This window comes from Candidatus Villigracilis affinis (assembly GCF_016705895.1).
Lineage (GTDB): Bacteria > Chloroflexota > Anaerolineae > Anaerolineales > Villigracilaceae > Villigracilis > Villigracilis affinis.
This window is the reverse complement of record NZ_JADJKT010000039.1, coordinates 1-111,076: the sequence shown is the minus strand read 5'-3', so window position 1 is coordinate 111,076 and position 111,076 is coordinate 1. Positions and strand designations below refer to the sequence as shown.

At 50.9% G+C, this 111,076-nt stretch carries 123 protein-coding genes (1 of these 123 cut by a window edge); 48 read left to right on the top strand and 75 right to left on the bottom strand.

What is annotated here, in order from left to right:
* From thrC to IPI86_RS21830, 5 genes are all read left to right on the top strand, one after another.
* Positions 1-737 carry the 3' portion of a threonine synthase gene (gene thrC / locus IPI86_RS21850; protein ID WP_345300148.1) on the top strand. The gene continues 532 nt to the left of window position 1, outside the view, so only the last 737 of its 1,269 coding nucleotides appear in the window; its start codon lies off the left edge, out of view; the stop codon is at positions 735-737.
* Entirely contained in the window at positions 734-1,867 is a 1,134-nt protein-coding gene (locus IPI86_RS21845; protein WP_345300147.1) for an AI-2E family transporter, read from the top strand. The genes thrC and IPI86_RS21845 overlap by 4 nt, the downstream gene beginning before the upstream one ends.
* Positions 1,868-1,900: 33 nt before the next feature.
* Positions 1,901-2,833 (top strand): glycosyltransferase family 2 protein, encoded by a 933-nt coding sequence (locus IPI86_RS21840; RefSeq protein ID WP_345300146.1) that lies wholly within the window; start codon positions 1,901-1,903, stop codon positions 2,831-2,833.
* A 126-nt stretch (positions 2,834-2,959) separates the two neighbouring features.
* Positions 2,960-3,544, top strand: coding sequence for an MATE family efflux transporter (locus IPI86_RS21835; protein ID WP_345300145.1), 585 nt, complete (start codon positions 2,960-2,962; stop codon positions 3,542-3,544).
* A complete protein-coding gene (locus IPI86_RS21830) occupies positions 3,456-4,325 on the top strand; it encodes an MATE family efflux transporter (RefSeq protein WP_345300144.1) in 870 nt (289 codons plus the stop codon). The genes IPI86_RS21835 and IPI86_RS21830 overlap by 89 nt, the downstream gene beginning before the upstream one ends.
* Here the strand turns inward: IPI86_RS21830 and IPI86_RS21825 are convergent.
* The 5 genes from IPI86_RS21825 to upp all read right to left on the bottom strand — a co-directional run bounded on the left by IPI86_RS21825 (position 4,254) and on the right by upp (position 6,998).
* A complete protein-coding gene (locus IPI86_RS21825; RefSeq protein ID WP_345300143.1) occupies positions 4,254-4,673 on the bottom strand; it encodes a hypothetical protein in 420 nt (139 codons plus the stop codon). The two genes, IPI86_RS21830 and IPI86_RS21825, sit on opposite strands and share 72 nt — an antisense overlap.
* A gap of 18 nt (positions 4,674-4,691) precedes the next feature.
* A complete protein-coding gene (locus IPI86_RS21820) occupies positions 4,692-4,988 on the bottom strand; it encodes a class I SAM-dependent methyltransferase (protein WP_345300142.1) in 297 nt (98 codons plus the stop codon).
* Complete coding sequence (locus tag IPI86_RS21815; protein ID WP_345300141.1) at positions 4,985-5,392, bottom strand: DUF1801 domain-containing protein; 408 nt, start codon at positions 5,390-5,392, stop codon at positions 4,985-4,987. Before IPI86_RS21815 ends, IPI86_RS21820 begins: the two co-directional genes overlap by 4 nt.
* A gap of 115 nt (positions 5,393-5,507) precedes the next feature.
* A complete protein-coding gene (locus IPI86_RS21810) occupies positions 5,508-6,347 on the bottom strand; it encodes an alpha/beta hydrolase (RefSeq protein WP_345300140.1) in 840 nt (279 codons plus the stop codon).
* A gap of 24 nt (positions 6,348-6,371) precedes the next feature.
* Positions 6,372-6,998 (bottom strand): uracil phosphoribosyltransferase, encoded by a 627-nt coding sequence (upp, locus tag IPI86_RS21805; RefSeq protein ID WP_345300139.1) that lies wholly within the window; start codon positions 6,996-6,998, stop codon positions 6,372-6,374.
* A gap of 121 nt (positions 6,999-7,119) precedes the next feature.
* Between upp and IPI86_RS21800 the strand changes: the two genes are divergently transcribed.
* The gene (locus IPI86_RS21800; RefSeq protein WP_345300138.1) at positions 7,120-7,542 is read left to right on the top strand and encodes a nitroreductase/quinone reductase family protein; all 423 of its coding nucleotides are present in this window, start codon (positions 7,120-7,122) and stop codon (positions 7,540-7,542) included.
* On the opposite strand, the gene IPI86_RS21795 is transcribed toward IPI86_RS21800, so the two are convergent.
* Positions 7,531-7,890, bottom strand: coding sequence for a hypothetical protein (locus IPI86_RS21795; RefSeq protein ID WP_345300137.1), 360 nt, complete (start codon positions 7,888-7,890; stop codon positions 7,531-7,533). The genes IPI86_RS21800 and IPI86_RS21795 overlap by 12 nt on opposite strands.
* 83 nt (positions 7,891-7,973) lie before the next feature.
* Between IPI86_RS21795 and IPI86_RS21790 the strand changes: the two genes are divergently transcribed.
* The 15 genes from IPI86_RS21790 (at position 7,974) to IPI86_RS21720 (ending at position 20,551) form a co-directional block, all read left to right on the top strand.
* Positions 7,974-9,086, top strand: a complete 1,113-nt coding sequence (locus tag IPI86_RS21790; protein ID WP_345300136.1) for an AMP-binding protein — start codon at positions 7,974-7,976, stop codon at positions 9,084-9,086.
* Complete coding sequence (locus IPI86_RS21785; protein ID WP_345300135.1) at positions 9,065-9,418, top strand: AMP-binding protein; 354 nt, start codon at positions 9,065-9,067, stop codon at positions 9,416-9,418. The genes IPI86_RS21790 and IPI86_RS21785 overlap by 22 nt, the downstream gene beginning before the upstream one ends.
* The gene (locus IPI86_RS21780; protein ID WP_345300134.1) at positions 9,415-9,930 is read left to right on the top strand and encodes a hypothetical protein; all 516 of its coding nucleotides are present in this window, start codon (positions 9,415-9,417) and stop codon (positions 9,928-9,930) included. The genes IPI86_RS21785 and IPI86_RS21780 overlap by 4 nt, the downstream gene beginning before the upstream one ends.
* Positions 9,931-9,992: 62 nt before the next feature.
* Positions 9,993-10,523: an SUMF1/EgtB/PvdO family nonheme iron enzyme gene (locus IPI86_RS21775; protein ID WP_345300133.1), complete on the top strand. Its 531-nt coding sequence runs from the start codon at positions 9,993-9,995 to the stop codon at positions 10,521-10,523.
* Positions 10,417-11,742: a formylglycine-generating enzyme family protein gene (locus IPI86_RS21770; protein WP_345300293.1), complete on the top strand. Its 1,326-nt coding sequence runs from the start codon at positions 10,417-10,419 to the stop codon at positions 11,740-11,742. Before IPI86_RS21775 ends, IPI86_RS21770 begins: the two co-directional genes overlap by 107 nt.
* A 363-nt stretch (positions 11,743-12,105) precedes the next feature.
* Positions 12,106-12,609, top strand: a complete 504-nt coding sequence (locus tag IPI86_RS21765; RefSeq protein ID WP_345300132.1) for a hydrogenase subunit MbhD domain-containing protein — start codon at positions 12,106-12,108, stop codon at positions 12,607-12,609.
* Complete coding sequence (locus IPI86_RS21760; protein ID WP_345300131.1) at positions 12,596-12,907, top strand: NADH-quinone oxidoreductase subunit K; 312 nt, start codon at positions 12,596-12,598, stop codon at positions 12,905-12,907. The genes IPI86_RS21765 and IPI86_RS21760 overlap by 14 nt, the downstream gene beginning before the upstream one ends.
* Before the next feature lies 1 nt (position 12,908).
* The gene (locus IPI86_RS21755) at positions 12,909-14,663 is read left to right on the top strand and encodes an NADH-quinone oxidoreductase subunit L (RefSeq protein ID WP_345300130.1); all 1,755 of its coding nucleotides are present in this window, start codon (positions 12,909-12,911) and stop codon (positions 14,661-14,663) included.
* Complete coding sequence (locus IPI86_RS21750; RefSeq protein WP_345300129.1) at positions 14,660-16,180, top strand: proton-conducting transporter membrane subunit; 1,521 nt, start codon at positions 14,660-14,662, stop codon at positions 16,178-16,180. Before IPI86_RS21755 ends, IPI86_RS21750 begins: the two co-directional genes overlap by 4 nt.
* 3 nt (positions 16,181-16,183) lie before the next feature.
* Positions 16,184-16,498, top strand: a complete 315-nt coding sequence (locus tag IPI86_RS21745) for a hypothetical protein (RefSeq protein ID WP_345300128.1) — start codon at positions 16,184-16,186, stop codon at positions 16,496-16,498.
* Positions 16,499-16,554: 56 nt separating this feature from the next.
* Complete coding sequence (locus IPI86_RS21740; protein ID WP_345300127.1) at positions 16,555-17,064, top strand: NADH-quinone oxidoreductase subunit B family protein; 510 nt, start codon at positions 16,555-16,557, stop codon at positions 17,062-17,064.
* Entirely contained in the window at positions 17,061-18,734 is a 1,674-nt protein-coding gene (locus IPI86_RS21735; RefSeq protein WP_345300126.1) for an NADH-quinone oxidoreductase subunit C, read from the top strand. The genes IPI86_RS21740 and IPI86_RS21735 overlap by 4 nt, the downstream gene beginning before the upstream one ends.
* Positions 18,731-19,654, top strand: a complete 924-nt coding sequence (locus tag IPI86_RS21730; protein WP_345300125.1) for a complex I subunit 1 family protein — start codon at positions 18,731-18,733, stop codon at positions 19,652-19,654. The genes IPI86_RS21735 and IPI86_RS21730 overlap by 4 nt, the downstream gene beginning before the upstream one ends.
* Complete coding sequence (locus IPI86_RS21725; protein ID WP_345300124.1) at positions 19,651-20,082, top strand: 4Fe-4S binding protein; 432 nt, start codon at positions 19,651-19,653, stop codon at positions 20,080-20,082. The genes IPI86_RS21730 and IPI86_RS21725 overlap by 4 nt, the downstream gene beginning before the upstream one ends.
* A complete protein-coding gene (locus IPI86_RS21720) occupies positions 20,063-20,551 on the top strand; it encodes a hydrogenase 3 maturation endopeptidase HyCI (RefSeq protein WP_345300123.1) in 489 nt (162 codons plus the stop codon). The genes IPI86_RS21725 and IPI86_RS21720 overlap by 20 nt, the downstream gene beginning before the upstream one ends.
* 140 nt (positions 20,552-20,691) lie before the next feature.
* Here the strand turns inward: IPI86_RS21720 and IPI86_RS21715 are convergent, their stop codons facing one another.
* A complete protein-coding gene (locus IPI86_RS21715) occupies positions 20,692-21,027 on the bottom strand; it encodes an FKBP-type peptidyl-prolyl cis-trans isomerase (protein ID WP_345300122.1) in 336 nt (111 codons plus the stop codon).
* Between the two features lie 99 nt (positions 21,028-21,126).
* Between IPI86_RS21715 and IPI86_RS21710 the strand changes: the two genes are divergently transcribed.
* The 3 genes from IPI86_RS21710 (at position 21,127) to IPI86_RS21700 (ending at position 25,123) form a co-directional block, all read left to right on the top strand.
* The gene (locus tag IPI86_RS21710; RefSeq protein WP_345300121.1) at positions 21,127-21,564 is read left to right on the top strand and encodes a CBS domain-containing protein; all 438 of its coding nucleotides are present in this window, start codon (positions 21,127-21,129) and stop codon (positions 21,562-21,564) included.
* The gene (locus tag IPI86_RS21705) at positions 21,506-23,062 is read left to right on the top strand and encodes an amidase (protein ID WP_345300120.1); all 1,557 of its coding nucleotides are present in this window, start codon (positions 21,506-21,508) and stop codon (positions 23,060-23,062) included. Before IPI86_RS21710 ends, IPI86_RS21705 begins: the two co-directional genes overlap by 59 nt.
* A gap of 87 nt (positions 23,063-23,149) precedes the next feature.
* Positions 23,150-25,123 (top strand): cation:proton antiporter, encoded by a 1,974-nt coding sequence (locus tag IPI86_RS21700; RefSeq protein ID WP_345300119.1) that lies wholly within the window; start codon positions 23,150-23,152, stop codon positions 25,121-25,123.
* Positions 25,124-25,172: 49 nt separating this feature from the next.
* Here the strand turns inward: IPI86_RS21700 and IPI86_RS21695 are convergent, their stop codons facing one another.
* The 12 genes from IPI86_RS21695 to IPI86_RS21640 all read right to left on the bottom strand — a co-directional run bounded on the left by IPI86_RS21695 (position 25,173) and on the right by IPI86_RS21640 (position 35,414).
* The gene (locus IPI86_RS21695) at positions 25,173-26,099 is read right to left on the bottom strand and encodes an ornithine cyclodeaminase family protein (RefSeq protein WP_345300118.1); all 927 of its coding nucleotides are present in this window, start codon (positions 26,097-26,099) and stop codon (positions 25,173-25,175) included.
* A 9-nt stretch (positions 26,100-26,108) separates the two neighbouring features.
* Complete coding sequence (locus tag IPI86_RS21690) at positions 26,109-26,612, bottom strand: hypothetical protein (protein WP_345300117.1); 504 nt, start codon at positions 26,610-26,612, stop codon at positions 26,109-26,111.
* A 38-nt stretch (positions 26,613-26,650) separates the two neighbouring features.
* Complete coding sequence (locus IPI86_RS21685; RefSeq protein ID WP_345300116.1) at positions 26,651-27,703, bottom strand: proline racemase family protein; 1,053 nt, start codon at positions 27,701-27,703, stop codon at positions 26,651-26,653.
* Positions 27,704-27,756: 53 nt separating this feature from the next.
* Positions 27,757-28,140 carry a hypothetical protein gene (locus tag IPI86_RS21680; RefSeq protein WP_345300115.1) on the bottom strand — a complete coding sequence of 128 codons (384 nt, stop codon included), beginning with the start codon at positions 28,138-28,140 and terminating at the stop codon, positions 27,757-27,759.
* Positions 28,141-28,153: 13 nt separating this feature from the next.
* Entirely contained in the window at positions 28,154-29,089 is a 936-nt protein-coding gene (gene mmuM, locus IPI86_RS21675; protein WP_345300114.1) for a homocysteine S-methyltransferase, read from the bottom strand.
* A gap of 37 nt (positions 29,090-29,126) precedes the next feature.
* Positions 29,127-30,071 (bottom strand): pyridoxal-phosphate dependent enzyme, encoded by a 945-nt coding sequence (locus tag IPI86_RS21670; RefSeq protein WP_345300113.1) that lies wholly within the window; start codon positions 30,069-30,071, stop codon positions 29,127-29,129.
* Between the two features lie 109 nt (positions 30,072-30,180).
* Positions 30,181-30,666: an MFS transporter gene (locus IPI86_RS21665; protein WP_345300292.1), complete on the bottom strand. Its 486-nt coding sequence runs from the start codon at positions 30,664-30,666 to the stop codon at positions 30,181-30,183.
* The gene (locus tag IPI86_RS21660; protein ID WP_345300112.1) at positions 30,551-31,390 is read right to left on the bottom strand and encodes an MFS transporter; all 840 of its coding nucleotides are present in this window, start codon (positions 31,388-31,390) and stop codon (positions 30,551-30,553) included. Before IPI86_RS21660 ends, IPI86_RS21665 begins: the two co-directional genes overlap by 116 nt.
* A gap of 77 nt (positions 31,391-31,467) precedes the next feature.
* Entirely contained in the window at positions 31,468-32,382 is a 915-nt protein-coding gene (locus IPI86_RS21655) for a D-2-hydroxyacid dehydrogenase (protein ID WP_345300111.1), read from the bottom strand.
* A 3-nt stretch (positions 32,383-32,385) separates the two neighbouring features.
* On the bottom strand, positions 32,386-33,186 hold the full coding sequence (locus IPI86_RS21650) for a GNAT family N-acetyltransferase (RefSeq protein WP_345300110.1): 801 nt from the start codon (positions 33,184-33,186) through the stop codon (positions 32,386-32,388).
* Positions 33,183-34,619 carry an aminotransferase class III-fold pyridoxal phosphate-dependent enzyme gene (locus IPI86_RS21645; RefSeq protein WP_345300109.1) on the bottom strand — a complete coding sequence of 479 codons (1,437 nt, stop codon included), beginning with the start codon at positions 34,617-34,619 and terminating at the stop codon, positions 33,183-33,185. Before IPI86_RS21645 ends, IPI86_RS21650 begins: the two co-directional genes overlap by 4 nt.
* Before the next feature lie 129 nt (positions 34,620-34,748).
* Positions 34,749-35,414: a class II aldolase/adducin family protein gene (locus tag IPI86_RS21640; protein ID WP_345300108.1), complete on the bottom strand. Its 666-nt coding sequence runs from the start codon at positions 35,412-35,414 to the stop codon at positions 34,749-34,751.
* Positions 35,415-35,617: 203 nt separating this feature from the next.
* On the opposite strand from IPI86_RS21640, the gene IPI86_RS21635 reads away from it, so the two are divergent.
* A complete protein-coding gene (locus IPI86_RS21635) occupies positions 35,618-36,220 on the top strand; it encodes a TetR/AcrR family transcriptional regulator (protein WP_345300107.1) in 603 nt (200 codons plus the stop codon).
* A gap of 42 nt (positions 36,221-36,262) precedes the next feature.
* Here the strand turns inward: IPI86_RS21635 and IPI86_RS21630 are convergent, their stop codons facing one another.
* From IPI86_RS21630 to IPI86_RS21605, 6 genes are all read right to left on the bottom strand, one after another.
* Positions 36,263-36,520, bottom strand: a complete 258-nt coding sequence (locus IPI86_RS21630) for a GlsB/YeaQ/YmgE family stress response membrane protein (RefSeq protein WP_345300106.1) — start codon at positions 36,518-36,520, stop codon at positions 36,263-36,265.
* Positions 36,521-36,602: 82 nt separating this feature from the next.
* A complete protein-coding gene (locus IPI86_RS21625) occupies positions 36,603-37,847 on the bottom strand; it encodes a cytochrome c peroxidase (RefSeq protein ID WP_345300105.1) in 1,245 nt (414 codons plus the stop codon).
* A gap of 4 nt (positions 37,848-37,851) precedes the next feature.
* Positions 37,852-38,358 (bottom strand): FixH family protein, encoded by a 507-nt coding sequence (locus IPI86_RS21620; RefSeq protein ID WP_345300104.1) that lies wholly within the window; start codon positions 38,356-38,358, stop codon positions 37,852-37,854.
* 125 nt (positions 38,359-38,483) lie between these two features.
* Entirely contained in the window at positions 38,484-39,227 is a 744-nt protein-coding gene (locus tag IPI86_RS21615; protein WP_345300103.1) for a histidine phosphatase family protein, read from the bottom strand.
* 106 nt (positions 39,228-39,333) lie between these two features.
* On the bottom strand, positions 39,334-39,657 hold the full coding sequence (locus tag IPI86_RS21610; protein WP_345300102.1) for a BrnT family toxin: 324 nt from the start codon (positions 39,655-39,657) through the stop codon (positions 39,334-39,336).
* A 69-nt stretch (positions 39,658-39,726) separates the two neighbouring features.
* Positions 39,727-40,992: an adenylosuccinate synthase gene (locus IPI86_RS21605; protein WP_345300101.1), complete on the bottom strand. Its 1,266-nt coding sequence runs from the start codon at positions 40,990-40,992 to the stop codon at positions 39,727-39,729.
* Between the two features lie 254 nt (positions 40,993-41,246).
* Here IPI86_RS21605 and guaB point away from each other — a divergent pair, with 254 nt between their 5' ends.
* The 4 genes from guaB to IPI86_RS21585 all read left to right on the top strand — a co-directional run bounded on the left by guaB (position 41,247) and on the right by IPI86_RS21585 (position 46,516).
* A complete protein-coding gene (guaB, locus tag IPI86_RS21600; protein ID WP_345300100.1) occupies positions 41,247-42,686 on the top strand; it encodes an IMP dehydrogenase in 1,440 nt (479 codons plus the stop codon).
* 68 nt (positions 42,687-42,754) lie between these two features.
* Positions 42,755-44,092, top strand: a complete 1,338-nt coding sequence (locus tag IPI86_RS21595; protein WP_345300099.1) for an aspartate aminotransferase family protein — start codon at positions 42,755-42,757, stop codon at positions 44,090-44,092.
* A gap of 71 nt (positions 44,093-44,163) precedes the next feature.
* Entirely contained in the window at positions 44,164-46,146 is a 1,983-nt protein-coding gene (locus IPI86_RS21590) for a molybdopterin biosynthesis protein (protein WP_345300098.1), read from the top strand.
* Positions 46,147-46,150: 4 nt separating this feature from the next.
* Positions 46,151-46,516, top strand: coding sequence for a response regulator (locus IPI86_RS21585; RefSeq protein ID WP_345300097.1), 366 nt, complete (start codon positions 46,151-46,153; stop codon positions 46,514-46,516).
* Between the two features lie 118 nt (positions 46,517-46,634).
* Here IPI86_RS21585 and IPI86_RS21580 read toward each other — a convergent pair whose 3' ends face one another.
* Both IPI86_RS21580 and IPI86_RS21575 read right to left on the bottom strand, forming a co-directional pair.
* On the bottom strand, positions 46,635-47,408 hold the full coding sequence (locus IPI86_RS21580) for a hypothetical protein (RefSeq protein WP_345300096.1): 774 nt from the start codon (positions 47,406-47,408) through the stop codon (positions 46,635-46,637).
* Positions 47,405-48,442 (bottom strand): histone deacetylase family protein, encoded by a 1,038-nt coding sequence (locus IPI86_RS21575; RefSeq protein ID WP_345300095.1) that lies wholly within the window; start codon positions 48,440-48,442, stop codon positions 47,405-47,407. The genes IPI86_RS21580 and IPI86_RS21575 overlap by 4 nt, the downstream gene beginning before the upstream one ends.
* Before the next feature lie 45 nt (positions 48,443-48,487).
* On the opposite strand from IPI86_RS21575, the gene IPI86_RS21570 reads away from it, so the two are divergent.
* A complete protein-coding gene (locus tag IPI86_RS21570) occupies positions 48,488-49,045 on the top strand; it encodes a nitroreductase (protein WP_345300094.1) in 558 nt (185 codons plus the stop codon).
* Positions 49,046-49,105: 60 nt separating this feature from the next.
* On the opposite strand, the gene IPI86_RS21565 is transcribed toward IPI86_RS21570, so the two are convergent.
* Both IPI86_RS21565 and IPI86_RS21560 read right to left on the bottom strand, forming a co-directional pair.
* Entirely contained in the window at positions 49,106-49,921 is an 816-nt protein-coding gene (locus IPI86_RS21565) for a DUF1684 domain-containing protein (RefSeq protein ID WP_345300093.1), read from the bottom strand.
* A gap of 7 nt (positions 49,922-49,928) precedes the next feature.
* Positions 49,929-50,807, bottom strand: coding sequence for a glycerophosphodiester phosphodiesterase (locus IPI86_RS21560; RefSeq protein ID WP_345300092.1), 879 nt, complete (start codon positions 50,805-50,807; stop codon positions 49,929-49,931).
* A 104-nt stretch (positions 50,808-50,911) separates the two neighbouring features.
* On the opposite strand from IPI86_RS21560, the gene IPI86_RS21555 reads away from it, so the two are divergent.
* Positions 50,912-51,370, top strand: a complete 459-nt coding sequence (locus IPI86_RS21555) for a DUF4332 domain-containing protein (RefSeq protein WP_345300091.1) — start codon at positions 50,912-50,914, stop codon at positions 51,368-51,370.
* Between the two features lie 50 nt (positions 51,371-51,420).
* Here the strand turns inward: IPI86_RS21555 and IPI86_RS21550 are convergent, their stop codons facing one another.
* Positions 51,421-51,918 (bottom strand): hypothetical protein, encoded by a 498-nt coding sequence (locus IPI86_RS21550; RefSeq protein WP_345300090.1) that lies wholly within the window; start codon positions 51,916-51,918, stop codon positions 51,421-51,423.
* 174 nt (positions 51,919-52,092) lie between these two features.
* Between IPI86_RS21550 and IPI86_RS21545 the strand changes: the two genes are divergently transcribed.
* From IPI86_RS21545 to IPI86_RS21525, 5 genes are all read left to right on the top strand, one after another.
* Complete coding sequence (locus IPI86_RS21545; protein ID WP_345300089.1) at positions 52,093-52,491, top strand: cytochrome c; 399 nt, start codon at positions 52,093-52,095, stop codon at positions 52,489-52,491.
* Positions 52,492-52,583: 92 nt separating this feature from the next.
* A complete protein-coding gene (gene bcp / locus IPI86_RS21540; RefSeq protein WP_345300088.1) occupies positions 52,584-53,045 on the top strand; it encodes a thioredoxin-dependent thiol peroxidase in 462 nt (153 codons plus the stop codon).
* Positions 53,046-53,227: 182 nt separating this feature from the next.
* Complete coding sequence (gene coxB, locus IPI86_RS21535) at positions 53,228-54,244, top strand: cytochrome c oxidase subunit II (protein ID WP_345300087.1); 1,017 nt, start codon at positions 53,228-53,230, stop codon at positions 54,242-54,244.
* Positions 54,245-54,264: 20 nt separating this feature from the next.
* On the top strand, positions 54,265-56,160 hold the full coding sequence (locus tag IPI86_RS21530) for a cbb3-type cytochrome c oxidase subunit I (RefSeq protein WP_345300086.1): 1,896 nt from the start codon (positions 54,265-54,267) through the stop codon (positions 56,158-56,160).
* Between the two features lie 14 nt (positions 56,161-56,174).
* Positions 56,175-56,960, top strand: a complete 786-nt coding sequence (locus IPI86_RS21525) for a cytochrome c oxidase subunit 3 (RefSeq protein ID WP_345300085.1) — start codon at positions 56,175-56,177, stop codon at positions 56,958-56,960.
* Positions 56,961-56,995: 35 nt separating this feature from the next.
* Here the strand turns inward: IPI86_RS21525 and IPI86_RS21520 are convergent, their stop codons facing one another.
* Positions 56,996-57,256 (bottom strand): hypothetical protein, encoded by a 261-nt coding sequence (locus IPI86_RS21520; protein WP_345300084.1) that lies wholly within the window; start codon positions 57,254-57,256, stop codon positions 56,996-56,998.
* Between IPI86_RS21520 and IPI86_RS21515 the strand changes: the two genes are divergently transcribed.
* The 4 genes from IPI86_RS21515 to IPI86_RS21500 are packed head-to-tail and all read left to right on the top strand — an operon-like array spanning position 57,255 to position 60,217.
* Positions 57,255-57,674, top strand: a complete 420-nt coding sequence (locus IPI86_RS21515; protein WP_345300083.1) for an SCO family protein — start codon at positions 57,255-57,257, stop codon at positions 57,672-57,674. The two genes, IPI86_RS21520 and IPI86_RS21515, sit on opposite strands and share 2 nt — an antisense overlap.
* A gap of 2 nt (positions 57,675-57,676) precedes the next feature.
* On the top strand, positions 57,677-58,192 hold the full coding sequence (locus tag IPI86_RS21510) for a hypothetical protein (protein ID WP_345300082.1): 516 nt from the start codon (positions 57,677-57,679) through the stop codon (positions 58,190-58,192).
* Entirely contained in the window at positions 58,164-58,898 is a 735-nt protein-coding gene (locus IPI86_RS21505) for an SURF1 family protein (RefSeq protein ID WP_345300081.1), read from the top strand. The genes IPI86_RS21510 and IPI86_RS21505 overlap by 29 nt, the downstream gene beginning before the upstream one ends.
* A gap of 2 nt (positions 58,899-58,900) precedes the next feature.
* On the top strand, positions 58,901-60,217 hold the full coding sequence (locus IPI86_RS21500) for a heme o synthase (protein ID WP_345300080.1): 1,317 nt from the start codon (positions 58,901-58,903) through the stop codon (positions 60,215-60,217).
* 134 nt (positions 60,218-60,351) lie between these two features.
* On the opposite strand, the gene IPI86_RS21495 is transcribed toward IPI86_RS21500, so the two are convergent.
* From IPI86_RS21495 to IPI86_RS21460, 8 genes are all read right to left on the bottom strand, one after another.
* The gene (locus IPI86_RS21495; protein ID WP_345300079.1) at positions 60,352-61,893 is read right to left on the bottom strand and encodes a hypothetical protein; all 1,542 of its coding nucleotides are present in this window, start codon (positions 61,891-61,893) and stop codon (positions 60,352-60,354) included.
* Positions 61,890-63,344 (bottom strand): hypothetical protein, encoded by a 1,455-nt coding sequence (locus tag IPI86_RS21490; RefSeq protein WP_345300078.1) that lies wholly within the window; start codon positions 63,342-63,344, stop codon positions 61,890-61,892. Before IPI86_RS21490 ends, IPI86_RS21495 begins: the two co-directional genes overlap by 4 nt.
* Entirely contained in the window at positions 63,341-64,540 is a 1,200-nt protein-coding gene (locus IPI86_RS21485; RefSeq protein WP_345300077.1) for a glycosyltransferase family 87 protein, read from the bottom strand. Before IPI86_RS21485 ends, IPI86_RS21490 begins: the two co-directional genes overlap by 4 nt.
* A 73-nt stretch (positions 64,541-64,613) precedes the next feature.
* Positions 64,614-65,828: a sigma-70 family RNA polymerase sigma factor gene (locus IPI86_RS21480; protein WP_345300076.1), complete on the bottom strand. Its 1,215-nt coding sequence runs from the start codon at positions 65,826-65,828 to the stop codon at positions 64,614-64,616.
* A gap of 176 nt (positions 65,829-66,004) precedes the next feature.
* Positions 66,005-66,742 (bottom strand): DUF4340 domain-containing protein, encoded by a 738-nt coding sequence (locus IPI86_RS21475; protein WP_345300075.1) that lies wholly within the window; start codon positions 66,740-66,742, stop codon positions 66,005-66,007.
* A 3-nt stretch (positions 66,743-66,745) separates the two neighbouring features.
* On the bottom strand, positions 66,746-68,365 hold the full coding sequence (locus IPI86_RS21470) for a GldG family protein (protein ID WP_345300074.1): 1,620 nt from the start codon (positions 68,363-68,365) through the stop codon (positions 66,746-66,748).
* Positions 68,365-69,105: an ABC transporter permease gene (locus IPI86_RS21465; protein WP_345300073.1), complete on the bottom strand. Its 741-nt coding sequence runs from the start codon at positions 69,103-69,105 to the stop codon at positions 68,365-68,367. The genes IPI86_RS21470 and IPI86_RS21465 overlap by 1 nt, the downstream gene beginning before the upstream one ends.
* Positions 69,106-69,116: 11 nt before the next feature.
* Positions 69,117-70,046 (bottom strand): ATP-binding cassette domain-containing protein, encoded by a 930-nt coding sequence (locus tag IPI86_RS21460; RefSeq protein ID WP_345300072.1) that lies wholly within the window; start codon positions 70,044-70,046, stop codon positions 69,117-69,119.
* A 188-nt stretch (positions 70,047-70,234) separates the two neighbouring features.
* Between IPI86_RS21460 and IPI86_RS21455 the strand changes: the two genes are divergently transcribed.
* The 3 genes from IPI86_RS21455 (at position 70,235) to IPI86_RS21445 (ending at position 72,505) form a co-directional block, all read left to right on the top strand.
* Positions 70,235-70,960 (top strand): alanyl-tRNA editing protein, encoded by a 726-nt coding sequence (locus IPI86_RS21455; protein WP_345300071.1) that lies wholly within the window; start codon positions 70,235-70,237, stop codon positions 70,958-70,960.
* A gap of 72 nt (positions 70,961-71,032) precedes the next feature.
* A complete protein-coding gene (locus IPI86_RS21450; RefSeq protein WP_345300070.1) occupies positions 71,033-71,440 on the top strand; it encodes a hypothetical protein in 408 nt (135 codons plus the stop codon).
* Positions 71,441-71,530: 90 nt separating this feature from the next.
* Entirely contained in the window at positions 71,531-72,505 is a 975-nt protein-coding gene (locus IPI86_RS21445; protein ID WP_345300069.1) for an aldo/keto reductase, read from the top strand.
* 73 nt (positions 72,506-72,578) lie between these two features.
* Here the strand turns inward: IPI86_RS21445 and IPI86_RS21440 are convergent, their stop codons facing one another.
* Positions 72,579-74,138: a PQQ-binding-like beta-propeller repeat protein gene (locus IPI86_RS21440; RefSeq protein ID WP_345300068.1), complete on the bottom strand. Its 1,560-nt coding sequence runs from the start codon at positions 74,136-74,138 to the stop codon at positions 72,579-72,581.
* Entirely contained in the window at positions 74,138-75,082 is a 945-nt protein-coding gene (locus tag IPI86_RS21435; protein ID WP_345300067.1) for a hypothetical protein, read from the bottom strand. Before IPI86_RS21435 ends, IPI86_RS21440 begins: the two co-directional genes overlap by 1 nt.
* Before the next feature lie 38 nt (positions 75,083-75,120).
* Between IPI86_RS21435 and IPI86_RS21430 the strand changes: the two genes are divergently transcribed.
* A complete protein-coding gene (locus tag IPI86_RS21430) occupies positions 75,121-76,299 on the top strand; it encodes a glycosyltransferase family 4 protein (protein ID WP_345300066.1) in 1,179 nt (392 codons plus the stop codon).
* Here the strand turns inward: IPI86_RS21430 and IPI86_RS21425 are convergent.
* The 12 genes from IPI86_RS21425 to IPI86_RS21370 all read right to left on the bottom strand — a co-directional run bounded on the left by IPI86_RS21425 (position 76,281) and on the right by IPI86_RS21370 (position 85,907).
* Positions 76,281-77,534 (bottom strand): MFS transporter, encoded by a 1,254-nt coding sequence (locus IPI86_RS21425; protein WP_345300065.1) that lies wholly within the window; start codon positions 77,532-77,534, stop codon positions 76,281-76,283. The genes IPI86_RS21430 and IPI86_RS21425 overlap by 19 nt on opposite strands.
* 13 nt (positions 77,535-77,547) lie before the next feature.
* The gene (locus IPI86_RS21420) at positions 77,548-78,801 is read right to left on the bottom strand and encodes an MFS transporter (RefSeq protein WP_345300064.1); all 1,254 of its coding nucleotides are present in this window, start codon (positions 78,799-78,801) and stop codon (positions 77,548-77,550) included.
* A 34-nt stretch (positions 78,802-78,835) separates the two neighbouring features.
* Entirely contained in the window at positions 78,836-79,243 is a 408-nt protein-coding gene (locus tag IPI86_RS21415; protein ID WP_345300063.1) for an acyl-CoA thioesterase, read from the bottom strand.
* A gap of 21 nt (positions 79,244-79,264) precedes the next feature.
* Positions 79,265-79,567, bottom strand: coding sequence for an antibiotic biosynthesis monooxygenase (locus IPI86_RS21410; protein WP_345300062.1), 303 nt, complete (start codon positions 79,565-79,567; stop codon positions 79,265-79,267).
* A gap of 4 nt (positions 79,568-79,571) precedes the next feature.
* Positions 79,572-80,360 carry an ABC transporter permease gene (locus IPI86_RS21405; protein WP_345300061.1) on the bottom strand — a complete coding sequence of 263 codons (789 nt, stop codon included), beginning with the start codon at positions 80,358-80,360 and terminating at the stop codon, positions 79,572-79,574.
* Positions 80,357-81,265, bottom strand: a complete 909-nt coding sequence (locus IPI86_RS21400) for an ABC transporter ATP-binding protein (protein ID WP_345300060.1) — start codon at positions 81,263-81,265, stop codon at positions 80,357-80,359. Before IPI86_RS21400 ends, IPI86_RS21405 begins: the two co-directional genes overlap by 4 nt.
* A 1-nt stretch (position 81,266) precedes the next feature.
* A complete protein-coding gene (locus IPI86_RS21395; protein ID WP_345300059.1) occupies positions 81,267-81,866 on the bottom strand; it encodes a TetR/AcrR family transcriptional regulator in 600 nt (199 codons plus the stop codon).
* Positions 81,867-82,410: 544 nt separating this feature from the next.
* Positions 82,411-82,782 (bottom strand): response regulator transcription factor, encoded by a 372-nt coding sequence (locus IPI86_RS21390; protein WP_345300058.1) that lies wholly within the window; start codon positions 82,780-82,782, stop codon positions 82,411-82,413.
* A gap of 167 nt (positions 82,783-82,949) precedes the next feature.
* Positions 82,950-83,309 carry a response regulator transcription factor gene (locus IPI86_RS21385; protein WP_345300057.1) on the bottom strand — a complete coding sequence of 120 codons (360 nt, stop codon included), beginning with the start codon at positions 83,307-83,309 and terminating at the stop codon, positions 82,950-82,952.
* Positions 83,310-83,450: 141 nt separating this feature from the next.
* Positions 83,451-83,810, bottom strand: a complete 360-nt coding sequence (locus tag IPI86_RS21380) for a response regulator transcription factor (protein WP_345300056.1) — start codon at positions 83,808-83,810, stop codon at positions 83,451-83,453.
* 67 nt (positions 83,811-83,877) lie between these two features.
* Positions 83,878-84,747: a metallophosphoesterase family protein gene (locus tag IPI86_RS21375; RefSeq protein ID WP_345300055.1), complete on the bottom strand. Its 870-nt coding sequence runs from the start codon at positions 84,745-84,747 to the stop codon at positions 83,878-83,880.
* A 26-nt stretch (positions 84,748-84,773) separates the two neighbouring features.
* Complete coding sequence (locus IPI86_RS21370; protein WP_345300054.1) at positions 84,774-85,907, bottom strand: NAD(P)/FAD-dependent oxidoreductase; 1,134 nt, start codon at positions 85,905-85,907, stop codon at positions 84,774-84,776.
* 218 nt (positions 85,908-86,125) lie between these two features.
* Between IPI86_RS21370 and IPI86_RS21365 the strand changes: the two genes are divergently transcribed.
* On the top strand, positions 86,126-86,827 hold the full coding sequence (locus IPI86_RS21365; RefSeq protein ID WP_345300053.1) for a VIT family protein: 702 nt from the start codon (positions 86,126-86,128) through the stop codon (positions 86,825-86,827).
* A gap of 216 nt (positions 86,828-87,043) precedes the next feature.
* Here the strand turns inward: IPI86_RS21365 and IPI86_RS21360 are convergent, their stop codons facing one another.
* From IPI86_RS21360 to aspA, 9 genes are all read right to left on the bottom strand, one after another.
* Entirely contained in the window at positions 87,044-87,859 is an 816-nt protein-coding gene (locus IPI86_RS21360; RefSeq protein WP_345300052.1) for a methyltransferase domain-containing protein, read from the bottom strand.
* A 30-nt stretch (positions 87,860-87,889) separates the two neighbouring features.
* On the bottom strand, positions 87,890-89,269 hold the full coding sequence (locus IPI86_RS21355) for a VWA domain-containing protein (RefSeq protein ID WP_345300051.1): 1,380 nt from the start codon (positions 89,267-89,269) through the stop codon (positions 87,890-87,892).
* Positions 89,270-89,313: 44 nt separating this feature from the next.
* Positions 89,314-90,207: a sulfotransferase domain-containing protein gene (locus tag IPI86_RS21350; protein ID WP_345300050.1), complete on the bottom strand. Its 894-nt coding sequence runs from the start codon at positions 90,205-90,207 to the stop codon at positions 89,314-89,316.
* Between the two features lie 67 nt (positions 90,208-90,274).
* A complete protein-coding gene (locus IPI86_RS21345) occupies positions 90,275-91,471 on the bottom strand; it encodes a hypothetical protein (RefSeq protein ID WP_345300049.1) in 1,197 nt (398 codons plus the stop codon).
* A 240-nt stretch (positions 91,472-91,711) separates the two neighbouring features.
* Positions 91,712-92,674, bottom strand: coding sequence for a MoxR family ATPase (locus IPI86_RS21340; protein ID WP_345300048.1), 963 nt, complete (start codon positions 92,672-92,674; stop codon positions 91,712-91,714).
* Positions 92,658-92,981, bottom strand: a complete 324-nt coding sequence (locus tag IPI86_RS21335) for a hypothetical protein (RefSeq protein WP_345300047.1) — start codon at positions 92,979-92,981, stop codon at positions 92,658-92,660. Before IPI86_RS21335 ends, IPI86_RS21340 begins: the two co-directional genes overlap by 17 nt.
* Before the next feature lie 104 nt (positions 92,982-93,085).
* Positions 93,086-93,850, bottom strand: a complete 765-nt coding sequence (locus IPI86_RS21330) for an arylamine N-acetyltransferase (RefSeq protein ID WP_345300046.1) — start codon at positions 93,848-93,850, stop codon at positions 93,086-93,088.
* The gene (locus IPI86_RS21325) at positions 93,847-94,359 is read right to left on the bottom strand and encodes an N-acetyltransferase (protein ID WP_345300045.1); all 513 of its coding nucleotides are present in this window, start codon (positions 94,357-94,359) and stop codon (positions 93,847-93,849) included. Before IPI86_RS21325 ends, IPI86_RS21330 begins: the two co-directional genes overlap by 4 nt.
* A 2-nt stretch (positions 94,360-94,361) precedes the next feature.
* Positions 94,362-95,765, bottom strand: coding sequence for an aspartate ammonia-lyase (gene aspA / locus IPI86_RS21320; protein ID WP_345300044.1), 1,404 nt, complete (start codon positions 95,763-95,765; stop codon positions 94,362-94,364).
* 242 nt (positions 95,766-96,007) lie between these two features.
* Here aspA and IPI86_RS21315 point away from each other — a divergent pair, with 242 nt between their 5' ends.
* A complete protein-coding gene (locus IPI86_RS21315) occupies positions 96,008-100,321 on the top strand; it encodes a response regulator (protein ID WP_345300043.1) in 4,314 nt (1,437 codons plus the stop codon).
* A gap of 25 nt (positions 100,322-100,346) precedes the next feature.
* Here IPI86_RS21315 and IPI86_RS21310 read toward each other — a convergent pair whose 3' ends face one another.
* Entirely contained in the window at positions 100,347-101,504 is a 1,158-nt protein-coding gene (locus IPI86_RS21310; RefSeq protein ID WP_345300042.1) for a glycosyltransferase family 4 protein, read from the bottom strand.
* A gap of 11 nt (positions 101,505-101,515) precedes the next feature.
* Here IPI86_RS21310 and IPI86_RS21305 point away from each other — a divergent pair, with 11 nt between their 5' ends.
* Positions 101,516-101,803, top strand: a complete 288-nt coding sequence (locus IPI86_RS21305; protein WP_345300041.1) for a hypothetical protein — start codon at positions 101,516-101,518, stop codon at positions 101,801-101,803.
* 64 nt (positions 101,804-101,867) lie between these two features.
* Here the strand turns inward: IPI86_RS21305 and IPI86_RS21300 are convergent, their stop codons facing one another.
* From IPI86_RS21300 to IPI86_RS21260, 9 genes are all read right to left on the bottom strand, one after another.
* Positions 101,868-102,932 (bottom strand): radical SAM protein, encoded by a 1,065-nt coding sequence (locus IPI86_RS21300; RefSeq protein WP_345300040.1) that lies wholly within the window; start codon positions 102,930-102,932, stop codon positions 101,868-101,870.
* Between the two features lie 70 nt (positions 102,933-103,002).
* Positions 103,003-103,386: a nuclear transport factor 2 family protein gene (locus tag IPI86_RS21295; protein WP_345300039.1), complete on the bottom strand. Its 384-nt coding sequence runs from the start codon at positions 103,384-103,386 to the stop codon at positions 103,003-103,005.
* A gap of 28 nt (positions 103,387-103,414) precedes the next feature.
* Complete coding sequence (locus IPI86_RS21290; RefSeq protein WP_345300038.1) at positions 103,415-104,587, bottom strand: YgeY family selenium metabolism-linked hydrolase; 1,173 nt, start codon at positions 104,585-104,587, stop codon at positions 103,415-103,417.
* An 18-nt stretch (positions 104,588-104,605) separates the two neighbouring features.
* Positions 104,606-104,965 (bottom strand): hypothetical protein, encoded by a 360-nt coding sequence (locus tag IPI86_RS21285; RefSeq protein WP_345300037.1) that lies wholly within the window; start codon positions 104,963-104,965, stop codon positions 104,606-104,608.
* Between the two features lie 39 nt (positions 104,966-105,004).
* Positions 105,005-105,385, bottom strand: coding sequence for a hypothetical protein (locus IPI86_RS21280; protein WP_345300036.1), 381 nt, complete (start codon positions 105,383-105,385; stop codon positions 105,005-105,007).
* Positions 105,386-105,486: 101 nt separating this feature from the next.
* Positions 105,487-105,948 (bottom strand): hypothetical protein, encoded by a 462-nt coding sequence (locus tag IPI86_RS21275; protein WP_345300035.1) that lies wholly within the window; start codon positions 105,946-105,948, stop codon positions 105,487-105,489.
* Positions 105,949-106,087: 139 nt separating this feature from the next.
* A complete protein-coding gene (locus tag IPI86_RS21270) occupies positions 106,088-107,041 on the bottom strand; it encodes an alpha/beta hydrolase (protein WP_345300034.1) in 954 nt (317 codons plus the stop codon).
* Positions 107,042-107,225: 184 nt separating this feature from the next.
* Positions 107,226-107,594 (bottom strand): hypothetical protein, encoded by a 369-nt coding sequence (locus IPI86_RS21265; protein ID WP_345300033.1) that lies wholly within the window; start codon positions 107,592-107,594, stop codon positions 107,226-107,228.
* Between the two features lie 108 nt (positions 107,595-107,702).
* Positions 107,703-108,320, bottom strand: coding sequence for an HD domain-containing protein (locus tag IPI86_RS21260; RefSeq protein ID WP_345300032.1), 618 nt, complete (start codon positions 108,318-108,320; stop codon positions 107,703-107,705).
* 49 nt (positions 108,321-108,369) lie between these two features.
* On the opposite strand from IPI86_RS21260, the gene IPI86_RS21255 reads away from it, so the two are divergent.
* Positions 108,370-108,567 (top strand): hypothetical protein, encoded by a 198-nt coding sequence (locus IPI86_RS21255; protein WP_345300031.1) that lies wholly within the window; start codon positions 108,370-108,372, stop codon positions 108,565-108,567.
* Positions 108,568-108,974: 407 nt separating this feature from the next.
* On the opposite strand, the gene IPI86_RS21250 is transcribed toward IPI86_RS21255, so the two are convergent.
* From IPI86_RS21250 to IPI86_RS21240, 3 genes are all read right to left on the bottom strand, one after another.
* Complete coding sequence (locus tag IPI86_RS21250) at positions 108,975-109,226, bottom strand: hypothetical protein (protein ID WP_345300030.1); 252 nt, start codon at positions 109,224-109,226, stop codon at positions 108,975-108,977.
* A 46-nt stretch (positions 109,227-109,272) separates the two neighbouring features.
* A complete protein-coding gene (locus IPI86_RS21245) occupies positions 109,273-110,493 on the bottom strand; it encodes an ATP-grasp domain-containing protein (RefSeq protein ID WP_345300029.1) in 1,221 nt (406 codons plus the stop codon).
* A gap of 149 nt (positions 110,494-110,642) precedes the next feature.
* Positions 110,643-110,954, bottom strand: a complete 312-nt coding sequence (locus IPI86_RS21240; protein WP_345300291.1) for a DUF3224 domain-containing protein — start codon at positions 110,952-110,954, stop codon at positions 110,643-110,645.
* Positions 110,955-111,076 lie beyond the last annotated feature (122 nt).

Here is a 111,076-nt window from a genome sequence, read left to right as displayed (position 1 = left end):
AAGTCATTTTGGTGGATGGAACCTACGACGACGCCTTTGATCTCACGGTCAAGGCGGCGGATGAGTTTGGCTGGTATTGCCGCAATACGGGCTATAACCCGTTTACGATCGAAGGCAAGAAAACCGCCGCTTTTGAAATTTGGGAGTGGTGGTTACAGGCGCATCGCGACTGGCATAAGAAGGATAGTCCGCTGGATAATCATCCGCCGTTGACTATTTTTGTTTCGGTGGGTGATGGCAACATCATCTCTGGCATTCATAAGGGATTCAAGGATCTGCTCGCCCTCGGCTGGATTCCCAACATGCCGCGCATTATCGGCGTGCAGGCGGAGGGTTCTGCGGCGATTGCCAATGCGTTCAACGCGAATACCGAAACCATTACTCCCGTCTCTGCTACGACGCTGGCAGACAGCATCTCTGTGGATTTGCCGCGTGACGGCGTGCGTGCAGTGCGTGCAGCCAAAGAGACGGGCGGCACGTATATCACAGTGACAGATGACGAGATCATCAAGTCCATTGCGGAACTCGGCAAAATGGGAGTCTTCCCCGAACCTGCCGGGGCCACGGCTTATGCTGGTTTGGTCAAAGCAACCAGCCTCGGGGTCGTTGGAAGCGATGATCCCATTTTAGTGATGAATACCGGCAGCGGTCTGAAGGATGTCAAAGCTGCAATGCAGGCGGTCAATCCTGCGCCGATTATTGAACCTACCCTCGAAGCGGTGAAAAAATTATTATGAAAAAGAAAATCAGCCAGTGGAATCTTCCCTTCCGTTATGCGATGGGCTTTGTCGTTCTGATTGTCATTGTTGCCCTATTGATCTATGCGCGCGAAGCGGTGAAGATGCTGGTGATCGCCGGGTTTGTTTCGTACCTGATCAGCCCTGCCGTGATATTGTTGAACCAAAACACAAAACTTTCGCGGACTGCGGCGGTGAATATCGTCTATTTCTCTGCGTTGATCTTTTTGGTGGGGGTGCCCGCCACGCTGACGCCGATCTTTTTCGACGAGATCAAGATCGTTGCCCAGGATTTGCTCGACCTTTCAGCGGAATTCAGCGCGATGCTTTCCCGTCCGATCCAGTTTGGTGGAATGTCTTTTCATTTCGAGCAGCTGGGTGAAAGCCTCGCGCATTTGCAGGATACGGTTTTGACTCCGCTGCCCGAAGAGGCACTGGCTTTGCTTGAGACCACATCCGTAAATGTGCTGTGGTTTTTAGTGATCATTGTCAGTGTGCACCTTTTCATGAGTCAGTGGCCGAGTATTCGCGATTGGATGGTCGATCTTGCGCCTGAGGAATATCATTCTGACATGCGCGAGTTGTACAAGCGCCTTCGCAATGTGTGGATGGCGTACCTGCGTGGACAGATCGTGCTGATGGTGGTGGTGGGAATCGTTTTCACAATCGCATGGGTGATCCTGGGCATTCCTGGGGCACTGGTGTTGGGTGTGCTGGCTGGGTTGTTTACCCTCGTGCCTGATGTCGGTCCTTTTCTTGCGGCGGCTTTTGCAGTTGGCGTGGCTCTGCTGGAAGGGTCAAGTTGGATACCCTATTCGAACGTGATCGTAGCGTTTATCGTTTTCCTCACTTACCTGGTGTTAATTAATTTGAAAAACTTTTTTGTGCGTCCGCTCATCATGGGGCGCAGTTTGCATATGAATGAAGGATTGATCTTTATTGCCATTATGATAGCGACAATCCTTGAGGGAATCATGGGCGCTTTGCTGGTCGTGCCTGTGCTGGCTTCGGTGGTTGTAATCATGGAATATGTGCGGCGGCGTGTGTTGGGGTTGCCGCCTTTTGAAGATGACGGTGAAAAACGCTTTGTGGCTCCGCCAGAAAAGATAAAAAGTGCGGCGGCCGCTTAAATTATCCACGAAGGAAAGTCAGAAAGAAGATTCATGAAAATCACTTATTCGATCATTGCTCCCATCTATAACGAAATCGACAATCTTCCCGAACTCTATCGCCGTGTGAAAGAGGTCATGGATTCTTCTGGCGAGCCCTGGGAACTCATCCTTGTGGATGACGGTTCCACCGACGGCTCTACCGATGGCATTCGTGCTTTGGCTGAAAAAGACAAAACTGTGCGCCCCGTCATCTTTGCGCGCAATTTCGGTCATCAGGTGGCCATCACCGCAGGCTGGGATTATGCCCGCGGTGACGCGGTCGTCATCATTGATGCCGACTTGCAGGATCCGCCCGAAGTGATCCTCAAACTCGCGAAGAAGTGGAAGGAAGGCTACGAAGTGGTGTATGCCGTGCGCGGCGAGCGCGAAGGCGAGACCTGGTTCAAGAAATTCACCGCCGCCATGTTCTACCGTATCATTTACAGTATCACCGATGTGAAGATTCCCGTGGATACAGGCGATTTCCGCCTGATGGATCGCAAGGTGGTGAATGTACTCAAGCAGATGAAGGAACGTCACCGTTTTCCACGCGGCATGTCGGCGTGGGTGGGTTTTAAGCAGATCGGCGTCACCTACAAGCGCGCAGCTCGCGTTGCAGGCGTGACAAAATATCCCTTCAAGAAGATGCTGCGCCTTGCATTGAACGCCATCACGGGCTTTTCTTATTTTCCCTTGCAAGTGGCGACGTATTTTGGGTTCATCTCGGCGGGTATGTCGATCCTCGCCATTCCTGTTGTGGCGATCCTGCGCCTTGCGGGTTCGCATTTCTTTGAAGGCCAGACCACTACCTTGGTCTCCGTGCTTTTTCTCGGTGGTGTGCAATTGATCTCGCTGGGTATCCTCGGTGAATACATTGGCCGCCTATACGATGAAGCCAAAGGCAGGCCGTTGTATATTGTCCGTGATGCGCCTGAAGACCAGTGAACAGTGAGCAATTACCAGTAATCAGTCGTTGAACGCTTAACGCCAAACGTTCAACGACTTTTTCATCTTTTCGATAAACTCACGCAAGCCTTCATAATTCATCCTTTATCTTTTATCCTTTCCACTATGTCCCTCTCCTTCCTCCGTGACCGCTCTTTTCTGCGCGAAATGCTCACCATCGCGATTCCTATTTCTTTTCAACAACTCATCAATGCTTCGCTCAACATGATCGATGTGCTCATGGTGGGGCAGCTTGGCGAAACCTCCATTGCAGCATTGGGATTATCAAATCAAGTCTTTTTCGTTTTTATCCTTTTGCTTTTCGGCCTTACCAGCGGCATGTCGATCTTCACTGCGCAATTTTGGGGGAAACAGGAAGTCGGTCCCATCCGCAAAGTATTGGGTATGAGCATACTCGTATCTACGTTGATTGCGCTTCTCTTTTCCCTTGCGGCCACGCTCATGCCGCAAACCGTTCTCGGCTTTTACACGAACGACGCCGAGGTGATCGCGATCGGCACACGCTATTTGCGCATCGTCGGGTTTTCATACATCCCTGTTGCGCTTGCCACCTCCTACATTGCCACTCTGCGCAGCATTCAGTTTGTCAAGATCACGGTCATTGCCACAACGACTGATTCTGCTTCTTGTCTTTATCTACACCCAAAAGACTCCCCTTGCCGCCAACCCGTTGACATTTTTCTCCTTTGACATGCCTTTCTTTACGCGTGTTCTTAAGACAACGCTGCCCGCACTTGCCAATGAAATGTTCTGGTCGTTGGGAATCACCACCTACAATGCCATCTACGCCCACATTGGCACGGATGCGATTGCCGCGATCAATGTCAACGCGACCATTGAAGAATTGGGGTTTGTCGTTTTCATGGGCCTGGGGAATGCATGTGCGGTGATGGTCGGCAATCGCATCGGCGCAGGCAAAAAGGATGAAGCCTATGAAACCGTTCGGCGCATTATCATTCTTGGGGTCTCTGCCGCATGGGTGGTGGGGATTGTCGTTGTCTTAATGCGCGATGTTGTCACAAATTTATACGACCTTTCCCCGAGCGGCGTACACAACGTGCGCATGTTGATGCTGATGATGGCTTGCACCTTGTGGATCCGCATGTTTAACTTCTCGACATTTATCGGCGCCCTGCGCGCAGGCGGTGATACCCGTTTTGCTCTCATCATGGAAATCTGTTCCATCTGGTTGATTGGCGTGCCCGTGGCATATGTTAGCGCGTTTGTGCTGCATTTCCCCGTGTATTACGTGTATCTCATGGTGGCGTTGGAGGAACTTGCCAAAGCCTTTGTCAGCGCCTGGCGCTTCAGGTCACGAAAGTGGATTCACGACCTGGTAAATGTCCCAGGCGAAGAAGCGGTGGCTGGTCTAGTATATCGGGCACCTAGAGCCGCAAGATTATTTTTTTCTCCATCTTGTAATCAGCATCTTCACGCGGACTCTCACCTGTGCATCCGCATCTGCTATTGACCAGAGCGATTGCGCGGTGTGGTAGACCCCATCTTCCATTTTTTCGAAGTCCTCCCATTCCTCGTCCATGAACTCTTTCATTTCAGAAGGAGTGTCCCAATAATAGAAAAAGGAAAATTCCTCTTCGTGTTCCCGTGCGAACCAGCCGCGTGATTCCACTTCACGCATGGCGCGAAATGCGGCTTCATCATCGGCTCTGCCGATGGGCATGTCTGTCAGCTGGCCTGCGGTTTGAACTTCCTGCTGTGAAGCGACCTCAACCGCCCAGTGGTCTTCCACTGGCCGCAGGTCGATCAGGATTCCATCTGATTTGAGCGTTCTTCGAATTTCATCCAGAGCATGGACCATGCTCTCGTGTTCCATTCATCAGAGTGACCAGGCGAGTACGGCGATATCGAATGTCTCTTTTGAGAAGGGGAGGTGTCTGGCGGTTGCGCGGGTGAAGCGGACTTTTTCGCGCAAGTCATAGGGAGAATCTGCGCGGGCGATGCGCAATGCATTTTGGTCAGGGTCCATTCCAACGGTCAGGGTGGATGCGGCGGCATATTTCCAGGTCAGTCTGCCTTCGCCGCATCCGATCTCCAAAACGCGCGCGTTCGCAAAATCCACAAATTTGTGGAGGGTCTTTTTCTCGAATCCTTCGGGATCTTTGAGTGGCTTCATGATTTCGTTTCTTTTACCGAGCGTTGGATGAGTTCTTTCAATACCTTTGCATTTACATCCTTCAGCGATTTTACATACAAACAGCCTTTGCCTGTTGTATGCTTGCCCAGTTTTTTAAGAAGCTCTGCATATGATTCCAAGCTTCCTGGAATGTACAGGGTCAGGTTTTGTTTGCGCGGCGAGAAACCGATGACCATCCAGTCCAGTTCGCGGCCGCTGGCGTATTTGAGGTGCTGTGTGCCGAACCCTACGATGCTTGAGCCCCACATCTTTGGGTCTGCTTTTGTGGCCTGCTTCATAAGTTTGACGATTTCGAGGCAGTCTTTTTTTGTTGCTTCGTCTTTGACGCCGTTCAGAAAATCGTCCACGCTTGCTTCGGTCTTTTTTGTTTTTAGCTCAGCCATGATGGTCTCCTTTTTGAGTTGTGATGCCTGTGGCCGGTGTGAGGATATATCGACAGTTTGAAGGCGTTGTTGAAATGCCGAATCATGCGCGTTCGGATGCACTGAATGTGTTTTTTTATTGTTTCAAGAATTTTTCAAGCGGCATGATGTATTTGTCGAATTCCTCATACATCGGAAAATGTCCGCAGTTTTCGATCAAGATGAGTTGCGCTACGGACATTTGTTTTTTGAAAACATGCGCCTGTGCAACAGGCACGGTGCCATCCTGCTCTCCAAAAATGACCAGTGTTGGCGCGGTGATATTTTTGATCGAAGCAGTGAGGTCGGTGGCGTTGAGCGAATCCCATGCTTTGGGTGTAGAGTGGGCGATTTCTATGTTGAAGGCCATTTTTCGGTCGAGTTCCCAAAGATCGTAGGGCAGCTTGCGAATATTAAAAAACCAGGGACTGAAAACGAACCATGCATACGTCTTTGATGTTTTTGTAATTGCCAGCGAAGTGCTGTAAAGCGCTGGGACGTGGTGTGCTGTGTCAACCGTTTTGCGTGTGAAGTTCTGCACCCAGCTCGAAAGCTCGCCTGTGACTACGCCATCCACGCTGACCAGTTTGTTCACCCGTTCTGGAGCGAGGTTGGATGCAAGGTAAGTGGCGATCTGCCCGCCCATGGAATGGCCGATGACAATGAAATTGTCAAAGCCAAAATGATCGGCAACTTTTAGCGCGCGCTCGGCCTGTTTGGCAATGCTGTAATCTCCGTCCTGGGGTTTGTCGCTGTTGCCAAAACCCAGATGGTCAATGGCGATGCAATGAAAATCCTGTTGGAGCGTTTCGATCGTGCGAGTCCACACGCCGCGATGAGACATGATCCCGTGCAGAAACAACACAGGCGGATTCGTCGGAGAACCCGCCTGTGTGTAGGCAATGTTTTGATGATCGATCTGCAGATAGTCTGTCATTTTTGAGGGTGTGCGAAACTTTACCTATCCCGTTCCAAACTGGCGGTCACCTGCATCTCCAAGACCAGGCACGATGTAGGCACGTTCGTTGAGGTGATCGTCAATTGCGGCGATGAAAATGTCGATATCGGGATGCGCCTCCTGCATGGCTTTGATTCCCTCGGGTGCGGCGATCAAGCCGACGAATTTGATCTTGGTCACGCCCCAACGTTTGAGAATATCGGCTGTAGCCGTGGCTGATCCGCCCGTTGCCAGCATTGGGTCGAGGATGAGGCAGACCGAAACACGCGGGTCCACGGGGAGTTTGTTGTAATACTCAACAGGCTGCAGGGTATGTTCGTCACGATACAGGCCGATGTGCCAGACCTCAGCACTCGGCATGAGTTCCCAAATCCCTTCCACCATGCCAAGCCCCGCGCGCAGAATGGGGATAAGGCCGATCTTTTCCTGCAATTGACGGGCGGTCATTGTTTCGAGCGGGGTCTCGATTTCGATTGGCACTGTGGCAAGGTCGGCAGTGGCTTCATATGCAAGAAGTCCCGCGATCTCTCTGACGAGTTCGCGGAACTTCTTGGGTTCAGTTTTCTTATCTCTCAAACGCGATAGTTTGTGGGCGATGAGGGGATGATGAGATGCGTATACATTCGACATGGGGCTTCTCCTGAAGTGGGTTACTTAATTATAGCCTTGAAGATGATATTTGGCCCGTGACTTTGAATGTTGGTTTTGATACACTGACCTTGCGTGTATAAAGCATGGCAAAGGAGAATTTATGAACGGAAATGATTTTATGGCGTGGGTCTTGCGTTCACCGTTTCATGGCATGTTAAGTAATGGCATGATGCTTATTACCATCACGGGGCGTAAAACTGGGAAGACGTATACAACCCCTGTTGGCTATTATGTCGAAAATGATTATCTATGGGTCATCACCAGCCGCGAGCGGACCTGGTGGAAGAACCTGCAGGGCGGCGCACAAGTGGGCATGCTGCTGAAGCGCAAGCCTGTTCAAGGCACAGCTGATGTTGAGCTGGATGAAAAATCCGTAGAGGCGCGAATGTACGAATATCTGCGCCACGTTCCGCAGGCGGCCAGGCCAATGGGTGTCCGTGTCGAAAATGAAAAGCCGAACGCTGAAGATATCGCCCGTACGGCAAAAGATAGATTGTTCGTGAAGATCAAACTAGCGGAATAAATTAAAAACGAAAGGCAATGCGCCCAGCGCCATGCAAATGAAAAAGCCGACAACGAAAATGGTGAGGCAGGTGGGAAGAACCCAACGGATCCACGTCCAGTAGGCGTACATATTCCAGGCTTTGATGGCGAGGGGCTGGGCTTTGCGAAGAAGTTCGGGCGCTTCTTTTTCCAAACTGACAACTGGTTTTGCCTTCGGTTGAATTTTTTCCACCCTGGGTATGGCCCTCGTCCGCAGTTCTTCGGGGATGGTGAGTGTGATTCCGCAATAGGCACAGGCCATGCTGATTTGACCCGCTTCGGGTTTATTGGGCGCGCCGCAGCCAGTACAGTGAAAGGTTTGAGTCATTGTTTTGAGTTCTCCAAGTCGGGCAATTATAAAAGCAAGTTGCGATAGAATCGGACCAACCCAATTCAGAGGAGAACTTCCCCATGACCGAACAATTTACATTCGGCGGTGAGATCATTTGGCGCCCCACGTCTGACCATATTGAGCAGGCTAACCTGACGGCGTTCATGCGCCTGCACGGCATCCGCGATTTTGATGAACTCATGCAAAAGTCCACGAGTGATGTGGCGTGGTTCACAGATGCGGTATTGAAATTCCTCGACATTCAATTTTACGAACCCTATTCCAAAGTAGTCGACCTTTCAGAAGGAATTCAATTCCCGAAATGGTGCGTGGATGGGCGGATGAATATCGTCCATAATTGTGTGGATAAATACCAGCTATCAGCAGCCAGTGGACACACGAAGCGAGCAGTGGTGTTTGAAGGGGAAGAGGGAATTACAAAGACTTTTACTTATGAAATGCTTTATAAAGAAGTGAATAAAACTGCAAATGCCTTGCACTCACTGGGGTTGGGCAAGGGAGATGCGATCGGCATTTTCATGCCGATGACTCCCGAGATCGTGATCGCATTGCTTGCCATCGCAAAGATCGGCGGAATCATTTTGCCGTTGTTCTCGGGTTACGGCGCAGGAGCGATTGTTTCAAGGCTGGCGGATGCAAATGCGAAGGCACTCTTCGCGGCGGATGGCGCCTATCGACGCGGCAAGGCCGTCGAGATGAAATCCATTGCGGATGAGGCAGCGGAGCAGGTTGGTTCGTTGCGGCATATGATCGTTTTAAAGCGGACTGGGCAGGCGATAAAGATGAAAGAGGAAAGAGATCATTGGTGGCATGAGTTGGTTGATCAACAATCAGAGTGCGAAGCTGAAAAGACCAGTGCCGAAGACCCGTTGATGATTATCTATACTTCAGGCACGACCGGCAAGCCGAAAGGCGCAGTTCACACCCATTGTGGATTCCCTGTCAAAGCCGCGCAGGATATGGCGTTTGGGACGGATGTGCATGCAGGGGATGTGATTTACTGGATGACCGACATGGGTTGGATGATGGGGCCGTGGCAGGTGTTTGGAAGTCTGCTGTTGTGGGCGACAATGTTTCTTTATGACGGCGCACCTGATTTCCTGCGCCAGACCGTTTGTGGGAATTGGTCGAGAAACATGGGATCAATCAAATGGGGGTCTCACCGACTTTGATCCGCTCGTTGATCCCGCAGGGAGATGAGCATTTCAAGAAGCATGACCTTTCCTCGCTCAAGTGCTTTGCATCGACAGGCGAGCCGTGGAACCCCGACCCGTGGATGTGGTTATTCGAGAAGGTCGGGGAAGGGAAACGCCCGATCATTAATTACTCAGGCGGTACCGAAATTTCAGGTGGAATCGTGATGGGAAATCCGCTCATGCCGTTGAAGCCGTGCGCATTTTCTGCGGCCTGCCCCGGCATGGATGCGGATGTCGTGGATGAAAACGGAAATCTATTCGTAATGCGGTGGGCGAATTGGTCATCAAAGCGCCATGGATCGGTATGACGCGTGGTTTCTGGAATGACAGGCAGCGCTATCTTGATACCTATTGGTCGCGCTGGGAAAATGTGTGGGTCCACGGCGATTTCGCTGCGATTGACAGCGACGGGCTTTGGTATATCCTCGGGCGTTCGGACGATACGATCAAGATTGCGGGGAAGCGGCTTGGGCCTGCCGAGGTGGAGTCGATTCTCGTGAGGCACGATTCTGTGGTGGAGGCGGCGGCAATCGGGGTGCCGCACGATGTCAAGGGGAGTGAATTGATCCTTTTCGCAGTGACCAGGCCCGGGGTAGAACGAAGCGATGCTCTTCGTCAAGAACTGCATGAGATGGTTGTGGCAGAAATGGGCAAGCCGCTGGCGCCGAAGGCCATCCTGTTTGTCTCTGATCTGCCCAAAACACGCAATGCCAAGGTGATGCGGCGGTTGATTCGCTCGGCGTATCTGGGGCTGGAGTTGGGCGACACATCGTCTCTGGTGAATCCGCAGGCGGTGGAGGAGATTCGGCGCGCAAAATGAAATTTTGACCCTGCATTATAATAACGGGCGTCTCGCATGCCCTGCGGGAAAAGGGAGATTTAATGAAAAAAGCTCGTTACGTGTTTTGGGTGTATGGCCTGATACTTACAATAATTCTGTCGGCCTGTGGCTCGCCGACGCCTGTGGTGGTCGTGGTGACTGCCACGTCACTGCCTCCGACCGAGGGAGTGATCGAGCCGACCGCAACTTTAGTGCCTGTGAATCTCTCCGGCCCGCAAAGCGGTGACAAGGTGAGATGGATCGATGGAAGTAATTTGATCTATATTCCGCCTGGTGAATTCGTGATGGGGAACGGCGGTTTCGATGCGCCCGTGCGCAATGTGACATTAGACGGTTTTTGGATCTACCAAACCAAGGTGACCAACCGTATGTTCACACAGTGTGTGGCGGTTGGTTCCTGCACCGCTCCCACCGAGGAATTGGGTGGACCTGGTGTTCAGCAATCCCGAATATGCCAATCATCCCGTGGTGGGTGTAACTTGGGATCAAGCTCAAGCCTACTGCGGCTGGGCCAATGGACAATTGCCGACAGAAGCGCAATGGGAAAAAGCGGCTCGCGGCCTTTCTGGTAATTTATATCCGTGGGGTAACGACGAGCCCGCCTGCGACTTTTTGAATTTTGGTTATTGTCTTGGCCGCACCACCGAAGTGGATGCTTTTGCCGAGAGCGGAAGCCCGTTTGGCTTGTATGACATGGCGGGCAATCTCTTTGAATGGGTAAATGATTGGTATGCCGAAGCCTACTACAACGAAGCGCCAGCCGCGAACCCAACTGGACCTGATAGTGGTCAATATCGGGTAATTCGTGGAAGTTCGTTCGAGACCGACCCTGAGCTGATCGAATCTGCGATTCGGCATTTCGGCGCTCAGGGATATCACACCCGCGATATTGGCTTCCGATGCACGGTTCCGCAGCCGCAGTTGTTTGCTCCGTATTGCCAGCTTTCAGCTTATATTCCTTCGGGCGTGATCGTTTCGAATGGATGTGAATTGCCTGAGGCAGAAGTGGCGGGTCAATACTGCGCGGTGGGGCGGAGCTTTGCTACTGTCAGCCTCTCCCCAGGAGCAATTTATCAAACTGGCGAAAACTTGAAATGTGAAGAAGCGGTTGTGGATGGCCAGCGCGTACTCACTTGTGTTGGGCCATTCGCACAGGAAGCCACGAACGAGATCACAGTTTGTAATCCAACCTGCAGCAATTCCCCGGATATCACGGGTGCTTCACCGACCTGTGACCCCGGGTACACACTAGACCCTGTCACCAATTCCTGTAATTATGCGCCGGTGCCTAATGAATTAAGCGTAGCGGGATGTCCCGCTGGTTATAATTTGGTGGACCGAGGCGGACAGCAAACCTGCGTGGTCTCAACGAATGCCAATGGAGAATGTCCGAACGGTTTGTATTATGACGATCTTGCTGGGATGTGCGTCCCACCGAATGGATTGGCCGAAGCGCCGATCGGCATCAACAACGCTCCGCTGGCGGCTCAAACCTATTCGGGCTGTGCGGCTGGATTTACCTACAGTGACACATTCCAATGCTGCCAGGCCGTAACCGGTGGTACCTACCCTGGTTGCTCCCCAGGGTCCACGTTCAATCGGGACCTCGGAGCCTGCTCGCCAGGCGAGATCAGACTCGCCGGCCCGGGCTGTGTCACGCTCGATGTGACCACACTCAAATGCAGCCAGCCCGTGGACGTGTGTTCCCGTATCAAATCTGAGACCACTTGTATTCGTAATTCCTATGCCTGTAAATGGGATGACGAGATCAATGTTTGTATGTTGAGATAAAGGTCAAAAGATAAAGAGTACGAACAATGCCCCGTGGATCATTTCAGGGCGGATTGTTTTACAAACAAGTGCTGAAAACGGAAGATCAGGTCATTTCTTTTTCCGAAACCAACCAATTGTGATCGTTTCTTGATGTTTTATTTCTTCGTAAGGATATCTAGAAAAGAATAACAATCTTTGCCAGATATATAAGGATATATTTTTGAAATCCAAGCATGATAAAAGGTATGACAGGGGAGTGACTAAAGATACTGATGCCTTTCTTTATTTGTGGTATATTTCACAATTGAGAATGGTATTTTTGCACCGTGGAGGCAAAGGCAAAAACGCTTTGTTCAACAAGTTTCGGAGGCCGTAATAAAAATGGAAAGAGTTGAGTACATACTGCTTCTAGCGGGGGCTATTTTTTGCGCTTATCGCGCCATCGTATCAAAACGTATTCTTTCGTCAACGATATATCTGGCATGTATCAGCGCGCTGATCTCGGTTGTGTTATTCATGTTGGGCGCAACCCAGGTGGCAGTGATGGAGCTCTCCGTGGGGGCGGGGCTCGTCACCGTGTTGTTGGTCTATGCGTTGAGTGTGGTGGGTGAGGACGCGCTTGATCCAAGTTCGGTCATCTCGAAGCCGCTCGCGATTGCGGTGGTCGCTGCGGTGACCTTGTTGCTGGGCTGGATGATCTATCCTGCTACCCAATTTGAAAACCTGATGGGCTCGGTTGACCTTGCCAGTGTACTCTGGCAGCAACGGGTGCTCGACGTATGGATTCAAATCGTTCTGATCTTCTCCGGCGTGATGGGTGTTCTCGGATTGCTTTCTGAGAGAACCCCGGCAAAGCTGAAGGAGGGCATTCATGAAACTGACTGAAATTAATATCATCCTGATTGGCATTGTCAGCCTGCTCGGCGTTGGTTTTTATGGCCTCTTGATCACGCGCAATCTCATCAAGGTGGTGATGGTTCTGCAAATACTGGTCAAGGCCGTAGTGCTGGCTTTTGTCTTCTCGGGGAAGGTAAGCGGCAACCTCGGGCTGGGACAATCCATCGCTGCGACGGTCATTGTGGCAGATACGATCGTGGCGGTCGTTGGGCTGGCCCTGGCGGTTCAAGTCCGCCGCCGTTTCGGCACACTTGATGCGCCTGAGATCTCCACGTTGAGAGGTTGATATGGCGAATATATTCATCCTTCTCATCATTGGGTTCCCGTGGCTTGGTGCACTCATCGTTTGGCTGATTGGCGACGCACGTCCAAAGATTCAGCACACATTTGCAGTAGCCTTCAGCCTGCTTTCAGGCATTTCCTCCTTGATCCTTTTGGCATTTATCAATTCACAGCCAGCCATTGACCTTTCACTTGGAACTTCATTCGGCAGCCTTACCTTCACCCCTGATGGACTCGCCGTTTCGCTGACAGTCATCGCCACCGTCGTTGGTTCACTGGCCGTTTTGTTTTCGGTGGATTACATGCGCGGCGAAGCACAGCTCGGCCGTTACTACTTTATGGTGTTGTTCTTCATCGGCGCAATGGCGGGTTTGGTGTTGAGCGGAAATTTGCTCTTCACCTTCTTCTTCTGGGAGATCACCGCGCTATGTTCGTACGGATTGATCTCTTTCTACAACGACGACCCAAAAGCTGTGGCGGGCGGTATCAAGGCCTTGATCATTACACAAGTGGGCGGTGTAGGATTGCTGGCAGGCGCTTTGATCTCCTACGCCAACCTTGGCAGTTTTCAAATTTCAGAACTGCTTGGGAGGGCAGACACAATCCCAACTGCCGCACTCTCGTTCATCGCTTTTAGTTTTTTGATTGCGGCTGCTGCCAAGTCGGCGCAATTCCCATTTCACACATGGCTGCCCGATGCAATGGAAGCACCGACTCCGATTAGCGCATTGATCCATGCTGCCACGATGGTGAACGCGGGCATTTATTTGCTGGCGCGTTTTTATCCCGCTTTTGAATCCGTCCCTGGTTGGAAAACAGCCGTTATTCTTGTGGGTGTAACTTCTGCATTGATCACTGCCTTCATGGCGCTGACTGCCACCGATCTCAAACGCGCGTTGGCTTATTCCACGGTCAGCCAGCTTGGGTACATGGTTTATGCCATCGGCGCAGGCGGCGTGCTGGCGAGTCAGTTTCATTTATTCAGCCATGCGGTTTTCAAAGCCTTGCTCTTCCTCACCGCAGGCTCGGTCATTCACGCTGTGGGCACACGCGACATGCGCCGCATGGGCGGCCTCGGCGCAAAGATGCCTTTCGCGCGCAATGTCTTTATCATTGGCGCATTGGCATTGGCGGGCATTCCCATCTTCAACGGGTTTTGGAGCAAGGAACTCATTCTCGAAGTCGGCCTCGAACATTCCCCGATGTGGGCATACGCCCTCATGCTTCTCGGCGCAGGACTCACCGCCTTTTACACTTTCCGCATGACTTGGATGGTCTTCTTCGGCACACCGCGCGAAGCACTGCACATTCATCCCATTGGCATCGCCATGAAAATCTCATTGGCCGTGTTATCCATCGGCACATTCACCACTTGGCTCCTCTTTGGTGGATTGAATGGAATATTATCTGCGTCCCTGCCTTTTCATGAAATCGAAGCAGAATCCACCCTGGAGATGATCAAAGCGATCAGCTTCGCACCCGCAACCTGGTTCGCTCTTCTGGTAGTGACTCTCGGCCTGGGCCTCTTCTTCGCCTTCGGACGGAAGTTTGCACTCTCGGAAAGCCCCGCCTGGTTGAGTACACTGACCGAATCTTCCTTCGGATTTGAACCTGTCAATCGTTTTGTCGTCAGCCTTGTTTCGAACAGCGCTGAGAAATTACGCGCCACACAAACAGGCCAGTTGAATTGGAATATCCTCGCCATTGTTGGCGCGCTGCTGGTCGTACTTGCGGCTTTGGTATGGGGGGGAGCATTATGAACCTTTTGAATTTCATCTGGATGATTACGATCCCGCTGATTGCCTCCCCCGTGGTGTATTTGTCCGGGCGGCTGGGGACACATGAAGTTGTTCTTCAGCGTCGTTCCTATCTCGTGCGTGGACTAGCCCTGCTGGCGATTTTGCTTGCATGGGTTCCCTTTGTCTTTTCCGTTCGAACCTTTCTTACAGGCGGCCTGCTCGAATTCAACATTGAATCCATCTGGCTGCGCGTGGATGGGATCAGTCTGCTTGTAGCGGCGATGGTGCTCGTGCTTGGGACGATGGTGATCCTGTTCTCAGGCCCGTACATGGCTGGTGAAGTGGGCGAGGAAAAATACTATGCCATGCTCCTGGCGATGATCGGATTGATGATCGGCCTCGCCTGTGCAGACGACCTGTTTAATCTTTGGGTGTGGTTCGAAGGCATGGCAGTTTCATCATATTTGCTGGTGGCTTTTTATCGTGAACAACCTGCCTCCCTCGAAGCGGGGATGAAATATCTCGTGCAAAGTGCGGTGGGTTCGGTGCTCGTACTGTTGGGTGTGGCTCTGGTTTTAGCCAATGCCGGGACGTTGGATATGTCCGGGATTCACGAAGCAATCAGTAGGTCTGAAGTGAACCGCTGGGCGTTGCTTGGTGCGGGCGCTTTGTTCGTCATCGGCTTCGGGGTGAAAGTGGCAATCGTTCCGCTGCACACCTGGCTGCCCGACGCACATTCGCAGGCGCCGAGCGGAATCAGCGCGATGCTTTCGGGGGTGGTCATCGAAGCTGGGTTAATCGCAATGCTGCGCGCGCTTTCAGTGTTGCCAGGGTTTTCGATCTCATGGGGCATCCTGTTCATGTCGTTTGGTGCATTGAATATTCTGTATGGTAATTTGCTGGCGTTGCGACAGACGATGGTGAAACGCCTGCTTGCGTATTCGAGTCTGAGTCACATCGGTTACATTTTGCTGGGGTTGGGTGTGGCGTTTTATTCCGGTGCCGAGCTTGGAGCGCAGGGTGCATTCTTTCATCTGTTCACGCACATGCTGATGAAGGGTCTGGCGTTTCTGGCAGTTGGCGCGTTGATCTATGGCATGTTCCTGCAGAACGACTCGCACGCCTCCCTGAAAGTGACCGACCTTGCTGGTGCCGCGCAGAAATATCCGCTGGTTGCATTGGCGTTCAGCATTGCAGTGCTGGCACTGGGTGGCCTGCCGCCATTGGCTGGCTTCATGTCGAAATGGCAGATTTTTGTAGCAGGGTTTCAAGTTCAGAATAATTGGGTCACTGCGCTGATGATCTTTATGGCGCTCAATAGTGTGCTTTCACTGGCCTATTACGCGCCGCTGGTCAATTTGATGTATCGTAAATCACCCTCCGAGCAGGTGCTGGCGGGCAAGCCTTTGCCGATGGCAATTACCCTGCCATTGTTGCTCATGATGCTTGCGGTCATTGTTTTGGGCTTTGTGCCTCAGCTGATGAATTGGGTCACCGCTCCTGCGGCGCAAACTTTCATCGCAATGTTTGGAAGATAAGCCATGAATAATTTTATTCTTACTCCCGTATTTGCCTTTCTGATCTATTTTCTGGTTGTTTCCGCAGCTTCAGGGCTGGGGCGATTGTTTTCAGCAAGAGGCCGCAAATCCCAGTTCAAATCGGAGCCCTACGCAAGCGGAGAGGATTATGACCCCGTACCCGCCGCGCCGGGCTATCGTCAATTCTTTGTGATCGCGTTGTTCTTTGCGGTCTTGCATTTGGGAATCATCATGATCGGCAGCAGTGACCTTTCTTCTGTCACAGGTATTTATTTGCTGGGGCTGATCCTTGCCCTGGTCGCTTTAATCCTTGGATGAAAGTTTGAGACCCTAAAGGTTTTTAAAACCTTTAGGGTCTGGATAAAGGTAAAACCATGAATAAAAACAATGAGCAATTCTGGAAACAGATCATCAAAAAAGTCCGCACTTGGGCGCGGCTGAATTCCATTTGGGCTGTGCATTTCAATAGCGGATCGTGCAACGGCTGTGACATCGAGATCCTCGCCACACTGACCCCGCGTTACGATGTGGAACGTTTCGGCATTAAGCTGGAGGGCAGTCCCCGGCATGCGGATGTGTTGATCGTGACTGGACCAGTTACACGTCAGGCAAGGGAGCGTTTGATCCGCACCTATGAGCAGATGCCCGAGCCGAAGTTCGTCATCTCGGTGGGGTCTTGCAGCATCTCGGGCGGCGTCTTCGAAGGTTGTTACAACGTTGGCGGTTCGGTGGATGAGGTCATCCCAGTGGATGTTTATATCCCGGGTTGTCCGCCGCGCCCTGAGGCGATCATTGATGGCATTGTTCAATTGCTTGCCAGCCTAAAGGGCGACGAGCCGCGCAAAATGGCAAGGCCGGTCAATGTAGAGGAGATCCCCGCATGAACATCGAACAAACTTTAAAGGATGCCGAGCAGTTTCTTGCTCCATGGTGCAAGGAGACATTTCACCCGGAGGTGAACCGTTTGGATGTGGCGATTCAAGTGGATGACCTGCGCGCCGCAGTCGGTGCCTTGCTGGCCGCCCGCTGGGGTTATTTATCTGCGGTCACCGGAACAGACCTCGGAATTGAAGTCGGTCAATTGGAGGCGCTCTATCATTTTTGCAACGGCCCTGCGATTACCTCATTACGAATCCATTTACCTCGTGAATCCGATGCCTGCCTGCCAAGCATCGCGGATATCATCCCATCTGCATCGTTCTTTGAACGCGAGTTGCAGGAAATGTTGGGCTTTGCTTTTAGCGGATCAAAAGTGAGTGAGCGCCTTTTTCTACCAGATGACTGGCCCGAAAAGGTGTACCCGCTTCGAGCGGATTTTTCAATCGAGCAAGCCGCGCCGGTAGCGGGTCGCCGCGCCGACGAATTGCCTGAGCAGGGAGTGGTCGGCGGAAACACATTCGTAATCCCCATTGGCCCGCAGCATCCTGCACTCAAGGAGCCTGGCCACTTTGAATTTACGGTGGACGGAGAAATTGTCACCGCAGCCAAAATGCGGCTCGGATATGCACACCGCGGAATCGAAAAAGCCGCCGAAAGCCGCAACTGGATCCAGAACCTGTATCTCTTCGAAAGGATCTGCGGAATCTGTTCGCACACACACGCAATGGCTTACAGCCTCGGTGTTGAAAAACTGGCGCAGGTGGAAGCTCCGCCGCGTGCGCAGGCGATCCGTGAATTGATCGCGGGATTGGAACGTGTTCACAGTCATTTATTGTGGCTCGGTGTGGCCGCACACGAAGCGGGCTTTGATACCTTGTTCATGTACTCGTGGCGTGACCGCGAAACTGTGATGAATCTACTTGAGCAGATCACTGGCAACCGTGTCAATTATTCTGCGAATGTATTAGGCGGCGTGAAATGTGACATTGGTGCCGAACAAGCCAAAGCCGTCAAAGAAGGACTTACCTATCTCGAAACACGCATTCGCCATTATCTTGAAGTAGTGACGACAGATGCGATGTTCCTGAATCGTACCCGCGGCATCGGCACCATCTCTCGGGATGAAGCGGAAAAATTCGGTCTGCTTGGCCCAACTGCGCGCGCTTCCGGGCTGTCGCGCGATGTGCGCCTCGAAGCGCCTTACGGTGCGTATCATCATTTCCCTGTCAGCCTCGTGATGGAAACCAATGGCGATTTGGAAGCCCGCTGTGTCGTTCGTTTGAAGGAATTGCTGGTTTCATGTTTCACCATGCGCACGATCGTCGATAACCTGCCTGAAGGTCCGCTGACAACCCGTATGCCGCGCAAGATTCCCGCCGGGGAAACCGTTTCCCGCATCGAAGCGCCGCGCGGAGAATTGTTCTATTACATTAAGAGCAAGGGTGGGGAAAACCCCGCGCGAGTTCACATCCGCACACCCAGCCTATGTAACTGGGTCTCTGTGCTCGAAAAAGCGGTGGGGCATCAACTGGCCGATGTGCCCATGTTGATCGCTGGCATGGACCCGTGTTTTTCATGCAATGACCGCGTTGTCACCGTCAATCGTCCCAGCACCAATGAGACCTGGTCCTGGAAACAATTACGCGAGTATGGAATCGAATTTTACAAACGATGAACACACTTACCCCTCTCATTACTCTCCTGATCTTTCCCGCCGGGTTAACGTTGATTTTGGTTGGCATGTTTTACGAATGGGTTGACCGCAAGCTGGTGGCTCGTTTTCAAAACCGCATCGGTCCGCGCTGGTTTCAGCCCTTTGCAGATGCGGTCAAGTTGTTTGCGAAGGAACAGATCACGCCCGCCATTGTGAATCCGTACCTGTTTTTTGGATTGCCCGTCGCCGCGCTTGCGGGTGCGTTGACATCCGCCTTGTACGTGCCATTAATGGGATTAACACCCGCTTCCAACTTCCCCGGTGATTTGATCGTGACCATTTACCTGCTCAGCCTGCCGACCATGTGTGTGGGCCTGGCTGGCTGGAACAACAGCGGCCGCTTTTCACTGATCGGTGCCACGCGCACCCTGACGCAGTTGTTTGCCTATGAAGCGCCTTTTTTGTTGGCGCTGTTGGGTCCAGCGCTGGTGGCTGGCAGCTGGCAGATCAACACCATCAATCGATTTACCCAAGATCATTGGCTTATCCTCACCCAGCCTGTTGGGTTTATCGTGGCGTTGATCGGTTTGATGGGCAAGCTCGAACTGCCTCCATTTGATGCTCCCGAAGCAGAAACCGAGATCGTCGCTGGCGCGCTCACCGAATACAGCGGACGCGGCCTTGCCATGTTCAAGATCGGCAAATCAGTGGAATTGATCGTTGGGTTGTGTCTTGTAGCTTCGTTCTATCTGGGCGGGTTGAATGGTGTTCCGTCGTTCCTGTTCAAAACGCTGATTCTGCTCCTGGGCATGACCATGCTTCAGTCATTGTTGACCCGTCTGCGCATCGACCAGACCGTCGGGCTTTGGTGGCGCTTTGGTGCTATATTGGTATTGGCGCAGCTTCTTGTCATCATTTTAGTGAAAGGATTCCTGCCATGAAGATCGGAACCATGCTCAAGGATATCGTCGCGTCGTTTTTCAAAAAGACAAGTACGCAGCTGTATCCGTTCGAAAAGACCCGCGCGCCTGAGCGATATCGCGGCAACTTGTTCTACGACCCATCTGCCTGTACGGGCTGCTGCCTGTGCGTAAAGGATTGTCCATCCAAAGCGATTGAACTGGTCACGCTTGACCGCGCCGCCAAAAGATTTGTTCTGAAATATCATATGGACCAGTGTATTTACTGTGGCCAATGTGCTGTGAATTGCAAATTCAAATGTATGGGTATGACCAGCCAGGATTGGGAACACGCAGCTCTCAATAAAAAGGAATTTACGGTGTACTATGGAAAAGATGAAGATATCAAACAACTCTTGGAAAACGTCTCTAAACCAGCTGCTGAACCAGTTGACAAACCGATTGGGTGATCTGCCGCGCGTGGCAGTGGTGGGGATCGGGAATCCGCTCCGCAATGACGATGGCGCGGGCATTCTCGTTGCGCGCGAATTGACTCGCCGTGAGCATGTGGCTGGGATGAATCATGTCCTCGTGATTCAGGCAGGCCATGCCCCCGAAAATGTGACGGGTGAACTGCGTGAATTCGCCCCCAATCTGGTTTTGTTGGTGGATGCCGCCGAAATGCGGGATGTCCCTGGCGCGATCTGTTGGGTGCCGATACAAGCCATCGAAGGCATGAGTGCCTCCACGCATAGTCTGCCGCTTTCCATGCTGGCCCGCTACCTGACTTTGGAACTTCATTGTGATGTAGCCTTGATCGGTATTCAGCCGAAATCGAACGACGTCGGTGAGATCGTAAGCGCGGAAGTTCAAGCCGCCGTGAATGAGATCGTCAACGAAATGTGCGATGCCTGTCTTGTAAAAAAGCCAGCCTATTAATCGTAGGTCAAGCTTTAAGCTTGACGAAAACAGACGGGCATATAAGCCCGCCCTACGAGAGCAGCCGACGCAAATTAATTTGCGTCGGCTGCTCTCGTTCAACCCTTTCGCGAAAATTCGCGTAATTCGCGGCGAATTATTTACTGCACCGAAACCAATTCCACATCGAAAACCAGTGTGGCATTGGGAGGAATGACCCCGCCTGCGCCTCTTTCACCGTAGGCCAGATCCGGTGGAATGATCAACTGTGCCTTGCCGCCGACCTTCATCAGTGCGATACCCTCGTCCCAGCCTTTGATGACGTTGCCGCGTCCAAGCGGAAATGTGATCGGCTCCCCGCGCGGGATGGAACTGTCGAACACTTTGCCGTCTTGAAATTTACCCGTGTAATGCACGCTGACGGATTTTCCTGCCACCGCCTGTGCGCCTGTGCCTGCCTCGATCTCAATATATTCCAATCCACTTTGTGTTTTCATGTTTCTCCTGAAGAATGAAATTTTTGGCAATTGTACCCGTTCTTGTCAGGTTGCGGATTTCAGCCTATACTTTGAAAAATTTCAGCCGAGGAGATGTCTATGTCCACAGTGCGCGATATGATCCGTAAGAAGGGGAGCGAAGTTTTCTCCATCCTCCCTGATGCAACCGTGTACGCTGCGCTTGTAATGATGGCAAAACATAACACGGGTGCCTTGATGGTATTAAGCGGGAAAAAAGTGGAGGGAATCCTTTCCGAACGTGACTGCGTGCGAAGGCTGGAGCTGGAAGGCAAGACCGCCAAAGAAACAAGGGTCCGCGACATCATGACCTCAAAAGTGGTTTACGTGGAGGCGGGTCAGCCCCTTGAAGAATGCATGGCGTTGATGATCGACAAGAACATTCGCCACCTGCCTGTATTTGACGGCACGGATCTGCTCGGCCTCATCTCCGTCCGCGATGTGCTGAAGGAAGTGGTGGATGTGCAGCAATTCCTTATCTCCCAACTTGAACATTACATCACCGGTGGTGGGCGCTGATATGCAGGAACAGACCATTTCAGAACTGCAAAAGAAAATGACCTCAGGTGAGTTGACTTCACGTCAACTCACCGAATTGTTTTTGGAGCGGATCGATTCCGTCGACCGCCGCGGACCGAAATTGAATTCCGTCATCGAAACGAATCCAGACGCCTTGTCCATCGCTTCCACACTTGACGAGGAGCGGCGTGCTGGCAAAGTGCGGAGTCAGCTCCACGGCATTCCCATCCTAATCAAAGACAATATCGACACCCGTGACCGAATGCAAACCACTGCAGGTTCGCTTGCGTTGGAAGGTCACATCGCCCCGCGTGACGCCTTCATCGTCAAACAGCTTCGCAAGGCAGGCGCGATCATTCTCGGCAAAACCAATTTGAGCGAGTGGGCCAATTTCCGCGGCAGACGTTCCATCAGTGGATGGTCGTCACGCGGTGGATTGACGCACAATCCCTATGCGTTGGATCGCTCTGCCTGCGGGTCATCTTCTGGTTCGGGCGCGGCAACGGCGGCGAATCTTTGTGCGGCGGCGGTCGGCACTGAAACCGATGGCTCGGTCATCTGCCCCGCGCAGACGAATGGTATCGTGGGCATCAAACCCACGCTGGGCCTGCTTAGCCGCAGCGGAATCATTCCCATCGCGCACAGTCAGGACACGGCTGGTCCAATGGCAAGGACTGTCGCAGATGCGGCGATTCTCCTCGGGGCCATGACAGGCACGGATGAGAAAGACCCGTCCACTAAGCGTGGATCAAAGCACATCGTGAAGGATTATTCCAAATTCCTCGATCCAAATGGATTGAAAGGCGCGCGCATCGGCGTGGCACGCAACATGTGTGGAACCGATGCCCGTATCATCAAAATTTTTGAAGCCAGTATTGAAGCGATGAAACAGCAGGGCGCGGTCATCGTTGACCCTGCGAATGTGCTGAACTTCAACAAATTCGGCGCCACTGAAGTGGACGTGCTGCACTACGAATTCAAAGCAGATTTGAACAAGTATCTCGCTGGCTCGAATTCGAAATTGAAGACGATGGCCGAGATTATCAAGTTCAACGAAGAAAACAAAACGCGTGTGCTGCAATACTTTGGGCAGGAGCACATGCTTGCGGCGCAGGAAAAGGGCAGTTTGCGTGACAAAAAATATCGCGAAGCGCTTGCTAAAAATCTTTTACTCACCCGCAAAAACGGAATCGATGCCGCGCTGAAAAAATATAAACTTGATGCGATCATCGTCCCATCAGGCGGCCCCGCGTGGATGATTGACCTTGCCAACGGCGACTCGACCAACTGGGATATGGAAAGCACATCGCCCGCGGCCGTTGCGGGATATCCGCATATCACTGTGCCTGCGGGCTATATCTTCGGTTTGCCTGTGGGTATTTCGTTTTTCTCAACCGCCTGGCAGGAACCCACCCTCATCAAACTGGCCTACGCCTTCGAGCAAGCCACCAAAGTACGCAAACCTCCACAGTTTTTGGCAACTGCATTTGGCGATTAGCGATCGGTGATTTGCTGCGAAACGATCCACTTTCCACTCTCACTTTCTATTCTTTCTTCTTTCATCCTCCAAAAGGTCTCTTCCCCCATGCTTCTTGAACTCTTCGAAAAACCCGTCGGCTTCTTCCTCATCATCATGGCAATCATTTTGATCACGCCGCTGCTATCAGAAAAACTGAAACTGCCTGGCATCATCGGAATCATCATTGGCGGCATGCTTATTGGCCCACATGGGTTTGGCTTATTGGAAGATAACGACCGCATCCAATTTCTTTCCACCATCGGCCTTGTGTATCTCATGTTCAGCGCAGGCCTCGAGGTGGATATTAACCAATTCATGAAGGTTCGCACGCGAGCCCTCATTTTTGGCATCATCACATTTATATTCCCACAGCTTATGGGCATGGGGCTTGGCTACATTCTTGGCATCGATTGGCTCGGCATGATTCTGCTGGGTTCCGCGTTTGCATCGCACACGCTGATCGCCTTTCCCATCCTCACCAAACTTGGTGTGGCGCGCAACGAAGCGGTGGCTGTCACCACAGGCGCAACCGTCCTCACCGACATCGGCGCGTTCATCGTCCTTGCGGTGGTGCTGGGTGCAAAATCTGGCGGCGGCATTACGTTTGGGTATTTTGCCCAGTTGCTTGTTTTGCTTACCATTTTCACAGCCGCGATCATTTTTGGTCTGCCGCGCCTCGGCAAATTCATTTTCCAAAAGCTGACAGGCCGCGCCGTTGAATTTCAATTCGTCATCGTCGCGTTATTCGTCGCCGCATTCACCGCCGAACTCATCGGCGTGCATGAAGTGGTCGGCGCATTTCTCGCGGGATTGGCGATCAACTCCATGCTGCCGCGTCACAGCCCTGTTGCGGGGCATGTGCTTTTCATCGGCGAATCGTTTTTCATTCCCATCTTTTTACTTTACAGCGGTCTCATCACCGACCCGTTGACCTTCCTCAAAAGCCCGCAGACCATCATCGTCGCCATCGGCGTCACCATCGTCGCGTACGTCTCCAAACTCATCGCCGCGTGGATCACAGCCAGAATCTACAAATACACCAAATCCGAATTCTGGACCGTCTACGGCCTTTCGCACGCACAGGCCGCAGTCACCATCCCGACTCTCGTCATCGGTTTGGAAACTGGACTTTTTGACACCACCCTGTTCAACGCAGCCATCTTGATGATTCTCCTCACCTCGATCACTTCGCCTTTAATCGTCCAGCGCTTCGCCCCTGACCTGCAAACTGTGTCGACAGACGATGAGCAGGTGCCTCTTTTTGGCAGAATCCTCGTCCCCGTTGTGGATGTGAAGCAGGCTGAAGGATTGGTCTCGCTTGCCAGTCTGCTGGCGCGTACTTCCAAGGGAAAGGTTTTTGCTGTGAGCGTGTCCAACGACAAAGGACTGAACGGCGGCGCAACCAGTTTCGGCCTCCACAAAGAAATGCTCGGACGTGTCACTGATGCCTTGAACGATCCCGAAACCGAGATCGAACTCATTCCGCGCATGGCCTCGACGCATGCGCAGGGAATTTTGCACACCTCGCATGAAGAAAATGCCTCGCTCATCGTCATGGGCTGGCGCGGCAGGCGCACCCTGCGTGAGAACGTGCTCGGCTCTGTGTTGGATGAAGTCATTTGGGGTTCAGATACGCCTGTTATGGTTGGAAAGCTGCCCCTGCCATTGAACAGCATGACGCGGGTTATTTTTGTGGTGCCTGCAACCTCCGTTCCGCCAATCGCTTTGCGCCGCATGTTGGAAGCCACGATTGTTTTTGCCAAATCGTTGAACGTCCCCCTGCTCATCCGCGCGGATTCAAGTTACATGCAAAACCTCGAAGCCTTGCTGGTGATTGCGCGGGAGGATCACCCCGTTACACTCGAGGTTCTCATGGATCAACTCAAACCTGAAAAGCTGGTGCATGAAGCGGTCAGTGATTTCATTATTCTGCCAGGTTTCGGTTCACGCAAGCGCGTGGCCGATACGCTGGGCAATATCCCCGAACAGATGGCCAAATCCTTTGACGGAAATCTGGTGATTTTGCATTTTGATAAATAGACTGTGAACCATGGACGGTGGACTACCGTCCATGGTTCACAGTCCACCGTCATAACTCAAATGTCGTTCCGATTCCCTGTGCAATCGCTTTTTGATAAACCAAATTCGCGGTGACCAGATCTTCCATTGCATGACCCATGGATTTATAAATGGTCGTTTCGTTTTCGTCTCTGCGGCCAGGTTTTTGACCGAGCAGATATTCTCCCATTTCTGTGCCGAACTCTGGATTCAGTCCCTGCAATTCGGCGCTGCCGACGGGAGGCGCTTGAAATGCGACTTTTGATTCCACGAAGATGTGACTGGTTTCCACGAGGTCACGCGGCAATTCTCCGCCAGGCGGGCGGTAGCCGACGGATGAGACGTGTGTGCCTTTCTTGAGCCATTCAGCTTTGATGACGGGTTCCAGCGACGATGTACACAGACACACAATGTCCGCGTTGGAAACTGCTTCTCGGACGGAATCAACTGCGAGGGCGTTGGAAGCGCGGGCGGCCAATGCCCGGGCTTTGGAAATGTCTTTCGAAGCGATCCAAACTTTTTCGATGCCGCTCAAAGTTCCGATCATTTGTAAATGTGCATCGCCTAAAACACCCGCGCCGACGATGGCGATGGACTTGCTGCCTTTACGCGCGAGGTGTTTGATGGAAAGGATCGCGCCCGCAGCGGTGCGCATGGCGGTGATGTATTCGCCATCCATGAAGGCGATGGGCGTGCCTGTGTTTGAATCAAAAAGAGTGATGGTGGCTTGATGTGCGGGGATGTTTTCGTGAAAGATGGTGACTAGCTTGACCGACATCAGTTTGTTTGGCATGTAAGCGGGCATGCCCACGAGCAGGCCTTTCGGTGCAATGGCCTGGTTGCGCGGCGGCACGTTGAGTTGACCTGCACTCAAAGTTTTGAAGCCCTCTTCCAACGCGGCAAGGAGTTCGCTGGGGTCAAGCAGGTTTTCGATTTCTTTGTGGGTGAGGAGCAGCATGAGAGATTTTTACTTCTCCCAGTTTTTGTATGCAATGAAGGCAGGCTTGGACTGAATTTTTTTATCACGTTCTATTACCCGCTCTGCCAGCCATTGAAACCATTCAAAAGCAGATTCACGGCCCCAAGACGCGCGAACCTCTGAAATATAGGCCTCCAATTTTCCCCATGAAAGCATAATCGGGCCGCTATATGCATCTTCTAACATCGTAATGTCGATTTCGCGGCGATATACGAGGATGCCCAGCCGCTCCCATGTTCCCAACAGCATATAGAAACAAACATGTTGTTCCTGGGGGAGGCTGTCGATTTCTTCTTTGGATGGGTTGTGATCAAGGTCTAAAATATACAATAAACCTTTAACGAACTCACTGGTCTGAAAGGAATTTAACATGAGAATGGCGGCTTCACGCTTGCGCATTTTTTGAAAGTTTCGCAGATTAAGAATACCAAATACAATGCCAAGAATAATGGCAAGGTTTGAGATAACCTGAAAAATAAAACTAAGTTCCATATGACACCTCTTGACCAATAAAATATTTGGTTGTGTTGTTACCAGATATCCCCAACCTTGAATCCGTTTGGAAATGGATCGCTGGGATCAACGACAAATTGATTAATGGCAGTGATCCACGCCGTGCCGCCGATGGTGGGGACAACGGCTTTGTATGGCCCGACCTGTGTTTCTTCGATGAGGCGGCCTGTGAATAATGTGCCAAGAATTCCTTCATGATAAAAATCCTGGTTCAGACCAAGTTGACCTTTTGCGTGCAGCACTGCCATCTTTGCGCATGTGCCTGTTCCGCATGGTGAACGGTCAATCACGCCCGTCCATGTGGAGGGATTATTCCAATCGAGTTTGCCTGTTGCCACGGTAACTGCGTTTTTGCGATGCGCCTTCGGGTTCGTGGGCGGCGCGGAAAGTTGTGAAATGGTGGGGCCAATAATTTCGGGATTTTCAGGATGCACCACAGGATATTGTTCCACGGTTGCGGCTTTGACCATTTCACTGATGCGCGTGATATCTTTTCCTTCATCGGGTGTGATCTGCAATCCGAATTGCGCCGCATCTGCAATGACGTAGAACATCCCGCCCCACGCCACATCCACTTTGACCGTGCCCAATTGCGGAACTTCCACATTTATATCGAGATGCACAGCAAAGGCGGGGACGTTTTTGAACGTGACCTTTGTGACCTTGCCGTCTTTGCATTCCGCACGGATGCCGACCAACCCTGCGGGCGCTTCCAATATGAACTCGGTGACTGGTTCGGTCATCTTGAGCATTCCCGTCTCTAAGAGAGTCGTTGCCACACAGATGGTGTTTGTCCCAGACATGGGCGGATATTCGGTCTGCTCCATGATGATGAAGCCTGCATCCGCTTGTGGATGCGTTGGCGGCAAAATGATATTGGCGCACAAGGCGGGGTATCCGCGCGGCTCGCGCAGCATTCGCAAACGAATATCATCGAGATTGTTTTCGAAGTATTTCATCTTCTCGAACATGGTTTTGCCGGGTACATCCAAAACTCCGCCAGTGATAACGCGGCCAGGTTCGCCGCAGGCGTGTAGGTCAACAGCGGTAATCATGTTGGTGAGGTGCATGGGAGACTCCGTCGGGTTGGCGGTTAATTAGAACGAAAGTTGAAAAGTGGAGGCTAATTGGCGGTGAATCCGAAATCGTCGTCATTGAAATCTTCTTCATCGAATTCGTCATCCACCCATGAATTCTCGTCCATCCAATCAATGACTGTGCCGCCGCTTTCGGGGTAAAAAGGGCTGACGAGATAATTCATGCCATGTTCCCACGTGACGCGAAACTCCCGCACTTCGAAGGTTTTATCGGCATGCAGGTCGTAGATGACATCGGTCAATTTTGGGAGGGGCGAGAATGGATACAACTGTTCAAGGACGATTTCCTTGTCTTCTTCAGGGATGATGAATTCCTCCACGCTCGTTCCATCGGGGAAGTACATCGGACGCGTTGGATAGGGAAGTTTTTCTTCGATGGGGTCTTCATCGCTGAAAAATTCATTATTCATCGGATGTTCCTCATCAGGCATTCGTCAGGTTTTTCACTTCGCGGATATGGTCGGGTGTCGTGCGACAGCATCCGCCGATGAGACTTGCTCCATTTTCAAACCAAGTCTTTGATTGATGTCCAAACGCGTCGCAGGAGGTTTCTCCGTGCCAGGTGTTGGTGACGGGGTCGTACACTTCGCCTGAGTTGGGATAGACGATGACTGGCTTGTCGCTGTTCTTTTTGATCTCACGAATGAGCGAGGGAATATACAGCGGGGAAGTGCAATTGATTCCGATTGCAGCAACTTGCTCGAATTGATTCAAATAAGCGGCGCAGTCTGCGATTTTTTCTCCGTTGCAGATGTGCTCGTCATCTTTGGCGCTGAAGGTGAACCATGCGCTTGCGTTCGGGAATTCACCCAGTAATTTGACCAATGCCTGGGCTTCGATCAAGCATGGGATGGTCTCGCAGGCTAAAAGGTCCGCGCCAGAGGCGATGAGGGCCTCCACGCGCGGGCGGTGAAAGTTGATCAATTCCTGTTCGGTCAATTTGTAATCGCCGCGATATTCCGATCCGTCGGCAAGAAACGCGCCATAGGGACCGACCGAACCAGCCACGAGCGGACGAGTTCTATTCACGCGATTGGCTTCGTTCGACCAGAACTCATCGCGCGCGCTTTGCGCGATCTGCACGGACTTTTTCATCAGGTCGAGCGCTTGCTCGCGGTTGAGTCCGCGCTTGGCAAAACCTTCGACCGTTGCCTGATAACTGGCAGTGATGGCAATATCTGCGCCAGCGTTGAAATAATCGAGATGCACCTGACGGATGAGTTCGGGTTGTTCCATCAACACCTTGGCTGACCAGAGCGCATCGTTCAAGTCACAGCCGCGGCGTTCAAGTTCGGTGGCGAGAGCGCCATCCACGATGGCAAGGGAATTGTTTTGGAGGAGGGGGGTAAGTGGGTTCATGGGAAAGGATGAAGGATGAAATATGAAGGATGAAAAATTACTGCCACGGCAGTTTATTGAGATCGACATTGCCGCCGCTGATGATGACACCAACTTTGAGCCCGCTGAGATCAATTTTCTTTTCCCAGAGTACGCCGATGGCAACCGCAGACGAAGGCTCGATGATGATCTTTGCGCGCTCCCAAATGAATTTCATCGAAGCGATGATCCCCGCTTCGCTCACCGTCACAATTTGCTCAACATTTTTTTGAATGATCGGAAAGGTCAGATCACCCAATGAAGTGAGCAGGCCATCCGCGATCGTTTTTGGATTTTCAGAGGGAATGATCTTGCCCGCCTGCATCGAACGGAACGCATCATCCGCCATTTCGGGTTCGCCCGCAATAATACGAATTCCTTTTTTGATTCCCACCGCCGCGATGGACGTGCCACTTAACAATCCGCCGCCACCGACGGGGACAATGATTACATCCAAATCGGGGATGTCTTCGAGCAGTTCCATCGCCGCCGTGCCTTGGCCCGCGATAACTTTCTCGTTGTTGTATGGATGGACAACGGTCGCACCTGTCTTTTGTCTGATCCCCTCCATTGTGCTTTCTCTTGCCGCGAGAGTTGGTTCGCAAAACGTGATCTGACCGCCGTAGCCTGCAACAGCTTCTTTCTTTACCGAAGGCGCATTGCTTGGCATGACGATGTATGCGGGAATTCCGCGCATCTTTGCTGCGAGAGCCAATGCCGCGGCATGGTTGCCCGACGAATGGGTAACAACTCCGCGCATGGCTTCTTCATCTGAAAGCGAAAAAACCGCATTGCATGCGCCGCGGAATTTGAATGCGCCCACTTTTTGCAGGTTCTCACATTTGAGAAAGACCTGCGCGCCAACTTTTTGATTCAGGCTTTCGTTGGTCAATACAGGTGTGCGATGAGCGTAGGGCTTGATCCGTTCTGCGGCTTGATGGATTTCAGTGAGGGTGGGGGGCATATTACTCCATTAAGTGGATGCGTCGCACCATGTGGGTGGAAGTTTTCCATTAATCAAGATAATCTGCTCGCAAGGAGGATTCTGATTAAGCGTGGTGCGTCGCACTTTCCTAGGATTTTAATTCCTGCGGGTCTTTCATCTGCGAAACAAAGAATCCGCTTACCAATAGTAACCCGATTGCGAGTAAAAGTGCAGGGGTGAAGGAACCATCCGCGCTTTTCATAGCTTCCATGATGTAGACGAAGACCACGGCTCCCTGCCCAAAGAGTTGGATCAATCCATTCGAAGTGCCTTCGGGGGTGGGGTGGGTTACCTCGGCGGCGTACTGCATGGCAATAGGCATCGCGCTAGTGAGGAAGAATCCCAAAAAGAAGGCAGAGACAAATAAAAGCATGGACGATGCCGCGTAGGTCAGACCCACCAACCCTGGGATTGCGCCGAAGAAAGCGATGTAAAGATAAAGCTGACGTTTGTGCTGTCTATCCGATAAAGCAGGCATGACTACCGCACCGATCACGCCGCCGACGATCATCAACGCACCAAGTGTACCCGCGTCTGTGGGCGTGAACCCGCGCGGACGGATGATGTTCTCGATCCATGTCGTAATGCCATTGAAGATGCCCAGTCCAATAAAAGAGACCAGCAAGGGTGAACCAGAATGGCTTGACTGTGAACGAGTGTTTGAGACCGTCCAGCATCAAAGCACGGACTTCCTGTCCGGGCGGGCAGGGTGGGGTGGGCGGAGTCTCACGGGCGAAGATGAGGAACAAAACGGCGGAGAATGCGGCGACACTTCCGTAAATTAATTGAATAGCAGGAATGGACATGCTTTCGAGCAGAATCGGAGTCAGCACCATGCCGAGGGCCGTGCCGATGAGGTTACCCAATGTTACGATGCCGACAGCAGTGGCGCGTTCTTCGATGGCAAACCAATTGGCAGGGACTTTTGTCCATGCATTGAGCAGAAAAGGCTGGGCGGCGGCGAGACCGAAAGTGCTCCACAGGGCAAGGGTGTAATTCTCCCCAGCGAGTCCGCGCAGGATGCCGAAGACCCCCATCAGCACCGCGCCGATGCTGACCGCGATGCGGAATCCGTACGTATCAATGACCCACGAAACGGGAATGGACAACGGAATAAAAGCGATCATGAACGACATGGCGAAAAAACCGACTTGCAGGTCGGTCACGCCATAGAATTGTGCGGCAGGGCCTGTGATGGGCGCATACGCGATCCACAGGGTTTGGATGGTGAGGTTGATGAACATAAAAGTTGCCAACACCACCCAGCGGTACGGATAAAGTTTGTATTGTGAGGTCATGAATGCTCCTTGTTGGGAATCGGAATTTCGGAATAGGGAGTGTGTGGTTTCCGAGGCCCAATTCCTGAGTTCCGTTCTTAATACCCTTTTTCAAAATCCACTTGATATTTCAGCGGCTTGCCTGCAATAAGCAATTTGTAATTCTCGATAAATATCTTTGCGATATCTTCTGGCAGACTTGGGGCGGCGGTGTGGAAGGTCATGTGCAGGTTGGGTGCTGACCAAAACGGATGATCCTGCGGAAGCGGTTCTTTTTCGTAGACGTCTAAAACTGCTCCAGCGATTCTGTTACTAATCAGCGCTTCGAGCAGGGCAGATTCGTCTACAGCGGGGCCGCGGCCGACGTTGATGACGAGAGCATGAGCTGGTAGAGCGTTGAGCAAATCTGCGTTGATGATCTTGCGGGTGTCTTTGGTGTTGGGGAGGATGTTGACGAGATAGTCCACACCTTTTGCAAATTCGAGCAGATTGTTGCCATGAAAATATTCATCCACGTCGGTGCTATTTTCACTTGACCAGGTGTAACCACGGACAGTCATGCCGAAGAATTTTGCTGTGCGTGCCACGTCCGCGCCGATGGAGCCGATGCCGAGAATGCCGATGGTCTTGCCGCGTAGTGTGCCTGTGTCGGTATCGTCCCAGCGTTTATTCTTTTGGTCTTCGAGACGTTTTAGGATCTTGCGTTCGTGGAGGAGCAGATAGCCGATGACATATTCAGACATCAGCTTGCCGAAGACGCCGCGTGCATTGGTGAGGATGTAATTGTGGCGCGAAGCGGGATCCAGCAAAGGCTCGACTCCAGCCCAAATGGACTGTGCCCAGCTCAAGGCGGGGAGAGAGTCGAGCGCGGCTTTGATGCGGCTGGGTTCGCCGAGGACGATGTCCACATCATCGGCGGGAGCAAATGCCCAAGTCAGATCAGGCAGGTTTTCCGCTTCGATGATTCGGCGGTAGGATTCGGATTCATTGCAGAGGATGAGAAGTTTGGGCATATTTTATTTGAAGATGGCGACCATGGCTTGTTCTTGCTGTACGAGAGAGAAGCCTGCTTTGCGGGCAGTGGCAACGGATGCTTCGTTACGTTCCCAACACTTCCAGCCAATGTGATGATAGCCGCGCTGTTCTGCTTCTATGAGAAACGTTTTGGTGAGGATGGTTGCAATTCCTTTGCGTTGATGAGGTTCGAGCGTGGCGATGCCGATCTCACAGCGGTCGCCTGTGTTGTATTCTGAAAGACACCAGCCAGCGATCTGATTTTCGTATACGGGGCATAACCCAAACCCATTTTCAAAAAAATCTTCAAGTGAAGTGCGCTCGGAATGGATTTCTTCCTTCAAGGCTTCAAGGCCGCCGATGTCGCTTGCCAGAAATTCGGGTGTGACATGGTGCAAGGAAAACCCGTCGGGTAGGGTTGGCATGTCCTGCGGGTGTGGCGTGGTCTTGAAATATGAACGCGTACCCAGAAAGATTTCATATTTTTGGAAGATCTCTTTCAGGGTGGGTATCCATGTTTCGGATGTGAATGTTGCCAGAAAGGCCCTTTCTTTGCGGGGAGAAAAAGTTGTTTCTGCAAAATACTGAAGCAGATCGGTATTGAATCTGCCTTGATTTGGGTCGCCTCCAAAGACAATACGATTTTTGTACGCGATCATCCCAGCTTTTGGCTGGGTTGCGTCATCTATGAATAACTGCGCTTCAAGATTGTTTTCAAATAATGCATAAATGAGCGCGTGATGTTCGAGTGAGGAAAATAACGCGCGTGCTTCGTGTGCAACTGACGGGGCAATATGGATCATCTGCATTCCTTTAGTACAACTTCAAAACGGGCGAGCGCATCATCGATCACTTCATCGGTATCTGCCATCGAAGTATACATGCGGGAGCCAGCCAGCGTGATGATTCCATTTGCCATGTAGGCTGCGCCCATTTCTTCCATCATGTGTTTGCGCGGTTTGAGTTCTTTTAGCAGCCGCAACGGATGTTTGAAATCGAGCAGCATGGTGCCTGCGGTTTCGAGGTGGACAATGGAACCCTGATTGTACGCGACGAACGGCAATTCATATTTTTCAATGATGGCTTGCAGACCCTGGGTAAGCCTGTCGCCTGCCTTGCCTGCAATTGCCGCCGCATTCGTCTTTTCCATTTCGATCATTGCATAATAACCCGCGACACATGAGATTGGGTTCGCAGAAAGCGTGCCGCCCACGTAAGCGCGTTCGCCGACCCCGCCGATGCCTGCCGCAAAGCTCATAATGACCTCGCGCCGTCCGCCAACTCCGCCTGCCATCGGATATCCGCCTGTGATGCACTTGCCAAACACGGTGAGGTCAGGCTTCACGTTGAAATATCCCTGCGCGCCGCCGAGTCCCAGACGAAACCCCGTGACCACTTCATCGAAAATAAGCAGCGTGCCGAATTCATCACACAGTTCGCGGACTTTTTGATTGAATTCCTTGGGAACGGGACGCGTACCGCTTTCGGGTCCAACAGGTTCGACGATGACCGCGGCGGTGCCGCCCCGAAACCTGTTCAGCCATAACTGACGCTTCAACGCCCCGAGAGCATTCGGATAGAACTCGCGGGTCTTGGCATTTGCCCCGCGCGGAATCCCTTTCGCTTCGAGCCGTCCCGTGCCTGGGATGTGCAGCCCGTAGACCATTTGGTCGCTCCAGCCGTGATATGCGCCGCCGACCTTGATGACATATTTTTTCTTCGTGAACGTCCGCGCTGCGCGGATCGCCGCCATCACGCCTTCTGTCCCTGAACCCAGCATGCGGAACATTTCAATGGACGGCATGTGCTCTTGGATCTTTTGTGCAAGTTTTAGTTCATATTCATGGAACAAGCCAGTGACAGGCCCGCAGGATTGCAGCATTTCCATCACTTTTTCTCGCACGGGCGCGTAATTGCTGCCGAGGATGGTGGGTCCGCCTGCCTGAAGGAAGTCAATGTATTTGTTTCCGTCTGCATCCCAGAGATAGGCTCCATCCGCTTTTTCGATGGCGATGGGGAAGGGATAGTTGAAGGCAAGGTTGTGCTGTACGCCGCCAGGGATGATCTTCTTGGCTTCGTCGGTCAATTCCTTTGAGCGTTTGCATTGATTATCAAAATAGGCGAGGTATTCCTTCATCTTCTCGCGATTGACAGGGCGGATCGGCTGGCTGATGAGGGTTTCCAGTTTGGCGTAGACTTCGTTTACGTTGGGGTATTGGGAGATGGCGTATTCCATAAAACTTCCTTGGTGATTGCTGGTGGTCGAGTAGACGGCGATGCTTTCGCCAGGTTGGGAGATTTGAGGATTTTGATTTGAATATTGGTCTCATCGGGTTCTTTGTGCCCTTTGTGACCAAAGTTTTATTTATATTTCTGCAAACTTCTTTTCATCCGCTCGTAATTTGGCAAATGCGATCTCGCGGATGGGGAGGGGAATTTTCGAGATTTTCTTTTCGGTGACGATCGCGAGCAGATAGGTCAGCGCGCATTTTTCGAGGAGCGCCATATTGTGGATGGCTTGCTCCATGGTGCCGCCGAAGACGAGCACACCATGGTTTTGCAGGATGTAGGCGTTGGCGTTCGTCTTCACTTTGGCTTTGACCGCGTTCTTGAGAAAGCCCGTTCCTGATGGGGCGTAGGAGATAATGTCCACGCTGCGACCCAAATGGCGGACTTGTTCATCGAATAGGGCGGGGATGGGCATGTTGATCAGCGCGAGTGTGCTGGCGTAGGGCTGATGCGTGTGGATAATGCAATGCACGTCCGCGCGGTTTTGATAGACTGCTCCATGCATTCCGCTTTCGATGGACGGCTTCATTGTCCCTTCGAGCTGTTTGGTCTCGAAATCGAGGATGCAGATATCGTCCGCTTGCATTTTGGCGTAGTCGTAGCTGGATGGGGTGATGGCGAAGGCGTTTTGTCCTTTGACTCGCGCGGAGATGTTTCCTTCGGTGGCTTTGAGGTATCCGCGCTCGAGGAGGGTGTGGCAGGTATCCACGACTTCTTGTTTGTAGGTTTGATAGTTGGACATGAGGAAATCCTTTTTTGGAACCGCGACACTTGCGACTGCGCGCAGTGCAGGTGAGCACGCAAAGAGCGCAAAGATTCTTTTTGTTTTTCTTCGCGAATTTGGCGGTCTTTGCGGTTAATTTCTTGACAGTAAATAAATTATCCTCTACAATCTTTACAGTGTCAAGATTATTCCTTGTCCCTCTAGTGAGAATGGGAAGGTTTATGCCAAAGAAAAAAACATATCATCACGGTGACTTGAAGAATGCGCTCATCAAGGCGGGGGTGGAGATTCTTGCGAAAGATGGCGTAAGCGGACTATCCCTGCGGAAGGTGGCGATGAAGGCGGGGGTCAGTCATGCCGCGCCGTATGCACATTTTGCAGACAAACAGGCATTGATCGCGGCGATTTCCACGGAAGGGTTTCGCCAATTGTATGAACGGGTGAGCGGGGTAGCGGAGGAGTATCAAAACCAGCCTGAAAAGCAATTGGTGGAGGCGGCTTGGGCGTATGTCCAGTTTGCGATGGATGACCCTGACCGATTCAAGGTCATGTTTTCGGGGGTGTTGGAGAAGGAAAAGGAATATCCTGATTTCGTGACGGAGTCGCAGAGAAATTTTCAGCTGGTGAAAATGATCGTCGAGGCGAATCAGGCGTCGGGGCGGCTGCGAAGCGGTGATTCAGCGTTGGTGGCTCTTTCGGCGTGGGGAATCATCCACGGGTTTATCCTGCTGCTGTTAGAGGGGCAAATATCGCATGCGGTGTTGGAGAAGATGAGTTTGCGCGAGTTGGTTGAGTTTCAATTGGAACAAATTCAAGTGAAATAAAAAAAGCCGCGCAATTGAATGCGCGGCTTTTTTGTAAGATGATTATCTGCGACGGCCAAAGAAAAGTCCCAGCACCCACAGCAAGACCACTGCTCCCAGAATTGCCACAAGCAAACTGGTGAAGTTGAAGCCCGCTTCGACTTCCACTCCGAAGAATTCCATGATGTAGCCGCCGATGAAAGCGCCGACAATACCGACCACGATATTGGCGATGGCGCCCATTTTCTTGTTCTTCTGCATGATGATGCTGGCGATCCAGCCAGCCAGCGCGCCGAAGATGATCCAAATGAGAATGTCCATATCTGCCTCCAATAAAATTAGATTTTTGAATGGACTAATTATAACGCCACTGGCTTTTCAGATTAAAGGGTGAATGAAAAAACTATCGGATCGTTGAAAGTGTTTTTAGAAATGCGATGACCTGATCTAACTGCGTTTTACTCAGGTGCAGCATTTCCAACTCGCTGTGACCTAGCGGCGCAGCGGGCGCTTCGTTGTAATGGTTGAGCACGCCCTCCAATGTGGTGAACTGGCCTGCATGCATGTAGGGTGCGCGAAGTGCCACATCGCGCAATGAAGGCGGCTTGTATGCACGCATCAATGCTTCACCTTCTGCGAGAATGAAACGCAATTCGTCACAGTCTTTGGGGGCGGCGTCGCTATAAGCGCTCAGGCAGTTGAATTCATCTGCGAGAACTTGCTGTGCACCAAGTGCGCGGCCAGTATCTTCGGGCAGGTTTTCAATGGCGGGCACGCCTGTGTTGTGAAAATCATTGTCTGTAAACAATGCGCCGTTATGGCAGCGTGTGCAATTCGCGTCGCCGATGAATAATTTCAAACCCGCAATTTCATCCTGGTTCAAAATGGATTCGGCGGCCTGAGAATCATTTTTCAAAACCGCTTCCACATACTGGTCGAATCGCGATTCGCCTGGTATGAGCGTGCGCTCGTATGCCGCGATCGCCTTGCCTATGTTGACGTACACCTGAGTCACCGCCTCGCGGTCTTCGGTTGTCATTGCTTCCCAGTTTGTAGCTGCGTCCGTTCCATTTGTTAAACCTGCGGGAACTGGCCCTGCAGATTCTGGGAAACGGCTGGTGTCTGAAAAATCTGGCAGCTCGCCAAAAATGGATTCGTATTCGTCCTTGTAGTAGGCCTGGATCAATTTCACATATTGGGTGCGTGTGCCACCATGCTCAACAGGGTTTTCGAGCGGCCCCAGCGCCTGTGCCCACTGACTATCTTTGCGACCATCCCAAAACAACCACGGGCTGTAGGCTGTCCCTGCGATCGGCATGGCGCGGCGTGTGGTTGTCCCCACGCCTTGCGCGCGGGGCAGGCCGTCTTGAAAATTTTTCTCAGGGTCATGGCAGGTGGCGCAGGCAACTTTTCCGTTGCTGCTGAAACGCGTATCGAAAAATAATTTTTCGCCCAGCGCCGCCGCCTTTGCATCATCACCAAAGCGATTGGATGGATCAGATGGCAGTGACGGAAGATTCCCGATCCAAAGCGTTTGCAGGATTTGAACTTCCGCATCTGACCACGCTGTGGTCTGGCTGCCACACCCAAACAGGATCAGCGCTGTGAGTGTGAGCAAAACCGCCGTATGAATGAAACGCTTCTGCACTCGTTTACCCGCCCAGCACCAAATTAAACGTGACGTTATCCGTTGTTCCATCAGCGGAGATGTTGAACTTCACTTCCCACCAACCGCCCATTTGAAACTTCAAACCTTCAACGAGATAATCGCCATTGCCCAGATCCTGTGTTACTTGCGGTGCAGTGGGCAGGCCGTGACCGTGCTCGGGCATCCCGCCATCAACAAGGATGGTTGCACCTTCCACTGGCTGACCGTCAGCGGTTTCGACATGGATTGTCCACGAATGGATTGGGCCGATGACAATGGGATCGAGCTCGCTTTTGAATGAGACTTTGAACGCGCCGTTCTCGGTCAATTTTTCGGTGCTGGTGTCCAGATCACTGGCGTTGACCTGACTGGAATTCCCATGCATGCGTTCAGACATCAGCGGATGCATAAACCGTGGTCCGAACACGGGCATCAGAAAATAAAAGGCGGCGAGTAAAACGATCACCGTGATGACCACGGTAACGACGATGGTTTTGCTTTGAGATTTCATTGAAAATCCCTTTCTTGAGTTCGATTTCAATCAATTGACAGCACGCATATTAATCGGTGGAGTTCGGGGCGTCAATTCGGTTTCTGGTTTCTTTACAATACCTTTATATAAGAACGATCCGCCATCTACGCTGTGATCAAGTGTGCGGGCAAGTGTTCGGTGCGGTTGAGATAGTTGATTACGATCTCGCCTTTGTGAAAGTCGAAGCGGCTGATCGAGCAGTTGTTGAGAATAAACCAGGATTTCATGTCATGGGCGCCCTGCCGCCAGGGGAGTTTCAGCATGGCCGAAAGCAAACGGACGAAAAACCCGCCGTGGCTGACGAAGGCGATGCGTTCCTCAGGTTGGCCGTCCTTGTCGCCGTGGCGGGCAAGCAACTCGGCGAGGACTTTGTCGGCGCGGGGCTGACGTTCTTCTTCTGATTCGAAGGGACGATTCCACCAGCCCGATTCGTCATAGCCATCGGGGAGTTTCAGTTCGGGATGGTTCTGCTCAAAATAGGAGCGCGGCTTGCCCGATAGGCCTTGAAAGCGTTCGTCCTTTTCGCGAGCGTAGATTCCGCCTTCTTCGTGGATATCCACCCAGGCTGTTAATGGGATACCCAATGCGCGGGCTGTAGGCACGGCTGTATTGGCGGCGCGTTCCATCAGGCTGGTGTAGATGTGAGTGAACCCAAAGCCGAATTGATTTTGATTGTTCCATGAGCTTGTGTCAGTAATGGGGTGTCTTTCTTTTAAATAAGCTGCAAGAACCTGCGCCTGTTCAAGCCCGATCTCAGTGAGATAGGGGTCGGGGTTTTCCACGTAATCGGGATTATTCCAGTTTACGTTGTTGATGGATTGTCCGTGACGGATGAAATAGAGTTGCATGGCTTTTTCCTTGTGCAAAAAATTGCCACCTCGCAAAGCGGGCGGTTACGTTTTTAATTTTCTCATTGATGCATGAAAATCCCCGTCATATGGCGGGGACTGAATTTTACTGTATTTGATATTCGATTTCCGAGTTGTCGTCGTAATCGTGCCGCTCTCTGTGTGTGGAGATGCGGGCGGTGATGATGCGGATGCCGCCCTCGGTCCTTTCGAACACGCAAGTCAACAGCCTTTCGCGGGGCATCGACCTGCCAATGACATACTCGCGCTTTTCCTTTTGCGAGTGTTCGAGGTCGTCGAAATACATCGCGACGGGGTCTTTGAAGATGGTGACAGCCTCATCGAAACTGACCCCATATTTGGATTCGTTCTTTTCTGCTCTTTCAGGATCCCAACTGAATTTGATTGGTTTTGGTTTGTGTTTTGCCATGCGGGCGAGTATAGCATACGCGCTTATAAAAAATGACAGCCACCTCGTGGGTGACTGTCATTTGATTTTCTATCTTCGTATCGTTGCATCCCTTTCAGGTCCCACCCCGATCCACTTCACTGGGACTCCCGAAGCCTCTTCAATCATCTTCACATAATTTTGCGCATTCACTGGCAAAGCCTCAAACGATCTCGCCTTGCTGATATCTTCCTTCCAGCCTGCAACGGTTTGATAAATCTTTTCCACTTTATCCAGCCCATAGGCATCCACATCCGCATAGCGGACATCGACTCCATTCATCTTGTAGCCGACACAGACTTGTAAATTTTCCAATCCGCTGAGCGTGTCTAATTTGGTCAGGCAGAGTTCGGTCACGCCGCTGAGTTGGGCGGCGGTTTTCACAATTTCCAGATCAAGCCAGCCCACGCGGCGGATTCGCCCTGTGGTTGCGGCGACTTCGCCGAATTGTTCGTACTCTGCGCTTTTGGTATCGAGAATTTCGGTTGGCAATGGTCCCGCGCCGACTCGTGTGGTGTAGGCTTTCGTCACGCCGACCACATTCGTAATATAGCGCGGCGGAATTCCCAGCCCAGCCGAAGCCGCCGATGGAATCGTTGTCGAAGCGGTCACGAACGGATAGGTTCCCCAATCAGTATCTAAAAACGTGCCCATCGCTTGTTCGAGCAGAAAATGTTTGTTCGCCTTCAAACCGTCCTGCACCAGTGAAAACAATTCCTTGATGTAGGGTTTTAGTTTCAAATAATATCCGCGATATTCATCGCGCACGCTTTCGTAGTTCAAGACTTCGCCGCCCAATGCGACGATGATCTTATTTTTCAATTCCAATTGCACTTTCAAGCGGTTCTCAAACACATCGCTTGTAAAATCCGTCCAGCGGATTCCGTTGTAGCTGACCTTGTCTGCGAACACCGGGCCGATGCCTCGGCGGGTTGTGCCTGTTGCGCCTGCGCCTTTTGCTTCTTCGTACAGGCCATCCAAAATTTTGTGATACGGCATGATCAAATGCGAACGCGGCGAGATCCAAAAACGACCGTCCACGCCTACGCCAGCTTTGTTGAGCATTTCAATTTCTTCGATCAACACTGCAGGGTCGATCACCACACCGCCGCCGATCAAACCGACCGTATTTTTTGCAAAAATTCCTGAAGGCACCAAATGAATCTTGAACGTCCCAAACTCATTGATGACCGTATGTCCCGCATTATTCCCGCCGTTGAACCGTGCCACATAATCCACCTGCTCTGCAAGATAATCCACCACCTTGCCCTTGCCTTCGTCACCCCACTGCGACCCGATCACTGCTGTTACTGTCATGTTATCTCCTTGTTTGAATTCCAACGCTTGAGCATTTTTCACACTGAAATAGCGCTTCGCACTTAATCTGTATCTTGATTCTGTTTCGAGTGCATTTTTTTCGGCTGGGAAGATGTCGCTACTGTCAAAACGCTGACTCAGCTTGTTTTGAAATGACCAGCCCTCGGTTAAGGGCGAGGCGGGTTTACATCCAATAGAATCATCTTGAAGCATTATAATTCGGGCGGTTTGATTTTGGAGCAGAGGAGCCAATTATGAAGATTTTGCAGGATACTGCCTTGACCTATGATGACGTTTTACTTGTGCCGCAATACTCCGCCGTGGATTCGCGCCGCAAGCTTTCCACGCTAACGAAGTTGACGAAGGAAATCACGCTGCAAATCCCCATTGTTTCCGCAAATATGGACGTGGTGACGGAAAGCGAAATGGCGATTGCGATGGCGCGTGAAGGCGGCATTGGCATCATCCACCGTTTTCTTTCGATCGATGAGCAGGCGCGGCAGATTCAGCGTGTGAAGAAAGCCGAATCGTTTATTGTGGATAACCCGATCTCGATGACCGTAGCCCACACTGTTGGCGACATCAAAAAGCTTGTGGATGAAACTGGCGCGGGCGGCATTTTGATTCTGGACACGGATGAAAGACTCGTTGGCATTGTCACCACGCGTGACCTGCTGTTCGAAAACGACGACAAAAAATCCGTCACCGAATTGATGCAGAAAAAGGTGATCACGGCCGCCCCCGACATTACGCTGAAGGATGCCGAGAAGTTACTGCATGAACACCGCATCGAAAAACTTCCGCTTGTCAACACAGATGGACGTGTGGCTGGCCTCGTTACGTTGAAAGATATTATGAAGATCACGCAATATCCGAAAGCCACAAAAGATTCACGCGGACGATTGATCGTCGGCGCGGCGGTGGGCGTGCGTGACAAGGAAATGCGCCGCGTAGAAGCCGCCTTGCAGGCAGGTGCAGATTGCATCGTGGTGGATATTGCCCACGGTGATTCGCATCTTGAAATTGATATGATCCAGAATATCCGCAAGCATTTTCCGAAGATTCAGATCATCGGCGGAAATGTGGCAACGAGTGATGGCACGAAACGATTGATTGACGCAGGTGTGGATGCAGTGAAAGTTGGTGTTGGCCCTGGCTCGATTTGTGTCACACGCATCGTGGCTGGGTCGGGGGTTCCGCAGCTCACTGCTGTGATCGAGTGTGCCGAAGCCGCGCGTGATGCAGGCATTCCAATTATTGCAGATGGCGGTATCCGTCAGCCTGGTGATGTGGCGAAAGCCATTGCTGCAGGCGCGCAGACTGTAATGATCGGCTCAATGCTCGCAGGCACAGACGAAAGCCCAGGCATGATCATGACCCGCCGTGGTCATCGTTACAAGGCTTCCCGCGGTATGGCCTCGCGCGAGGCAAACATTGACCGCAACCGCAAGGAAGGTAACGACCTCACTCAAGAGGAGATCGAAGAATATGTGGCCGAAGGTGTGGAAGCCGCCGTTCCGTATCGTGGCAAGGCAAGGGAAGTGCTCACCCAATTGGTTGGTGGTTTACAATCAGGCATGAGCTACAGTGGTGCGCACAATTTTGAAGAATTTCAGAAGAAGGCAATTTTCGTGCGGATGACCGGAGCGGGACTCAAGGAATCTGGTCCGCATGATGTGGAAGTATTGGGTTAGATAGTTGGCAGGTTTGAACGTTTCAACCTGAAGACCTTCCAACCTTTCAACTAAATTTGGAGGCAAATATGACAAACCAGGAAACACAGAATTGGATCGAGAAAGACAAAAAGCAGTTGCATCCAACCTATCATCCCAAATCACATGCCAATCCGCTTGTGATCGAGCGTGGGGATGGGGTGTGGTTGTATACCACTGATGGGCAAAAAGTCCTCGATGGCATGGCGGGGCTGTGGAATGTCAACGCGGGGTACGGGCGGGAGGAATTGGCGAAAGCCGCCTACGACCAGATGAAGGTGATGTCATTCACCTCCAATTTCTCTGGCATGACCAACCTGCCTTCCATTACGTTGGCTGATAAACTCGCTGGTTTTGCCTATGAAGGCTTGAATACAACGCTTTTCACTTCGGGTGGGTCGGAAGCAAATGATTCCGCATTCAAGACCGCGCGCTATTATTGGAAGCGAAAAGGCAAGCCAGGTAAATACAAGGTGATTGCCCGCAAGGGTTCGTATCACGGCATTACGCTTGCCGCCACATTTGCAACAGGCCTCGAAAAATATCACACCATGTTCGGCCCTGCAATGGAGGGATTTGTCCATATCCCGGCGCCGAATCCGTATCGGTACGAGGGGCAGTTGAAGGCAGGTGAGACCGTTGGTCAGGCTGCGGCGCGTGAATTGGAAGAAGCCATCCTGCGCGAAGGTGCGGATACTGTATCGGCGTTCATCGCTGAACCTGTGATGGGCGTAGGCGGTGTGATCGTCCCTCCCGCTGACTATTTCCCGCTCATTCGCCAGATTTGCGATAAATACGAAGTTCTGTTCATTGCCGACGAAGTCATCACTGGCTTTGGCCGCACGGGGGAATGGTTCGCGCTCAAGCATTGGAATGTCAAACCTGATATTCTTTCCTTTGCCAAAGCCGTCACCAGCGGATATGCTCAATTGGGCGGCATCCAGATTTCGGATGAGATCCGCGAGACGATGGAATCGGCAGCGGATACCGAAGCTTACATGCATGGCTATACCTACTCGGGTCATGCCATGGCATGTGCTGTTGGTTTGAAGAACATCGAGATCATGGAACGCGAAGATTTCCCGAAGCGTGCCCGTGAATTGGGTAAACGCCTGCTCGATGGTTTGCAGACCATGAAGGAATTTTCCTTCGTGGGAGATGTTCGCGGAATTGGACTGGTCTGCGGCGTGGAAATCGTTTCAGACAAAGACGCCCGAACTCCCGACCCCGTCCGCACGATGCAGATATTCAAAGCCGCACAGGAGCGCGGGCTTCGCACCCGTCCGCTTGGAAATACGCTGGCGTTCTCACCTCCGCTTTCGATCAATGAAGACGAAGTGGATGAGATCATCAAACGCCTCGGCGCTGCAATGGATGCGACTGCGTAAAAGGTTACAAGTTACAGGTTGAAGATTTTTCTTTCAACTTGTAACCTTCAACCTTAAACTTTCGATTTGCCATGTCTGTCTACCTTCACGATATTCCCCTTTCCCAGGCTCGGGCGCGATTAAGAGAAGCGTTGCAAGATGCGAATCTCTGGCGTGTGCTCGGCGTTGAATCGATTCCGCTCGATGAAAACGCGCTGGGGCGGGTCACTGCTGAACCGATCTGGGCTGAGATTTCTTCGCCGCATTATCACGCCTCCGCGATGGATGGCTTTGCCCTCCGCGCGATCTCGACTCATGGCGCGATGCCTTCTGTGCCTGTCACGTTGTACATCGGCCCCGAGGCGCAATACGTGGATACGGGCGATCCGCTTCCTGAATGGGCGAACGCAGTCATCCCGATCGAGAATGTTGAATCACTCGACGAGAACGACCAGGTCACCAAAGAGATTCGCAAACCGAGAACTATTCGCATTCGCGCTGCTGTTGCACCGTGGAGTCATGTGCGCCCATTGGGGGAGGATATCGTTGCGACCCAGCTTGTTTTACCCGCTGGACATTCGCTTCGACCTGCAGATTTAGGTGCGATCGCCGCATCTGGACATCAAACGATTCGCGTCGCGCTTAAGCCGAAAGTTGCCATTTTGCCAACAGGCACTGAACTCGTCCCGATCGGATCCAAACTAAAATCGGGAGATATCCTCGAATACAACTCCCTTGTGCTTGCGGCGCAGATCAAACAAATGGGCGGCGAACCAACCCGTTACCCGATCACGAAAGATGACTTTGATCTTATTTGTGAACGCGTGTCCGAAGCCGCGCAAACTCATGACCTTGTATTGCTCAATGCAGGTTCCTCCGCAGGTGCGGAAGATTTCTCGTCAAAGGTTGTTGAAAAACTCGGCACGCTTTTGGTGCATGGTGTTGCGGTGAGACCGGGGCACCCTGTAATTCTTGGAACGATTGATAAGAAATTAGGGATTAGGGATGAGAATGCAGATAAACGAATCCCTATCATTGGCGTTCCTGGTTATCCCGTCTCTGCCGCTCTCACAGTGGATATCTTTGTCGAGGCGTTGATCGCCAAATGGTTGGGCCGTCCTCCGCTTGAATTGCCGACCGAGATGGCGACCCTCACGCGCAAACTTGTCTCCCCGGCGGGTGATGATGATTATGTCCGCGTGGCGGTGGGGAAGGTGGGCGATAAACTTCTCGCCGCGCCTCTGTCGCGTGGAGCGGGAGTCATCACGTCCCTTGTGCAGGCGGATGGATTGGCTTTGATCCCCAGCGGCGTGCAGGGCATGGAGGCGGGAGAGGCTGTCAAAGTGCATTTGTATCGCAGCAGAGCGCAGATCGAAAAGACGATCTTCTGCATCGGCTCGCATGATATGACATTGGATTTGCTCGCGCAATTCCTAGCTGAGCATGATCGCAGATTGGCTTCGGCGAATGTTGGCTCGCAGGGCGGGTTGGTTGCATTGCGACGTGGCGAAGCCCACATGGCTGGCTCGCATTTACTCGACCCAAATGACGGCTCATACAACATTTCCTATATCCGCCAGTATATGCCGAATATCCCAGTGAAAGTAGTTGCCCTGGTGGGGCGCGACCAGGGGTTGATCGTTAAGCAGGGAAACCCAAAGGGAGTCAAAAGCCTGGAGGATCTGAGCAGGCGTGAGGTCCAGTTTGTGAACCGACAGCGCGGAGCAGGTACGCGCGTCCTGTTGGATTATCATCTAAACTTAAAGGGGATGTCCGCCGAATCCATCTCTGGTTATACTCAGGAAGAATACACCCATCTTGGAGTTGCGGCTGCGGTTGCATCGGGCCGCGCTGATTGCGGACTTGGCATCGCCGCCGCTGCCCAGGCTTTGGATCTGGATTTTGTGCCGCTGTTTCAGGAGCGATATGATTTGGTTATCCCGAAGGGGTTTGCCGAAAGCGAATTGCTCGCGCCTCTCTTTGACCTTTTGACTGATCCTGTTTTTCGAAATTCTGTATCGAAATTAACAGGCTATGATGTAAACGTAATGGGTAGAATAATTCTGGAGGACTAACTTCATGGAAGACGGATTGATCATCGACGATAACAGACAAACAGCAGATGCCCTTCAACAGATGTTGGAGGTGTTGGATTTGCCCGCCCGCGTTGCATATGGCTCAAGCCCCGCAATGTCGATGTTGGGCAGGTTTGTACCCCGTTTTATCTGCCTTGATATCAACATGCCCGGCGTGGACGGAACAGAAGTGCTCGCATTTTTGCGCCGTGAACCGCGCTTGAAGAAAGTACCCGTGGTCATCATCACATCGGATGACCAGCCTGAGACCCGTCAGCGGGTGATGAAGGGCGGTGCCCAGGCGATCGTGATTAAGCCCGCCACACTCGATGCTTTAGAGAGTGCATTCAAGAAGGCAGAGATCGTTTAATACCAGGACCGTTCTGATAAACCACAGGACTCACCCCGAAATTAATTTTTAGGGTGAGTCTTTTTTTAATCCCTTTTCTGCGCCCCAACTAAATTTGAGGCTGATCATATGTTTCGAACTAAGGCGCAGGCCAGGGAATTTGGGCGGGCTTTGAGAAGCCGTGTTTTTCAACGGTATAAAGCACGCCCTCAGATGGGAGCGGACAGCCTGCTTCATCTTGTACGGTGTAACTGGTCGTGAATTGATCGGGGTAGGAAAATGTCCACCATAGGTACGCGCCATTCTGACAGACAAAGGCAATGATGAGGTAGCCGCGATCGTGATCGGTTGTCATCTCGACCTGGTTCCAACTGATCGTCACTTCATCACCATTGCGGACGGCGGTGATATTTTCAGGCGGGGCGTAATTGCTGTAGCCGACGGATTGCAAATCAGGCTCGTTGTAATACAAGGTGCTGATATCTCCAACCACATCTACAACCGAGGGCGCGACCCAGCAGTAGTATTTCAACTTATCAAACTTTACGTGTAGCCATGAGCTGTATTCATATCTTCCATCCACGTAGCCGGTATCGCCGGGGTATAAGTCGGCAGCGTGCAGAAATGCAACCGATGGTCCATAGCGGCAATGCGCCTGCTTGTTGACCGTGATTGAGGGAAAGGAGAACGTCGGCGTGGCGGTAATGGTGGGTGTGAATGTGGTCGTCGGAGTGAGCGTGATGGTTGAAGTTAATGTCGCCAGCGGGGTGGCTGTAAATTCTGGCGTATTCGTGAAGTCGGGAGTTTCTGTTGAAGTGGGTGGGAGTGGGGTGGCTGTCGGCATTTGCGATGGCAGTCCACAAGCAAGAATGGCGAGCACGAGGAAAAGATGACCCAATAATGTTTTTTTCATTTGAACCTCTCCAGTAAAGTGACGATATTATTTCCAAGGGCTTCATTTGCGTAGCCACCCTCCATGATAATGGTAGTGGGCAGGTTGAGATCAAAAATCCGTTTTCCGATTTCGCTGAATCCGTTTTGTGTGACATGGAATGTGCCGAGCGGGTCGCCGTCGAATGTGTCCATGCCTGTGGAGAGGACGAGGTACTGCGGGCTGAAGTTTCGGATCATTGTCAGGGCTTCGTCCAATGCGGCGAGATAGCCTGTATCATCGGTGTCTTTGGGTAGCGGGAAGTTTCTGTGAAAGCCGAGCCCTGCACCCGCGCCAGTCTCATCAGCAAAGCCGATGTAGTGGGGATATTCAAAATCAGGATCGCCGTGGATCGAGATGGTCAGCACATCATTTCGTTCGTAAAAAATATCCTGTGTGCCGTTGCCTGCGTGATAGTCGATATCGAGCAAGGCCACCCTTCCTTTTTGAGAAAGCCAGTTCGCCGCAACCGAGGCGTTATTGATGAAGCAATATCCGCCAGCATAATCTTTGCCAGCGTGATGGCCGGGCGGACGGCACAATGCAAAGGATGAATTATGCAGGCTGAAGGATGAAGATGCGGCGCTTAGAGCGCAATTCGCAGAGGCGAGTGTGGCTTTATATGTCGCCTCCACGATACAGGCGGATAGATCCATGATGTAATAGCCAGCCTTGCCAAGCAGGGAGCTTGGAATGCGAGTCTTGCGCCGCAATGCAAAGGTGGCTGGTAAAAATGCATTTTGTTCGGGCGAAGCCGCAACTTGAGGATCAGAGGCCAGCCACTCGGTCCATGCTGAGGCGAGGAATTGAACATAATCTCCATCGTGCACGGCGATGATCGGGTCGAGTCCAAAATCCTTTGGCTCGGTCAATTCTGCCCAATCCGTTTTTTTGAGCGCCGCTAAAATCCTGTCCATGCGGTCGGGGTTTTCATAATATTGCACACGCTTTCCGCCGTCGAAAACTTCGAAAGGCGGATAATGTTTGCGATGTTCTTCGGAGTAGAAAATTTTCATGGTAAGACAATTTTACCCGCAAGCGTCATGGATGACGGAGGAACGATGGAACTATTCGAAGCAATTCATGGAAGATTGACGATCGGAAAATTAAAACAGGATGCCCTGCCGCGCGAGGTGATCGAAAAACTTTTAAGCGCAGGCGCGCAAGCGCCCAATCATCATAGGGTAAGACCCTGGCGTTTTATAGTGCTGACTGGAGATGGACGTAAAAATTTGGGCGATGTAATGGCCGCTTCTTTTCTGGACCGTAATCCTGGTCTGCCGCAAGAGGCATTGGCAAAACCCCGTTCGACTCCGCTGACCGCGCCCGTGGTCATTGCTGTGGGTGTGGATAAGCCCACCGAGCCGAAGATTCTAGAAATTGAAAACCTCTCTGCGGCTTCGGCGGCGTGCCAGAATATTTTGCTTGCGGCGCATGCGCTGGGGCTGGGTGCAAAATGGAAAACGGGTGAATGGGCACGCGATGCGAAGGTAAAGGAGTTTTTAGGCTTTGCTCCAGACCAGTATATTGTTGGCTTTATTTATGTAGGATATCCCGATGTGACACCCGAACCATACGCCCGCATTGGATTTGAAGATCGAACGGTTTGGATGGAGTGAAAAAGAAAGAAGAAAGACGAAAAAGAGAGTAATGAGGCGAACCTCATTACTCTCTTTTGATTAATCGTGATATTTCAATTCACCTGCCTCGATCTTGATTGGCAGGCGATTTTCTTGGAGGGGGATGGGACAGGTGGCAAAGGGTGTATAAGCGCAGGGCCAGTTTTCGGTGAGATTGAAATCGAGGACGATCTCATCTCCCTTGGGGATGGGCAGGTAGAACTTTCGCCCGCCGCCGTAGGTGGTGTCTTTGTTCGTACCGTCGGTGAAATTGAAGAGTAATTCGTCGCCGCTTTTTTCGGCTTCCAGCGTATATTCAACTCCGTTCAATGTGAATTGCGCCTGACCCAGCAAGGCGCTTTCAATTTCAGTGCCAATGACCTCCGTCACTTTGATCGGCTTCGGTGGGTCATAACGGACGTATTTTGCCACGACGCGATATTCAGGTTTAGGCGGGTAATAATGAAAACCGTTGAAGTCTTTGAGCGCAGAAGATTCCCTGTCCCAAATTCGTATCAGCGGTTCGCCGCCGCGGATGATGATCTTCATGGTCAGCGATCCAATGCTGATCAAATCCGGGTCTTTCTCGCGGTCCGTGTGCAACGGACCATCCTTGGGGGCCTTTCCGTTTACGGTGATCTTGATCCCTTCAACGGGATGCAATGTGACGATTCCATTTTCGAGATGGAGGGAACCGCAATGGGAATTTGGGAAAGCGGGCAGGCAGATATTGCTTCCCTCGGCGCTTCCAAATGAGTTTCCGCCTTTTTCAAGCCAGAATAAACCCGCCAGATTTAACCAGTGCAATGGGTTTGCTGCTGTTTTTTCGTCTCGTTGGGCGCGATGATTTTTGATGCTGTCTTCGTAGGATGTCATTGCAGATTTACCTTCCCAATACTTTCATCATAATATCTGGCCTGTCGGTGATGAGACCATCCACGCCCCAGGCAATGAGTTTTTTCATGGTTTCTTCATCGTTGATGGTCCACGGTTCAACGGCGAGGTTGCGTTCGTGAGCGGCTTTTACAAAGGCGGGTGTCATCACAGTGATGCCGCCAGATTCTTCGGGCACTTGCAGGGAGAAAAATTTCGGCGAGTAAAAACTGCCGAGAAATGGCTTGGTAAGCAGGACGAAAACCGTCGTCTCATTTTTTGCGCTGGAGGTAGCCACCTCGGGACATTCTTCGCGGAATTCAACAAGCCTATCGTCGTGGAACGAGGCGATCAAGACCTTGTCTTCCATGTTGTATTTACGGATTAATTCACAGAATGGTTTTGCCATCGAAGCATTTGTCTTTTTGATCTCGATGGTCATATGCTTGTCTGGAAAAGCGGTGAAGACCTCTTCCATGGTGGGGACTGTGACGCCCTGTCCACGGAAGGGGAAAGTGGCACCTTCGTCGAGAGTCCAATCGTAGCCTGCGTCGAGTTGCTTGAGTTCATCCAATGTCATGGATTCGATTTCGCCTGTGCCGTTTGTTGTTCTATCCACGGTTTCATCGTGCATGAGGACAAGGATACCGTCTTTGGTGATGTGGACGTCCATTTCGAGTACGTCCACGCCGAGGTCAGCGGCATTTTGGAAGGCGAACATGGTGTCGCCGGGCCAGAGGCCATCTCCGCCCTGGTGGGCGATGACAAGGGGATAATTCAGGTCTGCGGCGTAATAGGGATGGTCCATTGCGGGTTTGGAGGTGATGCGGATGAGGGCGGCGACGATCAACAGAATGCCCAGGACTTTTTGCCAGGTTTTTGGTTTCATCAATGTGCTCCGAAATAAGTGTGCGCTATTTTACCCTCAGAATTGACATGCTTGGCCTTTTCACTTATAAGTAGCAAATCCTGTTCGCGGATTCGGTTCTGTGGATGGCTGAAAATAAAATTTTGGAGGCGGATATGCTTGCGTTGCGGTTGTTATCTGAAGGTGGGCAAGGGCCTGACACGTCCCTGTCATGGCTGTTGTACATTGGGATCGCTTTCTTTGTCATGATTATCATTTTCGGGTGGCCGGAAGGCTCAAAGAAACAGAGCCAGCCAGCAGGTCCGCGTGAGGCGCCGAGAGGGAAGAAGAAAGCCGATGACCTGGTAAAGATCGAGGGAATTGGTCCGAAGGTTGCAAAAGTCCTGAACGAGGCGGGGATCACAACCTTTGATGACCTTGCCCGTGCAAAGGCTGCCGATTTGCAGAAAACCCTTAACTCGGCTGGCTTCCAAATGATGAATTCCGAGGGGTGGATCGCTCAGGCGAAACTCGCCGCAAAGGGCGAGTGGGATGAACTGGAAGATTTACAGGATGAGTTAAAGGGTGGAAGAAAAGCCAGATAAAAGGTTTATGCATCTGCCCGGGAATTCCCGGGCAGATGTTTGTTTTGGGGTTAGATGAATAAGTAACGCGAGATCGCCATGAAAACAACGGCAACCAACAGGGCGTATATATTAATTGTGGAGAATGTGCGCTGGCGTTTTTGGAACAATTGAAGCTGCGCGATTTGTTCGGGGGTGGGCTGGCCTTTGATCTGTGCGCCAAGCTGCATCATTGCCATGTTGTTTCGGCTGATCAACATCCCGAAGACGAAACCGATGAATGCGAAGAACGCTCCGATGCCGAAACCGATGCCCGCGTTCGATCCAAACCATGCGGGGGGATTGCGGACGTATAAAATTGTCCCAGCGATGACCGTTGAGACTGAAGATATGATCAGCATTTTTTGCAGGTTGGTTTTACCCATCATGTGTCGCATGAATTGCAGCCCGGAATCTCCTGTTGCCCCTACACTCGGTGCAATGTAGAGAGTCATCATCCATGCTGCACCGACCCAAAAGACGCCTCCAAGGATGTGAATTAGCCGAAGTACTAAAGTTAGTGCATTCATTAACAGTCTCCTTTGGTGAATTTTATTTAATTTCATAACCCCAAACTTCTCTGCAAGTGTTGAAACCATCCGGATTGGGCAGGTGAGGGGGTTCCTTTAAAATCCTGTACTTAAATTCACAAAATGTATATAATACGGCCCGCTGTCGAACCAAATATACATATGGAGGTAGTAATGAAGAAAGTGTTGTTTGCTGTTTTAGTTTTAGCTGCGCTCGCTTTGGCGGCTTGTGGCGGGGGCTCGAATGCAGTGGCTACGTTGGCCCCTGTTCCTGCTGAATATGCGGGTAAGGCCAGCCCTCTCGGTGCTGATGCCGCCGCTGCCGGGGCTGAAGTGTTCAAGACCAACTGTGAATCCTGCCACGGCCCGCAAGGCCATGGTGACGGCCCTGCAGGTGTGGCTCTTGACCCTGCTCCCAAGAATCTGCCCGAACTCGCCGCTCAGGCTGGTGACGACTATCTGTACTGGCGTATTAATACCGGTAAAGAAGGCACTTCCATGGTTGCCTGGAAGGGCGTTCTCACTGACGATCAGATTTGGCAGGCGGTTGCCTTTATCCGCACGCTCAAGTAAAGAACAGACAATTCCAAAGGCGACATACTCCGCAAGGGGTATGTCGTTTTTATTTGCTTGTATAATTGCCCATTCAAAAGGAGACCGAACTCATGCCAATATCGTCTGGAATCCCTGCGCCCGAGTTTGAAATGTTCGATGATACGAATACCCTGCGGAAACTTTCCGATTTTCGCGGCAGGAATGTTATTTTATATTTTTATCCAAAGGATGATACGCCGGGCTGCACAAAGGAAGCTTGTAATTTCCGCGATGATTATTCCGCTTATGAAAAGGCGGGTATTGTCATTCTGGGTGTAAGCCCCGATGATGTGGCTTCGCATGTGAAGTTTAAGAAAAAATTTCAACTTCAATTTCCGCTGTTGGCGGATGATGAGCATAAGGTTTGCGATGCTTATGGGGTGTGGGGACCGAAGAAGTTCATGGGCAAGGAATATGAAGGCGTGCTCCGCACAACTTTCTTGATCGACGGGGAGGGGATGATCAAAAAGGTGTATGAGAATGTCCGCCCTGCCGAGCATAGCACAGAATTGTTGAAGGAATTTAGCGTGTAAGTTGACATTTAACGCATCACCCGCCCTATTACAGGGAGCTGCTTTTCGGCCAGAACCATGAATCCGATTAAGGAAGATGCGTACAATGTCCACAAAAAATAGTGACAATTTGACCAAAATTTGGTAAATTAGGTGAGTTTGGGGCGGGCTTCCCCGTTTGAAATTTTTTGAGGAGAGAGCATATGCGACACTTTGTGATCGTGGGAATTTTGGTCATTGTAATGGCCGTTCTCACTTATGTAGGTCTTGACGCTGCCGGTTTTGCAACACAGATGAATCCTGTTGCAGCAAGCGCTCAGGCACAGACAATCGATAGTATGTGGCACTGGGAAATTATTGCCATGTCCTTCCTGTTTGCCTTGATCGTTGCACCGATGGCGTACAGCCTGGTCGTTTTTCGAAAGCGCAAGGGCGATAATACAGATGCCCAGCACATCGAAGGCAACACCGCTTTGGAAATTGGCTGGACCGTTGGTCCGTTGATCCTGGTGGTTGTCTTTGCGTACATGGGGGCTTATTCTCTTGGTGAGATCCGCCGCGTGGATCCTGAAGCGGTCGTCATCAAGGTCAAAGCGCAGCAATTCTCGTGGACATTCGAATACCCCGAGTATGGTGTTGTGAGCAATGAACTGCATTTGCCTGCAAACAAGCAGGTATTGCTTAAGATGGAATCTGCGGATGTGATCCATTCATTTTGGGTTCCCGAGTTTCGCGTCAAACAGGACGTTGTGCCTGGGCGCGTGACCGAATACAGAATCACCCCGACACTGATCGGCAGCTACAAAGTCCGCTGCGCGGAATTGTGCGGCACATCCCATGCCTATATGGAAGGTGCAATTGTGGTGAGCGAAGAAGCCGATTATGATACCTGGATCGCCGAGCAAATTGCGATCGCCGCCGCGGCACAGACTCCTGAGGGCAAAGGTCAGCTTCTGACTGTTTCGAAGGGCTGTGTGGGTTGTCACTCCATTGATGGCTCGCCGCTTACAGGTCCGACATGGTTCGGATTGTTCGGTTCCGATGTGAAACTTGCAGACGGTTCCACCATTACGGCGGACGAAGCCTTCATCTCTCAATCGATTCTTGACCCCAATGCGACCATTGTCGAAGGCTTCCCATCTCCATCTGTCATGCCTCCCTACGTGCTGACCGAAGAAGAGATTGCAAACATCATCGCGTATCTTAAGACGCTGAAATAATTTGGCGGAGGATTTCTAATATGAAGCGTTTCATTTCAAGTGCTCTTGCGCATGGGCTGGGGTGGCAGTTGATCGGCACCCTGCTGGGCGCCGGGCTTATCACTGGCATTCGCGCACTGATGGGGTTAAGTGTCACAGATCGATTTTTCTTTACCGAGCCTGCCTGGGTGCTGGGTGGTTTTATCGGCGCCATTTCCTTCCTGTTTGGTTCTGGTGTCACCAGCGACTGGATGAAGTGGGCACGCGGTATCGATACTCCTGAGCATCACGAAGATCATCATTCAGGTTGGGAGAAGTATGTCAATGTCTCCCTCGACCACAAGGTGATCGGTATTCAATATACCATCGTGGCTTTGGCGTTGATCAGTATCGGCGGTTTGTTCGCCCTGATCTTCCGCACGGAACTTGCAGCTTCCCAGCTTCAATTTCTGACCACAGATATGAAGTTGTTCGGCCAGAACGGCCCGCAGCTTTACAATACCTTGATGTCTCTGCATGGCATGATCATGATCGTGTCTATTTTGCTGGGCATTTCCGGTATCATCAACTACGTTGTCCCGCTTTTGCTCGGGGCACAGGATATGGCTTTCCCGCGTTTGAATGCATTTTCATTCTGGATCGCTGTCCCTGGTGCTGTTTTGCTGCTTTCGAGTCTTTTCCTCGGCGGTTTCGATACAGGCTGGACGGGCTACCCGCCGCTTTCTGCCCGTGCCCCTGTCGGTATGCAGATGTTCTTCCTTGGCGTGTTCGTTGCAGGCTGGTCATCCATTTTGGGCGCGTTGAATGTGATCGTGACCGTGCTGCGTATGCGCGCCAAAGGCATGACCGCGATGCGGATGCCGATCTTTGTTTGGGCCGCAATTGCCACTTCGCTTATTGCGTTGACCGCCACGCAATTCATCGGTCTGTCCTTCCAGTTGGTCATGTTCCAGCGCCTCTTCGGCATGGGCTTTTTTGACCCAGCCAAGGGTGGTAATCCCGTTCTCTTCCAGCATCTGTTCTGGTTCTATTCCCATCCCGCTGTGTACGTGTTTATTCTCCCCGGCCTCGGTGTGATCTCTGAGTTGCTGCCTGTGTTCGTCCGCAAGCCGTTGTTCGGCTACCGCTGGATCGCCATGTCATCCCTCGGCATCGCGCTCGTCGGCTTTGTGGTTTGGGCGCATCACATGTTCACCTCAGGCATGAACGAATACCTGCGCGTTCCGTTCATGTACAGCACCCTGCTGGTGGCCATCCCCACCGGTGTGAAATTCTTCTCCTGGGTGGCGACGATCTGGAACGGCAAGATCACGACTCCAACCCCCATGCTCTTTGTGTTGGGCGGTATCGTTGTGTTCCTGATGGGTGGTCTCTCCGGCCCCCCGAACGCCATTGTTTCCACCGACTTGCACCTGCACGATACCTATTTCATCGTCGGTCACTTTCACGATACCATTTTCGGCGGCTTTGTCTTCCCGTTCTTTGCCGCCTTGTATTACTGGTTCCCGAAGGCCACTGGCCGCCGCATGAACGAGACACTCGGCAAACTGCATTTCTGGTTAATGACTCCCGCGTTCTTCGTGCTGACCTTCGGCATGATGTACATCGGTCTGTTGGGCATGCGCCGCCGCATCGTGGATTATGACCCGGCGCTTGGTATTGACTCAACACACCTTGTCCTCACGATTGCAGGGTATCTCATCGGTCTTTCCGTGGTCATCTTCATCTATAATTTCTTCAACAGCATCAAGAATGGTGAAAAGGCCGAAGGCAATGTCTGGAATTCCCGCTCACCAGAGTGGCAGGTTCCATCTCCCATGCCTGTGCACAATTACGATCAGCCTTTTGAAGTGATCAGCGAACCGTATGATTACGGTTTGGAAGGCGGTTCACCATATGTCAAGTTCTCTGAGCCTGAATCAGGCAAGCATCAATAAAGGGGAGGAGCGAAATGTCACACACACAAACTAAATCTGCCGCTTACGGTCAGGGCGTGGTGGTTTTCATTTACCTCGCTGTTTTGACCGCTTTGGAGTATTTTGTCGCCGTTACCTTTAATGCGGTTTCCATCCTCGTGGTGGTAGCTGTCATTAAGGCGGCCCTCGTTATGTATTACTTCATGCACATTTACAAACTCAACGAGGCCAGCGATGGCGATGAGCATTCCTACGACTACAAAACAGGCACGAATCGCATTGGCCTTTGGCTGTTTCTGCTTTCTGATGCTTTTGTTTTTGCTGGTCTGTTGACCGCCCGCATTAACCTGCTCGGATTGACTCGTCCGCACCTCAACCAGACCCTCGGCTTGGCAGTGACGGCTGTTCTTTTGATCTCCTCCTTCTTCATGAATCGCGGCGAGACTGCCATGGCTCATGGCGATAGGAAGGGCTTCATGAACAACACCCTGATCACCTTCGTCCTGGGCTTGGGCTTTTTGCTCGGCGTGGTACTGGTGGAATGGCGTCTTGCTGCTGAAGAAGGCCTGACCGCCAGCTTCGGTAACCCTGCAGTTGGCCCGATGGGCGCAGTGTTTTACATGATGACAGGCATGCACGCCTTCCACGTGTTGACAGGTTTGATCTTCCTGCTGGTGGTATGGAACAATGCCCGCAAGGGTGTCTATTCCGAAGAAAAACACTGGGGCGTGGAAGCTGCTGCCGTTTACTGGCACTTTGTAGACCTGGTGTGGATCTTCTTCTACCCTGCACTATATTTGATCGGCAAGCTCGTAAACTGAAAAATAATCGCCGCCGATGAGGCGGCGATTATTTTTTATTGGAAAAATTCCCCGATTTTTGATATAAGCATGGCAGGCCGGTACACCCGGCTTTGGAGTATTGTTGCATGGATAAAAAAATTACCTTCGTGGGGCTGATTTCCCTTGCCGTTGTGGCATTGGCAATTGCCTTGAATATGTTCTTTTTTAAGCCTGCCAGTTTTCGTGGCACGGCATATGCCGATCCGCTCGTGCTGGCTCCCGATTTCACTCTTAAGGAAGCGAATGGCGGCGATTTTCAACTTCAGGCGAATCATGGCAGGATCGTCCTGTTGTTCTTTTGGTTATACCTATTGCCCCGATGTCTGCCCGACCACCCTTGCCGAATTGAAGGTCGTGATGGAAAAGCTGAATGGGCAAGCAGACAAGGTTCAGGTTGTTTTTGTGTCTGTCGACCCGGGGCGGGATACTTCCGAAGAGATGCAAAAATATATCGAACGTTTTTCCCCGTCATTTATCGGCTTGAGTGGCTCAGAAGAGGAACTTGCGCCGATCTGGGATGATTATGGAGTGTTCAGGGAAGTTGTCGAGCGTACCTCTGAAACGAATTACATTATCAACCATACCGCCCGTGTGACCCTTATTGATCAGAATGGAAACATGCGCCTTTCCTATGGTTTCCAAACCCCGCCCGAGGACATTGCCCACGATATCGAGATCCTGTTGAATCAGTAGCCATGCAAAAAAATACAACCATAAAACGTATTATAGTGTCCATGCTCATTGGGCTTGTCATTGGCTTGCTGTTAAATGAGGTCACATTTTTTCTTCTTGGGCTCACAGCCCGCAAGCCCACCGTGGTCAGCATCACCATACCAGATGGTACAGCCGAACTTGTTTCGCGCGGCGAGCAACCGCCGACCCTTCCTGCGGATATGATCTTCGTGGTCGGAGATGTGCTCATCATCAAGAACGAAGATTCAGCCGATCATCAGCTTGGCCCGTTATGGATCCCCGCTGGAACTTCGGGGCATCTTGAGCTGGGTCGGCCCGAAAGCCTGGCGTATGAATGTTCCTTCCAGCCTGGGAACTATGTTGGTTTCGATGTTCGTGAGCCTCTCACGCTTTCGACACGTATCTATGGCATTCTGTTCGCGGGGCTTCCAATGGGAATGCTGATCGCCCTGTACGCATCCATTTTGCCTGCAAGGAAAAACACAAAAAATGATCTTCAAAAAGATGTTCAGCCGTAAATGGCTTGTTGCAACCTTTCTCGTTTTTTTCGGCACTGCATTTTGCATCCGCCTCGGTATTTGGCAGTTGGATCGTCTCGAACAGCGCCGCGCTTTTAATTCACAAGTCGAATCCATGCGTGCGGCGGAATTGCTGGATTTGAACACGAACACACCGCAAGATGTCGCTTCCATGGAGTGGCGCGCCGTGACCGTGACCGGCGAATACGATTTCGAGAATCAGGTCGCCATACGGAATCAGTATATTGGCGATCAATATGGGTATCATCTCATCACACCGCTTCTTTACAACGGGACAGCTGTTCTGGTGGATCGCGGCTGGGTCCCAGCGGACGGAAATGCCGCGCCTCAAGACTGGCGTCAATACGATGAATTGGGCACTGTCACGGTTACGGGGCAGATCAGGCTTGGGCAGGGCAAACCAGCCATCGGCGGAATCGCAGATGCGCTGCCAGCGGCGGGGACCCGCCTTGCGGTGTGGAATAATCTCGATGTGAAGAATATGTCAGCGCAGTTTCCCTATCCGATCCTTGAAGTTTATATTCAACCAAATGTGGATGCCGAGGATGCCGTGCCGCCCATCCCATATCAACCAATAATTGAGTTGACCGAAGGCTCACACTTCGGTTATGCTTTGCAGTGGTTTGCGTTCGCAACCATTCTATTTGCAGGATATCCATTTTATTTGCGAAAACAGGATCAGTAGGCATGAAGTATTCTCTTCGTTCGTCTTTTGCGCGTTTGACATTGATATTGTTCGTCGTTGTTTTTTTGCTGACCGTTGTCGGGCGCATTGTCACCGTGACGGGTGCCTGGGCGTTCTGCCTTGGCTGGCCTTTGTGCGTGCCTTCCGAACCGCTGGGTTATTTGAAGCTTGCCCACCTTGCATTGGTGGGTGTGGCAATGTTGTTGATGGTATGGCTGCTGCGAAAAGCATGGCGTGAACAACGTGACCAGAACGTACTTTTGCCGTTGACAACCGTGACAGGCGTGTTATTTTTCGGGCAGGCTTTGATCGGTGCGGTCGAGGTCACTCGCTCCTATCCTGTGCACCTGGTCGTCTTGCATGCTCTGACCGCTGTCGCCTTGTGGATATCGTTGGGCTCACTGGTGTACCTTTCCGGGGTACTTGCTGTTGATACGAATGTGGTTGTGAAATTCGATTATCGCCAGCGAGCGAAGGATTTTTTCATTCTTTCCAAACCCATCATTGTTCTGTTGCTGTTGGTAACCACTTACAGTGGCTTGGTGGCTGGTTCGCAGGCCTGGCCTTCCGCTTCGCTCACATTTTGGACCCTGTTGGGCGGCACGCTGGCCGCTGCGGGCTCCAGCGCGTTGAATCAGTATATTGACCGCGAATTGGATAAGAACATGCAGCGTACAGCCAAGCGGCCTCTCGCTGATGGGCGTTTGACAGCAGCGGAGGGTTTGTCTTACGGTCTTGCGCTGTGTTTGACCAGTTACTATGTGATGGCTGGTTTCGTGAATTTACTGGCGGCTTTGTTATCTCTCACGGGAATCTTCTATTACGTTTTCTTTTACAGCGTCTGGCTGAAGAAGGCGACCGTGCAGAATATTGTGATTGGCGGCGGGGCGGGGGCCATTCCGCCGATGGTGGGCTGGGCGGCAGCGACAGGGAATCTCGGCCTCGCGGCGTGGATCCTGTTTGCCATCGTATTCATGTGGACACCTCCGCATTTTTGGGCATTGGCCATTGTCCGCATGAAGGATTACGAGAAGGCGGGTGTGCCAATGATGCCCGTGGTTCATGGTGAGGAAAAGACGCGCAAGCATATCCTGATCTATACCGTTGAATTGATCGCGGTTACGCTGTTGCTCCCAATTTTCAATCTTGCGGGGATGGTGTATGCGGTTTCGGCAGTTGTGCTGGGTGGCTTCCTGCTATATGCTGCGTGGAGGGTTTTCAAGGTCGGCGGGAACAAGGTGGCATGGACGATGTATCGCTGGTCGAGCATGTACCTGGCGTTCATCTTTTTAGCATTGATGATCGACGCAGTTGTGTAGAAAAAATCCTCCGAACTCTCGGAGGATTTTTTTTCTAGCCTTCTCAATTTTCAGTGAATTCAAGCTTGAGGTTTCATCAGGATGCTCAGATCCACTAGGCATTTTGAATGCCAGTTTGATGCTTTCATAAGCGTTTATTCGGTTTGATAGATCTTCACAGAATCGGTCGAGTAGACCAGCGAAAAATCACTGCTGTTGTTGAGTGAATCGATCAATGGGCTTTGTCCGCCTGCCACAGATAACATGATGTAGTCGTAGTCATCGGGGAGATTGCTTTGTAGTTTGTAAACACAATCCATGTTTGAGTAAATACACTGTTGAACGGCTGCGATCGTGTCGTATTGGTTGACATAGCTTTCTTTTCCGATCAACCATTCGGTGCCTTGAATGGTTGCAATGCTTTGCCGTTCTGCCAGGGCAGGAAACCATTCCGTCAGCGGGGAATGCAGAGGGTTGCTCTCCTGATCCAAAACCAAAAAACGATCTGCTGAATTTGTATTCAATGAAATCCATTCGATTGCCTGCCGCTCTTCAGGGCTCAATACTTGATGTGAAAGTGTGTCTGAAACTTGAAAAGCATTGTACGTGAAAAGAAGGATGAAGAATCCGAAGAACAATCGTCCGCTGTTGAATTTGAGCGCGTCCATCCAAGCGTTTGGCGGAGTGTTTTCAGGAACGAGACGCGATGCAATTCCATCTGAAAGCACGGTTGCGGCCATGATGGAAAATGGAAAAATGGAGGCTGCGATTCCGCCGCGCGGTTCAACGAACAAACAAAGGAATACCCACACGATCGGAAAATAATCCTTTTTTGCAGCGTGCATGAATAATCCGCACAGCCCGAATACCGCGATCACGGGTGTGTATTCATCGGTGAATGAAAGCGTGAAGAACACAGTCCAAAATTTGAGCCGCGAATAAGTGCCTTGTCCTGCATTGAGCAGCGTGCCGACCCCGTGCTCTTGAATGACATTAACCCACCAGGGAGATGTCAGCAAAAGGACACCTGCTGCGACGATTACTGAGTACAAAATTCCCTGCCTGTCCCTGCCGAAAAAATACCAGAGAATGACAGATACCACAGCAGATTGCACTGCCCATGCAGGATGACTCAACACGACTCCCGCCGCGCTGAAAACTGCCGCTACAACCCAAAATCTTGATCTGCGCCGATACATTTGGTAAACGCACAGAACAGTTGTTGTGAACAATAAGGTTCCAAGCGAGCGCGTCAACCCGCCTCCGACGATATTCCACCAGTAGGAGTTTGGTGTGAGTGTGAAGATCAAAGTGGCAAGCGCTGCTTTTGGTCCTGAATCAAGGATATTCTTTGAAAGCAAATAAAAAAGTGGAATATTCAAAACGGTAATGCTGACAGGCAGCCAGCGTAGGATATCCAAAACTGAAATATTGGTTAGCAGGTTGAGCAGACCCGCCAGATAAAACCCCAGTGGCGGATAGGCAAACGGGATATTTGCCTGATTGTAGGAAGTGAACGCGGGCAGTGTGAAATTTGATGCCCGTAGATCCATGATCATGGAATAAAACATCCCGCCATCTACCAGCGGGAAATTTGTTTTGAAAAGGGGGTAGAGCCGTACCGCCAGCCCGAAGATGAAGGCAAGCAGCAGGAAAAATGCAGTGACATCTTTGGCGTGCGATTGTACGTTTTTCATTGCCTTCTTTGGTAGATCACGATTTTGGAATCGCCGTAGACCATTTCCCATTGTTGCGGATCAAGTTTCCCCAGCAGTGCCTGATAAGGTTCCAGATAGATCAGGTTGATCTGATGCGATTCCAGGAGCGCGAGTCCCTTTTCCGTTCCTTCGGAGATATGAACCCACTCTTGAATCATCTCATTGCCGTATAGGTCTGCGCGCCCATCGATGAAAACGGGATACTCGCGCAGTTCCCAGGTCAGATATCCGCCCCAATTGTAGGAGTTGAAAATGGGTCCGCGCGGCTGATTCTGCTTGATCCATGCAGTTGCTTGCGCAGGGACTTCCTTTGCGATGCTCTCGGGTATTGAAACCGCCCAGGCGTATCCCAGAAGCAGAACCACAAATAAGCCAGTCAGCGAATTATTGATCACTGCCGCGACCTTTGGTGGAAGTTGTTTTTCAGATGTTTGTTTGGAGAAACGCTCCAAAAAGGTTTTTACCTCTGGCGCAGCGGCAAGGTTTGCAAGTGCTGGCGAAAGGAATTTTTCCACGATGGGTAATATGATGATGGTGTATGCCACGAGATTGCGCTGGGCGAAGAAGAACAAATAGGCAAATCCAAGCCCCTTGAAAAGGTCGGTGAAGGAAATCCGCTTTTCGGCGAAGGCCAGGCCAAATATCAGCAGGAATAATAGCCATAGCATCGGGTGCGCGTAAAGTTGGTGAAAGTCTGGCGAGAGCCACTCTTGAATCGCAAGTGAGACATCCACCTGTTGGAAAGGAAGTTTCCACAACTCAAATCCATTTGGGTTGATGGAGACTGCGAGAAGCCCTATTGCGCTCCAGCCTCCCAAAGAGCCGATTTCCCTATAACTTAATTTGGGTTGATTCCCCAGCAGGTTGTTGAAGGTTTCACCAGCAAGGGTGGCCAGTAAAAGCAGTGCGCCCCAGATAAATCCGCCGTGCAGATTGCCCCACAGCGCAAAAAGAATGACCAGGGCCCAAAGCGGCTGTCTCTTAAAATTAATGTGCTGATTTAAAAAAGAATCCAGCCATGCAAGCAGGAGAAAGGACAGCAGCTGCGGACGGGGAGTCCAGTTTGCGATCATCCCCATCATCGCGAGAATGACCAGCAGTCCGCGCAGAATGATCGTGCCTGTCATCTGCTTGAAGACGATCCAAAGCACAGCCGCTGCCAGAAGAGACACAGTCAATGTGATGGCAAAAAATCCGCCGACCTTCCATAAGCCGTAGAGTGCGAGATCTGAGATCCAGAACGCGTTGACCCAATCTTCGCCATATTTGGTGTACGAGAATTGGTCGGTGAGGAGGATTTTTCCTTGATGCCACATTTCATCGCCAGCGCGCAAGTGCCACCACATGTCATTATCCACGGGCGGGTTGATGGCGATGACGGCGACCAAAAGAAAAACGATGGTGATAAAGAAACGGTTGGATTGTGTCATGGGTTTGTGGGATTGACTCGATATTTCCATATGGCAAAAAGCAGGCCGAACATAAGCACATACGGAATGGTGTGTGTCAATAGCGGAGAATAATAACTGAATAAAAGCAGAAGCGATATGGACAAGGGAATCAAAACAATATTTTTGGCAGGTAGAGAATCTCTTTTTAACAAGATGAGCATCAGCACCACGATTGGTGCGATGAGCAGAATTAGATCCTGGGCATGGGAATGGGGCGAAAAAAGGATTGCAGCTACGGCGGTGAGGCTGATTTCATTTTCCGAAAGGTTCACGCTATTTCGCCAGAAATAAATGCTCATGGATAATAAGGCAAGCCCATAGAATATCCACCCTATAGTTCTGATCAATGCGGAGGATAGAAACGGAAAGAGCCTTCGTAAAAGTCCGATGAGATTGATCATGTTCTCTTCATTGGTCCTGAAGCCTTCTCCGCTGCCACTAACAGCAAGGATGTTGATGAAGCCCTTCATACCGCTGAAGCCTGTATAAAAAAGGCTGAACAGCGCCAGCGCGAAAGCAGAGAGAACGAACCATTTCAACACAGTGTGTCGCTGAAAAATGAAGGGGAGTAGTAAAAATATTGCAAAGTGCGGCCGAATGGTGCAGAGCGCGAGTCCCAGCCCCGCTGCCCAGTCCTTTTTTCGAAAAATGCCCCAGATCAGCAGGGACAGACCTAAGAACATGATGGCGTTATCTTGTCCCAAAAGAATGCTTTGAAATACTGGGAAAAACAAAAGGATGCCGATGGCAAGGATCAGATTTTGATTGCGCGGAAGATGCTCCCTGGTCAATGCTGTAAGGAAGGGAATGCCTGCCGCAAAGGCAAGGCTCATCAATAATGTCCATCTCTGAAAAGAGATGAGGTAATCGGCTGTTGTTGCAAGTTGAGCAAGCGGAATCACAAAAGGCGGGTGAATGTAGGGAAAGGTTTCCTGCAATTCGATCTCACGATTGACGACCCCCTCCTGATATTTTTTTTGCAAATTCAAGTTGTATGCTTGTGCTGCCCCTTCATTGTCGGCGATGCGTCCCGCTGCGTAGAATGCGATAAAGTCCGCACCTGTGTATTGGACGGGGTCTGCGAGCATTTTCATCCAGAGCAGGGGATAAACCAGCGCCAGCGAAATGATCATGACGATGATGGCTGTTCGTGAAAGATCGATTCTGATTTTCATATCTGCAGATGCCCGAGTTTTGGTATTGTAGCAGATAATATAAAAGCCCTTGATCTCTCAAGGGCTTTGTAATTTATTCGCCTAAATAGTCGCGCAGTTTCCTGCGGATGGATGGGTGACGCAAGCGGCTCAGCGCCTGCGCTTCGATCTGCCTCACGCGCTCGCGGGTGACGCCCATTTTGCGTCCCACTTCTTCGAGGGTGTAAGCCTGCCCATCAAGCAGACCGTAGCGCAATTGCAAAATACGCACTTCGCGCGGGGGCAATCCGTTCAACACTTCGCCGAGATGTTCGCGGAGCAGGTTGTAGGTCGCGGTTTCGTCGGGTGGGGGAGCCTCATCGTCTTCGATGAAGTCGCCGAGCACCGAATCTTCCTCGTCATCCGTCGGGGTTTCCAACGAGAGCGGACGACGCGCCACCTGAATCATATTTTCAACCTTCTTGGGCGGCACATCCAGAGCGACGGCAAGTTCATCCACGCTTGGTTCGCGCCCAAGGCGCTGGGTAAGCTGATGCTGTACGCGCAGGAGTTTGTTGATCTGGTCGCCCATATGCACAGGCACGCGGATGGTGCGTCCCTGATCGGCAATGGCACGTGTCACAGCCTGACGGATCCACCATGTTGCATAGGTGGAAAATTTGTGTCCGCGGCGATAATCGAACTTCTTTGTCGCGCGGATCAAGCCAATGTTGCCTTCCTGGATCAGGTCAAGGAAGGGAACGCCGCGTCCCATGTATTTCTTGGCTACAGAGATCACCAAACGTGAATTCGCGGTGATGAGGTGTTCACGGCCAGCCCAGCCATCCTCGATGGAATGGCGAAGTTCAAGGCGACGCTTGCTGGTGACGCTGCCGTGGGCAAGTTCCTCACGGGCAGAGCGGCCGCGCTCGATGCGCTGGGCCAGTTGCACTTCCTCAACCGCGGTCAATAGCGGTACGCGGCTGACCTCTTTGAGGTACAAGCCGATCGTATCATCGGTATCGATGTTGGCCAGATAATCATCGAGGGAAGGATCAGGTAAATCCTCTGGTTCAGTTGTCTGTTCAACTGCGGCTAGTTCGTCTTCGGTAGGCTCGGGAGTGATGGTATCTTCCATAAATGGAATGCCAGCGCTCAAGAGGGCTGAAAAGGCTTCTTCGAGTTGCTCCACATCCTGCTCGGCTTCGGGGAAGAAATGCAGGATATCGTCCAGCGTTACGTATGATTTTTGGCGGCCCAGTTCAACGAGTCGTGCAATAGCTGAAAATTCTTCTTCGTCGTCAACGATCAATATTTTCTCTACATCCATTTACATATCCAACTTTCAAAATATATTTGTCAGCAAACTGCTAAATCAGAATACACTTTTTTAGCGTGAAAATCAATACCCGCCCACTTTTCAGATGCTTTGCAATGCTTTTGTATTACGAACGTCCGGAGCCAATCCGGACGTTCGTATTATTCACAACAGAGTTATTAAACCCATTAAGGCGTTGGGGTTACGGATGCCTCAGGAGTAGCTGTTTCTGTCGGCGGGGCAGGCGTGGGCGTCTCGGTCGGTGGAGGCTCTGTAGGCGTCGGTGTCGGAGTGTTCAAGTAGGGCGGGGACGACTGTAATTGCAACAGCGCATCCAGACCGCTCATACCTGCCACCACGATGCGGCTTTTGTCGATGCGCACATAAAATCCGCTGTTCGACGGGGTCAGGTCGCCAATTTCAAGCGTATGTGTTTTGCCGCTCGCAAACTTGACTATAACAACATAATCGGGACTATCCAAACCGAAGTCACTGAGCTCGCCCTCGACAACGCTGATCTCGCGAATTGCGGAGACTTGCGTCGCCGCCGCTTCAGCATACCCCTGGTCTGCTTCTGTTTCGTAGGGCAGTTCCAGCACCCAGACATTTTCCTCATTACGGACAATGCGGACCGCTTCTCCCTCGGCAGGTTTCACTTCAATGCTGGAGGGCGTGCCATCTGTCGCAGGGAACAGATTCGTGACTGCCGTTGTCGGCGTTTCCTCTGGGATGGCATCCTTATTTTGGTTGAGATAAATCGTCAGCGCTAGCAGGGCTGCCAGTAAAACCAATGTGAACAAGGTGCCCACACTGAAGACAGGTTTTTGCTGCTTGGTAACGGGCGCTTCCTTTGCTGACCCAGATGCAGCCCTTGTTTTCTTCTGGCGCGGGGTCGGCTGTGAATCGCTTGTGGTTTTTCGAGGCATTTTCTAACCCTTCTTGCGGCGCGCAAGCCAGGAGGAGACACCTGAGAAAACGACCAGACCCGGCAGCACGAATATCGAAATGATGATCATAATGATGAACACACCATTTGTCGGCGGTGTGAACATGCGCGGAGTTTGTTCACGCGGGGTGATGTTGATCAGATCTTCCTGCTCTGCGGCCCAATCCACTGAGTTGATGAACATATTGCCATTGCCATAGGCGTCGAAGACATCATCGGTGGCGAACAGCGAGTTGCCGAAGACGACCACGCGTCCTGTGGTTATCGAGTTTTCTGCCACAGCCGCGAGATTCAGCGGACCGGGATTGTCCTTTTCAGCATCGAATACGGGCTGGGTCTCTGCGGACATTTCCGTTTCGCCCCATGACTGGTCTGTGGTCAAAATGATCGGGGTTGTGGTGACATTTTCCACGGGTTCGGCGGTAACGCTGATACTGCGGGCTTGCGGAAGAATGACGATGTAATTCTGGGTCAGGTTCTGTGTGATCGGGTGCTCGACGATCTGCGAGGAAACCGCCTGGAGCGGATTCTGCGAGTTCACAAGGTCGATCACAATATCTTCATTCAGTTTGATGCCCCAGTCGGAATCCAGATATTTGGCGAGCGGATCAAACGTGTCGCCGAATTCCGTCACAATGGTGGGGTCTTCCATCACGACCAGTGAACCGCCTGCTTCCATATATTCCTTGAGCAGGACCATCTCAGAACTGGCGAGCGGCTTCATGGGGCCAGCAATGATGATCGCGAGTGCGTCATCGGGAATCTTATTCGTGGAGAGCAGATTCAACGGACTGACGGTATAGTTTTTCGATTCCAAAGTGGATTTGGCGATGGAGAAACTCAACTGGCCGTTCCCGGCTTCGAGGGCGGGTTCGCCGTGTCCCTGAAGGAAGTAGACTGCGCGTTCACCGGGGTTGATCAAGCGGATCAAGGCCTGGGTCAATTCAGACTCGCTGGCGAAGGAAACGATCTCTTGAGTTTCACCCATTTTGAGCAGGATCTTGCCGTCACCGGTGACGCCTGCCTCACGGGCAGAAACGGGGTCTTGATCTGGGTCAATGAACTTGTAATCGAAATTGCCTTTGCTGTTGTTCTTGAATTTCACCAAAAGTTCTTCGGCATTGGTGGAATCGAGGTTCAAGCTGTAATAGGCTATGGCCGTTACTTTTCCAGGCAGGGTTTCCAAAGCTTGCAGCGTTTCAGGTGCCAGCGTGTTGGATAGGTCCTCGGTCATATCCCAGGGGGATTTGAGAAAATCGGGATTTTGGAAAACGAGCACATTGGTCACGATCAGGATGCCGAGAAATGCCAAAGTGAGGATCAGCGAATTGGAACCGTAGCGTGCCTGGCGTCCAGTAAGGAAGCGGCGCACTTTGTCGGGTGACATGATCGCATAAGCGGCGAGTCCGATCACGATCAATGCAAGGCTGATATTGAAGGCAAGGTTGATATTATCGGATATGGTGCCATCGAGGGTGAAGATCTGTTGAGCCACCATGCCCTTTGCCACGCCGGTCAATCCTGTTGAAACACAGGCAAGCCCGGCAAGGATCAGCCCAATTACAGCGTACTGAGCGGAAGGATTTTTCTTGTTACCAGCCATTAGCGCCATCTCCGAATTTCAATTGCGGTGGTGCCTGCGAACAGGCCCAATGCAATGAGACTTATGTAGTAAACGATATCGCCCAGAGCAATGGTTCCCCTGTTCATCGAGGAGAAATGCTGGGACAAGCTCAGGTAGTTGTACACATCCCCGCCTTGTTGCAGGTAGTTTGCCGGCAGGTTGACCATGAACCAAAGGAAGAAGAACAAGCCGAATGTGACGAAGAATGCGGCGAATTGGTTTGTGAAGATGGCCGAAATTCCTGTGCCAAGCGCCAGCAATGCGCCGCAAACGAGAACAAGGCCGATATAGGAGGCGATGATCACCTTCCAATCGATTCCCGGGGTGACAAAGTTGTTGATGATGATCGGGAAGATGAGCGTGAACAACGCGATGGTCAGAACGAACAGGAACGCGCCCAGGAATTTGCCAGCCACGAGTTCGAAATCGCGCACCGGGGCGGTCAGCAGCAATTCAAGGGTACCCATACGCGCTTCATCTGAAAGCAGACGCATGGTCAGCGCGGGACTGAGGAAGATCATCAAAAAGACGAACAGCCAGTTGATGGGGGTGCTGTCTGGCGGAGGTCCGCCCATCATGGATTGCTGGGCACTGACGTACATGATCAATGAAAAATAGATCCCAACCGGCAGGACAATGGAGAATGCCACGACATAGGCCAGCGGGCTGTTGAAGTAATTATCGTATTCGCGTTTTGCGATGGTCCAAATGGTTCTCATGGAATCCCTCTTTATTTATTCTTCGAATCAGAGCCGGTGAGTTCGAGGAAGATTTCTTCGAGGCTCATGCCGATCGGACGCAATTCAAGCAGGTCATAGCCCGATTTGATCACCTGTTTGGCAACTTCGGGGCGAACATCCTTGCCGGAGGCAAATTCAAATTCCACCATGCCATCATCCTTGGTTTCCACGGCTTGCACGCCTTTGATGGCGCGGATGGTCTTTACAAGATCATCATCAGATTCGCCGCGCACACGCAGCACGGCGCGTTCGGCGCCGATCAGGCGGGCTTGCAGGTTTTCGGTGGTATCTTCTGCGACGATCTTGCCTTTATTGATAATCAACACACGGTCACAGATATTTTGCGCTTCATTAAGTAAGTGCGTGGAAAGCAGAACCGTGCGCTCTTTGCCGATCTCGCGGATCAGTTCACGCACTTCCACAACCTGGCCAGGGTCAAGGCCAATGGTCGGTTCGTCGAGGATCAATACCTCGGGTCTGTGCAGCAGCGCTTGAGCAAGCCCAATTCTCTGGCGCATACCCTTGGACAGGTTGCCAATATATCCGTCGGCGCGGTCGATCAGGCCGACCATGTCCAACACTTCTTCCACGCGATCATCCACATTGGGGATGTGGCGCAGCTCGCCCATGAACTTCAGATAATCGAAGGCGGTCATATCCGTATACAACGGGACCGTTTCAGGCAGATACCCAACACGCTTGCGCACTTCCAGCGACTCCTCCACCACATCGTAACCAGCCACAATGGCTTCGCCGTCTGTGGGGGGCATGTAGCCGGTCAGGATGCGCATGGTGGTGGTCTTCCCGGCGCCGTTGGGGCCGAGGAAGCCGACGATCTCTCCCTGCTGGGCATCGAACTTCAGGTTATTAATGGCGCGGCGGGCGCCGTAGTCCTTTGTGAGACCACTAACTTTGATCATTGCCTCTCCTTGCAATAAAATTTTTTGTTGTAAAAATGGGGTGTTACCAAATAAAAGGCACAACCCGTGGGCGGTGCCTTATCTGTTTTGCCGTTGATTACTATACAATATGTAGAGTCGCAAAGTCAAGCGGGTAATTAACTTCTAATCTAACGCTAATTTTTCAAGCCTTCGACTATAATCTGCGTATGACCGAACTCCTTTACCAAACCGATTCCTATCTCAAAGAGTTTTCAGCCACCATCCTTTCTGTAGATTCAGAATCCCGCTCGGTGGTACTCGATCGTTCCGCTTTTTACCCTGGTGGAGGCGGCCAACCCTGCGATTTTGGGGCATTGGAAGTGGCGGGCATCCGCTATCCGGTGGAAAAGGTGAAGAAGCAGGGTGACGACGTCCTTCATTTTCTCGGTGGAACCGAGCCTTTGCCGACTCTCAATACCGCTTCACGCTGCGCGGGGACCTTGGACTGGGTACGGCGACATCAGTTGATGCGCACCCATACAGCGCTGCACATCCTGTGCGGCACGGTCTTTCGCGATTATGGCGCAAAAGTCACCGGCGGTGACATGGATCCGCTCAAAGGCCGCATGGATTTTGAATTCGAGACCATGCGCGGGGAGCTGGTCCGTGATATCGAAGCAGCGGTCAATCTTGAGGTCCAGAATAGACGCGATATTCGGGTGAAGATCCTGCCGCGCGAAGAGGCGTTCCAAATTCCCGATCTGATCCGCACCAAGATCAATCTATTGCCCGAAGGCATTTCGCAGGTGCGTACTGTGGAGATCGTCGGCCTCGATCTGCAAGCCGATGGCGGCACGCATGTGATGAATACTTCCGAAGTGGGCCGTGTAAAGGTTGTGGATTACAAGAGCAAAGGCGCGATCAACAAACGAATTTATATCGAGATCGAATAGCCCGTTTTGGGGAGTGGCTTTTTTTGTTTCGCTGAATATAATGCAGAGAATAACCAAAGGAGAATGTGAAAAATGAAAATTCGAAACCTCTCGATCCTGCTTGTTGTGGCCGTGCTTTTTGCCTCGGTGCTCGCCTGCGGATCCAGCGCCCCGGCGGGCGTGTCTAATGTTTATATGGCGAATGACGCGGAAGGTACCAATAAGACCACCACGTTTGCGCCGACCGATGTTATTTTTGTGTTCTTCGATGTCAATGGTATCGAAGCTGGCGCCCAGTTCCAGGTCCGCTGGTTCGCGTTGACTTTGGATGGGCAGGACCCGAACGAGCCCTTCACCGTCACCGATTACACCTACAATGACGAAGGAACGATCTACGCCCAGATCGAAAGCACAGACGGCGGATTCCCGCCTGCGCAGTACAAGGTGGAGATCCACATGAACGGCGCAAAGGTTGCCGAGCAACTATTCTCGGTTCAATAATTATCGGTGGTATTTCTTCAAAAAATGCGGTCATTGTGATGACCGCATTTTTTGTTTGCGAGCGTATAATCCATATAGATGGAGGCTCACATGGAATATAGGAAGTTCGGGAGGACGGGGTTCAAGGTTTCCCCATTGTGCATGGGAACCATGCAGTTCGGCTGGTCTTTGAACGAGGCGGATTCGCACAGAATCCTTTCAGCCACCTTTGATGCGGGGATCAATTTCTTCGATACGGCGGATATTTATTCCAAATGGGTGGATGGGAATCCCGGCGGCGTTTCAGAAACCTATATCGGCAATTGGTTGAAACAGAATAAGATTCCGCGTGACCAGGTTGTTTTGGCGACCAAAGTGCGCGGCGAAATGGGGAAAGGTCCCAACGATGAAGGTTTGAGTCGCGGCCATATTATGAATGCAGTGGAGGCATCCCTGCGCCGTTTACAGACCGATTATCTCGATTTATATCAGTCCCACTGGACGGATGATTCGACGCCCATTGAAGAAACGATGCAGGCGTTTGACGATCTGGTACGGCAGGGAAAGGTGCGTTATGTCGGCGCTTCGAATTATGCTGCCTGGGAGTTGATGCAAGCGCTATGGACTTCGGACAAACTCAATCTGGTTCGATACGACAGCCTTCAACCTCACTACAATCTGATCTATCGTGATGAATTCGAACGGGAATTGCGGGATGTCTGTAAAGCTTACGAGATTGCGGTCATTCCGTACAGTCCGTTGGCGGGGGGATTTTTGACGGGTAAATATCGCAGGAATGAACCGCTGCCGGAGAGCAGACGTGCCGAAGGCCGTAAACGCGCGATGACCGAAAAGAATTTCTCCCTTTTATATGAGATCGAATCGATCGGCTTGCGCCACAAGGCGTCCATTTCTCAGGTGGCTCTGGCGTGGATGTTGTCCGACTCGGTTATCACCAGCCCGATCATCGGGGCGACTTCCATTGAGCAATTGCAAGAAAACCTCGGCGCGCTGGATGTCCATTTGATGGACGATGAGATCGCCACCTTGAACAAGTTGACCGCTTGGAAAACGGACGAGGACTGAAGTCTGCATTCCGATGCAATAGCAAAACGCGCTCCATAAATGGAGCGCGTTTTACTATATGTGTTTTCAATTCTTACGAAAGGATTACCTGTCCGCAGTATTCGCATTTATCCATGCCGAGTTCGAGCGTGCCGCCGCAGTTGGGGCATTGGAAGGTCTCCACCTTGATGGAAAAACCCGCTTTTTTGTAGGCTTCTTCATTGTCAGCTAGGTCGCCGCGCAGACGTTTGAGCCGTGCCAGATATGCATCACCCGTCACTTCACCGGCTTTGCGCAAGCGCTCCACGTCAGCGATGGATTCCTTCAACATGCGGCGCTGCGCTTCGAGGGATTCCTTGCTCTTATCCTGAAAGGAGACCTTCATCTCGGGCTTCGGTGGAATGGAGGCAAGAATTCCTGCAATGACCAGCATGATCGCGGAAACGATCAACCCAACGATGAGCGGCGTAAATTGAAAGCCTGGAATGGAATTAAAATTGACCTTGTTTGCCTGTACTGCACCGCCATCGGCGATCACCACGTAGCGTTCGTTGCCTAATTTTCCAATATCAATACGGGTGATGCCGCTGTCGTGGGAAGGCAGGTTGTTACGCGTGCCGTTCTCGGTGAACACGGCCACCTTGCCTGAATCGTCACCGATGACCGCTTCTTCCTTGCCGTCTTCGTTGATATCAAGACCCGAGATCTCGGTTACTTTGTCAGATAGGGAAGCGGTCCACATTTGAGTGGTAGTTGTGCCATTGTAGGAAAATGCCCAGATGCCGCCGTCTTTCCCGCCGACAATGATCTCCCGCGAAGACGGGTCGCCGTTCAATTCCACTTCGCGCACTTCACTGACCGCCTGCCCGAGTGATTTGCTGAAAATGGTCGAGCCATCCACTGCGCTGTAGATGTAGAACGCGCCATACTCGCCGCCGGTGATGACTTCGCTGTTGCCATCCGCGTTCAAGTCGAAGGCGCGCATGCGGCGCAACTGTTCCTGGCTGATCTGCCAGACGGGATTCCCTTGCGCGTCGAAGACACCAACTGTCCCGTCGTGCGAAGCGATCGCGGCGTAAGTCTTTCCGCCGATCTTTGCATCGTCCATGCCGCGGATTTCTTCGTTTGCGAAGTCAGACTGCCATAACACCTGTCCGCTTGTGGAGATGGATGCGATGCTGCCTGAAACATCGCCAAGAACGATTTCCGAGCCGCCATCAAAACGGATCAATGCGACCCGCGCAGGCACGAAGACGGGGAGTTCGCTGGCGATGGTCTTCTGCTGCCCATTGATGATGGTATCCACAGAAAAGAAATTGCCGCTGTGATAGACCACGATGTCTTCGACACCGTCACCGTTGACATCGCCAAGTGTGGTCTTCGGGCTGTCGTAGGTAAAGTCATTGAGAATATTTCCATTGGGGTCGTAGACCCGTACGCCGCTGGCGTTTTGAATGAATAGCTCATCCTGTCCATCGCCGCTCAAGTCGATGACCTTCATGCTTTCCGCGATATCGTATGGCTGCGACCAGGCTGTGGTGCTGCCGAATTTTTCGGCGGTCACCGCACCGCTAAAGGAGAATACGCCCGCCACGACCATGACGAGACAGGAGAGTACAAATGCAATAATAAAGGGGATGGTTTTGCGACTCATTATGCAGCCTTTCGTTGTAATAGAGAATAAGTTGATTTCAAAAAGCCCAGGATCTGTTCCTGTTCCACTTCATCGAATGGGGAGCTGGCGACAACGTTGATCATGCCGCCATCCGTGCTCAATTGTGTGACGGTGTATTTCCCGATGTTCACGCCCTGTCTGAAGTCTTTGTTCGGAACGATCTTGTACGCTTCCGGATTGACCACGATGCGGATCTTCAGGTCGTGTGCGGAGCCTTTGAATTTTTCAGGTTTGAGTTTTGATTTTCCGCTGATGCGGCTTCGCTTCCAATAAGACGTGCGTTTCTTTGATTTTTGAATGGCAGACACACGCAGGATGTTTCCGTCATAAAGTTTTGCCTTGAGTGAAAGCCACTCATCGCGGAAATACTGTGTGGTGCGGTTTTGAGTGTCTTTTGTTTCGCGCGCCACTTTTGTTTTCAGCAGTGCACCGGTCAGATCAAGATGGCCCAGAAAGGTGCCACCGGGTTTGAGGTCATCGCGCAGGGTGTGCAGGATTTCCTTGGTGCCTTTGTAACGCGGGGCAAAATCAAGTGTGTCGCTTCTTCGCAGACTGCGTGCCATGATAAAAGCCGCGAGCCACAGTAAAAAACCACCCGCCGAAAAGACCAGCGAGAAATAGCCAAGCAAAAGGAGCAGACCATCAATGGCCATCAAGCCCAGACCAACAAAGAAAATGATCAAGGGAATCCAGCGCCACTTATCACCAGCAGATTCAGTCTTTTGCACCTCGGCCCTGAATCGCTCCATACCAAGCATGATCGAGTCCGGTTTGTCGGCAATCGATACATACACGGGTGCGTATTCCTTTTTTCCTGAAATGCTGGTGGGGGCGGCGACCTTTTTGCGGGCGGTGTTCAGTAGATAAAAGAACAACGCTAAAACAACAACACCGGCTACGCCCAAGATACATAAAGCTGGCATACATTCCTCCGAGTGGCTTATAGCTTATAATTTAAACAATGACCAAGATCCTATATACCGCGTTCGATATTGTACCAAGCCCAAAGGGCGCATCCACACATATTTTGCACAATTTGCGCGGGTTGGTCAATGGGAAATACGATGCCCATCTTATCACGCCCAACGACGGGCTTCTACCCACCGAAGATACTATTGAAGGTGCGCAGGTCACCCGCATTTCGCAGGACCTCTCGCAGAATTTTCTCGCCCGTGCCATGCATTTCGGACGTTCGGTTTCGGCCCACCTGGCGCTGAATCAGGATTACGATGTCGTTCATTATCGAAATATCTGGGACGGCCTTTCCATCGCGCAGAACAAAAAACGGTTTGGCTACAAAACACTTTTTGAAGTGAACGGCCTGCCGTCGATCGAACTCAAATATCATTACCCGGGGCTCGACCCTGAATTGCTTTTGAAAATAAAGGAACAGGAAATCGCGACACTGCACTTAAGCGACGCGATCATCTGCCCTTCGAATGTGACTCGCGACTACATTGCCTCGCTCGGACTTAACCGCAAGCTGGTCACTGTCATCCCAAACGGAGTCAGCGCCTCGGATTTTTCTGCATCCCCGCTGCCCCCCCGCGATGGACGAGTCCCTGTGTTGTTATACATCGGCACCCTCGCCGATTGGCAGGGATTGGACATCGTCGTCAAGGCGCTGCCCAAGATCCTCGAAAAACAACCCGTCCATTTGCTCATTGTCGGGCGCGGGCGTTCCCGTCAGCGCAAGATGCTCGCCAAGCAAATTCGAAAACTTGGCGTCGAAGAGCATGTGACTGTGCAGCCTGCCGTGCCGCATCACGAGATCCCTGCCCTCATCGCCAGCGCAGATATTTGTGTTGCCCCGCTTGGCCTGAATGATAGAAATGTCACGCAGGGGGCCTGCCCGATCAAAGTCCTCGAATATATGGCGGCAGGGCGTCCTTTATTGGCTTCGAACATGCCCATCGTGCGTGAGCTTGTCCGCGAAGATATGGATGCGCTGTTATTTTCTCCTAGCGATTCCGAAGACCTTGCCAGGCAAACCATTGCCTTGCTGAATGATTTTGAATTATCCAAACGCCTGGCCCAATCCGCCTCCGAACGCGCGCTGACCCAATTCACCTGGCACGAATCGCAGAAGAAATTATTGAAGGTGTATGAGAAGTTGTTGACTCAGTCTGCAGCAGCCTGAACTTTTCTATTCATTTCCTTCATCGCGGGGATAAAAGCCATGCTTATAGTGGTAAAGAAGTATGTGATCCCAAGTGCAATCAACATTGGCAGGTAGCTGAATTTTTCAGTGAGCACGCCGCCCAGTAACATCCCAAACGGCATCGCCATCCACGCGCCAGCCGTGACCGCACCGAAGACTCGTCCGCGCATATCTGGCGGGATGCGTTCGAATTCCACCGCACCGATGATGGGGTTTAGCGGTCCCGCGCCCATGCTGGTGATAAGGACGGATGCGGCCAGAATGTAGATCGGGGGTTGTAGGGCGTACACCCAAAACTGCAGGCCAGTCAAAACGAATGCGGCTACGAAAACAGTGTGCCGTGGCAAACGATGCCCGATGGAGGCGAAGATCAATCCGCCGATGACTGCGCCTCCGCCATTGGCGGCGATCAACAACCCCAGGCTGACTGCATTGTCGTATACCGCCTTCACGTAGACTGGTCGCACCACGCCGCTAAAAACGGAATCCAGAAAATTTGTCAGCATGATCATAATAACGATGGCCAGAATCAGCTTATCGTTTGCAATGAATCGCAGTCCTTCCTTCATCTCTGCAAAATAGTTGCCAGCTTTCTTTTCCTCTTCAGATTTAACCGTTTTAGGTGCCGCGATCATCACGCCGATGATTCCTGCGGAGATGAAAAATGAAATTGCATCCAGCCAGAGGACATTGGCTGTGCCCATGATGCTGATCAGCAGACCTGCCAAAGGTGCGCCGATGAGCCTTGAGCCGCGTTCGATGACATGTGTAAGGGAAGTGGCGCGTTCGATGGGCATGCCTGCTTGTTCAGCAAGTTCGGGCAACAAGGCGTGGCGGGCGCTGCTGCCGGGGGTATCAAGCAGCGCGCCAAGGAAGACCAGGATCATCAACTGCCAGAATTCCAGCCCAATCGTGAAATAAAAGATGGGAATCAGCGCAGTTGTCACGCCGCTGGCGAGATCTGAGATGATGCTGGTGCGCTTATAGCCAAGGCGGTCGATGAGTGTGCCGCCGAGGAAACCTGCCAGCACTACAGGCAGAATCGTAAAGAAACCCGTGATCCCTGTTTGTGTGGCGCTGCCGGTGGTTTGCAGCACGAACCAGGGAATTGCGATCGCGGAAAAGATATTGCCAACGAGCGAGATGATGTTGGCAGTGAATAATGAGTAAAGCGGAATGGGGTTATGGTTTACTTCGGGTACGGCTGCTGTCATAAAATACCTCCGATTATTGATAAACAGTGACTTGAGTTTTTCTGTTCATTTCCTTCATCACGGGGATGAATGCCATGCTGACGGTGATTACAAAAAACGTGATACCCAACCAGATGAACATGAGCGACAGCCCAAAGCGTTCGGTGAAGTAACCGCCGATCAGCATTCCCAGCGGCATGGCGAGCCCGGAACTGGCTGTGATCGTGCCGAAGACTCGTCCGCGCATGTCTGGGGGAATGCGTTCAAACTCAACTGCGCCAAGGATCGGGCTGAGCGGTCCCGCACCGAGGCTGAAGATAAGCCCAGTGATGACCAAAACAGAAAGAGGCGGGTAGGAAAGGTAAAACCAATATCGTATGCCTGTAAAAATAAATGCGCCAACAAAAAGAGCATGACGGGGCAGGCGATGCCCAATGGATGCGAAGATCAATCCGCCAATGACGGCGCCTCCGCCGTTTGCGGCCAGAAGCAATCCCACGCCGATTGCGCTTCCGTAAACCTCCTTGACGTAGACTGGCTGTAAGACGCCGCCAAAGATCGCGTCGAGGAAATTCGTCAGCATGGCCATGATGACGATGGTCAGAATCAACTTGTCGTTTGAGATGAAGCGCAGTCCTTCCTTCATCTCAGCGAAATAGTTTGTAGTTTTCCCTTCATCGCGTTTGACTGTTTTGTGATCTGTAATCATCAGGCCAATGATCCCCGCTGAAATTAAAAATGAGACCGCATTCAGCCAGAGGACATTGGCTGTACCCATAATGCCGATCAGCAAACCTGCCAGAGGCGCGCCGATGATCCTTGATCCGCGCTCGATGACATGCGCAAGGGAAGTGGCACGTTCGATGGACATGCCTGCCTGTTTGGCGAGGTCAGGCAAAAGGGCATGGCGCGCTGTGTTGCCGGGTGTATCAAGCAATGCACCAAGAAAAACCAACACCATGAGCTGCCAGAATTCCAGTCCAATCGTGAAATAGAAAATGGGGATTAGTGCCGTGGCGATGCCGCTGGCGATGTCTGCAATGATGCTGGTGCGTTTGTAGCCGAGACGGTCAATAAGCGTGCCGCCGAAAAAGCCCGCCAACACCATCGGCAGGATCGTGAAGAAGCCTGTGATGCCTGTTTGCGCGGCGCTGCCAGTGGTCTGCAGCACGAACCAGGGGATTGCGATCGTGGAAAAGATGTTGCCAACAAGCGAGATGATATTGGCTGTGAATAGTGAGTAAAGTGGAATGGGATTATGGTTTGCTGCCTGTGCGGCCGTGGTCATAAAACATCTCCGATTACCAATAAAGTTATTTCGCTTAAGATGGGTTGAATACTTTGATTACGGCTTCTGGCACGGCGCGTGGACTGCCAGTTTTGACATCTACGAAGACCCAATCGGTTTCGCCTTTGACGAGGGTCTTGCCATCAGATGTTCGGGTGAATTCATATTTGCGCAGGGAGCGCACGCGGCGGATATTTTCCACCCAGGTCTTGATCTCGATCTCTTCACTGAGAAAGGCTGGGAGAAAATACTCGATCTTGTGCTCGCGTACCACCCAGGTTGAATCTGCGCCTTGTGCCTCAATGCCGCCGATGGAGGCGTAATGCTCCACGGCAATGTCCTGCATCCATTGCACGTAGGTCACATTGTTGACATGGCCGTTCTCGTCAATTGCAGATTCGGGAATGTGAATTGTCTTTGAATAAATGGGGGAGATGGGCATATGCCCAAGTTTACCGCGTATCTATATTGGTTGGCTGTACCTGCCAATCAAAACTTCCTGTTCGGTCATGCCTTCGCATTGGGCATCCAGGGCATTATATTCCGCCTGCCATTGTGCCTTGAAATTGAGATATGAAGCCGCAGATACCCAACGATCAATGGTCACGAACCGAAGGGTATCTGTTTCGTCATGCAGCAATTCAGTTGCAAGATAGCCTGCGCTTTTGCCGAATAGCTTTGCCCACGCGCCATCGTTGGAATATATTTCCACGAAGCTTGCCAGGTGCTCTGACTTTACTTGATATGCCCAAATAATGATGTACATTGGTTTACTTTGTCTGGTCGGCATTGCGCCACCAATAAAATGTGATGAAGAATCCGATCGCGCTTGAAAGCGCCACAATGATATAGCTGTGCATTCCAAGCACTTCAGCGCGCGGACCAACCGCCCCGCTGAACAGGGCAGGCACCGACCACGGAAGCCAGCTGCCCCAGCCCATTACCACAGCGATCTGCGCAATGGCGACAGTAAAGATCGCCCAGCCAAAGGCGGCCATAAATCCGCGCCCGATGCTGGCGAGGAAGGCCACGAAAGGCAGCAGCATGATCGTCAGGATCCCCGCGCCGAGAATGTCGATGGTCGCTGAGCGGAGGAGTTCACTCGACCAGCCCGGGATGACAACAGCATTCCCAACGATCAAACCAAGCCCGTAACTGAGCAGGGTTAAGGTGAGAGTCCATAAAACAATCACAGTGAATTTTGCGGCAATGATCGCCTCGCGCGATGTGGGCAGGGAGAGCAGTTCCTTTACAGTGTGGTCTGAGAATTCACGGCCGAACACCCAGGTGGTGACAATTGCGAAAATGATCGCGCCGCCAATGGCTGTCGCTTGCGCAAGCAGGTTGAAGAATGTCGGCCAGTCTGCCACGCCTGCGGTCAATTGCGCTTTTGTGCCGATCAGCCCCATGGATTTTGCAGCCTCGGGGTCTTTCAAGATGACCATGAATAAACCACCGATCAATGGCGCGATAAAAAATCCTAGCATGGTTAGCACAGGCACTTTCGAGCGAAACGCCTTGAGACTCTCGGTTTGTAAAGCGGCGAGATAAGCATTCATTTTTTACTTCCTGTTAGTTGCATAAAATGTTCTTCGAGATTTTGCTGTTCCACCGCAAGGTGGGTGGGTGGAGTACCCGCGTTGACGAGTAAACATGCGATTTCATCTGGTGCTTCGAGCGCATGCGCATCGGTGATGAAAATCGAACCTTCGTGGATCGTCGCTGAATAATGTTCTTTAGTCAAAATCGTGTGTGCTTTTGCAAAGTCACGGACTCTGATCTCCAATCGTCGCGCGCGGAATTGCTCGAGCTTGCTTGCATCGAGGTCTTCGATAATTCTGCCTTTATGAATAATTCCTATTCGTGTGGCAAGCCTGTCCACTTCGGTGAGAATATGGCTGGACATAAAAACGGTCACGCCGTTTTTTGCTAGATCAGCAAGCAACTCGCGGATTTCAACCACACCCGCAGGGTCGAGCCCATTTGCGGGTTCATCCAGAATCAACAGGCTTGGATTGTGGATCATTGTGCGCGCCAGGCCAAGGCGTTGAAGATTTCCCATCGAAAGCGTGCCAGCTTTCCGTTTGGAATAGGAGGCGATGGAAAGTTTTTCCATCACATCATCCACGGCTTTTGGGTTTTTCAATCCATATAGTCGGCGGGCGATATCCAGATTCTCGCGGACAGTCAATTCGGGATATGCCGATGGACTCTCCACAAGATGCCCCACCTGCGCCCACGGCCCGCGTCCACCTGGACCGAGAGCCTGCCCCAGCACTTTGACATTTCCCTCGCTCGGGCGGATCATCCCCAAAAGCATGCGGATGGTTGTGGTCTTGCCTGCGCCGTTCAAACCAAGGAAACCGAATATCTCACCCTGCTTCACCTGCAAGCTGACATGATTCACGGCATGCACATCGCCATATTGTTTTGACAGATCACTTGTTTCGATCGCGTAATTCATCTTATTCTCCGACGATATATCCTGCTACTAGGTCGATCATTACATTCATGGTTTCCTGATAGGCATCCTCTCCCAGGTCATCGCGATGCAGACCCATGAAAAACAGGCCCTTGATCAGGTTACTCACAATTCGCGGAGAGGCCTTGACGGTGATGCCTTCCCGTTTGATCTTTTTGATCAATTCATTTGTAAATGCTTCATCGTTGCTGACGTGCTGCATGACTCGTTCCGCAGGGACTTTTCTCACGAGATAATCAAAGTCAGATTTGCTGAAATTTTTCAGCAGGGGATAGGCATCCCAGGTAAGCAGCAACCCCCCGAGCATCTCGCTGACATTCTTGCGCGCATTGGCTTTTGGCTTGACGGCGAAATCAAGGATGCTCGTTTGGATCTCCTTCTCGAACTGCTCGAGGATCTCAAGGAATAATTCCTCTTTTGATTCGAAGAACAAATAGAAGGCGCCTTTCGAAATCCCAACAGCCTCGGTCAATTCATCCACACTTGTCTTTTTTAGGCCGTGCTTCTCGAAGAGCTTTTTCCCTTTTTCACGCATTTGAGCGCGGATGGTGTCTCTTTCCTGATCTGAAAACGCTTTTGGCATGGGTTCCTCTTCTTGTGACTAATTTAGTAAAAATAGTCACTGATATTATAGTCAAAACCTGATAAGAGTCAAGACTGTTGACTGGTGTTTTTGAAAAGTGCAGATTGGGCGTTCACCTAAGTCAATTTGTAGGGAGCAGGCGACGGCGTAGAAAGTATCGTATATGCCGATTATCTTGATGGGGCGGCGATCCTGCTTGAGAAGAAGCCATTCAGGAAGCCGCAAAATAATTCCGTCTGAGCCATGCAAAGTGGGTCGGATTTGCGAATGCTTTACTTCCCAAAATGGCTATTTCATGAAGCGAAAACCCTGTTGCTTCGCAGACATAAGCTTTTTGTTCAAAGTGGGGAAAATGGACATGATGAGACCGTGGAAATCAATACCCGCCTGAAAGAGATCAAAGTGGATGTGGAAAAAAATTCCCGCTCTCGGAAACCGAGACAGCGGGATTTAGGTCTGAACTATGAAAGCATGTGCTTGCAATTTCGGAGATCAAGCAAAAAACGGTCGAATTGCTGCAGGGGATTATGTAGGGGCGGGGGAACTATTCCGTACGGCCAAGCAGATCTTTTACTCTTTGGGAAAGTTCGTCAATGTGGAAAGGCTTGGTGAGGTAGTCGTCTGCTCCAGCACCAAAGGCGACTACCTTGCTGTCGCTGTCATCCAATGCGGTGACGATAATGATCGGCGTAAAGATAAATCTTGGGGTTTGTCGCAGCATTCTGCATACTTTAAAGCCGTCGGGGTCGGGCATCATGAGGTCCAAAATGATGAGGTGCGGATTTATGGAATCGGCTATTTGCACCGCTTTGGAACTGTCGTTTACTGCGGTTGTTTCGTATCCCTCCACTGTGAGAACTTTTTGCAGTAAGTCTGTGGCTTGCTTATCGTCGTCAACGATCAAGATTTTTGTCATGACATTTTCCTGATGAAGTGGATGAATTTTTATCCCAAAAATTTGAAATAATCATTAAATACGTCATTATTATACCCGAGACGCATTTAACCGAAAGACCGCCGCTGCGCTGATAAGTGGCAGGTGCGGTCTTCCTCGCAAATCTGTAAGTTGCTGTCTGAAATGGTCTAGAGCAGTGCGTTTATTTTCTGGGTTAGTTCCTTGGGGAGGAAGGGTTTTGTAATAAAATCCTTGGCACCGGCGTTAAAAGCGTCTTTTTTGCTGCCGATATCATTCAGGGCTGAGACAATGATAATGGGGATATCCTTGAGGGTCTGGGTCGACTGAAACATTTTGCAGAGCTGGATGCCGTTGATCCTGGGCATCATAATATCCAACAAAATAAGATCGGGGATGACCGAGTTCGCGGTTTCGATCGCATCTGCGCTGTTGTTGATCGAGGTGGGCGAGTGGCCGTTCATTTTTACAAGGCTTTCCAGAAGCTTTGTGGTTTCCATGTCGTCGTCAATTATCAATATTTTTGACATATTTCTTTTCCTCGTTGTTGGAATGTTTTACAACAGGTCTTATCCACATTGTCTGAAAACTCGCGTAGATGTGACGCAGTATTTGCCAGATGAAAAAGGTCAATCAATGAGTATGACTGTTGGGAATGTGTTGTATGGATATCAACCGCTTAGCAGGGTTGATATCCGAAGAGAGAGTTCATCGAGATTAAATGGCTTGGCAAGGTAGTCATTCGCGCCAAAAGATGTTGCCTTGCTGTTGCTGTCAGCCATGGCTGTGATGATCAGGATGGGGGTCCGCACGAAAGCGGGGTCTGCACGTAACATGCTGCACAGGGTGAATCCATCTGGCGGAGGCATCATCAGATCAAGGATGAAGAGGTCGGGATGCTCATCGTTTGCCAAAATGATGGCCTTTGAGCTGTGCGTGGTTGCGATGACCTCATGACCTTCCACGGAAAGGTATCTCTTTAATAATGTTATGACTTGCGGGTCGTCGTCTACGATCATTATTTTAGCCATTGCATCTTCCCAATATTTATGAAATTCTTCTCAATCATACAATTAAAAAGTTAATGGCGCAAGCAATTCATCCATTTTTGATGTGGTAGGCGGGGTGCGCGTACTCCCACCATTCACAAGCTTGCAGGTATTCATCCAGTAGGGCGTCGCTGATCGGCATATTTACTCTATGTGCCGCGCGCCATGCCAAAAAACCGAATGTGGGGCGGGCTGTTTTGTAGATTTCCAGGACCAGCCTGCCAATAGGTCCACACTGAACATTAAAACCTGTTTTTTCAAATTCTTCGAAAATTGCCATGTAATCGAAATTAACCCTGCGAAACGTCGGAACCCATCCCTGACCATTTCCTTCCAGGAGCATGTAGCTGGCGGAAAATATGCCGTCAAGCGGCACGCCAACCGAGCCAGGGTTGAAGATGCGCCATTTGCCCGCCTGACGATCCATTGGCAGGTGGGTGTGGCCACAGATCACGAAATCGGCTTCCACTGTTGAAAGCAGGCCTTCGATTTCCTGATCTGTCATTGTCCAGTAGATGGATTCCCAGGAACTGTTGGGCGAACCGTGAAACACCTGAATGGGAGGCGCATCGTCAAAACGCAGGTTCAGCGTGTCGGGCCACGTGGCGATGACGTTTTTCAGTTCGGGATCGATGCGTTGATTTGTCCACAAAGTTGGAGCAAATTGGACGGGATCAGCCCAATCGGCGGGAGCCCGAGGCGTTCCATAATCCAGAAGAAAATATTCGTTGTTTCCGCGAACGACAGGCCAGCCGTTATCGATCACGATCTTCGCAGTCTGATTGGAACTTGGCCCAAAATTGATCACATCTCCTGCGACAATGATTTGGTCTACATCATCTTGTCTTAAGTCGGAAAGTACTGCTTCAAGTGCGGGTAGATTTCCGTGAATGTCGGAGAGGATCGCGAGTTTTGTCATGCTGTAAATCCCTGAAAGCAAATTGATTATTCTGCCTTGTTCTTTATCGCAGCGCTGATCTGTTTCGCTTCCATTGCGATCTCGCGCAGCATACCAGTGGGGGAGACGTAATATCCGCAGAAGTACAAACCTGGGGTCGATGCCTCACGTCCCGTGGAGATCGGCGTGCCATTTTCATCGTATGCTGACTTTTCATGCAGAAACGTATTGACTCTTGGATGATAGCCCGTCGCCAGAATCACCGCATCGAACTCCGCTTCTTTTCCATCGGTGAATTTGATCCTGTTTTCTGCGAAATTCTCCACCCCCGAATACACGGTGACATGTCCCTCGCGGATCAGTTTCATTGTGCCGATATCGATCAATGGGATGTGTTTTTCGTTTTTGATCTGTGTGGCTGGGCCGTATGGCAATTTGCGAAGACCGTATTTCGTGATATCCCCAATGACGGCCCGCAAGATCGGCGCGTTCATTGCATCTGCCATCCAGGCTGGCATGATGTTTTGTACAATGCCGATCGAGAGGATGGGAATCCCTGCAAGTTCCTTTGGGATGACATTCACTGCATTTCGAACAGCAATGCTCGGTCTTGCGCCATGTTCGAACAGGTCAATGGCGATCTCGCCGCCTGAGTTGCCAAACCCAACGACCAGAACGCGTTGTCCCTTGAATGGCGCGCCATTTTTATATTCAGAACTATGGATGATTTTGCCTTTGAATAATTCCCGTCCCTGCCATTCTGGGGTGAATGGTTCGCGGGCATATCCTGTGGCGATCACAAGATTGGATGCATGGTAGAGCGTGTCCTGGGTCTTGATCTCCCAGCGACCATTTTCTTTTCGCGCAGAATTCACTTGCTGATTGAAACGGATGTCCAAATCAAATTTTTGGGCGTACGCCTCAAGATAACCAACCAGTTGATCGCGCGACGGGTAACGCGGATATTCTTTTGGGAATGGCGCAAAGGGTAATTCGGAATTTCTTTTATCGGTATGTAAATGAAGCCGATCATAGTGCCGCCGCCAGACCGACCCAACCTGGCTGCTTTGCTCGAGAATTGTGACTTGGACCCCAGCCTGTTTTAGGCAGGCTCCAGCCGCCAGCCCTGCCGGGCCCGCACCGATGATGATCGTATTATTATCAAGTTTTGGAGTGGACATGCGCCCAAGTGTACCGCAGATGTCCCGCTGTTTTACTGCCGCCCTAATATGTTTCGATTCATTGTCAATCCCCAATACTGAATGAGATTTCGCCCTATATCGGAACGCCTCGCACAATTTGTTATTAATCCTCATAAAAAGATGATGATATATAGCAGGTGTAAATGGTCGAATTTGGCGTAGAATAAAGTTGACGTGGATACTTAAGGAGAAATGCAATGCCTAAACGACATTTTGAAATTCATTACGCAGATCGGATCGGTTGGCTGCGGGCGGCTGTTTTAGGAGCCAATGATGGGATTGTTTCAACAGCCAGCCTGGTAGTGGGCGTGGCGGCGGCGAGTGCTGTCCGCGGTGATGTGATGATCGCGGGGATCGCTGGGATGGTTGCTGGAGCCATGTCCATGGCGGCCGGGGAATATGTTTCTGTCAGTTCACAAGCAGACACTGAAAAAGCAGATCTGGAACGCGAGAAAAAGGAACTTGCGACTGATAGCGCTGGTGAACACCGGGAACTTGCCAACATCTACATAAAGCGGGGGCTGGATCCCGCTTTGGCAAAAAAGGTTTCAGAGCAGTTGATGGCCCATGATGCCTTGATGGCGCATGCGCGCGATGAACTTGGCCTGAGTGAAATCCATACCGCTCAGCCCATTCAGGCAGCGCTTGCTTCAGCCTTATCCTTTGCAGTGGGGGCGGTGCTGCCATTGCTTGCGGTCTTGCTCGCACCGTCAAATTTAATGATCCCATTGGTGGTGGGCAGCTCGTTATTTTTTCTGGCATTGATGGGAGTGTTGGCGGCGTATCTTGGCGGTGCAAATATTTGGATCGGTGCATTACGCGTTACATTTTGGGGATTACTCGCTATGCTGGCAACTGCTCTGGTAGGGAAATTATTCGGAACCAATGTTGCTGGGTAGGTAAGAAAGGCCGTAATTTTTATGCGTTTTCAAACGCCTTTTCAATTAATTTAATCTAAGTTGCCACCTTGTCTTCTAAAATCTCCCTCACCCCGTCCGATATGAATATTTTATCGGGACGATTTCCCCTCTCCCGTTGTGTTGACGGTTCGACTTCCGCTCACCGTCCCGAAACATTGGGGGAATTGAACGGGACACCGCGATAATCTATTGAAATTAAAAACGCTCGAAGACGGCCTGAATCATCACAATGCGCTCTTCTTCATCATTGCGTTTGTCCGCAGCTCTGATTTCGGCCAGCAGATCAGCTCCCATCACAAGATTTTGGATGGTATGTGTGTTTGTCGTACCTGGCGCAGCCGATTTTTCTTGCGTGACATCATCCCACTTGCGGGTTTGAAACCCCGTCGACTCGATCAAGGCGCGTATCTCTTCAGGTTTACGCAGAAAGTTTCCTGTTCCATCGCGTGACCACATGACGGGAAAGATGAGCGGCTGCCTGGGGCCAGCCATCGGCTCCTGAGTGGCGAACAAGCCATTCGGTCGAATGACGCGGTAAATTTCCGCATATAGCCTTTCCTTATCCATGATGTTCATGCCCGAGTTTTGAGTCCAGACGACGTCAAAGGCGTGATCTTCGAAAGGAAGTTCCAATGCACTGCCAGCCTGATGGGTCACATGGTCATTGAGGTGCATCAGGTCCGTGAGCATTCTGCCCGCCAGCACATAAGATTCCGCGAGATCGATCACGGTGACATGACAGCCGAACTCAACTGCCAGCGTGCGCGCAGGTCCGCCCAGCCCGCCGCCGACATCAAGGACCTTCATGCCTGATTTCAAGTCGGCGAGACGCGCGAGGCGGGTTGTGAACCCTTTGCCGCCGCGATGAAATTGATCCAGCGGAGCGAGGTCTTCGAGGGTGAGTGTGTCCAGCGGTTTGCCTGAGGCAATCAACGCATCATAAATGGTCTGACTTAGCCCATCCCGATCCCAGTGATCTTTGATTTCCTGCATAGCGTGGTCATTGTTCATGCGTGTCTCTTTTTTATTTCTAAAACATAGTCATGATCCCGTCATCAGATTATCCACTGCATTCGCCAGCTCCCGCAAATTACTGACCTTCAATACGTTGTTGCAGAGCGGTGCGTATTTTGCCATATCGCTGTCGCCCTGCCACATGGCCGGGGGTTCAGGATTCAGCCAAATGGTTCGGGTGGCGCGGCGGGTCATCAAGGAGAAAATGTCAATACATGGGTCGTTGTAGTTGTTACGTCCGTCGCCAACGATAATAAGAGTTGTCCCGCTGTTCAACGTATCAAGGTATTCATGGTTGAAGTTGTCGAGTGCCCGGCCGAGGTCGGTATTGTAATGTCCGCTGGGCATGCGCCATAAAACAGACTGGATCGCCTCATCGGCATTTGCGCCGTTGAAATCCTCAGAGATGGATTCAAGATGGTCGATGAATGCGAAAGCATCTGTCTTGCGCACCTGTCCCTGCAGCGCAAAAAGAAAACTTAACATCAACTCCGAGCAAAATCGCATGGATGTGCTCACGTCACAGATGACCACGATCTTCGGTTTGCGCACACGATCTTTATATTTGATCTCCATCGGCACACCGTGATATTTCAGGTTCGCGCGGATGGTCGCCTTCGGATCCATATGCCCGCTTTTCATGCGCTTTTGACGCAGGGCGATGCGTGTCCGTAGAACAGCCGCGAGTCGTTTCACTTCACGCTGCAAAACTTTTTTATCGGCATCCGTCAATGCCTGAAAAGGGCGGTTCATCAAATTATCGATATTCTCGTCTCGCGGCCTTTCACTCATGTTTTCTGCAAGCCGTTGACCGGCAAACTGTTCAATCTGTTCCTGCATTCCCTGCATGTTTTGCTGAATCATATTGCGGATCTGTTCGATGCGTTCGCGGTTCATTCCCATCTGCTGGAGTTGCTCCATCAACTCGCGCATCGCCTTCTGGATTTCAGGGAACGCCATCGCGCGCATCATGCGCTGTGCCATCCAGTTTTGATAATTGAGATCGTCCGCCTGATTCAACCCAACGAGTTGACCCAGCGCTTCCAATTCGGACTTCGTGAGCGGCTCGCCATTCATCAGCCTTTCCATACGCTGACGAAGATTCTCCGTAAACTGCTTCAATGCCTCCGCCAGCGTTTGAATTTCCTCTGGCGTAAGGTCGTCTGTTGGATTCCCGCCCATCATCGGCGGCTGCCCCGTGCCGAAGAAAAGCGGAAATAGTTTTTCAAATGTGGGCAGGTCTTTCACATCTTTGATGAGCGTGGCCTGTAAGGATAAACGGAATTGCTCGCGGTCTTGAATTCCCATCAAATCCACGGCGGAAAATGCCTCGGCAGATTCGGCCAAAGACACACGCACTCCGCTGGCGCGCAAGGCTGCAATTAATTGTAAGATTCGGGATTCCATGGTTCAGTTACTCCATCAAGACAGGCCTGTAAGGTCCTGTCAATTTAATGCATCAATTCTTTTCGCAGATCCTCGTATGAATTCAATCCGATCTTTGGTGTGATCTCGTTTTTCCAAATTTCATCCAATTCCTGCTTGATATTTTCTGGCACCGATAACTTCGCACTGCCGACCTGCCCATCCCGCACCTTGGAGAGTTGACCGTCCACGGGCAGCCGCATCGCTGCGCTGCGTTTCTCGCGGATGATGTGGTCTTCAAATTGATCTTCGTGCGCCTGCATAAATTTGATATCTGACTGCCTGACGACGATCTCTTTCAACTCGTCATCGAGCGGGATGCCGATAAATTCTGCCACCCGTTCAACGGTCCGAGGCAGGTCCGCTTTCATGTTTTCGAAACACAACGGCAGGACGTTTTTATCATTGCGATATTCCCACAGTGCTGTGATGTGCTTGAAAACAGCGCGCCCGGGCAGGTGGTGTTCCTTTGCGAAAGTCTCGATGTCAATGGACCCCTTCTCGAAGAAGAAGCCCTCGAAAAAATAATAGTGAGAAAGAAGCGCATCTTTCGGCTCACGTAACACCACAATGTATTTGCCGCCCTTTGGCACTTCGTCCATGGTGCTGTGTGTTTTAAACGCGCGCGGATGAGCGACCTGCGGTGCGTAAATGTCGATACCTGTGTCGTGTGCCATATTGATCCACGGGACGACGCGTGTGATCTCATCGAAATCCATCGAGCCGCGTGTTCTTAATCCATGCACGATCTGCTGCATCCAGGTTGTCCCGCATTTCGGAGGCGTGACGATGAATACATCCGTGGGGTCAGGTTTGTAATCAAGTCCCTTTTGCCATCCCTCTGTCGTTGAAAAAGCCTTCATGCGTTCCTGCATGTCTTGTATCGTGGTCGGGCGTGTAAATCTTTCCTGGTCGGTCATTTTGGTTACCTCTAAAATATGGATTGAATCACCGTACAGATTTTATATTAAGCAGCTGGTTATATCATTACGGCTGGCCGCCTGCTTGAATTTTTTGAATTAGATCGACTTTCTCGCTACTCGCCGAGAAAACGAATTGCTCAGTCACATAAACGCCTTGCGGACATTCACTGCTTTGGATCATATCCAATATCTGTCTGGCAAGATAGCTCGGATATTTGCTTTGACTTTCACTGAGCGGCCCGATCTTGCACGACTTCGCGGCTGGATATTTATCCTTGTTCTCCACAAGATAATCGATTGCTTCGAGATTCGCAACGATGCGCGGCAGGTTCGCGGGATTGAATTTTCGCGCGTAGGGCGGCTTGAGAAAATCTGGGCGCGTGATGTAGTCGATGTTGAAAATGGCTTGCACTTTCCTTCCATCGGGATCCACGTAGCCATAAAGGGCGGTCTGCGAATCATCCCAGCGGGGCGCCCTGCCGCCAGGGAGAGCCACCATATTCCGCAATTTGGGAATCAGGTCCGCGCGATGAACGAGCGTTAACAATTTCCGTAGTTGTTCATCGTTCCAGCGAAGTTCCGCAGTCACGCCGAGTCCATTTGTATTCTTCAAGTTGACATGCCGAAACGTGTGGTTGTAGATCATGGCATCATGTTCGATGCACCACACGATCACGTTTGCCAGTTGAATATCCTGTTCCACCATGCTGCCCTCGCCATAAGGCTTGTCTCCGAGGTTTGCGAACAGCGCCCAGTGAAATCCGAATTCGGGATGTCTTTGGTAGAAATCCCAAGCCACGCCGAGTCCTGTGTTTTTAGCAGGATCCCCGTCGGGAGTCAGTGTAATTTGATTCCTGAAGAAGACATCGTCCATGCTGAAGATGACCGGGCGTTTCCCGTCAGGCACGCGGATATCGCCTGCCAGCCATCTTTCAAGCGATACGGATACATATCCGCTGCGGTAAAGGTTTTCCAATTCCTCTTCAAAATCCAGCCTGCTGACCAGGCTATAAGTAGATGGTCTGTTGGTCTTGAACTTGTGATAAGTAAGGATGGCCGCTGCGGGCTGGCTTTCCCAAACCGTGGCGGTAATATAAAACGGAGGCTGTGTCGGTGCCGCAGTATCCTTTGGAGCAGGGGACGGGGTGGGAGTTGAGGCGGGAAGCCTTTGCGTGGTTTGTGCAGATCTGGCTGTGGGTGCTCCCAGCGAGAGGGTGAGCATGGCAAGAAAGGCAATGATGTGAAGTGTGTTTGGCCGCATGATAGGAATCTCAGCGCCGTCACCTCATTTTATGGAAACCCTTCCAGATCTTAGGGTGATTTTTCCCTGTTCTTTTTTCTGCGTTGGGAGATTTCGTGGAAAGCCATGCCGATATTGGGATTCTCTTTTAGAAATACCCGCGATGGCAACGATCCAGCCAAAAGGAAGATGGTTTTTAATGGTGCGGCAAACCTATTATGGCGGTCTTTTGGCGGATTGTTCATTGTAGTAGTATTGCCATCAGTTCCCGGAGAATCTTCCGAAATCGTCTGCTGGTCTTTGTTTGGGGTGTTGCGGCGGATTAAGCATCTGCCGTTTTGCTTTTTGCAAATCTGCTTCGTGTTTGAGCAGAACCGAAAGAGTATCTTCCAAAATGGTTTTATCCAAATTGGATGCATTCAACGCCACTAGTGCATTTGCCCAATCCAGAGTCTCACTGATGGAGGGGGACTTGCGCATGTCTGCCTTGCGGAGTCTTTGCACGAATTCCACGGCTTGCTGTGCCAGTTTTGGATTCAGGTCTGGCACCTTCAAGCGCACAACTGCCAATTCTTCCTGAAGATTCGGGTAATCAATAAACAAATACAAACAGCGGCGTTTCAACGCTTCAGACAACTCGCGGGTGTTGTTGGAGGTCAGAATCACAAACGGTTTGTGCTTTGCTGAAAGAGTCCCCAACTCGGGCACAGACACCTGAAAATCGCTCAAGATTTCGAGCAGGAAGGCTTCAAACTCCGCGTCTGCACGGTCGATTTCATCGATCAATAATACTGTCGGTTTTTCGCTCAAGATCGCCTTCAACAGCGGACGTTGCAGCAAAAAGCGATTGGAGAAAAAGACATCTTCCTCTTTTGCCAATCTATCCGCTGCTTCGGTCAAGGAGTCGGCTTTGCCAAGCGTGTCGTTCAATTTATCGCGCAGCAATTGCGTGTATAGCAGCTGCTTGGAATATTCCCATTCATACAGCGCTTTGGATTCATCCAACCCTTCATAGCATTGCAAGCGGATCAATTCGCGGCCTGTTGCCGCTGCTATCCCTTTGGCTAATTCGGTTTTGCCCACTCCAGCTGGCCCTTCGGCGAGAAGCGGCTTTCCCAATTTCTGGGCGAGATAAACGATTGTCGCGATTTCGTCTGATGCGATGTACTTTTGTTTCGAGAGTTCACTTTTTACGGTCTTGGTGGAATCAAATACGGTTGTCATGGGGCTCCCAAATGGTGATTAACGATTCGATCTTCTTCCAGCCTTCCCCTTTGGTTACATGTTCAACTTCGATGTTTGTGAAATATTCGTCCAATACGGCGGCGCGTTCCTGCGCCAGAGGCGGCACGCAATAATCCTCTTCCTCCCAAATGGCAACGCCGTCTGAATACCAGCGCGCGTTATCCAGTCCGCTTTGAAGCGCGTTTCCGAACGGGCGCATGACGTTGATCTCCCCCGAGTCCAGCCATTTTCGCAAGTCCTTCATTTTTGATGCGATGGGTTTGGCAGTGACAAGATAATATGCCATCTGCTCCTCCTTCTGATAGGGTGATTCTCTCACACTTTTGGGAATTGCCTAACGTACACTGATTTTCCATAGACGCGTCAGCCTGCGGATTCCTGACGCGTTCGTCATAAATTGATGTTGAAGTATTCCTTCAAAGCCGCCTTGAATTCTTCCTCAGAGCCCAGCATTCTTTCGTTTCTCGCGCCATCTTCCGTGGCGATGAATTTCAGATCGCTCAAGGTAAAACGTCCATTTTCGGTGGCGCGCGAGCAGATTCGCTTTTGCGTGAAATGCGATTTAGGCGATGTCTGATGATACTGACACATGCCCTCGTATTCTTTCATTTGATGGGATGCCAGCGTGAAGCGATACTGTGTCTGCATGACTGGATTCTCATCCCTGTTGTTTTTCTCCGACAAAATAAGCGCCTCTCCCGCCGCCGACAGTTGATACGACATGCCGCCCTGGCTTTGCTCTCCCCGATAGTTGATTCGTAGCGGTGCCTGGAACGAATCTCCGAAACCGACATCCACCAGATATTCTTCATCGAGATGAACCAGCAAGGTCATGTGATCGAACTCAGGACCGAATCCACCATCGTCTGTGATCACTCCCGCCGAAAGCATCGTCACGCGATAGCCAAGCGAGCGCAGCAGCCATGCGAACAGACCGTTCAACTCATAACAGAATCCACCGCGCTGCTGCAAAACGATCTTTTGATACAACGCCTCTTCACTCAAAGTGATCGGCTGTTTGTAATAGACGCTCAAATTCTCGAATGGAACCGTCCGCATGTGTGCCGTTTGCAAGGCGGATACAGTCTGTAAATTTGGTTCCAGCGAACCTTGATATTGAATTCTCGCCAAATAAGTTTGAACGTCCATTGTCATGATGAACCTGTGTAAAACGCCTTATGAAATTCCACTTTGCCTGTGGGTATTTCTTCATAAAATGGCAGTGCCATGAAATATTCTGGGGCAGGCGCGCCTTCATAAACCAGGTTTGGATAAGATTTGAACCCAAAGCGCAGATAATAGATCGGACTGCCTTCCAATACACAGCCTTTTGCGCCTTTTTCTTTCAGCAGGGATAATCCCTCCCGAATGATCTTCGAGCCGATGCCCTGCTTTTGCAACTCGGGCGTGACGGACACAGGACCCAAGCCATACCAGTCTTTATATTCTCCATCGATTGCCACTGCTGAAAACGCCACATGCCCAACGATTTTCCCGTCCAACTCTGCCACTAGGGACAAGGTCAATGCACCTGCTTCGCGCAGTCGATTCACAATAAGGTGTTCCGTCTGGTCGCTGTACGGCTTGCCAGCGAAGGCGGCTTCGGTAATTTTCTCAATGGCGCTGTGGTCGGTCGGCTTCTCAGGCCGAATGAGAAGTTCCATGCTCATTTCTTGATCCAACGCGGCTTGGTCAGCACTTCGGGCTTGAGGATTTCTTCCAATTCTGCCTTGGTGAGCAGACCGCGCTCCAACACGATCTCGGTCACACTCTTGTTGGTGGAGTACGCTTCCTTCGCCACGGAGCTGGCGTTCTCATACCCGATGAACGGATTCAGCGCAGTAACGATTCCAACCGAGCGGGTCATGTGCTCGTTCAAACGTTCATGATTGGCAGTAATGCCCTTCACGCAACGCTCGGCCAGGGTGATGCAGCCATTGCGTAAATAGATGAGGCCGTCAAACAAACTGTGCGCAATGATGGGTTCAAAGGCATTGAGCTGTAATTGCCCGCCTTCCGCCGCAAAAGACACGGTGACATCATTGCCGATGACCAAAAATGCAATTTGATTCACCACCTCTGGGATCACAGGGTTGACCTTCCCAGGCATGATGCTCGAACCCGCTTGAACGGCAGGTAAATTGATCTCACCAAAGCCAGTCCGTGGACCTGACGACAGCAGACGCAGGTCGTTGCAGATCTTCGAGAGTTTGACAGCCACACGCTTCAACACGCCCGAGAGTTGCACGAACGAGCCCACATCCTGAGTCGCTTCGACGAGATTGCCCGCGGTGATGTATTCGATGCCCGTGATCTCGCTGAGATGTTTGCGCGCCAGCGAGGCATAATCAGGATGCGCATTAATGCCTGTGCCAATCGCGGTTGCGCCGAGATTCATTTCTTGAATGAGCAAAGCACCTTCACGTAAACGCTGCTGGTCTTCTTCGAGCATCACCGCATAGGTGCTGAATTCCTGTCCGAGCGTCATCGGTACGGCATCCTGCAATTGCGTGCGTCCCATTTTCAGCAGGTCTTTGAACTCTTCGGCTTTCGCGGCGAAGGCGAGGCGTAATACTTCCATGCCTGCGATCAAATCGTCGATCAAGAATCGCAGCGCAACTTTTACCGCTGTCGGATATACGTCATTCGTGCTCTGGCTTAAGTTGACATGCTCTAGCGGGTGCAAAAAATTGTAGTCTCCGCGCCCATGCCCGAGAATTTCCAGCGCGCGGTTGGCGATGACTTCATTGGCGTTCATATTCGTCGAAGTGCCTGCGCCGCCTTGAATGACGTCCACCACGAATTGATCGTGTAAACTTCCCGCGCGGATCTCTTCGCAGGCTTTGATGATGGCGTTTGCATGTTCTTCGTCGAGCAGGTCCAATTCGCGGTTGGCCTGTGCGCAGGCCTGCTTTACGCAAGCCAATGCCTTGACCATGCTTGGATAGGTGCTGATGGGAATGTTGCTGATGGGAAAATTTTCGAGCGCCCGCGTGGTGTGGACTCCGTAATACACGTTGGTGGGGACTTCACGGTCGCCTAAGAGGTCATGTTCGATGCGATGGTTCACTTTTTTCTCCAGAGTTTTGATTTACGAATCTCCGCGCTCGTGATTTGCCGGGATTCTGCTTCGGCTGAGAGTCAGCCCATGAGCAGCAGGCAGGCCACGGGTCGGCGAGATGCGGTTTTTTATTCCAGGATTTCGGAATGCTTTGACAAAATAATGATACCATTGTGAAAATCAAAATTCATGGGAATTTGTAGTGTAATCTGTCGCGAAACGGATCTGGCTTTATTCGAGGTTTGAAATTTATGAGTGTATCGGAATTCAATTCCCCTTTGCAGGCAAATCGTATTTCCACAAATAGAACGAAACCCGCGCCGGAGACCTATCAACTGCCGCCGTTGATGAAGTCGCGCCCGTTTGGCGTGGATGAGCATGGGCGGAATGTCGGGCGCACGAAGGGGACGGTTATCAGTTCCACTTTGAAATATATGCTGAAGCAAGTGGAATTACGGACGAAGGATGTACAGGCTGTGGGGAAGGCGGAACTTGAATTGGTGCGCCGCCTCAATGCGGCGATCGCCGACCCGCGCCACCATGTGACACTGGAATACCTGCTCAACGAGGGCAATGTATATTCCGTTGAATTCGATCTGTATTTTGCGGAGATCGCTCGGCAGATTTCGGGTCAGGCGTTCGATGAATTTCATTTTACGCGGGCTGTCAACAGCGTACCTGAGTCGATCGCTGTACTGGTACGTCCGCTTTCATTGCGGCAGGTGTACAACCTGCTGCCGCGTTTTGCCGCCAAATTCGCCGATACCGATTTTCAGGTCGTTTCGGTCAAGAGCAATTCCGCCGTGATTCAATGGCGCTGCGCCAAAGAATTGCAAACCCTGCCGCCCGAAATGCATAATGTGTTCATTCATGAAAGCTGTTTGTTCGTGCAGGGATCGCTTTCGCATGTACCTACTGTGGTAAGCGGAGATGTGCCTGCGAAGGTGATCGAACATAAATGCCAGTTGTGGGGCGATGATTGTTGTGAGTATGAATTCGTTTGGGAGACAAGAAGTCTTTTGAATCGTTTGTTCGGTGTAAAGAAGGCCTCGACTGTTCCGAGCATGCCCGCCGTTTCGGCTTTGAGCGAACGCACTCCCGAACTTCAGCAGAAGATCGTGGATTTTCCGCCGCTGCCCGAGCGGATGGTCTTTCATCCGTATGGATTGGATGAGAACGGCAAGCGCATCGTCAACACGGATGCGGCCACCTTGCGAAGTGTCATCGAATACTTGAAAGAGTGCATCGCACGAAACGTCACGGCCTCCCTACCTGCGGATACACCTGTCGCCTTGCGTGAGAAGCAGATCGCAGAAGCGCAGACGCAAGCCCTCGAGATGCTTGTAACCAGACTCAACGCGGCCATGCCAGATTCGCGCTTCCAGGTGACTTTGGAGGATATGACGCGCGACGGTAATTCCTTCTCCGCTGAGTTTTCGTCTTTCTTCGCCATTTACTGCAGCGAGCTTTCCGGTGACCCGAAATTCGATTTCAATCGCGGTGTCAAACTTGCCTATCTTGCGCCGTGGCTCATCCGCCCGTTGACCTTGCGGCGCACCTTCATCATCATGCCCAATCTGGTGGCGCGCTTTTTCAAGGCGGATATCCGTGTGTTCAATGTCACTACGACCAGCGCGGTGATTCAATGGCGGGTGGGAGATCACCTATTGCAGTTGCCCAAGTCTATGCAGGCGCGGTATGTGTATGATGTCTGTCAGGTGTTTCAGGGGGTATTCAGCGAGATTCCGCGCGTGCATTCCAATTTGCTGCCCGCGCAGATCCGCGAGACGAAATGTCAGGCGCATGGCGACGAATATTGTGAATGGGAATTTACCTGGGAAACACCGCGATCGCGCCGCATTTGGGATGTTTTTAAACGCAAACAGATCAAGCCGAACGAGATTCTTTTCAACGCTGTTCCCGCTTCACCCGACCCTGATCTGCCGCCAATGCCCCGAAAACTGATCTCCCATCCCTACGGCATGGATGCGAACGGGAATCCCATCAAAGAACTCAATGGCATCTTTCTGCGTGTGACCATTGATTTCATGCTTGCCACCGTTGCGCGGCAGGCGGCAGGAAACCCTCCAGCGGGGATAAAGGTGGAAGATGCCATTGCACAGGCCCAACAGCAAGCCATGAAGCGTTTGTTGGAGCGCGTGAATGAATGTATTCCTGAATTCCATCACCTGACACGGGAGAGCCTGTTGAGTCTCGGGTACGCCTCCTACGATCTGGGGACGGTCGTGCGGGATGCCTGTAATGAGATCGCGCATGTGCCGAACTTCTTCTTCCATCAGGGATATGCCATCGTACAAAGCATGGCCTATCTTTTGCGCGCTTTTAGCATTAGGCAGGTGTTCAACGTCGTGCCGCGGTTCGCTTCGAAATTTGGTGATGTGGATGTGCGAGTCATACATGAAAACGCATCCTCCGCGACCCTGCGCTGGTATCCCGACTTGATCTTAAAACATTCTTCACCAGAGACGCATCGCCACGTCATTTACATGACCTGTCAAACCATTCAAGGCAGCATGGCATACATCCCGCCCGTGGTGGCAAACCTGCCTCCCGCACAGGTGCGCGAGGTCAAATGTCAATTGCATGGCGATGAATACTGCGAATGGGAATTTACCTGGCAGGTGCCGCGCCCGTCACGCTTCCGCACGGTGTGGGCGGGCGGCGCAATCGCAGTTTTGTTCTTTGCCTATGTCTATTTTCAATTGCCAGGCTGGCAGTGGACGAACTGGTTTGCATTGTTATTCTTCCCGATATTGGGCGGCTGGTTTCTCAATCGCTGGTCTTTGCGCGGATATCAACTGGATCAGCGCGAAAGACTCTTGATGGAACAGCGTGATGCCTCCGAGCGGCAATACGATGCCCTGCAAAAATCGAATGCCGATCTGCAGCTTGTGAATGTCGCCTTACAGGAAAAGATCGCCGAAGTGACCGCGCTCACCGAAACACTCGAACAACGCGTGGCTGACCGCACCCGCGAAGCGGAGGAAGCGCGTCAACTGGCCGAGACCGCCAATCGTGCAAAATCCACCTTCCTTGCGAGCATGAGTCATGAGATCCGCACACCGATGAACGGCATCATCGGCATGGCAGGCCTGCTTTTCGATACACGCCTCACGTCCGAACAGCGCGAATTTGCCGAAACCATTCGCAGCAGCAGCGATGCCCTGCTCACCATCATCAATGATATTCTCGATTTCTCCAAGATCGAAGCGGGCAAAATGGACCTCGAGGCCCAGCCTTTCGATTTGCGTGAATGTGTCGAAAGCGCCGTGGATCTGATTGCATTGAAGGCCAGTGAAAAAGGCCTTGAGGTCGGTCTGCTCATCGAGCCGAACGTGCCCGAAACCGTGATGGGTGATGTCACCCGTTTGCGCCAGATCCTCGTCAACTTGCTGAGTAACGCCGTCAAATTCACCGAGAAGGGCGAAGTCCTCATCACCGTTCAGCCCGAAGGCTCGCTCCTGCACTTCTCCATCAAAGACACGGGCATCGGCATTCCCGCTGAACGCCTCACTTCGCTCTTCCAATCCTTTACGCAAGTGGATGCCTCCACCACGCGCAAATATGGCGGCACCGGGCTTGGGCTTGCCATCAGCAAACGTCTCTCTGAAATGATGGGCGGAACGATGTGGGTGGATAGCTTCGCTGGGACAGGTTCCACCTTCCATTTCACGGTTCATACCCCGCCGACAACTGCCACAACACCCCCGAAATTGATCGCCCCGATTCAACTGCGCGGCAAGCGCATCATGATCGTGGACGATAACGAGACCAATCGCCGCATCCTCACCCTGCAATCGGAAAACTGGGGCATGCGCCCGGTTGCCTACGCAACCCCGTTGGAAGCCCTGTCCGCCATCCAAAGTGGGGAGCGTTTCGATGTCGCCGTCCTCGATATGCACATGCCTGAGATGGACGGTGTTTCTCTTGCAGCGGAGATTCGTAAATACGAAGCTGCCCATCACATCACAACGCCGCTCGTCATGCTGACCTCCCTTTCCTCACGCGAAGAATTGGACGCGATGGAATTCTCGGCCTTCCTCACCAAACCAGTCAAACAGTCTGTGCTGTATAACGCCCTCATTGAAGCGCTTGCCATTGAAGTTATCAAACCAGTGAATGTCGCTGCGCTTGAACAGCAATTCGATCACACCCTGGCCGAACGCATTCCCATCCGCATTTTGCTGGCCGAGGATAATGCTGTCAACCAAAAGCTGGCGCTGCGAATGCTTGACCGCATGGGCTACCGCGCCGATGTCGCCGCCAACGGTCTTGAAGTTCTCGAAGCGTTGGGCAGGCAATTCTACGATCTGATTTTCATGGATGTTCAAATGCCTGAAATGGACGGGTTGGAAGCCACCCGCGCCATTCGTGTGATGCCCAGCCTTGCGCGTCAGCCGCGCGTGGTTGCCATGACCGCCAATGCCATGCAAGGTGACCGTGAAATGTGCCTCGAAGCCGGCATGGACGATTACGTCAGCAAGCCGATCCAGGTGAAGGAATTGCAAAGAGCCATCGAAGAGATGGCTGCAAAAGCGGACTGAAATCCGCTCTCCGAAAGCGGAGAAATTATTTCCCCACGAGGGCGTTATAAATTCTCAGATTCGCTTCGAGTTCTCTTTGCGGCGTGAAGGCTGTTTGAATCGTTTTTCGCGCCTGTTCCCCCAATTGTTTTCTTTGCTGTTCATCTTTCAACAGGGCTTCGATTTCCTGCGCCAATGCTTCCGCGTCGTTGACAGGGGTGAAGCGTCCGTTCACACCATCTTCCAACACATCCAGCACACCGCCGACGGGTGTGGCGATAACAGCCTTTCCGCAAGCCATCGCTTCAAGGACAGCATTCGGCATTCCATCTCTTAATGAAGGATGCACAAACACATCCATCAATGAATAGTAGGCAGGCAGGTCTTTGTGGGGGACATGTCCAGTCACGACAATTCGATGTTCAGGATTCAACGCTCGGAATTCGTCAAAGAGTTTTTTATCTTCGCCTTCGCGGATTTCGCCGACGATGAGCAGGGAAACGGGCATTTCCTTTGTGACTTGCGTGTAGCCACTTAAAAGAGTGGCCAGCCCTTTCTTTTCACGCAGTTCACCAACAAAGCCGATCCTAAAGCTTACAGCACTTTCCCTTTCTTCTTTCCTTTCCCTCAACCCAATCGCCTCCGCCAACATCTCATTTCGCTCCATCGGCTTGAAACGCTCGGTATCGATCCCGTTGGGGATGAGGTGAATTTCGCGGTCAATAAATGCTTTGGCTTTCTTTGCCAATTCGCTGGCGTTGGTTGTGACCGCACTTGCATTTTGCAGGGCATACATCACATGCGAAAACTTTGATGGGTCAAAGGCGGCGCGTTCGATGTCATTGCCGCGGATGGAGACTACGCTGGGAATGTTCAAATACTTGCCTGCATACGTGCCGACGAATCCTGCCTGCGGAAGAAAGTAGGCGTGGATCAGATCAAATGGTTCGCGCTTGTGTTCTTCGACGATGAGTTCAAACCAATCCACGAGTGTATCGTCCGCGCGTTTGTGTGCGCCGAAGCGAGTGACGCTGACTCCGTTTGAGGGGAGAGTCTGTTTTTCGGAGGCTGGCAGGTTTGGGCTTGGAGCAAAGACGCGGACTTTATGTCCAACAGAATCAAGCAGATGACCCAAACGTCCTGTTGAGATTGCGAGACCGCCGATGTCTGGTGTATACTTTTCTGAAAGCAATGCAATTTTCATGAGGTGTCTCAATGGCTGAAAAATGTGAAATGATTATTGGTTATCTTGTTCCGCATCGCTGTGAAAACCCTGCGTTGGGCGCGTGTGTTAAGTGCGGGCGCGGTTTTTGCGATGAGCATACCAATCAGACAAGAGAGGGGCGGGTATGCCTGGCCTGCCAGCAGGGATTGGAAATGCCCGTTGCACTGCCGATCGCGGCGGCTTTGTTCACGCCAGCCGATCTGAGCACATTCGATCGCTCCCGAAGTATGAATGACATGGATGATGAGAGCGGGGATTTGTTTTCTGATTTGAGTTGATTTTTTACCACAAAGGGTCACAAAGGTACACGAAGGAAAAACTTTGCAGCCCTTTGTGGTGAATTTAATACGGCCCAACCATATCCCAGATCTTTTTATTTTCAACAATAAAATCATCGCAGCGCTGACAGGGTTTCAATGAAGGCGGGTGCATTTTTTGGCGCACATTTTGATATGCCAATCCTTCCCAAATTTCCTTGAAGGATTGTTTGCGGATATCGCCCAGCGGGGGAATTTGTTCGCGGGTCATGCAGCACACATAAACGAAGCCGTTGAAATCAATCAGGCTATGCGTCCACGGGGCGAAACAGGGATGCTTGCCATAGTAACCGAATGCGTATCTTCCAGCGCGTCCCAACCTGACCTCGGACTCGTCTCTACCAAATGGGAATGCGTCTTCATCTGCGATGGTAATGCCTAATTCGCTCGCGCGTTTTTCGATGTGTGGCGCAATCTCTTCGTTAAATAATGCAATATCTTTTTTGCGCATGGATAGATGCTCGCCGCAGTGATCATCCACAGGGATTAAGTTGATCCCATCCGCGCCGAGTTCGTGGGCGAGATCGGGCAACGTGGCGAGGCTGAAATAATTATCGCGGCTGACCACCGTGTTAATGCGGACAGTCAATTTTCCCTTGTGAGAATATTTATTGAAAAGCGAAACAGCTTTGGTGGTCAGTTTGAACGAGCCTTCCACACCGCGCACCTTTTCGTGCACTTTGCGAATGGGTGAGTCGATGGAAACGTTCACGCCGCGCAATCCCGCTTCGATGAGGGCTTTGGCTTTTTCCTTGTTGATTAGCGTGCCGTTCGTTGTGAGCGTGACGCGCATTCCCAGCCCCGTGGCGTGTGCGACCAAATCAGGCAACTGCGGGCGGAGCATCGGCTCGCCGCCGGAGAAATGAATTTTCTTCGTGCCAAGTTCAGCGAGTTCTGTGATGACTTCCTTGAACCTGTCCATGGAAATGGGCGCTTCGCGGGTTTCGCGCCAGTGTTTGCACATCTCGCATTTGAGATTGCAACCGTAGTTGATCTTAATCTTAACGTAAAGCGGCTTGAACGCGCGCGCATTCAAAACCGCTTTTTGGAAGTCGTCTTTTTCTGTGGAAATGGTTTCAAGGCTATACATGGCTAAGGTCTTTGACTCGGAATAAATTAATAAGGTGTCGCCAATTGTAACACCCATGAGGTGCGTATATTTATCCCTTGACGTAAGACAATTTTTCGAAGATCAAGCCGTTTTTAAACTGGAAGATATCTACTCCGCGGACGTGTCCTTTTTTGCCTGCTGTGTCCACCCAACTGTATTTCCAGCGCATGATGCAGCGAAGCCCAAGGCCGAAGACTTCCTCGATCTCGATATGGGCCTGTGGTGACTCGCGGAAGAAGTCCGCCCAAAATTTGGTGACGGCTTCCTTTCCCGAATATCGTGTGCCATCGGGGGCTGGGTCGGTGTTTTCGAAGACGCAGTCTTCCGTCATGAGATTCATCATCCCTGCGACATCGTGGCGGTTGAAGGCCTCGTTGAACTCGATCACAGTGCGGACGCCCGATTCTATTCTTGACATGCGGATTGGACTCATACAACATCTCCTTGCCGTAAAATCAAACTTAGATTTTTTCGATCACTCTCGCATAGAAACTGCATGCGTCAAGGATCTGATCCACTTTGCAGCTTTCATTTCGCATGTGAGCGAGTTTGTATTCTCCGGGACCAAAACCGATCGTGGGAATTCCCATGCTGACAGGGGTGACTGCGTTGGTGCTGAAATCCCAGAAATCATATTGAGCGGGTTCGCTCCCGAAGTTTTCCTGATATGCGGCAATGCAAGCCTTTGAAAGTTCGTGGCTCAAATCGATCTTCCACGCAAGGTGGAATGGCTCGTACGTAATTTCCATGCCCGTCCAGCTTTTTCGGTGGAGGGTGCCCACTTCCCAGCTCGCATTTTTGTCTTTTATAAGCTGATCCATTTCGCGGCGGATGTCGTCTTCTGTTTCGCCTGGGATGATTCTTCTATCCAGATACACTTCGCATTCGGAGGGGACGGCATTCAAGGATGCACTGACACTGGATATCCGCGACATGACCAGGGTTCCCCGCATTTCGCCCTTTCTCATAAGCTCGAGGTTGGCTTTGTCGACACGTTGGATGATCTCAGCCATTTCGTAAATGGCGTTTACGCCCTTTTCAGGCGCAGACCCATGTGCGGATACGCCGTGGGTTTTGATCGATACCTGCGCCTTGCCTTTATGCCCAAGCGTGATCACGTTATCTGACGGTTCGCAGATCACCACGTACCCTGGCTTGAGATCAAGCTCCTTGAACAAATGCTTCAGGTTTTCCCCGTCGCAATCCTCTTCGAATACCGTGCAGGAAACATAGACTGTTTTGCCAGAGGTGAAGCCCATTTTCTTTGCAATGGCGCCAGCGTAAATGGAAGCAGCCACCGCAGATTTCATATCGACAGAGCCCCTGCCATGCAGACGCCCATCCACGATGTCGCCGCTAAAAGGAGGAAAGTCCCATTTGCTTTCGTCTTTGACCTCAACCGTGTCAACATGCGAGTCGAATAAGATCGATTTTTCGCCGCTACCGATTCTTCCGAGAATATTCCCCATGGAATCAATGGTTACTTCATCGTATCCGAGGGCAATCATTTTCTTTTCGATGAGTTTGATGACAGCCTCTTCCTGCCCGGAAAGGCTTTTAGTCCTAACAAGGCTTTGGGCAAATTCAACAAGCTCTTTTTTTATTTCTGGCGCGAGCAGATCGGATGAATTCATTCTTTTCTCTCTTGCATTTTAGGCTGGCGATCGTTTGTTGTATATAAAAGTCAATGCTGTTGATAAAGTTACAGTCAGAAACACCAATGCGAAAAGTGTAACTCTTAATCCCCCGCCTTGCCCGGCATTGGTCAAACCTTCACGGGCGAGAAAAACGAGGTTGAGGAGAAGATATAGACCGATGGAGCCGATCGCGATGGATAAAAAAATCGCACCGACTCTACCTGACGCCGCAACTGCCAGCCATAAAAGTAGAATCATATTCGCAACGACACGGATGACTTCTAATTGGTCTGTGGCGGCGTGGAGGATGATATCAAGGATCTGGATGACTGCAATTGCAATTCCCAGGGCTTTCAATGTTGTACTTTTATCCATTTAATTTTGCCTTCTTAAGGCGAACAAGGTGTCTTCATTTCAACCCGCGATCAGCCAGTTGGTTACATAGGCGGATAGCGGAAGGTAGATGGTCTCCGACAGGATGCCTGCAACGGCTTCCTTCCAGGTGTAGTTTGGACCAATGGTTTGCCCGATTTCACCCATGACGAACATCAGCCACCATAGGAAAGCATAGAGTATCCACTGTCCGCTCAATGAATTACGGGCGAAATGGAAGATCAGCACAAATGCGATGGCTGTTCCGATCTTTGAGATCAGCACGCTGACCAGAAAGCGTGCCGGGGACGCGCCTTCCGGTGACTTTAGGCCTGCCACCACTGAAGCAAGACCATATATCAGGAAAGGCACAATATAGATAATGGTCAATACAAAAAACACGCTCAATATCACGTTTGTCATTGCGAACCACCTTTCATTGTCAGTTTGTACGGACAGGTCAATTAATGACTTATATTAGCAGGCATATAAATTGTGATATGAATCTATAAACGTTGTTCTTTTTATTTGTATATTCTTTCCAATTCCGTTTTGATCTTAATTATCAGATCCTTATGCTTTTCATAGTCAAAATCGATCGGCTCAACATTTTCCCAATAATATTTAAAGGGATTTTTTGTTTTGAATTTTTCATCTTCCCATTCATACCTTGGGTGAATGTGTACATGCAGGCCGATATCCGCATTCCCCAATATTGAATAATTGATCAGCCTGGCACCAACGGCTTTTTGCAGTGCCTCGCCCGCAATTGTCATTTCCTTCATGAATTTTGTTCTTTGATTTATTTCAAGTGAATGAATATTCTCAACCACCGGGTCTGACAAAAAAACGCAATATCCAGGAATGTTTTGATTGTCTCCAAGTACAAGCCAGCCAGTGTCCATTTTGGAAATGACAGTTTTGGTTTCTCCCTTTCTCGCCAGGTCAACTCTTTCATATATCATGGATTTATATTTTTGATTCATGATTATCCTTTTGTCCACAGGCATATACTCGCGGACCGTGACGCTGTGCGGACAGGTTTTTTTCGTCGGGCGGAAAGGCCGAGGCGTAGAAAACTGCTTGGGCGAAGTGGCAGTCACCAGCGTTTTGTCGATCCGTTTGTTATTTCGAAGTTGAGACTCCGCGGATAGTTTCGACCATTTGGCGAATAGCTTCAACCACTAAACCCGGTTGGTCAATTTGGATTCCATGACCACTTTTTTCAGCAACTAGCATTTGACTGTTTGATGATTGTTTCGCCAGGTCTTTTTGTAGTTCCTGCCAAACTGTTTCAGCCTGTTCTGCTTGTTCGACAGGCATGCTGGCGAATAAATCAGGAATGCCATGCCGTATGACGGTTAGTGGAATATTTCCCAACGAGCCAGTTGTGCTTAATTGCCTGTCGCTCTCACCGCTTGCGGCTAATTCATCAAGATTACTTTGAAAGTATTTGGGCTGAAAACCAACTTCAAGATACATGGGTCGTATTTCAGGCGGCAATTTCATTACGATTGATGGGGCGGCTTTTTCTCCTGCCAATTTACCTAAAAGCGTTAGCGCACCCAACCGTGAAGCCAGTAACATGACCTGATACATTCCCTTTCCAGCCGTTTCTAATTTTTTCCATGCGGGCGGCATTTTTGAGTTAATGGCTTCGTGTCGTGCATCAAGCAATATGACACCAGCCACTTCATCAGGGAATTTTTTTGAAAAAAGTCGGGCTGTGTGACCGCCAAATGAAGCGCCGACCAAGATGTATGGTTTTTTGATTTCCGCGTTCGTCAACAAAGTGTGTAACTCTGTGACAATTTGTTCGCTGGTACGGGGTTTCGGACCAGAGTCGCTCCAGCCGAACCCTGCGCGATCATACGAACTAACGCTGGTGAATTTCGCTACTTCGGTTTGAACTAGATTCCAATCCAATGACCAGCTTGCGCCGCCAGATTCGAAGATGACTGATGGGCTTCCTTCGCCAGTGGAATAGATATGTAATTGATGACTGCCCACGTCTACCAGCTTGCCGATCGGAGGATGGGAATTAGGGCTCATGTAAATCGTTTCCTTAAAATGATGCAATGTTTCTAATGGGAGGTGCTGAGGCGGAGCAGAAAATCTCTATCAAAGTAGAAAAGGCTGAGGTGTAGAAAACTGTTTGAAGTGAAGACTGGCGGCAGAACTTTCAATAGCCCGTTTTGAGCCTGTCTGAGGGTTCAAAACATATGTTGTTGAGTGGATGTTATATTGCATAAACTCCATAATTCTATTTTAGAAGCCATTCCAGTGCTGGCATGCTTTCCTGGAAAATTGATATTTTAAATCCTTGATTGATACATACAGTCTCAAAAAAACTAAAATGCTTTACATGGTCTGGCTTGATGATTTCTGCTATTTTCACCCCCATGATAATCCCTACCACTCTGAGCAGCTTTGGGCGATCATAGATTTCTATTATTTTCCCAGAAACACTTTCAATATTACGATGATCAATTAGCACTCTGGTGATTCTGTGCTGCTGCATTGTTTCTGTTATTGTTTTTGCCATATTTAATGAGCCATCTTTATCAGCGACTCCTTTGGTGATTACTTCCATATACTTTTCTTCGCTATGTATTCTAATTTCCCATTCCATTTGCACTCCTATATTAGGGTTTCTGCTTTTTCTGCCCAACGACTTACGCTGGCGGACTATTCTTCTGAAGCGGACAAGCCCAGGGCATTTTTTGTTGGCACGCTCTCGTTATTCACAAGGATTGAACCCAAAAGTATTCTCGACAACTCCATGAAGCACCTTGTAAATGGACTGACCTATTACACCTTCAAAGTCCTTCTGAATACCCAAAAACGCTTTCCAGCGGGGAACACTAAATTCATTTACTCCATGCCTTAATGCTACATCCATTAAGCGTTTTTCAACCAAACAATACCCTGATGGAAGAGCGATCGCATCGCAAAGCTGAATGAGCCTATCATATTCGTCAAACTCGATTTTTGAAAGATATTCATCCAAAAAATCTAATTCTTGCTCTGTGCAATCCCATTTACCCGCGACAGAATTTATATGTTTCAGGGGAAATACATGGGTTATGCAAATTCGGGCTGCGTAATCAAAACCTTTTTCTGTGAGAAAGTGATAACCGTCAAGAGTATGGCGCATATCTGCAACGCCCGACCGCCGTCCAATATCATGGAGATACCCCAAAATAAAAGCAGCTTGCGAATCAAGCTTTGGATGATGTTGTGCGATTGACTCTGCCGCTTTCCCAACAAAAAAAGAATGTTGAACCCAGGGCCCCGGGTTCAAGCCTTGCGCTTCTTTGATAAATGCTTCAGCTTGTTCGAAAGAAGGAATGTTCATATACATTTGCAAGATTTTATGCTGGAAAGGATCTGTCAAAAGCTCTCGGTTGCGTGACAATTTGCGCCCGTGGACAGTCGCCGTGGCGGGTGTGGACTCTGCTTGGGAGCAGAAAAAACTCGAAGCCAAATCCCTCTCCAAATACGACCAGCGCACATTAAGTCCCTTCACAAATTTCAATGTCGCATTTGGGGATTGCGAAGCAGTCCGATGGACGGGTGGGGCAGGTGCACGCTTTGTTGGGTAGTTACCGTGATTTCAAAACACGCTAACTGCTTGAAGAACTGAATTTTATCGCTTTATTTTTGAAACTCAAAGATGGCTAAATTATTAATCTGCCATCCCATGTAAACCAGAACGGTGTCGCCTTTTTTTTTTTGGGGGGAAAAAAAAGGGATTGAAAATTTTTTTTCAAAAAAAAGGGGAATTTTCATTTGAATAAAATGTTAGCCAAAAAATCGAGTTTGATAATCCAATCATTAATACAGCAACGATAAAACCCAAAACAATATTAATTAGCCCTCGAAATTTTACTTTAGTTAAGCAGTAAATTGAGCCAATCACGACAATACCTAATAGACTCTATCGGAAATTAAATCGGGACGCTGATTCGCGCGGAAGACGCAGATTTCTCTTTTTTCGAATCAGCGTTTTTCAGCGTCCAAAACAGGCTCTTTGCTTATTACCGATAAAGTCTAATATATCTACGGCAAGATAAATAATAGCGATAATTGGGAAATACGAAAAGCTATTCGTAATGATCCAATCAAAAAGGCCAACGCTCCAAAACCATAAAGTTAATAATATTACCCACAATGTCATGGCTGCGATGCTGAAAGGCGTTATAGATTTCATGCCTTTGAAAATGACATATTTGACTTGCTGGAGCATTTGTTTGCTATCCATGATTCTCTAGTAAACAAATTTAGCAATAACTGTCCAACGGTTTGCGTTACTTGCCCTGTGGTTTCGGTCTGAAAGATTCATTGGAAAGTTGGTGGACTTCAGTGGTGATAATAAATTCACTCAAATTCGAGTCCAGAATTCCCTTCAACTCAATAAAATTATCTGTGCTGGTTTCAGTGAATAAAAAGCCGAAGACCGAATGTTCCTTGTAGTCAATTTTTCGCAACTCTAACGGCTTTTCGAAATTGGCAAGCAACTTCTCAAAATCGAAGTCGGTGATGTGGTTTACATGAACGCCTGTTGAATTATCCAATACAACGAGGCTGTAGAGTTTGCCTTCTTTTCCTTTTAGCGCCTCATCCCAATTTGGTTTTTCCTGCAAAAAATAACACAGGTATGGATTGAAACCATACGCCAGGTGAAAAATATCCGCAGTAGTACACCAGCCGCCAAAGCGCATGGGATTGACTTCGATGGGCATCAAGACGCCGTTTTCTCGCCTGACCTCGATGTGGACTGGGAAGTTTTTCAGTTGAGCCAGTTTGCCGATCCTGCCTGCGAAATCGGTGAAGTCTGCCAGATTTTCTTCGATGATTTCTCTTGACGTGGTATAGACCCTGTCGCTGACATCGGTTTCGGATGCGAATGTGTGCTTGAGAATGCTCAGCACCACAGGCTCGCCGCTCGCGTTGAAATAGGCATCGAAGGCGTATTCGTCGCCGTTGATACATTGTTCGATGATGAATGAACTGGTGTTCAAGACCGTTTCGGGATACACACTCTTATTTTTATCCATTTCAGTGAAGATCGAATCAATGGTGCTGAGCCAGTCCGCATGGCTGATGACTTTGCGAACACCCATGCTGAAAAATCCCACCGCGGGCTTGATGATGAATGGCAGGGGTATATCTTTGATCTCAATCCGGTTTAAATCCTCCACGCAGACTTCTTTGAAATAAAAGTCTGGAAACATGGATTGGGTTAGTTTCCTGAATTTCACTTTATCTTTGAACAAGGCTATTTTTTCAGGCAGGTCGCTGAATGCCAAATGTTTTGAAATCCAGCCGATGGCGTTTTCAGATGTGGTGTAAATTCTTAGGTCACCAGAGGCACGCGCCATTTCAACTGCCGCTTTTTCGCTGATGATATTTGTGCCACTGTACAATCCCAGCTTTTCTGCGATCTCGGTGCCTACCACTGGAATATTGTTATCCCTGATCGTCTGCTTGAAAAAGTCTGAGATGTAAGGTTTATCTGCAAAGAACATGAAATACTCCTTTGATGATTTTGAACTGCTTTGACAGCCCGCTGATTTTTCCTCCATCACTTCCGTGCAAGATAAAAGACTTTGGAACGTTCAGAACTAAATTGGTAATTGATACAACAAGGCTAAGCTCCAAGGTGACTATCAATTTTCTATAAATTGTATTCAAACTCAAAACGAGAACCATCTTGGTTAGCAAGACAAAATCCCGTCCCGCTTATTTGTTGGAGTTCTCCCAACCCTGAGCCGGTGATGATATTAAACGTGGAATTGACCACACCATTCTCAAAAGTACCTCGTTCTTCAACAAAAAAACTTCCTTCTTTTCCTGACAACTTTCCGCTAAACCTGAGCAAGCCAACAAAAATGGATGAAGAATTGTGCTGATTTTTGGAATCAAAGTGTTTGTAGAACATCAAATACTCTACAGATTCCAATCCTTCGGCTTCTCCCGTGAAACATATTCCACAGATACTTTTATCGTTTTTGTATCGGAAGAAATTTCTTGGTCACTTCTTTCATCCCATTTCTTGACGGTAAAAGTTCCATTTGTTTTCATATTGTTTATCTTTTTCGATAGTGATAT

What these genes read in the sequence shown, in the direction of transcription:
- IPI86_RS21405 (WP_345300061.1), bottom strand. Translation starts at nt 80,360, where the DNA reads ATGAATGCTTATCTCGCCGCTTTACAAACCGAGAGTCTCAAGGCGTTT.
- IPI86_RS21300 (WP_345300040.1), bottom strand. Translation starts at nt 102,932, where the DNA reads ATGTATAGCCTTGAAACCATTTCCACAGAAAAAGACGACTTCCAAAAA.
- IPI86_RS21550 (WP_345300090.1), bottom strand. Translation starts at nt 51,918, where the DNA reads ATGAATGCACTAACTTTAGTACTTCGGCTAATTCACATCCTTGGAGGC.
- IPI86_RS21820 (WP_345300142.1), bottom strand. Translation starts at nt 4,988, where the DNA reads ATGAAGCCACTCAAAGATCCCGAAGGATTCGAGAAAAAGACCCTCCAC.
- IPI86_RS21390 (WP_345300058.1), bottom strand. Translation starts at nt 82,782, where the DNA reads ATGACAAAAATCTTGATCGTTGACGACGATAAGCAAGCCACAGACTTA.
- IPI86_RS21565 (WP_345300093.1), bottom strand. Translation starts at nt 49,921, where the DNA reads ATGACATCCTACGAAGACAGCATCAAAAATCATCGCGCCCAACGAGAC.
- IPI86_RS21635 (WP_345300107.1), top strand. Translation starts at nt 35,618, where the DNA reads ATGCCAAAGAAAAAAACATATCATCACGGTGACTTGAAGAATGCGCTC.
- IPI86_RS21260 (WP_345300032.1), bottom strand. Translation starts at nt 108,320, where the DNA reads ATGAACATTCCTTCTTTCGAACAAGCTGAAGCATTTATCAAAGAAGCG.
- IPI86_RS21715 (WP_345300122.1), bottom strand. Translation starts at nt 21,027, where the DNA reads ATGAAAACACAAAGTGGATTGGAATATATTGAGATCGAGGCAGGCACA.
- IPI86_RS21395 (WP_345300059.1), bottom strand. Translation starts at nt 81,866, where the DNA reads ATGCCAAAAGCGTTTTCAGATCAGGAAAGAGACACCATCCGCGCTCAA.
- IPI86_RS21295 (WP_345300039.1), bottom strand. Translation starts at nt 103,386, where the DNA reads ATGAGTCCAATCCGCATGTCAAGAATAGAATCGGGCGTCCGCACTGTG.
- IPI86_RS21695 (WP_345300118.1), bottom strand. Translation starts at nt 26,099, where the DNA reads ATGCTGCTCCTCACCCACAAAGAAATCGAAAACCTGCTTGACCCCAGC.
- IPI86_RS21765 (WP_345300132.1), top strand. Translation starts at nt 12,106, where the DNA reads ATGGAAAGAGTTGAGTACATACTGCTTCTAGCGGGGGCTATTTTTTGC.
- IPI86_RS21510 (WP_345300082.1), top strand. Translation starts at nt 57,677, where the DNA reads ATGCAAAAAAATACAACCATAAAACGTATTATAGTGTCCATGCTCATT.
- upp (WP_345300139.1), bottom strand. Translation starts at nt 6,998, where the DNA reads ATGTCGAATGTATACGCATCTCATCATCCCCTCATCGCCCACAAACTA.
- IPI86_RS21340 (WP_345300048.1), bottom strand. Translation starts at nt 92,674, where the DNA reads ATGACAACCGTATTTGATTCCACCAAGACCGTAAAAAGTGAACTCTCG.
- IPI86_RS21290 (WP_345300038.1), bottom strand. Translation starts at nt 104,587, where the DNA reads ATGAATTCATCCGATCTGCTCGCGCCAGAAATAAAAAAAGAGCTTGTT.
- IPI86_RS21730 (WP_345300125.1), top strand. Translation starts at nt 18,731, where the DNA reads ATGAACACACTTACCCCTCTCATTACTCTCCTGATCTTTCCCGCCGGG.
- IPI86_RS21685 (WP_345300116.1), bottom strand. Translation starts at nt 27,703, where the DNA reads ATGCACCTCACCAACATGATTACCGCTGTTGACCTACACGCCTGCGGC.
- IPI86_RS21590 (WP_345300098.1), top strand. Translation starts at nt 44,164, where the DNA reads ATGTCTGTCTACCTTCACGATATTCCCCTTTCCCAGGCTCGGGCGCGA.
- IPI86_RS21545 (WP_345300089.1), top strand. Translation starts at nt 52,093, where the DNA reads ATGAAGAAAGTGTTGTTTGCTGTTTTAGTTTTAGCTGCGCTCGCTTTG.
- IPI86_RS21680 (WP_345300115.1), bottom strand. Translation starts at nt 28,140, where the DNA reads ATGAATAATGAATTTTTCAGCGATGAAGACCCCATCGAAGAAAAACTT.
- IPI86_RS21530 (WP_345300086.1), top strand. Translation starts at nt 54,265, where the DNA reads ATGAAGCGTTTCATTTCAAGTGCTCTTGCGCATGGGCTGGGGTGGCAG.
- IPI86_RS21775 (WP_345300133.1), top strand. Translation starts at nt 9,993, where the DNA reads ATGAAAAAAGCTCGTTACGTGTTTTGGGTGTATGGCCTGATACTTACA.
- IPI86_RS21525 (WP_345300085.1), top strand. Translation starts at nt 56,175, where the DNA reads ATGTCACACACACAAACTAAATCTGCCGCTTACGGTCAGGGCGTGGTG.
- IPI86_RS21495 (WP_345300079.1), bottom strand. Translation starts at nt 61,893, where the DNA reads ATGAAAAACGTACAATCGCACGCCAAAGATGTCACTGCATTTTTCCTG.
- IPI86_RS21840 (WP_345300146.1), top strand. Translation starts at nt 1,901, where the DNA reads ATGAAAATCACTTATTCGATCATTGCTCCCATCTATAACGAAATCGAC.
- IPI86_RS21645 (WP_345300109.1), bottom strand. Translation starts at nt 34,619, where the DNA reads ATGGAATACGCCATCTCCCAATACCCCAACGTAAACGAAGTCTACGCC.
- IPI86_RS21785 (WP_345300135.1), top strand. Translation starts at nt 9,065, where the DNA reads ATGGGGGTCTCACCGACTTTGATCCGCTCGTTGATCCCGCAGGGAGAT.
- IPI86_RS21370 (WP_345300054.1), bottom strand. Translation starts at nt 85,907, where the DNA reads ATGTCCACTCCAAAACTTGATAATAATACGATCATCATCGGTGCGGGC.
- IPI86_RS21580 (WP_345300096.1), bottom strand. Translation starts at nt 47,408, where the DNA reads ATGAAAAAAACATTATTGGGTCATCTTTTCCTCGTGCTCGCCATTCTT.
- IPI86_RS21285 (WP_345300037.1), bottom strand. Translation starts at nt 104,965, where the DNA reads ATGGATAAAAGTACAACATTGAAAGCCCTGGGAATTGCAATTGCAGTC.
- IPI86_RS21735 (WP_345300126.1), top strand. Translation starts at nt 17,061, where the DNA reads ATGAACATCGAACAAACTTTAAAGGATGCCGAGCAGTTTCTTGCTCCA.
- IPI86_RS21450 (WP_345300070.1), top strand. Translation starts at nt 71,033, where the DNA reads ATGAAAATTCGAAACCTCTCGATCCTGCTTGTTGTGGCCGTGCTTTTT.
- IPI86_RS21325 (WP_345300045.1), bottom strand. Translation starts at nt 94,359, where the DNA reads ATGGAACTTCTCATTCGGCCTGAGAAGCCGACCGACCACAGCGCCATT.
- IPI86_RS21740 (WP_345300127.1), top strand. Translation starts at nt 16,555, where the DNA reads ATGAATAAAAACAATGAGCAATTCTGGAAACAGATCATCAAAAAAGTC.
- IPI86_RS21640 (WP_345300108.1), bottom strand. Translation starts at nt 35,414, where the DNA reads ATGTCCAACTATCAAACCTACAAACAAGAAGTCGTGGATACCTGCCAC.
- IPI86_RS21465 (WP_345300073.1), bottom strand. Translation starts at nt 69,105, where the DNA reads ATGAGAACCATTTGGACCATCGCAAAACGCGAATACGATAATTACTTC.
- IPI86_RS21660 (WP_345300112.1), bottom strand. Translation starts at nt 31,390, where the DNA reads ATGACCTCACAATACAAACTTTATCCGTACCGCTGGGTGGTGTTGGCA.
- IPI86_RS21275 (WP_345300035.1), bottom strand. Translation starts at nt 105,948, where the DNA reads ATGAATCAAAAATATAAATCCATGATATATGAAAGAGTTGACCTGGCG.
- IPI86_RS21420 (WP_345300064.1), bottom strand. Translation starts at nt 78,801, where the DNA reads ATGACCACGGCCGCACAGGCAGCAAACCATAATCCCATTCCACTTTAC.
- guaB (WP_345300100.1), top strand. Translation starts at nt 41,247, where the DNA reads ATGAAGATTTTGCAGGATACTGCCTTGACCTATGATGACGTTTTACTT.
- IPI86_RS21385 (WP_345300057.1), bottom strand. Translation starts at nt 83,309, where the DNA reads ATGTCAAAAATATTGATAATTGACGACGACATGGAAACCACAAAGCTT.
- IPI86_RS21585 (WP_345300097.1), top strand. Translation starts at nt 46,151, where the DNA reads ATGGAAGACGGATTGATCATCGACGATAACAGACAAACAGCAGATGCC.
- IPI86_RS21490 (WP_345300078.1), bottom strand. Translation starts at nt 63,344, where the DNA reads ATGACACAATCCAACCGTTTCTTTATCACCATCGTTTTTCTTTTGGTC.
- IPI86_RS21825 (WP_345300143.1), bottom strand. Translation starts at nt 4,673, where the DNA reads ATGGTCCATGCTCTGGATGAAATTCGAAGAACGCTCAAATCAGATGGA.
- IPI86_RS21345 (WP_345300049.1), bottom strand. Translation starts at nt 91,471, where the DNA reads ATGCGGCCAAACACACTTCACATCATTGCCTTTCTTGCCATGCTCACC.
- IPI86_RS21690 (WP_345300117.1), bottom strand. Translation starts at nt 26,612, where the DNA reads ATGGAACTTAGTTTTATTTTTCAGGTTATCTCAAACCTTGCCATTATT.
- IPI86_RS21795 (WP_345300137.1), bottom strand. Translation starts at nt 7,890, where the DNA reads ATGACTCAAACCTTTCACTGTACTGGCTGCGGCGCGCCCAATAAACCC.
- IPI86_RS21705 (WP_345300120.1), top strand. Translation starts at nt 21,506, where the DNA reads ATGTGCAGCAATTCCTTATCTCCCAACTTGAACATTACATCACCGGTG.
- IPI86_RS21350 (WP_345300050.1), bottom strand. Translation starts at nt 90,207, where the DNA reads ATGACCGACCAGGAAAGATTTACACGCCCGACCACGATACAAGACATG.
- IPI86_RS21365 (WP_345300053.1), top strand. Translation starts at nt 86,126, where the DNA reads ATGCCTAAACGACATTTTGAAATTCATTACGCAGATCGGATCGGTTGG.
- IPI86_RS21265 (WP_345300033.1), bottom strand. Translation starts at nt 107,594, where the DNA reads ATGGAATGGGAAATTAGAATACATAGCGAAGAAAAGTATATGGAAGTA.
- IPI86_RS21245 (WP_345300029.1), bottom strand. Translation starts at nt 110,493, where the DNA reads ATGTTCTTTGCAGATAAACCTTACATCTCAGACTTTTTCAAGCAGACG.
- IPI86_RS21615 (WP_345300103.1), bottom strand. Translation starts at nt 39,227, where the DNA reads ATGCAACTCTATTTCATCCGTCACGGACAATCCATCAACAACGTAAAC.
- IPI86_RS21425 (WP_345300065.1), bottom strand. Translation starts at nt 77,534, where the DNA reads ATGACAGCAGCCGTACCCGAAGTAAACCATAACCCCATTCCGCTTTAC.
- IPI86_RS21630 (WP_345300106.1), bottom strand. Translation starts at nt 36,520, where the DNA reads ATGGACATTCTCATTTGGATCATCTTCGGCGCGCTGGCTGGCTGGATC.
- IPI86_RS21790 (WP_345300136.1), top strand. Translation starts at nt 7,974, where the DNA reads ATGACCGAACAATTTACATTCGGCGGTGAGATCATTTGGCGCCCCACG.
- IPI86_RS21315 (WP_345300043.1), top strand. Translation starts at nt 96,008, where the DNA reads ATGAGTGTATCGGAATTCAATTCCCCTTTGCAGGCAAATCGTATTTCC.
- IPI86_RS21815 (WP_345300141.1), bottom strand. Translation starts at nt 5,392, where the DNA reads ATGGCTGAGCTAAAAACAAAAAAGACCGAAGCAAGCGTGGACGATTTT.
- IPI86_RS21610 (WP_345300102.1), bottom strand. Translation starts at nt 39,657, where the DNA reads ATGGCAAAACACAAACCAAAACCAATCAAATTCAGTTGGGATCCTGAA.
- IPI86_RS21335 (WP_345300047.1), bottom strand. Translation starts at nt 92,981, where the DNA reads ATGGCATATTATCTTGTCACTGCCAAACCCATCGCATCAAAAATGAAG.
- IPI86_RS21520 (WP_345300084.1), bottom strand. Translation starts at nt 57,256, where the DNA reads ATGATTCGCCTGAAGTTGAAAATCGCCGCCATTCGCTTCCTTAAGAGT.
- IPI86_RS21310 (WP_345300042.1), bottom strand. Translation starts at nt 101,504, where the DNA reads ATGAAAATTGCATTGCTTTCAGAAAAGTATACACCAGACATCGGCGGT.
- IPI86_RS21710 (WP_345300121.1), top strand. Translation starts at nt 21,127, where the DNA reads ATGTCCACAGTGCGCGATATGATCCGTAAGAAGGGGAGCGAAGTTTTC.
- IPI86_RS21595 (WP_345300099.1), top strand. Translation starts at nt 42,755, where the DNA reads ATGACAAACCAGGAAACACAGAATTGGATCGAGAAAGACAAAAAGCAG.
- IPI86_RS21475 (WP_345300075.1), bottom strand. Translation starts at nt 66,742, where the DNA reads ATGCCTCGAAAAACCACAAGCGATTCACAGCCGACCCCGCGCCAGAAG.
- IPI86_RS21280 (WP_345300036.1), bottom strand. Translation starts at nt 105,385, where the DNA reads ATGACAAACGTGATATTGAGCGTGTTTTTTGTATTGACCATTATCTAT.
- IPI86_RS21410 (WP_345300062.1), bottom strand. Translation starts at nt 79,567, where the DNA reads ATGTACATCATTATTTGGGCATATCAAGTAAAGTCAGAGCACCTGGCA.
- IPI86_RS21250 (WP_345300030.1), bottom strand. Translation starts at nt 109,226, where the DNA reads ATGGATAGCAAACAAATGCTCCAGCAAGTCAAATATGTCATTTTCAAA.
- IPI86_RS21505 (WP_345300081.1), top strand. Translation starts at nt 58,164, where the DNA reads ATGATCTTCAAAAAGATGTTCAGCCGTAAATGGCTTGTTGCAACCTTT.
- IPI86_RS21305 (WP_345300041.1), top strand. Translation starts at nt 101,516, where the DNA reads ATGGCTGAAAAATGTGAAATGATTATTGGTTATCTTGTTCCGCATCGC.
- IPI86_RS21755 (WP_345300130.1), top strand. Translation starts at nt 12,909, where the DNA reads ATGGCGAATATATTCATCCTTCTCATCATTGGGTTCCCGTGGCTTGGT.
- IPI86_RS21415 (WP_345300063.1), bottom strand. Translation starts at nt 79,243, where the DNA reads ATGCCCATCTCCCCCATTTATTCAAAGACAATTCACATTCCCGAATCT.
- IPI86_RS21835 (WP_345300145.1), top strand. Translation starts at nt 2,960, where the DNA reads ATGTCCCTCTCCTTCCTCCGTGACCGCTCTTTTCTGCGCGAAATGCTC.
- IPI86_RS21460 (WP_345300072.1), bottom strand. Translation starts at nt 70,046, where the DNA reads ATGATCAAAGTTAGTGGTCTCACAAAGGACTACGGCGCCCGCCGCGCC.
- IPI86_RS21470 (WP_345300074.1), bottom strand. Translation starts at nt 68,365, where the DNA reads ATGGCTGGTAACAAGAAAAATCCTTCCGCTCAGTACGCTGTAATTGGG.
- IPI86_RS21485 (WP_345300077.1), bottom strand. Translation starts at nt 64,540, where the DNA reads ATGAAAATCAGAATCGATCTTTCACGAACAGCCATCATCGTCATGATC.
- IPI86_RS21515 (WP_345300083.1), top strand. Translation starts at nt 57,255, where the DNA reads ATGGCAGGATCGTCCTGTTGTTCTTTTGGTTATACCTATTGCCCCGAT.
- IPI86_RS21760 (WP_345300131.1), top strand. Translation starts at nt 12,596, where the DNA reads ATGAAACTGACTGAAATTAATATCATCCTGATTGGCATTGTCAGCCTG.
- IPI86_RS21560 (WP_345300092.1), bottom strand. Translation starts at nt 50,807, where the DNA reads ATGAAACCAAAAACCTGGCAAAAAGTCCTGGGCATTCTGTTGATCGTC.
- IPI86_RS21435 (WP_345300067.1), bottom strand. Translation starts at nt 75,082, where the DNA reads ATGCCAGCTTTATGTATCTTGGGCGTAGCCGGTGTTGTTGTTTTAGCG.
- IPI86_RS21725 (WP_345300124.1), top strand. Translation starts at nt 19,651, where the DNA reads ATGAAGATCGGAACCATGCTCAAGGATATCGTCGCGTCGTTTTTCAAA.
- IPI86_RS21650 (WP_345300110.1), bottom strand. Translation starts at nt 33,186, where the DNA reads ATGATCCATATTGCCCCGTCAGTTGCACACGAAGCACGCGCGTTATTT.
- IPI86_RS21355 (WP_345300051.1), bottom strand. Translation starts at nt 89,269, where the DNA reads ATGGAATCCCGAATCTTACAATTAATTGCAGCCTTGCGCGCCAGCGGA.
- IPI86_RS21480 (WP_345300076.1), bottom strand. Translation starts at nt 65,828, where the DNA reads ATGGATGTAGAGAAAATATTGATCGTTGACGACGAAGAAGAATTTTCA.
- IPI86_RS21330 (WP_345300046.1), bottom strand. Translation starts at nt 93,850, where the DNA reads ATGACAATGGACGTTCAAACTTATTTGGCGAGAATTCAATATCAAGGT.
- IPI86_RS21555 (WP_345300091.1), top strand. Translation starts at nt 50,912, where the DNA reads ATGGCTGAAAATAAAATTTTGGAGGCGGATATGCTTGCGTTGCGGTTG.
- IPI86_RS21400 (WP_345300060.1), bottom strand. Translation starts at nt 81,265, where the DNA reads ATGAATTACGCGATCGAAACAAGTGATCTGTCAAAACAATATGGCGAT.
- IPI86_RS21440 (WP_345300068.1), bottom strand. Translation starts at nt 74,138, where the DNA reads ATGAGTCGCAAAACCATCCCCTTTATTATTGCATTTGTACTCTCCTGT.
- IPI86_RS21780 (WP_345300134.1), top strand. Translation starts at nt 9,415, where the DNA reads ATGACGCGTGGTTTCTGGAATGACAGGCAGCGCTATCTTGATACCTAT.
- mmuM (WP_345300114.1), bottom strand. Translation starts at nt 29,089, where the DNA reads ATGAACCCACTTACCCCCCTCCTCCAAAACAATTCCCTTGCCATCGTG.
- IPI86_RS21655 (WP_345300111.1), bottom strand. Translation starts at nt 32,382, where the DNA reads ATGCCCAAACTTCTCATCCTCTGCAATGAATCCGAATCCTACCGCCGA.
- IPI86_RS21605 (WP_345300101.1), bottom strand. Translation starts at nt 40,992, where the DNA reads ATGACAGTAACAGCAGTGATCGGGTCGCAGTGGGGTGACGAAGGCAAG.
- IPI86_RS21750 (WP_345300129.1), top strand. Translation starts at nt 14,660, where the DNA reads ATGAACCTTTTGAATTTCATCTGGATGATTACGATCCCGCTGATTGCC.
- IPI86_RS21500 (WP_345300080.1), top strand. Translation starts at nt 58,901, where the DNA reads ATGAAGTATTCTCTTCGTTCGTCTTTTGCGCGTTTGACATTGATATTG.
- IPI86_RS21810 (WP_345300140.1), bottom strand. Translation starts at nt 6,347, where the DNA reads ATGACAGACTATCTGCAGATCGATCATCAAAACATTGCCTACACACAG.
- IPI86_RS21445 (WP_345300069.1), top strand. Translation starts at nt 71,531, where the DNA reads ATGGAATATAGGAAGTTCGGGAGGACGGGGTTCAAGGTTTCCCCATTG.
- coxB (WP_345300087.1), top strand. Translation starts at nt 53,228, where the DNA reads ATGCGACACTTTGTGATCGTGGGAATTTTGGTCATTGTAATGGCCGTT.
- IPI86_RS21430 (WP_345300066.1), top strand. Translation starts at nt 75,121, where the DNA reads ATGACCAAGATCCTATATACCGCGTTCGATATTGTACCAAGCCCAAAG.
- IPI86_RS21845 (WP_345300147.1), top strand. Translation starts at nt 734, where the DNA reads ATGAAAAAGAAAATCAGCCAGTGGAATCTTCCCTTCCGTTATGCGATG.
- IPI86_RS21455 (WP_345300071.1), top strand. Translation starts at nt 70,235, where the DNA reads ATGACCGAACTCCTTTACCAAACCGATTCCTATCTCAAAGAGTTTTCA.
- IPI86_RS21575 (WP_345300095.1), bottom strand. Translation starts at nt 48,442, where the DNA reads ATGAAAATTTTCTACTCCGAAGAACATCGCAAACATTATCCGCCTTTC.
- IPI86_RS21745 (WP_345300128.1), top strand. Translation starts at nt 16,184, where the DNA reads ATGAATAATTTTATTCTTACTCCCGTATTTGCCTTTCTGATCTATTTT.
- IPI86_RS21620 (WP_345300104.1), bottom strand. Translation starts at nt 38,358, where the DNA reads ATGAAATCTCAAAGCAAAACCATCGTCGTTACCGTGGTCATCACGGTG.
- IPI86_RS21670 (WP_345300113.1), bottom strand. Translation starts at nt 30,071, where the DNA reads ATGCCCCCCACCCTCACTGAAATCCATCAAGCCGCAGAACGGATCAAG.
- IPI86_RS21700 (WP_345300119.1), top strand. Translation starts at nt 23,150, where the DNA reads ATGCTTCTTGAACTCTTCGAAAAACCCGTCGGCTTCTTCCTCATCATC.
- IPI86_RS21375 (WP_345300055.1), bottom strand. Translation starts at nt 84,747, where the DNA reads ATGACAAAACTCGCGATCCTCTCCGACATTCACGGAAATCTACCCGCA.
- IPI86_RS21570 (WP_345300094.1), top strand. Translation starts at nt 48,488, where the DNA reads ATGGAACTATTCGAAGCAATTCATGGAAGATTGACGATCGGAAAATTA.
- IPI86_RS21360 (WP_345300052.1), bottom strand. Translation starts at nt 87,859, where the DNA reads ATGAACAATGACCACGCTATGCAGGAAATCAAAGATCACTGGGATCGG.
- bcp (WP_345300088.1), top strand. Translation starts at nt 52,584, where the DNA reads ATGCCAATATCGTCTGGAATCCCTGCGCCCGAGTTTGAAATGTTCGAT.
- IPI86_RS21380 (WP_345300056.1), bottom strand. Translation starts at nt 83,810, where the DNA reads ATGGCTAAAATAATGATCGTAGACGACGACCCGCAAGTCATAACATTA.
- IPI86_RS21800 (WP_345300138.1), top strand. Translation starts at nt 7,120, where the DNA reads ATGAACGGAAATGATTTTATGGCGTGGGTCTTGCGTTCACCGTTTCAT.